The sequence below is a fragment of the Brachybacterium timonense genome (genome assembly GCF_900258505.1).
Taxonomy (GTDB): Bacteria; Actinomycetota; Actinomycetes; order Actinomycetales; family Dermabacteraceae; genus Brachybacterium; species Brachybacterium timonense.
Window position 1 is genome coordinate 1 of the sequence record NZ_LT984895.1, and the last position, 115,343, is coordinate 115,343.

Consider the following 115,343-nt stretch of genomic DNA (forward strand, 5'->3'; position numbering starts at 1 on the left):
TGCGAAGCCGCGTACGTCCCGCCCCTGCACGGGCAGGGCGAGGACGGCCTGCTGATCAACCAGCCCTCGCAACGCGGCACAGCCGACCCGAACAAGATCACCCAACGCGGCACCCGGATCACCCTCGCAGACGGCACCAGAACAGACCTCGGCCACCGCTGCATCACCCTCGGCAGCCCCGGTACCGCAGCCATCCCGGGGGCGCCACCGGTGGTCATCACCGTCACCCGCGAAGACTTCGCCACCCTCCCCGTCAAGCCGCTGGAGGCCACTGCAGGTCCTCCGGGAGGCTGGCTGCCGGTAAACATGGTCAACGTCCTACACACCAACCCGGCCGAGCAAACCCTCGCAACGACACTGCTGGGTACGCCGGTGCAGATCCGGGCGATCCCCATCGAATACCACTGGGACCTCGGGGATGGGAACACCATCACCACCACCAAACCGGGTAAGCCGTTCCCGTCCGAGGAGGTCACCTCCACCTACCGGTACGAGGGCTGGTACGACATCACGCTGACCACCACGTTCGCTGGCCAGTTCTCCGTTGACGGCGGGCCCTGGCAAGACATCGACGGCACCATCACCATCACCAGCGACCCCGTCGCCCTCTACTCCGCAAGCCTCACCAGCCGCCTGACCAACCCCCACACACCCACCACCCCCACCGACGGCGACGGCGACGGCGACGGCAAGCACACCCCCGACATCCCTGCACGCACACCCGAGAACGAAGGCCCCACCGACCCCAACGTCACACACCGCACCATCTAAACCACCCCCACGCACCAGACACGACCTCACACGTCGCACCGCGCCGGCGCCCTGGCCCCCTGAGGGCCCGACGGCCGCGCCTGGGCACACCTACGATGGCGGCATGCAGGTGATCGATCTGAATGCGGACCTTGGGGAAGGTGACTCGATCCGTCGCGTCGGCGACGATGCCGCCATGCTCGGGGTGGTCACCACCGCGAACATCGCCTGCGGCGGCCACGCCGGAGACCCCTCGACCATGCGTCACGCCGTCCAGGGTGCGCTCGCCCACGACGCCGCAATCACGGCTCACGTTGCATACCCGGACGTCGCTGGCTTCGGCCGACGATTCCTGGATATCGCCCCCACCGAGCTCACAGATCAGGTGATCGCGCAGACCGGCGCTCTGCAGGCGATCGCCCGCGTGGTCGGCACACGCGTGGTCGGCGTAAAACCACACGGCGCGCTGTACAACGCGATCGCCCACCACACCGCGCAGGCCGAAGCGGTCGTCACGGCGCTGCAGGAGCTCGACGATGACCTCGCACTGGTGGCCGCCCCCAGCTCCGAAGCCGCACGGCTCGCCGAACACGTCGGCATCCCCGTGGTGCGGGAAGCATTCGCCGACCGCGCATACCGGCCCGACGCCACGCTCATGCCCCGCAGCGAATCAGGCGCCGTCCTCACCGACCCGCACGCCGTCACCGCCCAAGCGCGCTCCCTCGCCCTGGATCACTCCGTGACGGCGGCCGACGGGACTGTGCTCACGCTCCCCTGCGACACGATCTGCCTGCACGGTGACACCCCCGGGGCGGTGGCCCTTGCACGGGCGGTGCGAGCAGACCTGGAAGCCTCCGGCGTCACCGTCCGGCCTGCGCGATGACCACGCCGCAGGGCAGCGCCGGCTCAACGGGACGGAGCGCCGGCCCGTCGCACCCCCGCTCAGCAGCCACGCGGGGCAGTGAAGAACCGCGCAGCCCCGCCGCCCCACACAGCCCCACCACCCCGCACAGTCCGGCCACGCACACCAGCAGCTCCAGGCCGCACCTGCAGGGCCCGCTGCGGGTGCACCCGATGGGCCACAGCGCGCTGCTCGCCACGTACCCCAACACCGCGACAGTGCTCGCAGCTGCCCGCGCGATCGAGCAGGTCGCCCCTCCGGGAGCGCTCGTGGAGGCCGTGCCCGCGGAGCGGTCACTGCTTCTCACCGCAGCGGATCCACTGGATCTGCCCGTGCTCACCGCCTTGCTCGAGCACGTGCCCTCCTCCACGTCAGCCCCGCAGCAGAGCCGCAACGTCGTGCTGGATGCGGTGTACGACGGCGAGGATCTGGCGGATGTCGCCGCCCTGCTGGGCCTGAGCATCGAGGCACTCATCGCGCAGCACAGCTCAACGCTGTGGCGGGCCGCTTTCGCTGGTTTCGCGCCCGGCTTCGCCTATCTCCTGCCGGTGGCCAACGGCGAGCGCGCCGCTGCAAGCGACGACGGCACAGGGCGAGCCAGCGAGGATCTGCAGCACGCTGGACGGTTCACGCCCACGGCTACTGCAGGCGGTGACGGCACAGGCGGAGAACTCGCCACGGCGCGTGACAGCACCGCTGCCGCCACCGCGGGGCCGCCGTGGCGGGTGCCGCGACGTGAACAGCCGCGCACCCGGGTGCCCGCCGGGGCCGTCGGCCTCGCCGCTGCGTACTGCGGGGTGTATCCGCGTGAGTCGCCCGGCGGCTGGCAGCTGATCGGCCGCACCGATGCGCTGCTGTTCGATGCCGAGCGCACTCCGGCCGCCCTGCTCTCCCCCGGCACGACAGTGCGGTTCCGGCCCCGCCGCGCCCTGGTGCACGCCCGCGCAGCCACGCGTACCTCGACGTCCGCTCCGTCCCACCCACCCGTGCTTGAGGTGATCACCCCCGGACCGCTCGCCCTCGTGCAGGACGCCGGCCGGCCCGGCCAGGCCCGCATTGGTGTGAGCACCTCCGGTGCATTCGACCGTGCCGCGCTGCGTCGGGCGAACCGAGCCGTGGGCAACCCGCCGAGCAGCGCCGGCCTGGAGATCCTGCTCGGTCCCTTCTCGGTGCGCGCCCTTGCTCCGACGATCCTTGCCGTCGATGGTGCGATCACCCCCGTGACTGTGCGCCGCAGGGTCGGTCGTGACGGCGCCGATTTCTCGGACGCCCCGGCGGGGATTGACGTTGAGGATGCCCGCAATCTGGGTCCGATCGCCCTGGACGCGGACGATGTGCTGCAGATCGGCGCGGCCACCGCCGGCGTGCGGATCGTCCTCTCACTACGCGGCGGGGTGCAAGCTCCGCTCGTGCTCGGCTCGCGCTCACGTGATGTGCTCTCGAGCCTGGGCCCAGATCCGCTCACCGCTGGTCAGCAGATCGCGGTCGGTGGCGCGGAACCACTCGGGCCCGTCGCGGATATGCACGCCAGCAGTGACCTCCCGCAACCGTTGCTGCATGGTGAGGAGCCTGTGCGGATCCCGGTGCTGCCCGGCCCGCACCAGGCCGTGCTCGGCGAGGGTGCGTTCGCGGCGCTGTGCGCAACCACGTGGCAGGTCAGGTCGGACTCGGACCGGGTCGGTGTGCGGCTCGAGGGCGCGCCGCTGCCGTCGGCCACGAGCGGTGACCTGCCCAGCGAACCGATGGTGCCCGGCGCAATCCAGGTGCCGCCGTCGGGCCTGCCAGTGGTGTTCGGTCCGGACCATCCCGCCACCGGCGGTTACCCCGTGGTGGCGGTGGTGACCCGACGCGGCCTGGATCTCCTCGCGCAGGCTGCCCCGGGGCAACGTTTGCGCTTCGACCTCGACAGCGGGCGGATGCCCTGATCCGCATCGAGCCGGGCTCGCATCGGAGCGGCTGACATCGAGCCGGGCTCGTGCCGGGGCGGCCGGCTGAGACCCCGGCGGCTTCGAGTCAGGGCCGAGTCACCAGATCCGGGAGTGCCTCTCCGCGCAACACCGCGAGACCATGCCGGGCGCGTGCAGCGCCCCACCGACCCAGCCGATCCAGGTCGCTCTCTTCGATCAGCTCCCAGGCGTCGAGCTCCTCATGCTGCAGCACGATCTGCTGCTCCAGCTGCGCCGCAGGGATCACGCCGGCGTCGAACAGGAAGTGCGCGCCCATCGGTGCATTGCTCGCGGCACGCGCCGGCGCCCAGGTGACCGCCAGCAGGTGGCCGATCTCGACGTCGAGCCCCAGCTCCTCCCACACCTCGCGTCGGGCGCATTCGCGGGGATCCTCGCCGGGGTCCACGCTGCCGCCCGGCAGCAGCAGGTGGTCCTTGTAGTTCGGCTGCTCCACGAGCAGGCGTCCGTGCTCATCGCGCAGGATCACCGCCCCGGACATGATCGCCTTGGGCAGCGACGCGAAGTAAGCCGGCTCCGGCAGCAGGTGTGGCATACCCCCATTGTGGCGCGGGTTGCGGCGACGTCCACCTGCTGCCGGGCCGTCGCGCACGACCGACCCGTCGGGCGCGACCAGTCCGTCGGGCGTGACCAGTCCGTCGGGCGTGACCAGTCCGTCGGGCGCGACCAGCCCGTCGGGCGTGACCAGTCCGTCGGGCGTGACCAGTCCGTCGGGCGCGACCAGCCCGTCGGGCGCGACCAGTCCGTCGGGCGTGACCGGTCACGCCCAATGCCGGGCCGACGAGTCGCGCGAGGGGGCTCAGGTTCACCACCGAGGCCCGGGCCCCTGTCATCGAGTTCGTGGAAATCGTGCGAAAACGCAACGTATCCACGAACTCGACGGGGGCGGCCGACGACGGGACCGATCCCCGGCCGACGACGGGACCGATCCCCGGCCGACGACGGGACCGATCCCCGGGCCGACGCCCGAGCGATTGTCCGGGTGCACGGGCGGATCGACCGGATACTGGAGATCCGGGCACGCGACTGACCAGCGTCTCCGCCACCACCATCAGCCGCCCTCTGGTCCGCCTGCTGATGATGGAGGGTGTGCGACGATCAGCGGAACGACAGGAGTCCGCCTCATGACCAGACCCCATGCGCTGCTCGCCATGTCCCCGACACTGCCTGCCCAGCTGTTCACCCCTGAGCTGAGGGACCGGCTGACGGCTGTGCTCGACCTTGATGCAACGTCCGTCGTGCAGGACTGGTCCGCCCTCGCGGACGAGGAGCTCGCCCGCACCGCCGTGATCGTCACCGGATGGGGCGCGCCGCCTCTGACCGGGGATGTTCTGCGTCGGATGCCTGCCCTGCGAGCTGTTGTGCACACGGCCGGCTCGGTGCGCGGCCTCATCCCCGCCGAGGCCATCACCGACCGGGACCTGCTGGTCACCTCGGCGGCCGGCGAGAACGCGGTGCCCGTCGCCGAATACACGCTCGCGCAGATCATCCTGGCCCGCAAGAGCGCGCGGCGCCGGGAGGAGCGACTGCGCACCTCCCGTGGCCAGGACCGCTCCTGGGACCCGGCCCGCGACGGGAACCACGGCGCGACGATCGGCCTGATCGGCGCCTCCCGGATCGGCCGACGGGTCGCCGAGCTGCTGCGCCCCCTGGATCTCGGCGTGCTGATCAGCGACCCCTATGCGAGTGCCGAGGACATCGAGGCGCTCGGGGCGCAGAAGGTCGAGCTGCCCGAGCTGTTCGACCGCTGCGACGTGATCAGCGTCCACGCCCCGGACCTGCCGTCCACACGAGGCTTGGTCTCCGCCGACCTGCTGGCGCGGATGCGGGATGGGGCCACGCTCATCAACACGGCACGCCCCGCGCTGGTCGACCACGATGCGCTGCGTGCGGAGGTGCTGGCCGGACGGCTGGACGCGGTGCTCGATGTCAATGAGAACCTCGGCCCCGACGACCCGCTGTGGGACGCCCCGAACGTGATCCTCACCCCGCACATCGCCGGATCGCTCGGCAACGAGCTGCATCGAATGGCGACGGCCGCGGTGGTGGAGGCGGAGCGGTGGGTGCAGGGTCTGCCGCCGCTGGCACCGGTGGACCCCGCCACGTTCCACATCACCGCCTGAGCACCGTCAGGCCTCTGGCGCCTGTCCGAGCGCGAGATCCAGGCAGGTGCCATCTGCCCAGCGCACGCTCACGAGGCCTCCTCCGAGATCTCGCACATCCGGTGTCGGCGCCTGCACGGGTGACGGGGCTCGGTCGCAGCGCGCTGAACCGGCCAGAACCGTGCGGGCGGCGATCACAGCACCGGCGGGAAGGGGATCGCTGCGCAGCTGGGGAATCGTCACGATCGGGCCCAGTGGGGAGGTCCCCTCCTCCCGGTGGATGGTCGGGACGAGTTCACCGAGCACCGGCGTGATCGCGCTGCAGATCGCCCCGCCGACGACCACCGCACCAGGGCTCGCCTCGGCGCCGTCGGCCGCATCGTCGTCCAGAGCCACGGCTGCATCCTCAGACCCCGTCACAGGCCACCCGGCCAGCATCACCGGGTGCTCGGTGCCCTCCGGCGCATGGACCACGCTGATCTCCTGACCGTCACGCACCAGTTCGGCGACGATCAACGTCGCCCCGCCCTGCACTGTCCCGGTGAAGCCGGCGCCGTGGTCGTGGCCGTCCAGGTCCGGATCCACCCAATGGCAGTGCTGACGGGTGATGCCGACGCCGACCCGTGCCGTCCGATCGGAGGCACCGGATCGATGCACATCCACGCGCAGAGAGGTGAATCCGGCGCGATGGGAGGGTCCGTGCTCGGGATGCACCTCGGCGACGATCCGGTCATGCGGTGGGTGAAGTGCGGCCCCTGCCAGGGGAGGGCAGGTCGCGGTGGAGTATCCGGTCCGGGCGTACGCCGGGGAATCCATGCTCTCCAGGCCCGCACGACCGTTGTCGGTCCCGTGGTTCAGCACCCGCACGATCCCGTCATCCGGGGTGCGCGAGACGATCCATCCCGGGGCGGGCAGCGCCTCGACCCGCGGAGCCGAAGGGTCCTCGATCGGCAACGGCTCCTCCGTGGCGGTCCAGAAGGAGTGATCGGCCGGCAGGAGCAGTGAGACGAAGGCTTTTGAGGCCCAGTAGGGCGAGGCTGATCCCGAGTATGTCTGGGCCATCGGCGCGAACTCGTGGAACCACCCCACGGACAGCAGACCGTCGGCATCGGGCACGCCATGCTCCATGAAATGGGCCAGCTGGCTGGACGCGGCGCGCCGCAGCACGCCTGGGCGCAGTCGAGCGCGATCCTCGGTCAGGGCAACCTGCTGGACCTCGGCGAGCGCGGCGGTGCCGAACGGTGTGGCAGTGGCCATCCGGTAGATCAGGCTGCGGCCCTGCATCAGCGGACCCCCGTCGGCCCCCACGAGCCCGACGGCATCCGCGGTGAACCCTGCCAGACGCTCGCGGGAGCGCTGCACGTCCTCGGCGGTCACGACACCGTCCTCGAGCAGTCCGGGGAAACCCCGCATGCGGGTCCAGATCGTCGGGTAGAGAGCGAACGCCCAGGTGCCGTAGTGGTCGAAGGAACGTTTCGCTCCGTCGGAGAACCAGCCGCCGTCACGTGCGAAGGACTCGTGCAGAGCAAGCGCATCGCGCAGATCGGCCGATGCCGCCGCGGCCAGCTCACCGGTGCGGAAGCGGTGATCGACCGAACGCAAGAACGTGATCGTAACGATCCGGAACCAAGCCCAGTTGTTGGGCGGATAGCCGCTGCCGATCACCTCGGCGAACCAGTCGATCAGTCGGTCGCGTGTGCTTGGCGGGAGCAGGTCCCACGTCTGGGCTCGGGTCAGATCCAGCGCGATCGCGATCGAGGCGGCCTCGACCTTCGCCTGGCCATGCGTGCTGGGCCGCACCCATCGGTCCGGCGCCTCCGGGTCGACGCCGGCTTCGAGGCCACGCCGGTAAAGCTCGAGGTGACCATGCGGGTCCTCGCCCTGTGCCCCGGCGACACGGAATGCGGCGAGCAGGAAGGTGCGGGCGAAGCCCTCCAGGCCGTCAGATTCCACACCGCTGCTGCTCACGGGCCCCGGAGGCGTGATGCGCGCGCAGTTCTCGCTCGCCAACGGGCGCAGTGAGACCAGCAGGTGGTCAGCGACACGCTCCCAATGAGGCCGGCCCAGACCGGTGTGCGGGGAGAGCTCGCGGTCGGCAGGCGGAAGATCAGGGATGGGGTGTGCTCGGCAGGGCTCTGCCCGAGAGCGGTGGGCGCCGGAAACGATCACACGGTCCTCCAAATCGGTCTCCTGCACCGCCTACGCGATGCCGTGCTCCACGCTAATGGGCCGACCGATGGCGTGTTGTGATGGCGGCACCGCCAGGGCGCGGCACGGCCGAACCGTCGAGCCCTGCACGCTGGCATACGATGGACCGGCTCTGCCGCGTCCGAAGTCCGCACCGGTCAGGCGCCTACGATGGAAGCATGCCCGTGATCGATCCGAACGCCGACCTCGCGGAGGGCGATGCGGCCCGCCGCATCGGCGATGACGCGCCATGCGCGAGGTCGTGACCACGGCGAACATCGCGTGCGGGGTGAAGCCGCACAGCGCGAGGCGAAGCCCGCCGAGCTCGCCCTTCTCCTGGTCACGTACGGCCCTGTGGGCCTGCTGGACCTGAGCGATTCCTCGGCGATCCTCCCGTCGCGGCCCTCGTGCCCTGAACTGCCACTGCTCACCGTTACTCGAGGAGACGCCATGATCCGACCCGGACTGTGCTCAGTGACCTTCCGCGCCCTGCCCGTCGAGGAGGTGATCGCTCTGACCGCCGATGCGGGCCTCACCGGGATCGAGTGGGGCGGGGACGTCCATGTGCCAGCCGGTGACACGCAAACTGCCCAACGGGTCCGCGCGCTCACGCAGCAGGCCGGGCTCGAGGTCCTCTCGTACGGCTCATATCTACGCCTGACAGGTCCCGAGGACGAGCATGACGCCGAGGTCGAGGCGGTGCTGGCTTCGGCCAGCGCGCTCGGTGCGCCGCGGGTGCGGATCTGGGCGGGGGACTCCGGCTCCGCCGAGGTCGACGAGCAGGCACGGAGCGTTCTCACCTCCCGTCTGCGAGCACTGTGCGAGCGCGCAGCGGCCGACGGCATCGAGATCGGACTGGAACACCATCGCGGAACGCTCACCGACGATCTGGGCTCCTCGCTGCGTCTTCTGCACGAGACCGACCATCCGTCGCTGCGCACCTACTGGCAGCCGAACCTGGGCCAGGGCACCGCAGAGGCGGTGGCCGACCTGCGCCAGCTGCTGCCGCAGGTCTCCACCGTGCACGTGTTCTCGTGGTGGCCGTGGGATGAACGGATTCCGCTCGCCCAACGCTCAGACCTGTGGCACGAGGTGTTCGCGGTGCTCGCCGCGGACGAGACAGACCATGACGCTCTGCTCGAATTCGTGCCGGATGATGCTCCACGGCTGCTGCCCCGGGAGGCGGAGACGCTGCGCACGCTGGTAGCGGAGGCCGGCGCCCGCTGAGCCGCAGCCGCCCGGCCCGAACCCACTCAAGGGCCAGGGCCGGGGCGAGGGCCGGGGCGGTCCTGCTCAGACCGGAATGGGCTCAGCCGTACAGCGCGTCCACGTCCTCATCCATCCAGCCGCGGGTGCGCTCGACTGCCTTCACCCACAGACGAATGTAGCGCTCGCGGGTCTCCTCATCCATCGTGGGCTCCCAGCGCTTGTCCTCTGCCCAGTTGTCGATGACGTCCTGCTCACCGTTCCAGAAGCCGACGGCGATGCCCGCCGCGTAGGCGGCGCCGAGCGCGGTGGTCTCGATGACCTTCGGGCGGATCACGGGAACGCCGAGGATGTCGGCCTGGAACTGCATGAGCAGCTCGTTGGCGACCATGCCGCCGTCCACCTTCAGCTCGGACAGCTCGACACCGGCCTTCTCAGCGTCGGCCTCCATCGCGTCGAGCACCTCACGGGACTGGAAGGCGGTGGCCTCCAGAGCCGCGCGGGCGATGTGGTTCTTGTTGATGTAGCGGGTCAGGCCCACGAAGACACCGCGGGCGTCGGACTCCCAGTGCGGGGCGAACAGGCCGGAGAACGCCGGGACGATGTAGGCGCCGCCGTTGTCGTCGACCTGGGAGGCGAGGTCCTCGATCTCGGGGGCGCTGCTGATCAGGCCCAGGTTGTCGCGTACCCACTGCACGAGGGAGCCGGTCACGGCGATGGAGCCCTCCAGCGCGTACACCGGCTTGTTGTCGCCGATCTTGTAGGCGACGGTGGTCAGCAGACCGTTCTCGGAACGGATCAGGTCCTCACCGGTGTTGATGAGCATGAAGTTGCCGGTGCCGTAGGTGTTCTTGGCCTGGCCCACCTCGAAGCAGGCCTGGCCGAAGGTGGCGGCCTGCTGGTCGCCCAGGATGCCGGCGATCGGAGTGTCGATGAGCAGGCCCTGCCTGCGGCCCTTGCCGTACACCTCGGAGGAGGACCTGATCTCCGGGAGCATCGACATCGGGATGCCCATGTCGGCGGCGATCTCCTCGTTCCAGTCGAGGGTGTCGATGTTCATCAGCATGGTGCGCGAGGCGTTGGTGACGTCGGTGACGTGGATCCCGCCGTTCGTGCCGCCGGTCATGTTCCACAGCAGCCAGGTGTCGATGGTGCCCATGAGCAGGTCACCGGCCTCGGCCTTCTCCTTGGCGCCGTCGACGTTCTCGAGGATCCAGGCGACCTTGGGACCGGCGAAATAGGTGGCCAGAGGCAGTCCCACGCGCTCCTTGTACTTATCGGCCCCCTCGTCACCGGCGAGACGGTCGCAGATTTTCTGGGTGCGGGTGTCCTGCCAGACGATCGCGTTGTAGACGGGTTCACCGGTGGTCTTGTCCCAGACCACGGCGGTCTCACGCTGGTTGGTGATGCCGACGGCGGCGAGCTGGTGGCGGTTGATCTCCGCTTCGACGAGGGCCTCGCCGACGACCTTGCGGACGTTGGCCCAGATCTCCTGGGGGTCGTGCTCGACCCAGCCGGAGCGCGGGAAGATCTGCTCGTGCTCGCGCTGGCCGTTGGAGACGATCTGACCGTCGTGGTCGAAGATGATCGCACGCGTGGACGTGGTCCCCTGGTCGATGGCCATGACGTACATCTGCTCGGACATCAGTACTCCTTCGTGGTGATGTGGTTGTCGGTGTGTTGTGGACACGCGGGTCGGCGCCAGTGGTGGGGCCGACGGGTCAATGGGCGGGAAGCCAATGGTGCTGGGGTGCGGCCGGGATCGTGTATCGGCCGTGCCGCGCAGGGGTTGGGTCAGAAGGCGAGGGCCACGAGGCCGCCGAGCACGCCGCCAATGATCGGGCCGGCGACAGGCACCCAAGCGTAGCCCCAGTCCGAGCCGCCCTTATTGCGGATCGGAGCGACCGCGTGGAACAGGCGCGGACCCAGATCGCGGGCGGGGTTGATGGCATACCCGGTGGGTCCGCCCAGGGAGGCGCCGATCGCCAGCACCAGCAGTGCAACGGGGAGCGGACCCATCTCGGTGGGGGTGTGGCCAAACATGATGATCACGAAGACGAGCGCGAAGGTCGCGATGATCTCGGTGATGAGGTTCCAGCCGTAGGAGCGGATCTCTGGGCCGGTGGAGAACGTGCCCAGGATCAGCGCCGGATTCGTTTCGGCGTCATAGTGCCTGTAGTACGCCATCCACGCGAGCGCCGCACCGATAAAACCGCCGATGACCTGGGCAATCAGATAGGTGGTAACGGTCGCGAAGGTGGCCGGGATCTCCGGTAGACCGGCCGCCTCGTTACCGGCGAACATGGGGGAGCCGTTGGCGAGCAGCCCCAGGGTGACCGCCGGGTTCAGGTGAGCTCCGGTGCCGAAGGCCACGTAGACGCCGCAGAAGACGCCCAGAGCCCAGCCGACGTTGACCATCAGCCAGCCGCCTCCCTTCCCCTTGGTGGAGGTCAGGATGTTGTTGGCGACAACACCGACGCCGAACAGCAGCAGGATCGCTGTGCCCACGGTTTCATGCAGGAAAATCGTGGCGAGCATTGTTCTCCTCATTGAGATGGGTGGGGTGTGGCCCGCGCCGGGTGTCGGGGCCGGGCTATGAGTCGGCCGGCGTCACGGGATGTGACGCAGGGACGGTCGACGGGAGCACGTCGTCACAGGACGTGGCGAACGGTGGGCCGAAAAGGGATCGGACCATGGGGCACCCTGAGTCACGAGAACTACGGGGCACCCGGGGTCACGAGATTCGGCGCGCGAGCCCAACGGGCCACGGTCCGGGGCAGTCACGGGCGATCAGTCCCCGGTGGGGCGGGCCGCTTGGGCCTCCCCGATAAGCCGCGCTGCCTCGACGTCGCTCGTCACGCTCTCGCCTTCGAGCCGGGCATCGATGATCGCCTTCACCGCCTGGACCTCTGCTCGGGTGCGGTCCTCGTCCCAGCCCAGTTCGGGGCCGACGATGCTCGCGATCTCCTCAGCAGCAGCCGCGCCACGGTCACGGACCTCGTACTCGAGGCGGGTACGGCGCTCGACCACGTCCCGCAGATGCACCACGCCTTCAGCGCGCGCGGCATACAGGATCTCCGCACGCAGGTACCGCGGCGCATGCTCGAGCGGGGTCGCGAACGAGGCGTCCTCGTCGATAAGGGCAAGCACCTCATGCAGCAGGGTGCCGTAGCGGAACAGCATCCGGTCGATGCGCATATCGTCGAAGCCGTAGCGGGCGGCGATCTGGTGCTTCTCCCGAACGATGCCTTCGTAGCCCTGGCCACCGATCACGGGGATCGACGCGGTCAGGCTGGGGCGTCCCGGGAACAGGTCGCGGATCGCATGATCGACCACATCCTCAGCCATCACCCGGTACGTGGTCCACTTGCCACCCGCGATCGCAGTCAGGCCGGGCTCGACCTCCATGACTGTGTGCTCGCGCGAGACCTTGGTGGAGGCACCGGAGCCCTTCTTCACGGGCTGCAGCAGCGGGCGCAGACCCACATAGGTTCCGATCACGTCCTCGCGGGTGAGGTCGGATGCGAGCACGGCATTGGCGTGCTCGAGCACATAGTCGATGTCGTCGCTGGTGGTGGCCGGATGGGCGACGTTCTGCGTCCATGGGGTGTCGGTGGTCCCGATGATCCAGTACTCGTCCCAGGGGATGAGGAACAGGACAGACTTCTCGGTCTGAGTGATCACACCGGTGTCGGCGTCGGCCGGGATCTTGTCCTTCTCCACCACGATGTGGATGCCCTTGGAGGCGAGCACCTCCAGGCCGGTGGGGGCGTCGGCGAGCTCCTGCTGTTCCTGGGTCCAGACGCCGCCGGCCAGGATGGTGGTGCGGGCGTGGACGTCGATCTCTCGGCCGGTCAGCTCATCGCGCACGCGGGCGCCCACCACGCGCCCGCCCTCTTTAAGGTAGTCGATGACGCGGGTGTAGGTGCAGGCTGCGGCGCCGTGCTGGACGGCGGAGCGCACGAGCATCATGGCGAAGCGGGCGTCGTCGAACTCGGCATCCCAGTACTCGAGGGCGCCGACGATCTTCTCCCCATCCAGCGCCGGGAAGCGCTTGAGCATCCGCGTGCGGCTGAGGTGCCGGTGGAAGGGGACGGCGCGTTTGCGGCCGACGGATGCCATCGCGTCGTAGAGGGCGACGCCCGAGCCGATGAACCCGCGGTCGATGACCTTTGTGAAGAAGGGGAAGACGAAACGGATCGGCTTCACCAGGTGCGGAGCGGTGTGTGTGAGGTACAGGTCGCGCTCGCGCAGGGCCTCCGCGACCAGCGTGAAGTCGAGCATCTGCAGGTAGCGCAGGCCGCCATGCATGAGGTGCGAGGAATGCGAGGAGGTTCCGGAGGCCCAGTCCTGCGCGTCAACGAGGCCGACGCTGAGGCCGCGGGTGGCAGCGTCAAAGGCTGCACCGGTGCCGTTTGCTCCGCCGCCGACGACCAGCACGTCGAGCGGATCGTCTGCGCTGGTGGCGGCCAGGCGATCCAGGTCGCGGTTGCGCTGGTCCAGACAGAGCGGGGTCGCGGCGGGGGTGGGCACAGCGGGCTCCTTCGGCTCAGTTTCCCGTCACCGTCGACGAGCCCGGCGGCAGATCTGTGGTGATCTGCGGGGCTGCCCCGTCGGCGGGGTGTCCCGGCGGGTCCGGGACGTTGGTCCCATCGTGAACAGGTGGCTGCCATCCGGCAAGAAGACTGCACATTCGTGCAACACTGAACGAATGCCCCAGCGCACGCGCCTCGATACGGCCTACGAAGCTGCACGGATGTACTACGACGGCCACCGGACGATGGAGGACATCGCCACCCAGCTGAACGTGTCTCGCTCGACTGTCTCCCGACTGCTGCGCGATGCACGCGATGCCGGACTGGTCCGCATCTCATTGCGGCCGCCGGATGCGAGCCGCGTCGCCGATCTGCGCGGCGCCGTCCAGAAGCGGTACGGGGTCCGCACCCGGGTGGTGCCGGCTCGCCCCGACGACTCACAGCAGACTCGGCTGCACCGCGTCGCGGCCGAAGCGGCAGAGGCTGTCGATGCCCTGGTCCAACCGGAGATGACAGTCGGCATCGCCTGGGGCACCACCCTGTCGGCCCTCGCCGACGAGCTGCGGGCACGACCAGTGCGGGGGCTGAAGGTCGTGCAGCTCAACGGAGCGGTGAACACGCAAAGCTCCGGTATGGACCACGTGACATCAGTGATCGGGCTGCTCGGTACGAAATGGCAGGCACAGGTCATCCACTTCCCAGTGCCGGCCTTCTTCGACCATGCCTCGACGCGGGAGGCGCTGTGGCAAGAACGCTCGGTGCAGCGCGTCCTGGACCACCAGGCAGCCTGTTCGCTCGCGGTGTTCAGCGTGGGGGCCTTCGACGCAGAGGTGCCAAGTCACGTGCATGCCTCCGGCTACCTCTCCCCCGCTGACCTCGATGCGCTACACACCGACGGGGCCGTGGCCGATGTGTGCACCGTCTTTCTGCGCGCTGACGGCAGCTGGCGTGACCTCCCGATCAACCGACGCAGCTCAGGCGTGGATCCCAACCGGCTCGCGCGCATTCCCCGTCGGGTGCTGGTGGCGTCGGGGGCGCGGAAGGCCGCACCGGTGCATGCGGCGCTGCAGGCGCGGGCGGCGACCGACGTCGTGATCGACGAAGCGACAGCCACAGCCCTGCTCGCCCTGGACTAACCCGTCGGCGCCCGGCACCCGACACTCACCGCCCGCAGGCGACGCCACTTCCGTCACAGTCACCGGCTGCTGCCACTCACACAGTCACCCTCGCCACAGCCGCAGCGCCAGCCGCCATTGCCGCTCCTCCACCCTGCCAACCTGTCATTCCAGGGACGTATTCATGGAGCTGTGCCAATAGTGCCGCGGCCCCACGCATACCGCCACAGATATACATGCCCCGGCTGTTTCAGCCCGCCTTAAGCGCCCAGCCCGGTCACCGCGCCCAGCCTGCCGACCTAACCCAGCTCCTCGCCCTCGATGATCTCGGTGATCCGTCGAACGGTCTCGGCGAACTCGTGGTCGGTGCGCACCACATGGATCCTCTCCTCGCCGACCCCGGAGTACTCCGGCAGCCGCTCGTCGTGCACGATGCGTCCCGGGCGGGGTGACATGACCAGCACACGGTCCCCCAGGTAGACGGCCTCCTCCACGCTGTGGGTGATGAACAGGACGGTGTCCTGCCGCCGATGGTGGAGCTCCAGCAAATCGCCCTGCAGGCGCCGACGCGTCAAGGAGTCCAGAGCCCCGAACGGCTCGTCCATGAGCACTACACAGGAGTCGTTGGCGAGCACGCGGGCGATCTGGCAACGCTGTTTCATACCGCCGGACAGTTCGTACGGGCGGGCGTCGGCGAAGTCGGCCAGACCCACCATCTCCAGGTAGTGGTCGGAGACTCGTCGGCGCTCGGCGGCGGGCACCTTCCGGTAGCGGGGCCCAGCCTCCACGTTCTGTCGCACGGTCCACCAGGGGAACAGGTTGGGTTGCTGGAAGACGACGCCGCGGTCGGGCCCCGGACCGTCCACGGCCTCGCCGTCCACGCTCACGCTCCCCTCGCTCGGGGTGAGGAACCCGGCGAGCAGGCGCAGCAGCGTGGTCTTGCCGCAACCCGAAGGGCCGACAACAGCGACGAAGGAGCCCGGCTCAATAGTGAGGTCAACGTCGGCCAGGGCGTGCACGAAGGCTCCGGCATCGGTGAGGTAGCGGTGGTTCACCCCGTGCAGATCGAGTGTCGGCGCGTTGACAGCGTCCGAGTCCACCTCGTCCGCAGGGCTGTGCCGGGCAGTTCCCACCGCACCGTCCGGGTCGTGCGCTCGCCTCTGCTCGCCGCTCACCCCAACGCCTCCCTCAAACCGTCGCGGTAGATCATCCCGTCGTACTGGCCGGGGTCGTGGGCGCCGGAGGTCATGCGGACCGCGGCGAGGAACTCGGCCGTCGAGGCGATGGACTCGGCAGCTCCGCTGCTCGTCCCCTCCTGCGCGACATCCATCCACTCAGACCCGGAGAGTTCCTGCGCGCTGAGGTAGATGTAACCCTCCATCTGGGCGGCAGCCACGTCCGGCGGGACACCGAGCTGCGCCGCAATCGACTCGGCGGCGGTCGCCGGGTCCTCGGCGATCATCTCGGCGGCACGGCCCTGCACGCGGGTCCACATCGCCATGAACTCGGGTTCTGCGGCGAGGAACTCGTCACGCGCGGTCTGCATGTCGAAGGTGACGTAACCCTTCGCTGCGGCCTCGACGCTGTCGACGACGACGTGCCCGCCGGTTTCGACCAACTCAGTGAGCGTCGGTTCCCAGGTCCAGGCAGCGTCGATCTGTCCGGTGCGGGCGGCCGCCGGCATCTTGTCGTTGGCCAGGTTGATGACCTCGACCTGATCGGCGATGCCGGCGTCGGCCAGCATCGACAGCAGCACATAATGCGGGGTGGCGCCGAAGGTGACGGCCACCGTCCTCCCCTTGAGGTCCTCAACGGTCTCGATCTCCGCATCGAAGACCACCAGGGCCTCGGCCGAGCCGATCACATCGGCCACCCACACCAGCGAGATCGGCAGGTCCAGGGGCGGGCTCATCGCCTTCACCCCGGCGGAGGATCCGTAGATGCCGATGTCGATCGAGCCCGAGCCGAAGGCCTGGATCACGTCGTTGCCGCCGTTGAAGCGCACCCAGTCGATCTGGGCGTTGGGCATGCACTTCTCGAGCAGGCCCAGGTCCTTCACGAGCAGGTCGCCGTTAGCGATGCCCTGCCAGGCGATCCGGGCGTGCGTGGTGATCGACGGGTCCGGAGCGACAGGGCACTCGGCCCCCACCACCGGGTCGGAGTCGGGATGGACGGTGCGGCCGGGCTGCACGCAGGAGGTCAGCGCGAGCAGCACGACCAGGAACACAGCCAGCGGCGCGAGACTCAGCGGCCCCGTGCGCAACGGTGAAGGGCGTGGCCGCAGCGGACTCGGCGCCAGCGTGCGGGCGATGTGCGATGCGTTCATTAGACCTCCTTGCCCTGCCACGGCACGAGTGCCCGGCCGATCCACACGATCACCTGGTCCAGAGCGACCGCCACGAGTCCGATCACCAGGATGCAGGCGATCGTCAGGGCCGTCTGCAGCTGCACACCGGACTGGAAGGCGAGGCCGCCGATGCCCGGGATGCCGTTGTTCAGTTCAGCGGCGACCACTGTGGTCCAGGCGAACCCGGTGGCGAGGCGGATGCCCTGCACGACGTACGGCAGCGACGACGGCAGGATCACCGTCATCACCCGCTCACGCAGACCGGCCCCGAGCGAGGAGGCGGCCAGTAGCTGGTCCTCGCGCACCGAGGCGACACCCTGGATGGTCGCGATGACCACGGGCGGGAAAGCGGCCAGGAACAGCAGCCAGTACTTGGAGGACTCGCCGATGCCGACCCACACCACCAACAGACCGATGTACCCCAGTGGAGGCAGGGCCCGCAGGAAGTTCAGATACGGGTTGACCAACAACATCAGCAGCCGTGAGGAGCCCATCAGGTAACCGACCACGACTCCGGCGAGCGCACCGAGGCCCACGCCGACACCGATCCGCTGCAAGGAGACCACCAGGTGCTCCCACAGGTAGTAGTTGGATTCGCCGCAGATCTTCCGGGCGGCGCCCTCAGTGATCGGGTAGCAGGAGTTCGCGCGCACGAAGGCGTCCCACACGGCGCCCGGCCCGGGCAGATACAGGGGATCCACCCATCGCATCGCGGCGACGAAAGCCCAGAGCGCGAGGAGGACGAGCACCGAGGCGAGCTGGAGCCCGATCCGCCGCACCAGAGGACCGGTCCGACACGGCCGTTCCTGCGTCGGCGCAGGCCGGGAGCCCGTGGACAGATCACCGGCCGGTGTGGACGATTTCGCGGCCAGAGGTCCCGATGACGCTCCGGATCGCTCCGCCTGCCCCATGTAAGCCACCTTCCGGCTCGTCCGACCCGAGGCGCCGGGACCGTCGTCCTGTATGACACCCGTTCCCATTTCTAACATCGTTCGTAGTCGACGGAGCAGTCGAAGGACTGCCCGTCGACTCGGCGGACCACCCAGCCCAGGCGATCCGGGACCCGTCTCCTCACGAACGCTCTCCGCGAAAGGGCCACGATGAGTCTCCCCACCATCGAACGCGACGAAGCACTGATCACACGCCTCTCCTCCACGTTCCCGAAGCACCAGCCGCTGATCGCACTCGGCATCCTCGTCGTCGGCATTCTGATCGGCTCTCTCTTCGCCGAGAAGCCGGTGAAGTTCGCCCTGTTCGGAGCCGCCGGACTCTGCCTCGGCTACGTGCTGGTGCGTGGCGCCTTTGGCTTCGCCGGCGGCGTCAAGCGCATCTACATCATCGGCGAGGGCAGCCTCACCACCGCCCTCATCACGATGTTCACCGTGACCACGCTGTTCACCCTGTCCTGGCAGTGGGCACAGACCGCAGGCCTGCTCCCGATGGACAAGGACGGCGAGCTGATAGGCCACGCAAACATCGCCCCTATCGGCATCCCGCTGATGATCGGCGCGTTCCTGTTCGGCATGGGCGCGATCATGGCAGGCGCCTGCGCCTCCGGATGCCTCACCGACGCCGGTGAGGGCTACGTCCGCGCGGTCATCGCCCTGGTGACCTTCGTGCTGTTCTCAATCCCTGGCGAGATGGGCCGCTCGGCGATCGAGCACGCTCTCGGCGAAGGCTGGACCGTGTACCTGCCGGACTGGTTCGGCTACCCCGGGGCGATGCTCGCGACCCTGCTTGGCTTCGGGATCATCTACATGATGGTCTGGGGCTACGAGCGCAAGCGGAAGCGTGAGGGCACCGTCGAGCGAGTCGAGACCCCCAAGGAGCTGCAGCCGATCCCCGGTGACACCGATGGCCGCACCGACCGCTTCTTCAGCTACCGCCTGTGGCACAACCTGTTCAGCACCCGCTGGACGTTCATGACCTCCGCGATGATGCTCGCCTTCTTGTGGATCTTCATCCTGGTCACCACCCACAAGGCCTGGGGAGTCACCTCAGCCTTCACCACGTGGGACGTCGCGCTCATGCGTCTGTTGGGCATCGAATTCTCCGCCGGCTGGGCGGAGAAGGCCAACGCCGCGATCGACGGTGGTCTGCTCAACGACGGCGGCACCGTCCGCAACCTGGCTCTGCTGATCGGTGCGGCCTACGCCCTGCTGCTGGCCGGACGTTTCAAGTTCGACTGGGACTTCAACGCCCGGGACGTCACCATCTACGCCTGCGGCGGTGCCCTGATGGGCTTCGGTGCCCGCATGGCCGACGGCTGCAACATCGGCGCCCTCTTCTCCGGCCTGTCCGTCGGCTCCCTCAGCGGCTGGGTGTTCGGGGTCTTCCTCGTCCTCGGTGCCACCGCCGGTCTGAAGATCTTCGAGGGGAAGCTCAACATCATCCCGCCCAGCCGTCACATCGCCCTGAACCCGACCAAGCTGCCCGAGCACCGCATCACCGATCGCTGATCCGACCCCAGCGGATGCACGAAAGGACTGATCCCCATGACCACCACCAAACGCCACCTGATCATCGGCGGTGTAGCCGGCGGCGCCTCCACCGCAGCCCGCCTGCGCCGACTCGACGAGCAGGCCGAGATCATCATGTTCGAGCGGGGTCCACATGTTTCATTCTCGAACTGCTGCCTCCCCTGGCACCTGTCGGGCACCATCGCTGACGCCGACACGTTGGTGCTGATGTCTCCCGAGCAGTTCTGGGCCCAGTACCGGATCACCGCCCGTACCGGGCACGAGGTCATCGCGATCTCCCCGGCGGAGAAGACCATCACCGTCAAAGACGTCGCCACCGGTGAGGCGACCACGGAGGCCTACGACACCCTGACCCTCTCCCCGGGAGCTGCGGCGATCCGCCCACAGATCCCCGGCATCGACACCAACCACGTCTTCACCATCCGCAACGTGGTGGATATCGACGCGCTGCAGCGCCACCTCGTGGCCAAAGATGCCAAGGAGGTTGTCGTCGTCGGCGCTGGCTTCGTCGGCCTTGAGGTCGCGGAAAACCTCGTGCACGGCGGCCGCAAGGTCACCATCATCGAAGCTCTTCCGCAAGTGTTGAGCCCGCTGGATCCGGAACTTGCCGCGATTCTTCACAAGGAGCTGGTTGATCAAGGCGTCGACCTGCACCTGGGCGATTCACTTGTGGAGATACGCAACGATGAGGTTGAACTAGCATCCGGCACGGTCGTGAAGGCCGAGGCCGTCGTGATGAGCGTTGGCGTGCGTCCGGAGACAGCCCTGGCAAAGGCCGCAGGACTAGAGATCGGCACCACCGGCGGCATCAAGGTCGATGAGAATTTCCGAACCTCGGACCCGTACATCTACGCGGTGGGAGACGCCATTGAAGTCACCCACCGTCTCACCGGCAAGCCGTCCCTGCTTGCCATGGCTGGCCCGGCTCAGCGCCAAGCTCGCACCGCAGCCGACCACATCTACGGCCGCCCCACTCGCAACCGTGGCGTGATCGGCTCAAGCGTCGTCCAGGTGTTTGACTACACCGCAGCGTCCACGGGCCTTAACGAGAAGCAGGCGAAGGAAGCCGGGGTCGACTATGACTTCGTCTACGTGATCCCTGGCGACTCGGTGGGCATCATGCCGGATTCGAAGCCGCTGTTCTTCAAGCTTCTCTTCGAGAAACCGACCGGACGGGTACTGGGTGCCCAGGCTGTTGGCAAGGGCGCCGCTGATAAGCGTATCGACATCATCGCCACGCTGATCACCATGAATGGGACGCTCGAGGACCTCGCTGACACCGAGTTGGCCTACTCACCGCTGTACTCCACCGCGAAGGACGTCGTGATCCACGCGGCGCTCGTGGGGCAGAACATCCTCAACGGAGAGTTCGAACAGGTGCCCGTGACGAAGGTGCGCGAGCTGGTGGAGTCTGGTGCGTTCATCATCGACGCCCGTGAGCCCGATGAGTACGCGGCTGGCCACATCAGAACTGCGGTGAATATTCCACTGTCACAGTTCCGTGATCGACTGTCGGAGATTCCGACAGACCGGCCCGTGTACGTCCATTGCCGCTCCTCACAGCGCTCCTACAACCAGGTGCGGGCGCTCGGGCAGCTAGGAGTGGGAAATGCCGTGAATATCTCCGGCTCTTACCTCGGGATCTGCATGGAGCAGTGGTTTGAAGACCAAGCCAGCAACCGAGAACCGATCGTGACGGAGTACAACTTCGCCTGATCCTCAAGTTGCGTCGGCGGCGACCCGGTTTCCGGGCTGCCGCCGACGCTGCACCCCGGTAACCACCAGGACCGCCGCCACCGCCATCGTGATGCGTTCTGGATATCGTTCCGAACTCCTTTTTCACGGTGGATCGGATCACGCCTCGTAACTGCCCCGTGTTCTCGACGCGAGCCCGGAACCTCATGGAAGAACGCGCCGGCAACGAGCAGTGCTCCGCCTGGGTCGCCTGCACCATTGTGGGTGGCACCCCGACAGGATCTCACCACATACGCTGCAGAACTGGTCGAAGCAGGACCGCATCGATCAGGGCGTGGCAGACTCGTTTCTTCCTGCTCCACGGCGAACTCACGCGTCTGATCACCCTCGCCGGGGCGGGCATGTGTTGCTTGTGAAAACCCGAGCGCTGGTCGGATCAGGCGCAATCCTCCCCGACACTCGGGAACCCGACGAGTGTAGATCCCCAGCGAAAGCCCCCAATCAGCCGGCGGTGGACCCCGATCGAAGCTCCTGGTAGAGGTTCCGGACGCGCGCGTCGATGTCGTCGCGGACACCACGCATCCGCTCCATGCCCTCAATGCCACGCTCGGAGGGCTCGCCGATATCCCAGGTCTCGATCGTGGCGTGCATGCCGTTGACCGGTTCGACAACGGCCTCACGGCCGAGGATGATCACCCGATCAGCAGCGCGCAGCATCTCCGGGGTGAGGACCTGCGGGGTGGCAGCGGACATGTCCGCCCCGATTTCGGCGATGGCCTCGGCAGAGGTTGCATTAATGGCGCTGCCCGGCCTGGTGCCAGCAGAGGTCACCTCCACGGTGTCGCCGGCATAGTGGCGCAGGAGCGCCTCAGCCATCTGGGATTTGCCTGCATTCTTGACGCAGATGAACAGTACGGTGGGGCGTTGAGTCATGGTGTGCTCCGATCGTGGTGCAACGCGGGCGGGTCTGGGGCGGGAACAGAGACCGGAGGCGGGAACAGAGACCGGAGCTGGAAGACAGGAGTCTCCAACTCCGGGGACGTCAGCGGTCCGGGAGGGTCGCCGGTCGCATCCGTCCACGCCCGCCACGAACCGGGGACGTCAGCGGTCCGGGAGGGTTGGGTCGCCTGCGAACAGCCTGTACCCCAGGGCTTTTGAAGCGTAGACCAGTGCCACCAGTACGGGGACCTCGATAAGGGGGCCGACGACGCCGGCCAAGGCCTGCCCGGAGGTGACGCCGAAGGTGCCGATGGCCACGGCGATGGCGAGCTCAAAGTTGTTACCCGCGGCAGTGAACGCGACCGTAGTAGAGCGTGCATAGTTCAGGCCGACGGCACGGCTGAGAAGCAGCGCACCGAAGAACATCACGACGAAGTAGACCAGCAAAGGCACGGCAATTCGGGAGACGTCCAGAGGGTTGGATGTGATCGCATCGCCCTGGAGGGCGAACAGGAGCACGATGGTGAACAGCAGGCCGTACAGGGCGAAAGGGCTAAGGCGCGGCAGGAAGCGCTCTTCGTACCACTGGCGGCCGCGGGCCTTCTCACCGAGAAACCGTGTGAGGAACCCTGCTACCAGCGGGATACCGAGGAACACGAGGACGCTGATCACGATGGCGCCAACGGAGAACTCGGCAGAGGTGGTCTCGAGCCCGAGCCAAGACGGCAGGATCTGCAGGTAGAACCATCCCAGGGCGCCGAAAGCCAGCACCTGGAAGACGGAGTTGATGGCCACGAGCACAGCGGCGGCCTCCCTATCGCCGCAGGCGAGGTCGTTCCAGATCAACACCATCGCGATGCAGCGTGCAAGCCCCACGATGATCAGCCCGGTGCGGTATTCGGGCAGGTCGGCCAAGAAGATCCAGGCCAGGGCGAACATGAAGGCGGGGCCAATGATCCAGTTCAGCACGAGGGAGGTGACCAGGAGGGTGCGGTCGGTGCCAATGCGTCGGGTTTCGTCGTAACGGACCTTGGCCAGCACCGGGTACATCATGATGAGCAGACCCAGAGCGATTGGCACGGAGATCCCGCCGACCTTGACAGCGTCGAGCGCATCATCCAGGCCTGGAACGAAGCGGCCCAGCGTAAGGCCGACGGCCATGGCGAGCAGGATCCAGACCGGCAGCCAGCGGTCAAGGAAGGACATCTCGGCAGCGACAGAGGTGTGCCTGTTCGATTCGGTGGTGGTCATAGCTCCCTGCTACACGTATCGACTTCTGTCTATACGACCCTACTCAATCGCATCGATGCTCGTCAATGTATGCTGTACGCATGTGCGCCGATGCGATCGACCCCTCCGCCGGCGAGGAGCCTGAGCCAGAAAACCATGACCACTGCACTACTGGTCCGGGTAACAGCGCCGGTTGCTGCTCTCTGATGACCGCCCCGCTCGATGTCGCCGAGGCTAAGAGGCTCGCCGCGCGCCTGCGAGCTCTATCGGATCCAACGCGTCTGCGTCTGCTATCCCACATCGCGTCCCGTGACTGCGAACCGACCTGCACCTGCGATCTCACCGCGGAGCTCGGCGTCAGTCAGCCCACTATCAGCCACCACGCCAAGAGACTGGTCGACGCGGGTCTGCTCAGCCGTGAGCAGCACGGACGGTGGGCGCACTACACCGTCGTCACGGAGGCCTTCAGCGAGCTGCGCGATCTGCTCGATCTTGGGTGAGCACCTGGGGCTCACCCCTCCGCGGCGCTCAGATCAATCCGCTCAGGGTGCGTGTACACGTTCATGCGGCCGTCGCCACCGTCGAGGGCGCGGGCGAAGCCGATCAGGGTCATGCCCACCTCGTCAGCTGTCGCAACCGCAAGTGAGCTCGCGGCGGAAACGCAGGCCAGCAGCGGAATCCCAGCCATGAATGCCTTCTGAGCGATCTCGAAGCTGGCGCGGGAGGAGACCAGCAGGAAGCAATCAGACACAGGTAGAAGGTCTTCCAACAGCGCCCAGCCGATCACCTTGTCCACCGCATTGTGGCGCCCCACGTCTTCGCGCACGGCGAGCACTGTGCCGTCGGTGCGCACGAGAGCGGCAGCGTGCACGCCACCGGTGCGGGCGAACACAGCCTGCTCGTCGTTGAGGCTGCGGGCGGCATCCAGCACCGTGCGCGGGTCGATCTTCCACGTCTGGGTCAGGTCGAAACGGCCCTTCGCGCGCACCGCGTTGATCGACTCCGAGCCGCAGACGCCGCAAGCACTCGTGGTCGTGAAGTTCTTGGTGATGAACGGCTGCAGCAGCGGGCCGGACGTGGTCAGCTCCATCACGTTGTACGTGTTCTGCGGGTAGCCGGAGCCTTCATCCACCACCGCGCCGTCGCAGTAGCGAGCCTCGGCGATGTCCTCCCGACTGCGGATAATGCCTTCGCCGTGGAGGAAGCCGTGGATCAGCTCCACGTCGTTGCCCGGGGTGCGCATGGTCAGCGACAACTGTTGGCCGTTCAACCGGATGTCCAGGGGTTCCTCGACAGCGACGTGATCGCCCTTGCGGCCCGCGAACAGACGGCCGTCGCGAACGCGCACCGTGCGGATACGTCGGTTCTCAGTGACCCTACCCATGAACGGAGCCTAACGGGTGCCGACAGCAATCGGCCCAGGTGCGCGCCACCGACGGCGACCGGCGCCCTAAAGTGCCCGCAGTCACGCTCGACCCCGGCGCACGAATCGCCGCCACTGAACGGCGCCTGCAGTGCCCACAGTCACGCTCGATCCCGGCGCACGAATCGCCGCCGCTGAACGGCGCCTGCAGTGCCCGCAGTCACGTTCGACCCCGGCGCACGAATCGCCGCCGCTCGGCTTCCGAGGATCAGGGCACATCGAACTCCGGCCGGCGGGCCAGTCGGGACCCGGGCAGAACGAGCCTGCACAGGACGAGCTCGCCCGGGTCCACGCTGCCCGCTTCCGGCGGACGCTTGCGGCGTCGGCGCTGTCAGGCCCCGGAGACCGCGGCGGCGAGCTGGTTGAGGGAGTCCTCGAGCTGCTCGGCGGAGACGACCGGGAACAGGGAGATGAGCTTGTCGTCCGTGACCTTGGACCAGTCGTAGGTGAGGGTGACCTCGGTGGTGTTGGCGTCGGTCGCGTTGAGAGCGTAGACGTAGGTCCACCCGGCGGGCTCGTCCTTGTTCTGCTCCTGAGCGGGGGCCCAGCCGATGAGCTTGTTCTCGTCGAAGGCGATCACGTGGTTATGCATCACGTAGTCGCCACCCATGGCCTCAGCGTGCATGTTCATCACAAACTTCTCGCCGCTGGCGGTGATCCGCTCGGTGTCCGTGCTCGAGACGACCATGCCGGAACCGTCGAAGCTCGGGTGCTTGGCCGGCAAGCTGAGCAGGTCGAAGATGTCCTTCGCTGCGGCATCGATAGTGCGGGTGACGGTGATGGACGTGTTGTTACCAGTCATGCCTCTACCCTGCCCCTCGACGGCCCGTGACGCCACGGGGAGCCGACCGATCGGTCCCACTGCCCGACTGACCAGTGCAGATACGTGTCCGCGTCACGGACGCGGTGAGCCGTCGCGCCCAGAGTCAGAAGAGATCAGTCGCCACCAGCCGAGTTATCAGATCGGTGAACCGCCAAACCCAGAGTCAAAAGAGATCAGTCGCCACCAGCAAAGCTGCCAGATCCGTGAGCCGTCGCACCCAGAGCCAGAGCGGTGAGTTCGGCTGCGGCCCGCTGCGCAGCGACCGCGAGGTCAGGCCCGCCCTCCCGCTGATGCCGCCTCGCGACGCATCCACAGTTGCGGGCCGGTGACGCCAGCCCCGTCCTCCTGCTGATGCCGGTCGATCTGCGAGAACGGCAGGTCAGAGTCGGTGGCGCCGTTGGTGTGCGACGGGCTCCGGATCGACTCACGGGAGACAACGCTGGGGGTGGCGGCGCGTTTGTGACTGACAGGCCGTAGGAAATCGGTACTGGAGCATGGCGCCGATGGGCCTTGGAGGGGCGGCGACACGTTCCAGTACCGATTCCCTCCCGAGGCCGCGGCCACGCGGCCGCGAGGCTAGCGTGACGACGCCGCAGGGCTAGTGCGGCGAGCCGGTAGGGCTAGCGTGACGACGCCGCAGGGCTAGTGCGGCGAGGCGTAGGGAATCGGTACTCGAGCCGTAGGAAATCGGTACTGGAGCGTGGTGCCGAAGGGCCCAGGAGGGGCGGCGACACGTTCCAATACCGATTCCCTCCCGAGGCCGCGGCCACAGGGCCGCGGGGCAACGCGGCCACGGGCCAAGGCGGCCACCAGGCAACGAGGCAACGAGGCAACGAGGCCAGGGGCACAAGCCCACAGGACCGCGAGAACAGGGCAACGGGCCAACAAGGCCACAGGGGCACAGGCCACGGGGGCTAGGTGCCCGCGTGCTGCGGCAAGGCCAGCGCACCGAGCACAGGCTCAGCTCCTCGCCGCACGCTTTTTCATGCGGGCATCGAGCAGCAGCGCGATCCGGGTGAGGATCATATTGAGCACGATGTAGATGAGGGACACCACCACGTAGGTCTGCAGCAGGTACCGGGTGATGGAGACCATCGTCTTGCCCTGGAACTGCAGCTCGTTGTAGCTGACCACGTAGCCGAGCGTGGAGTCCTTCAGCAGGGTGACCAGCGCAAGGATCAGCGAGGGCATCACCAGGCGGATCGCCTGCGGCAGCACCACGTGACGCATCGCCTGGGTGCGGCTCAAGCCGATCACGGCGGCGGCCTCATGCTGGCCCTTGTCCACGGCGTTGATGCCGGCACGGAACACTTCGGCAGTGGTCGCGGCGGAGACCAGGATCATTGGGATCACGAGCATCCAGAACCGCGAGAAGGTCACCCCATAGGCGGGCAGGAGCAGCAGGAACGCGTAGACCACCAGCAGCATGGGGACGCCACGGAAGAACTCGATCACGGCGGTCGCAGCCCAGCTGATGGGGCGGGTCGACGCCAGGCGCCCGAGCGCGAGCAGCAGCCCCAGCGGGAAGGCGAACAGGGCCGCCACGGCGGTGGCCTTCAGCGTGCCGGCAAGGCCCTTCCACAGGAAGGCGATGTAGTCCGCACGCAGGTAGACGACCCATTTTCCGGGGTCGAGCTGTTTGTTGGCCTGCAGCTGGATCAGTGCGCCGATCGCGGCTGCGATGAACACGACGATGGCGAGGATCGACAGCAGCAGGATGCGCCGACGACCCTTGGGGCCGGGGGCGTCGAACAGGACGTGGCTTGCGCTCATGCCTGGGCACCTGCCTTCACATCGAGGGTGCGGCGAGATCGGCCGCCGCTGCGGCGGGAGAACGGCGAGACCGCGGCTTCGATCCGTCGGCCCGCATAGGCGGCCACCAGGGCGATCGTGAGGTACACGGCGCCGGAGAACAGGAAGAACACCACGGCCTGCGCGGTCCGACCGGACAGCGCCTGGGACACGTAGGTGAGCTCATGGACGGCGATCGCGGCGCATAGGGCGGAGCCGAGCAGCGTACCGATGAACACGTTCACCAGGGGCTGCACCATGGCCGCGAAAGCCTGGGGCAGCACCACGTGCCGCAGCGTGCCGATGAAGCCCAGGCCGATCGAGCGGGCCGCCTCCGCATGCCCCACCGGCACCGTGTTGATGCCGGAGCGCACGTTCTCGCAGATGAACGCCGCGGAGCTGAGGGTCAGCCCCAGCACGCCGCTCCAGAAGTAGCTCAGGCGCAGCCCGGCGTCGGGCATGCCGTGCGCGATGAGGATCAGCAGGCTGAGCAGCGGGATGTTGCGGAAGATCTCCACGTACACGGTGCCGAACCAGCGCAGCGGCGGCACCGGGCTCACCCGGAACACGGCCAGCACTGTGCCGAGCATCAGTGCAAAGCCGTACCCGAACACGGTGAGCCCCAGGGTGTATGCCGCGCCCTGCAGCAGCATGGGCAGGCTCTGGACGATCAGGTCCATGCGGACTCCTCACGCACCGGCGTCGTCCTTACGGGCGCGTCCGGCTGACGGGCCGGGCGGACGGGGTAGGGAACCCGCCCGCCGCGGCACTGGATTCAGACGAGATCAGGCGGGCAGGTCGCCGGGCTTCGGCGGCTCGGGGGCGTCACCGTCGATGACGTCGCCGAGCGTGGCCTCCCACAGCTTCTTCCAGGTGCCGTCGTCGATGATCTCCTGCAGGAAGGTGTTGACGAACTCGAGCGCGTCTTCGTTGTCCTTGGACAGGCCCACACCGTAGGGGTCGTCGACGAACGGTTCACCGACGACAGTCACCTCGGGGTCCGCCTTGGAGTTGCCGAGCAGCACGCCCTGGTCGAGCACGTACGCGTCGACACGACCCTGCTTGAGGGCGGCCACGCAGGATTCGTTGTCCGGCAGCTGCTGGACCTCGCCGGGGTCTTTCACGTTCTCTTCGACCGCCTGGATGCCGGTCGAGTTCGCCTGGGTGACGATCTTCTTGCCGCTGAGGTCGTCGGGGCCGGTGATGGAGTCCTTGTCCTCGGTGCGCACCTGGATAGCGGTGCCGGAGGTGTAGTAGGGGCCGGCGAAGTTGATGACCTGCAGGCGCTCGGGGGTGATCGAGTAGGTGGCGATCACGCAGTCGACGGTGCCGTTTTGCACCATGGTCTCACGGGTCTCGACGGTGGTATCGATGTATTCGACCTTGTCCGCGCCGTCCTCACCCAGGATGTAGCGGGCCAGCAGCTGGGTGATGCCGGCGTCGAAGCCGGTGACCTTGTCGGTGGACGGGTCGATCAGGGAGAACACCTGGTTGGCGGTGGTGCCGCCACGCTTGAGGGTGCCCGCTTCTTTGATGGCGGTGGCCCAGGCGCTCGCGGAGATCGCGGCGTCGTCGGCGATCGGGCCGCCGGCGATGGCGTCATCGTACGCGGCGCCGCTGCCGTCAGAGTCGTCGCCGCCCAGCGACGGGCCGTCACCGGTGTCGGAGGAGCAGGCGGCGAGTGCCGCGCCCAGGGGGAGGGCGCCGGCGGCGGCCACGAGCGCGCGTCGGCTGGGGCGGAGGGTGGAGTCGGTCATGGTTCCTCTTTCGGGTCGGAGCGGGCGGTGAGCGGTGCCGCGCTGCAGGTCAGTCGCCGGGTGGCGAGGGTGGTCGGTGGGGCGGAGAAACGATTCGATCGGTGAGGCTACGGGGGCTGGTGCGGTCAGCGGGCCAGCGGCGGTCAGCAGGCCAGCGGCGGTCAGCGGGCCAGCGGCGGTCAGCAGGCCAGCGGGGGTCAGTTGGGCAGCGCGGGCAGTCAATCGGTGAGTGCGGGCGGTCAGTGGGGCAGGATCTTGGACAGGAACGCTTTGGCGCGGTCGCTGCGGGGGTTGGTGAAGAAGGCCTCCGGTTCGCTCTCCTCGACGATCTCGCCCTTGTCCATGTAGATCACGCGATCGCAGACGTGACGGGCGAAGCCCATTTCGTGGGTCACCACGAGCATGGTCATGCCGTCTTTGGCCAGCTCGGTCATCACATCGAGCACTTCGTTGATGACCTCGGGGTCCAGGGCCGACGTCGGCTCATCGAACAGCAGGGCCTTCGGTTTCATGGCGAGGGCGCGGGCGATGGCCACGCGCTGCTGCTGCCCGCCGGACAGTTCGCCGGGCAGGTTCTTCTCCTTGCCTTGAAGACCCACGCGGGCAAGGAGCGCCATGGCGTCCTTCTCGGCCTCGGCCTTGGAGACGCCGCGCACCTTGGTGGGGCCGAGCGTCACGTTGTCGATGGCGCGCAGGTGCGGGAAGAGGTTGAAGGACTGGAAGACCATGCCCACTTCGGAGCGCAGCAGTGCCAGTTCTTTGCCCTCTTCGGGCAGGGGTTTGCCGTCGATGGTGATCTCACCGTTGGTGATGGTCTCCAAGCGGTTGATGCAGCGGCACAGTGTCGACTTCCCGGAGCCGGAAGCACCGATGAGGGCCACCACTTCGCCGGGGTGGACGTCGAGGCTGATGTTCTTCAGCGCCTGGAAGTCGCCGAAGTATTTGTCGACGCCGCGCACCGAGATGAGCGGCTCACTGCCAGCGGCGCTCTCGCGGGTCTCGGGGCGCACAGAAGCCGTGCTGTTGTCGGTCATGAGCAGAGCATGAGGCCTCACACCCCGATGTGTCCAAACATCGGAATACAAGTTCACACTTCGGAACACTTTTGTGACCAGGGGCGCCGTTCCGAGCGAGCGCTACTCGGATCGGCGCCCCTGGTCAGGTGGCGGCGGGCAGACTCACGGGCCAGCTGGCAACGGTTCGTCACCGGTCATGCGGATGCGGCGACCGTCCGGTCATCACGTGACGCAGCCGACACTCCGCTCGGGCTCAGGCCTGGACAGTGCCCGTCTGCGTCGAGGCTTTGCCGAGCGCGACACTCCGCGCGACCTCAGGCCTGGAAGCCACCCTGGTAGACGGCCTCGAACGGCGCGTGGCCACCCTGACGGTTCTCGATGCTGTGGGTGACGACCTTCTTCGCGGTCTGCGCTGCCTCCAGCGGGGTCGCGCCCTTGGCCAGCTCGGCTGTGATGGCGGCAGCCACGGTGCAACCGGCGCCGGAGACGCGGTGCTCGCCGATCTTGGGGCTGCGCAGCTCCACCATCTGCTCGCCGTCGTAGAAGACGTCCACAGCGTCCTCACCGGGCAGCTCCGCGCCGCCCTTGGCGACCACCACGGTTCCGTGCAGTTCGTGAATACGCTTGGCGGCCTCCTTGAGGTCCTCCAGAGTCTCGATCTTCTCCAGGCCGGACAGCACCGTGGACTCGAACACGTTGGGCGTCACCACAGTGGCGAGCGGCAGCATCTGCTCCTTGAGCGCGTTGTCGGTGTCCAGCGCGGCGCCGGGCTCCTGCCCCTTGCAGATCAGCACCGGGTCGAGCACAACATTGGTGAAGCTGCGCTCGCGCAGCGATGCGGCAACGGCGTCAATGGTGGTGGGGCTGCCGAGCATGCCGATCTTCACGGTGTCGATGTCGTGCAGCGCGGTGGTGGCCTCGATCTGGTCGCGGATCACCTGCGGGTCGACCGGCACGAAGCGGTGATTCCAGTCGTTCTTCGGGTCGAAGGAGACGATGCAGGTCAACGCCACCGTGCCGAAGGTACCGAGCTGGTGGAACGTCTTGAGGTCGGTCTGCGCGCCAGCGCCTCCGGTGGCTTCGGAGCCGGCGATGGACAGGGCGACGTGTGCCATGAAGGACCCTCCTGGGGTGTGTCGAGACGGTGCCGCGGGCCGGGCGCGTTGCGCTCCGGCCGCTGCGGCGGTGTGCCGTGCGCTCCCAGGGGCCGACGCGTCGACTGCCCGTCGCACGGGGTGCACTGCACGCTCCCAGGGGGCTGCTCCCCCGTCGCGCAGGTGCCCGGGCCGCGCGCTCCCAGGGCGTTGATCCGGTGCGGATCGGCCCGTCGCAGCGGCCGAGCATCGATCCTATGCCGACGGGTCATGCCCGGGCGAACCGGCCGACGGATGCGGTCATGCCAGCTCGGGTACAGTGCCCGGCGTGCCGACGCCACCGACGAATGCAGCATCCGCCCCGGATGCGAAGCCCCCGACGCGGCCCGCGTCGTCGGCCCGTGCACGGCTGGCGGCGCATCTGCGTCCCACGCTGAAGTTCCTCACCGTCGGCGGCGTGGTGTTCCTCTTCGATGCCGCGATGTACAACCTGCTGGTGTTCTGGCATCCGACGCAGGGGTGGGGCACCGGGCTGATGCATGGCCATCCGCTCACCGCGAAGGTGCTCACGATCGCGACGGCATCAGTGCTCACATACCTGGGCAATCGTCTGTGGACGTTCTCGGATCGGCCCCGGCCCTCGACGGCGCGTTCGGTCGCGCTATTCGTGCTGGTGAACATCATCGCCTCGGGGCTGCAGCTGGGCTGCCTGGGCTTTTCCCGGTACGTGCTGGGGCTAGATTCGGCACTTGCGGACAACATCTCCGGCACCTTCATCGGGCAGATCGTCTCCACCACGTTCCGGTACATCACGTACGGGCGGTGGGTGTTCCCGAAGCGGTAAGGCGCCGGGGCGGGCCGCCTCTGGAAGCATGGGCCTATGCAGAACATTGGCTCCCTCATCAGCGGTCCCTGGACCAGCGCCGCCCGCGGCGCGAACCTGCTCGACGACGACGGGCAGGCCGTCCCCACCGTGTTCGCGCGTATGTCCGCGCTTGCTGCCCGCACGGGAGCGCTGAACCTTGGTCAGGGTTTCCCGGACACGGATCCGCCCACGGCCGTTGCAGAGGCGGCGATCACCGCGATCCGTGAGGGGCATAACCAGTACCCGCCGGGGCTCGGCACCCCGGAGCTGCGTGAGGCGATCGCTGCCCACCAGCGGCACTGGTACGGCCTGGACTGGGATCCGGAAACCGAGGTTCTGGTCACTGCTGGCGCGACGGAGGCTCTTGCGGCCACGCTGCTTGCGCTCGTCTCCCCCGGCGACGAGGTGCTCACCCTCGAGCCTTTCTATGACGCGTACGCCGCTGTGATCGCCCTAGCGGGCGGGGTGCATCGCACGGTTCCGCTGCAGTTCGATACCGACGTCGACGGTGATCTGCGCATCGGCGTGGACCCGGCCGCCCTTCGTGCGGCGATCACCGACCGCACGCGGCTGGTCCTTGTGAACTCTCCACACAATCCGACGGGTCTGATGCTCTCGGATGAGGCTCTTGCCGCAATCGTCGCGGCGGCGCAGGAGCACGACGCACTCATCGTCACCGACGAGGTCTACGAGCACCTCACCTACTCCCGCCCGCACCGGCCTGTGGCGTCGCTGCCGGGCGCAGCGGAGCGCACGGTGTCGATCTCCTCGGCAGGCAAGACTCTGTCTGTGACCGGGTGGAAGATCGGCTGGGTGTGTGCCCGCCCTGAGCTGATCACGGCTGTTCTCGCAGTCAAGCAGTGGCTTACCTATGTCTCTGGCGGTCCGTTCCAGCCGGCGGTTGCGGCGGGGCTGCGGCTGCCCGATGAGGTGTTCGCGGGCATCGCCCAGGATCTGCGGGAGAAGCGTGACCTGCTGCTGGATGGCGTGCGCGCGGCGGGGTCGCGCGTGGCCGTGCCGGAGGCCGGCTACTTCGTGGTGGCCGACGCCGCCCCGCTCGGGGTGCGTGATGCCGAGCAGCTGTGCGAGGAGCTTCCTCAGCGCGCCGGTGTGGTCGCGATTCCGCTGTCGGCCTTCTGCAGCCCCGCGACTGCACCGGATGCCGCGTCGATGCTGCGCTTTGCGTTCTGTAAGGACCGCGCAACACTCGAGGAGGCCGCGCGTCGACTCGCCGCATGGGGACGAGCCGAGGGCTGAAACAACGGGACCGCGTGGCCTTCATCCCGACTCGCCACGTGGGGCAGGCCGGGGATTACAACCGAGGTCGGTGCGGCTAGTGCGGAGCGACTCGCCGCATGGGCGCGGGCCGACGGCTGAGCTGTGTCCACTGACGACTGTGGGGCGCCGCGGTCACCCGCGACGCCCCACAGTCAGAATCGGTCTGGTTCAGATCACTTCGCAGCGATCCACACCGGGTCGTCTTCGAAGCTCAGCAGCACCTCGGCCTTGAACAGCCCGTCCTGCACGGCATCATCCGGGACGATGAACGCTTCGTCGTAGGTAGCGTTGCCGCCGTCGTACAGTTCGCCCACCTCGATCGACGACTTCGGCGTGACACCGCCGGAGCTGTAGGAGTTGCCGCCGGCGGACACGTACTCCACATGCACGCCGAAGGCTGGCGAGAGGCTGCCGTCGCCGTGGTAGGTGACGGTGACCGGCACGAGAATGTACCGCTCGCCCTCGCCGGGCTGATCGTTGAACTGGTTGGCCTCCATCATGGCCTGGGTGGCGTCCCAGTTGACCTCGCCGAGCTGCACGTCGATTGTGCCGCCCTCACCATCGTTGAGGGTGAAGGTCTCGCCCAGTGCGAGCGGGTTGTCCCGGGTGCCGCCGCCGGTGGCGCCGGTGTCACCACCCTTGTCGCCGCCCTTATCGCCGCCGGTGTCACCACCCTTATCGCCGCCGGTGGCGCCGGTGTCACCACCCTTATCGCCGCCCTTATCGCCGCCGGTGTCACCACCCTGGTCGCTTCCGCCGTCGCCACCTTCATCGCCGCCGGTGTCACCGCCCTCATCGCCGCCGGTGTCGCCGCCGTCATCCTTACCCTGTTCCTGACCCTGGGTCTGGCCACCGTCGTCGCCGCCGCGCGTGAACAGGAAGATACCGCCGCCGATCAGGCCGGCGATGAGGGCAAGCACCGCGCAGCCGATGCAGACGAACAGAGCGATCTTGCCAGCACCACCCTTCTTGGGCTGTTCACCAGACATGTCACCCTGCCCAAAGGAGGCGTCGTAGCCGCCATAGCTGTTCGCTGAGCCCTGGCCGTACGCGTCCGCCGAAGGCTGACCGTAGCTCTGGTCGTATCCCTGTCCGTAACTGTTGGGGGAAGCCTGGCCGTACCCCTGGCCATAGCCGTCCTGACCCGCGCTGTTGTCCTGCGGTCCCCATCCGCCCTGTGGTGGCTGCGACATAGTGCGTTGTGGCGTCGCCCGGCGACGCCGCTCCCCTCTCCCGAAGTGCGCCCGCCATCACGCGGGCAGATGTCTGACCGCACCATCATAGGGCCCTGTAACGTCGCCAGGTAGCCCGTGAATCCGTCTCAGGTGTGCTGCCGGAAGCGCTCACCGTGGAAGCGTCCGACGCCTGCACGGTCGGAGGCTCCGCTCGCATCGAGGTACGGCGTGACGCCGCCGCGGTGTCGGGGGAATCCGGCGCCCAGGATCATGGCGAGATCGACCTGCTCGACGGTCTCGACCACGCCCTCATCGAGCATCAGGCGGATCTCCTCCGCGAGGCCATCGCAGACGCGCCGCAGCAGTGCATCGCCGACGGGCGCGCTCGAGCCAACCGTGCCATCGACGGGCGCGAACACCTGCGTGACCTGCTCAGACACTCGTGGATGCACGGCATCCCGCGTGGGTTCGGTGAAGCGTCGACGCTGATCGGCCATGGCTGTCAGCCCCGGTGAGCGGTGGAAGCGGTCGCCCAACTGGTCGTGCAGCACTTCGCCCACGTGGTCGGCGACGGCCAGCCCCACGAGGTCCAACAGGGCGAAGGGCCGCATCGGCAAGCCCAGGGGATCCAGTGACTCGTCCACCTGCGCGGGGTCGGCGCCGGCATCGAGGGAGGCGAGCACAGCGCCGAGCACGCGGAACAGCAGGCGGTTGACCACGAAGCCAGGGGCATCGGCGCTGCGGACGGCGAACTTCCGCAGTCTGCGCACCACCTCGAGGCCGGTGGCGAGCGTCGTGCCGTCGGTCGCAGGCGTGTGGATCACCTCGACCAGCGGCATTTTCGCGACCGGGTTGAAGAAGTGCAGGCCCACCACGCGCTCAGGATGAGCGAGGTCCTCCGCCATGGCCGCGATGGAGAGGGAGGAGGTGTTGGAGACGAGTAGTGCATCCGGGGCGAGCACACCCTCGAGCTCGGCGAACACGGATTTCTTGACCGCAAGCACCTCCGGCACGGCCTCGAGCACGAGATCGCACTCCGTCAGGTCGCTCACCTGAACGGTGGCGCTCAGCAGGCCGCTGACCTCACGCGCGTCCTCGGCGCTGAGTCGTCCCCGCTCGGCTGCCTGGCTGATCACTGAGCGGGCTGCCGCAAGGCCCTTGTGGGCGGTCTGTTCATCGAGGTCGCGCAGCACGACGGGCACGCGCAAGCCGAGTGCGAGCTGCGCGGCGATCTGCGACGCCATCAAACCGGCGCCGGCGACGCCCACTCGCCGGATCTCGCGGGCTCCCTCGACAGGGCTGCGGCCTGGCTTGCCGTGGCGCAGCAGCTCGGCGGCGTACAGGCTGGCGGCCGCAGCGGGGCTGCGTACCAGCTCAGCGAGGGCGGTGGCTTCCCGGTCGAGCGCTTCGCGCAGGGTGGAGCCGGGCAGCTGTTCGAGCAGCGCCAGCGCCCGGGCAACGGCGGGTGCGCCCTGATCGGCCAGTCGTGTGGCCCACTGGCGGCGAGTCTCCGCCGGTCCATGGGGCGCATCGAGGGCGGCCTGCTGGGCCTGCGCCTCCTCGGAGTCGGCGGCGGGCAGCGGTTCGGGTCGGGTGAAGGCGCCGTGCCCGTCGGCGGCGCGACGTGTCGCGATAATGGCACCGAAGGCATCCAGGGCGGCGTCCACGTCGTCGGCGAGCGCGTCGATCAGGCCAATAGTCTGCGCTTGCTCGGCAGTGAGCTGTCGGTCGCGGGCTGGGTCCTCGAGGATCAGGCGTGCTGCTGCCTCCGGTCCGATGACGCTGCCGACGAGGGTGGTGCCGCCCCAGCCGGGCAGGATGCCCAGGCTCGTCTCCGGCAGGCCGATGGCATGCACCCCGGGTGCTGCGGTGCGCACGTCTGCCATGAGCGCGACCTCGAGGCCGCCGCCGAGCGCGGCGCCGTTGATGTGGGCGAGGATCGGCACCGGGCTGCGGCGCACACGGATCTGCAGGTCGTGGGCTGCGCGGGTCATGGCCTCGACGTTGTCGACGGCGGTGGGGTCGGCGAACATGGCCAGGTCCGCACCGGCGAGGAAGGTGCGGCCGGTGCCGATCAGTGCGATGGCCTGGATAGTGCCTGCGTCTGCCCGGTCAAGGGCGTGGCCGATGGCATCGGTGACCGCGGCGACGGATTGCGGGCCCAGTGTCGCGGGGCGGCGCTCCTCCCCCTCGGGTGGGGCGAAACGCAGCACGGCAACGGTGCCGATCGCGGAATGCTCGCGGTCTTCAGTCAGGACGCGGGTGACGTGCTCGGTGTAGCTGCTCATGAGGGGCCTTTCGTGCTCGTCGTCGAGCGGCGACGCGGGCGGAAGAATCTGGTACCGCGGGTTTCACATAGTCGGGGCCAGCATGCCGCACTGGGCCACCGCTGTCCATCCCCCGCGCCCCGCGATCCCTGCCTGGTGGTCCCCACGCGGTCCGTGAACCCGCTCCGCGGGTGCGCGGCGATCGGTTGCGTCGGGGTCCCGTCCCCTCGGGTGGATACGGGGCTACGGTGGATACACAATCCAGGAAGGAGTCCGCGTGGCCCTCTCTGCCTCGCTGTCGACCGCCGCTGACGTTGCCGCCGCGATGGAGGTGGATCCCGACCAGGGCCTTCCTCCCGAGGAAGCCGCGCGACGCCTCGCGGCACACGGCACCAATGAACTCGTCGGCTCAGACCGCGACCCGGCGTGGAAGCGCTTCCTCGCGCAGTTTCACGACCCTCTGATCTACCTGCTTCTGGGCGCGATCGTCATCGCAACCGGCGCATGGATCCTCGAGGGCGCCCACGGTGTCCCGGTGGACGCCATCGTGATCGCCGTGATCGTTGTGGCCAACGCCGCGCTCGGTTTCGTGCAGGAGAACAAGGCGGCCGACGCCGTCGCCGCTCTCGCCGATATGACCGCCGCCCACGCGAGCGTGCTGCGCGGCGGGGACATCGTCGACGTACCCGCCGCCGAGCTTGTGCCTGGCGATGTGCTCGTGCTCGCCGAGGGCGATTCCGTCGGCGCCGATGCTCGGCTGTTCACTGCCACCTCGCTGCGCATCCAGGAGTCCTCGCTCACCGGGGAATCCGACGCCGTCACGAAGGACTCAGCGCCCCTGGAGCAGGAGGTGCAGATCGGCGACCGCACCAACATGGTGTTCAAGGGCACCGCGGTGACCTCTGGCGTAGGCCGTGCGGTCGTGACGGCCACCGGCATGGGCACCGAAATGGGCACAATCGCCACCCTGCTGGATGAGACGGAGCAGGAGCCCAGCCCGCTGCAGCGTGAGATCACCAAGATCTCCACGACGCTCGGGCTGCTCGTGATCGGCATCGCGATCGTCGTGATGGCAACGATGGCGTTCCTCCAGGGCGTGCACAGCCTGCAGGAGGCCGTACAGATCCTTCTGCTCGGTGTCTCGCTCGCTGTCGCCGCTGTGCCGGAGGGGCTGCCCGCGATCCTCTCTCTCGTGCTCGCGATCGGTGTGCGCGCCCTCGCCGCCCGCAACGCGGTGATGAAGAACCTGCCGTCGGTCGAGACGCTCGGCTCCACCTCCGTTATCTGCTCCGACAAGACCGGCACCCTCACCCGCAACGAAATGACCCTGCGTGAGGTGATCACCGCCTCCGGCCGGACCGAGTTCAGCGGCATCGGCTACGCCCCCGACGGCGAGGCTCGCACCAGCGTCGGCGCCGACGATGTGACCGGCCCCGACGCAGTCCTCGCGGAGGCGCGCCGCGTGATCGCCGGCGGGTCGCTTGCCAATGACGCCCGCCTGCGGCAGGAGGAGGCCGGTGACTGGAGCATCCATGGCGACCCCACCGAAGCCGCGTTCCTGACAGCCCAGCACAAGCTCGACGGCACATCGGAGCTGGTCTCTGGCCGGCGCCGCCTCGGCGAGGTGCCGTTCTCGTCGGACCGCAAGATGATGTCCGTGCTCGTCGACACCGACGGTGCCGACCCTGCCGCTGCGGTCATCATCGCCAAAGGCGCGCCCGATGTGCTGCTCCAGCGCTGCACCGCGGAGCAGGTGGGCGCGGATACCCGCCCTCTCACGCCCGCGTCACGCGAAGCCTGGGCGCAGCGGGTCGAGGAGCTTGGCGCGCAGGGGTACCGCACCCTCGCCGTGGCCTCGCGCCGCATCGAACAGCAGCCCGCTGAGCTGACCGCCGCCGACGAGCGGGATCTGGTGCTCGCCGGCGTCGTCGGCATCATCGATCCGCCGCGCGAGGAGGCGAAGCAGGCGATCGCCGACGCCCACCGCGCGGGGATCCGCACCGTGATGATCACCGGCGACCACCCGGTGACAGCCTCCCGGATCGCCGCCGACCTCGGGATCACCGATGAGCAGACGCCACGGGTCGCGACCGGGCAGGACATCGCCGCACTGAGCGACGACGACCTGGTGGGGGTCACGCGCGATACCTCGGTGTATGCCCGTGTGGCACCCGAGCACAAGCTCAGGATCGTCGACGCGCTGCAGGGGCAGAACCTCGTGGTCGCTATGACCGGCGACGGCGTGAACGACGCACCCGCGCTCAAAAGCGCCGACATCGGCATCGCCATGGGCATCACCGGCACCGAAGTCACCAAAGAAGCCGCGACCATGATCCTGGGCGATGACGACTACACCACGATCGTGCATGCCGTGCGGCAGGGCCGCGTCGTCTTCGACAACATCGCCTCATTCATGCGCTACCTGCTCAGCTCCAATATGGGCGAGGTGGCCGCGGTCTTCCTGGGCGTCGTGCTCGCCGGGGTGATCGGCCTGGCGGATCCCGCGCATCCCGGCGCCGCCGTGGTGCCCCTGCTGGCCACGCAGATCCTGTGGATCAACCTGGTGACCGACTCCGGTCCCGCGCTCGCCATGGGCCTGGATCCGGAGATCGACGACGTTATGGCACGCCGCCCACGGCCGCTCACACGCCCGATCATCGACCGCGCCATGTGGGGGCGGATCCTGTCGATCGGCCTGATCATGGGCGTGCTCACGCTGCTGGTGTACGACCTCACGCTCCCCGGCGGTCTGATCGGCGGGCTCGATCAGCTCGTGCCTGTCGAGGTGCAGCTGGATACGGCCCGTACCACCGCGTTCACGGCGCTGGTGATGATGCAGCTGTTCAACGCGTTGAACTCTCGCTCCGCGCGCGCAAGCGCCTTCCACCACCTGGCCACCAATGGGTGGCTGTGGGTCTCGCTGGCTCTCGCGGTGGTGGCGCAGGTGGCGGTGGTGCATCTGCCGGTGCTGCAGACCGCCTTCGGCACGGTCGCGCTGCATTGGCAGCACTGGCTGGTGACCGTCGGCGCTGGTGCGGTTGTGCTGGTGATCGAGGAGATCATCAAGGCGATCCAGCGCGCCCGCGGCTGAGCACGTCGGGCCCCGCGCCCGGCAGCATGGCACGCCCGCGGCTGAGCACGTCGGGCCCCGCGCCCAGATCACGAGCCGTTCAGGCCGACGGGTCCGGGCGCGGGCCAGCCCCGTCAGGCCTGCGGCGTCTGCTCGTCCTCCCGGATCCACACAGCTGCCTGGGCGGGCAGCTGGTCGTGATCCAGCACCGCGGAGGCCATCAGCACCTGCCCGGCCGGCAACGGGTATGGCTGCTGGCCCGTGTTCAGCAGGGCCGACCATCCGCCCGGCCGACGGATATGCAGCACGTCCTCGCGGCCCGTCTCCACCCACTGCAGCTCCTCTGCGGCCTGCAGGTCTCGGCGCAGACGCAGCGCCTGTCGATACAGCTCGAGCGTGGAGCCATCGACGCCCTGCTGCGCCTGCACGGACAGCTCACCGAAGCTCTCAGGCTGCGGCAGGTGCGGTGCGGCCTCGCCGAAGCCGAAGGCGACGCCGTCGCGCGTCCACGGGATCGGCACGCGGCAGCCGTCACGTCCCACATCCTCACCGGGGCTGCGGAAGAACGTCGGATCCTGGCGCGCCTCATCGGGCAGGTCACCCACCTCGGGCAGTCCCAGCTCCTCGCCCTGGTACAGGTACATGGATCCGGGCAGGGCCAGCAGGAACAGGGTGGCAGCGCGGCCGCGGCGCAGACCACCAGCCCCGTCAACGTCCTCCTGTTTTCCACCCGAGAGCAGCCAGCTGTTTCCACCCTTGCGGGTATCACCATTGCGCGGCGGCAGCCCATAGCGGGTGACGTGGCGAACGTGATCATGGTTGGAGAGCACCCACGTGGTGGAGGATCCCGCCGCCGCTGCGGCAGCCAGGTTCTCCTCGATCACGCGACGGTACTGGGCGGCATCGAAATCCGCCTCGAGCATGTCGAAGTTGAACGCCTGCCCCAGGCTCGTCGGCCGCGCATACAGGGCACGTCGCTCGGGGGTGGCCACCCAGGCTTCCGCGACGGCGGTGCGCGGCGGGTCGTACTGGTTCATGATGGCGCGCCAGCCGGCGTAGATCTCATGGACTTCGTCGCGGTCCTCCAGCGGATGCGTGCCGGACGTGCGATCCATGGCGTCCAGCTCCGCCTGGCTGGGCAGGGAGGCGGTGTCCTCCGGCAGGTCTTTGGCCAGCAGCTGGGCGACGTCCACGCGGAAGCCGTCCACGCCGCGGTCACACCAGAACCGCACCGTGGTCTCGAAGTCCTCGATGACGTCGGGGTGCTTCCAGTTCAGATCGGGCTGTTCTGGGGCGAACAGATGCAGGTACCACTGCCCGTCCTCCACCTGCTCCCAGGCGGAGCCGCCGAACATGGAGGTCCAGTCAGTGGGCGGCAGTTCGCCGTTCTCACCGCGGCCCTCACGGAAGATGTACCGCTCGCGGGCCGCGCTGCCACGTCCACCCGCCAGGGCCTCCTGAAAGAAACGATGCCGGTTGCTCGTGTGGTTGGGGACGATGTCGACGATCAGCTTGATACCGGCATCGTGCAGGGCAGCGATCAGCTCGTCCATGTCCGCGAGCGTGCCCAGGCGCGGATCGACGTCCCGGTAGTCGTCGACGTCGTAGCCGCCGTCCGCGAGCTGGGACGGGTAGAACGGGCTCAGCCAGACGGCGTCGATGCCGAGGTCCTTCAGGTAGGGCACGCGGCTGGTGATGCCGGGGATGTCGCCCAGGCCGTCACCGCCCGCGTCGGCGAAACTGCGCGGGTAGATCTGGTAGACGCAGGCCTGGCGCCACCAGTCGCGCTCAGTGGCCGACGGATCGATGGAACGCTGGTCAGTCACGGTCCGGTCATTCGCAGCAGGAGTGCTCATCCCTCCATCCTGGCGCACGGACAGCGCGGGGTCACGACGAAAGGCCCTGCGGATCACCGGCCCTGCCCTCAACGCAGCACGCGACATCACCGGGGGCGCATCCCGCCGCTGGACCCGTCGCCCCCGGGGCGCTGACCCTCCCGGATCCGTCCCGGAACCTGCGACCCGTGGGGCGCGGCTTCCCCGCCGCCTGTGCGCCTCCAGCCACAATGAACAGATGACCGCTTCCTCCGAGGCCGCGAGGCCCGATGCCATAACGCTCGACGCCACGACGCCTTCTGCCCCCGAGCGCACCGCTGACCCCGTCGCCACTGCGCCGGACGTCGCCCTGCGGTCGACCGCGCCGTGGGGCGCGCAGCTCGGCGCCTGGAGCGTGCACCTGTTCACCGCCAGCGGCCTGCTATGGGCCACACTCGCCACGATCGCCCTGATCGATGGGGACGCGAAGGCCATGTGGGGGTGGCTCGGAGTTGCCTTGTTCGTCGATGCCGTCGACGGCACCCTGGCCCGCCGGGCACGGGTCAAGGAGGTGATCCCGTGGTTCGACGGCGGCATCATGGACATCGCCGTCGACTATCTGACCTGGACGTTCATCCCAGCGGTGTACTTCGCCCTGCACCTGCCAGCGGGGCCGCGGCCACTGGCGATCGGTCTCGCCGCGCTGATCCTCATCTCCTCGATGTTCTGCTACGCGAACACGGGCTGGAAATCGACCGACCATTACTTCGTCGGCTTCCCCGCGGCCTGGAACATCGTCGTGCTCATGCTGTACCTGCTGGGCACCGGTGCCGTGTTCAACACCGTCGTCGTCGTGGTGTTGGCGATCGCCACCCTGGTCCCACTGCACTACACGCATCCATTCCGGGTGAAGCACCTGATGGTGCCGAACCTCCTCGCGGTGGCGGCCTGGGGCGCCGGAGCGGTGTGGCTGGTCACGGCGATGCCGGAGCGACCGGTGCTCGCCACGGCCCTGTTCTACGTCGGCGGCGGCTGGCTGCTGCTCACCGGCGTGCTGCGCTCGATCCTCGGGGCGAAGCGCGGCTGAGCCGGCCTGCAGGCCCCGACGCGTGCCGTCCCCGTCGGCCGCTGCATAGGCGGCGAGCCCATGGTCAGAGCGCCCGCTGTCGCGTCGTCGCCGGTCGGTTCAGCGCCGACGCAGGCCCGCCGCGACCGCCGCGTCGCGCGCCCAGCGCACGCCCTCAAGGCCGACGGCGCTGAGGATCATCACCGCGATCACCAGGTCCACGAACCACGGATAGCCGTGCCCATGAGTCCAGAAATAGACGTACGGCGCCACGAAGGTGACCACCGCTGTCAGCAGCCCCAGACCTCGGATCCACAGCCGCCGGCCCGCGACCATCGCGATGATCCCCCAGGTGTACGGGATGGCGGTCAGCAAGTCGATCCCCCACAGGATGGCGACGTGGCCGTGGAAGCCGGGCACGAAGGTCACCGGCAGGGCCCGCAGTGCCGAGTAGACCAGCACGACGAGATATGCGACCACAACAGGGTTGCGAAGGAGTCGCACCAGACTGGGCCGCTCCCGCACGGGAACCCCGGCCTCGCGCAAGGCGCGCAGCAGCCGCCCGGGCAGATGGAGAGCGTCGATGCCGGCCAGGTTGTCGCGCATCGCCTGCAGATAGGCCCGTGTCCGGACACACCATGCGGCGGCGAGTTCCCGCGGGTTCACAGCCACCGGCACCCGACCATCGGGCCCGGCCGGTCCGATCTGATGCAGCTGCTCATCACCCAGCATCATGCGCAGTCCCGAAACCTGACCTTCGTCGATCAACCCCACCCACAGTCGCGTGCGCCGTTCGAGCGCCCCGCGCAGGGCCGCACCGATCACCGACGCCGCGCGGGTCTCGTCTTCCGACCGAGGAAACGGAAGCGCCTCCACATCACGCGAGCGCAGATCACCCAGCCGCGACGCCCCACTGACAGCCAGCAGGATCTCCGGGTCGATCACTCGCTCGGCGAGCTCGGGGACGTCCAGGACGCTGCCGGTGACGAGCAGCCGGCTCCGCAGGCGTCTCCGGGCCGCCGGCTCGGTGAGGGGTATGGTCATCAGCCCAGCCTGCCACTGCGCCAGCACCGAAATGATTCGACTCGCGTCTACTCCTGACCAGACCCGAGTGTGATTCCTGGCCACGGGGGACTCGCGGGGTTCGCCGCGGCCAGATCGAGAGACCCTCCCCGGCTACTCTGAGCCCATGCGCGTCGGCATCGATCTGGGAACCACCCGCACCGTCATTGCCTCGGTGGACCGAGGCAACTACCCAGTCCTGAGCGTCGAGGACGCCACCGGTGACCTGCACGAGCACATCCCCACCGTGGTCGGGCTGGACGGTGAGGACCTGCTGTGCGGCTGGGAGGCCCTGGCGGCCGACGCGGGCCGCGGTGAGATCGCCCGATCCTTCAAGCGCCTGCTGTCACTGCCGGATGCGACCGGGGCCACGCCGGTGCGGATCGGCGCGCGGGAGCGCTCCTTGGCCGAGGTCATGAACGTCTTCGCCGCGCACGTCATCGCGCAGATCCGGCGCAGCGCGCGCTGTGCCGCTGACGAGCCGATCGAGGTGGTGCTGGGCGTCCCCGCGCATGCGCACTCCGCGCAGCGGCTGCTCACGCTGGACGCCTTCGCGCGTGCCGGCGCCACCGTGCTCGGCCTGGTCAACGAGCCCAGCGCCGGCGCCTTCGAGTTCACGCATCGTCATCCGCGTTCTGTGACCTCGCGTCGCACCGCCGTGGTCGTCTATGACCTGGGCGGAGGCACCTTCGATGCCTCCGTCGTGCGCGTGGACGGCACGGACCACGTCGTCGAGCGTTCGATCGGCATCCCCCACCTGGGTGGCGATGACTTCGATGCGGTGCTCGCGCACTGTGCCGTACGCGCTGCCGCGGACGATACGGCCGACGGGGCCCAGGCGGGCATCGACCCGTCGGACCCCGCGGTCCTGGACGCGGCCCGCCTCGCGAAGGAGCGGGTGCTGCCACAGACCCGCCGCATGCTCATCGAGCTCGAGGATGCCGACGCAATGGTGCGCGTCGCCGACTTCTACGACGCCGCAACCCCGCTGGTGGAGCAGACCCTGGAGGCGATGGGGCCACTCGTGGCCTCCAGCGCCCTCGCCGCGGCCGATGAGGCCGCCACGACCGAGGACGAGCTGGCCGGGATCTATCTGGTGGGCGGTGCGGCCGCGCTGCCGCTGGTGGGCCGGATGCTGCGGCAGGAGTTCGGGCGCCGCGTGCACCGCTCCCCCTACCCCTCGGCGTCCACCGCGATCGGCCTGGCGATCGCCGCTGACCCCGAATCCGGCTACCGACTGCGGGACCGGATCTCACGCGGCATCGGCGTCTTCCGCGAGGCGCAGGACGGCCGCGAGGTCACCTTCGATCCGCTGGTGCCGCCCGGCGCAGCGCCACGGGCAGACGGCTCGCTGTCCGTCACCCGCCACTACCGGGCCGCCCACAATGTCGGCTGGTTCCGCTACGTCGAGTTCCCCGCGACCGACGGGCTGGAGACCTCCGGTGACCTAACCGCACTCGCGCAGGTCGTCGTGCCCTTCGACTCTGCGCTGCGGGACGGTCGTGACCTGTCCCAGGTGCAGGTGGAGCGCCGCGGCGACGGCCCGTGGGTTGAGGAGACCGTGCACGTGGACGCCAACGGCATCACCACGATCCGGCTCATGCTGGAGGACGGCTACACCGTGGAGACCTCCGCGCTCTGAGGCGCGGCCGCCACGAATCACTGCTCGGGCGACTGATTCTCGGGCGGCGGCGATCAGACGAAGGCGCTCATGCCCGTCACCGAGCGGCCCACGATCAGCGACTGCATTCGCTGGTCAGCACCGTGCCGTCGGGCAGAGTCAACGGCGTGGTCTCGGTCGCGAAGAAGCCGGAGTCGATGGCGGCCTGGGCTCGGCGCTCGGATTCCAGCGCGTAGGCGTCCTGTGCCTCGCGGGAGATGCCACGCAGCTCGGCGACGTTCTCCGCGGTCTGGCCCATGAGGATGTACGGGTCCGGCTCCTCGCCATCCTCACGCGGGTCATGCCAGGGGGCGGGGATCTCACGGCTCGCACGACGGGCGGACCGTTCCCACGCCGGGTGGAAGTACGGGTCGCGAGCGTCCTCCTCGATCAGTTTCGTGGTGCCTATCGACAGGGACTCGACACCCGCGGAGATAATCGCGGTGGCCTCACCTGCACGGATAGCGTGGAAGGCGCTGCGGGTGGTCTCAATGCTCGAGGCGCAAAAGCGGCTGACGGTCGCGCCCGGCACGGTGTCGAGGCCGACGCGGCTGGCGACGATCCGTGCGAGGTTCCCGCCCTGATGCCCTTCGGGGATGGCGCAGCCGAGCTGGAGATCGTCGATCGTGCGCGCGTCGAGCGCGGGGATCTGGTCCAGGGCCGCGCTGATCATCTGGGCGGCCATATCGTCCGGGCGGATGTCGGCGAGTGAGCCCTTGCGGGCGCGGCCGATCGGTGAACGGGCAGCGGCGACGATGACAGCCTCGGGCACGAGAGTCTCCTTCGACTACGACAACGGTGACGACTACGACAACGGTGACGGGCGACAACGCTGGCGAGCAGCACGGCGACGACAGTGCCGACACCGCGGCCACAACAACGATGACCCGGGAAGCCGATACCGAGCATACGTGATACCGCCAGTTCCACCTACCCCGGCGCTCGCCTTCCCCGTGCTCGCCCCCGCGAACTTGGTGCGTAGCGCACCCCATCCGGCACTTTTGGCATGCACTGCGCACCAAGTTCGCGGAAAGACGGAAAGACGGAACGGTGGAAAGACGGAAAGACGGAAAGGCGGAAAGGCGGCTGTCAGAACAGTCCACGCAGGTCAGAGCTCAATCAAACGGTTGATCCGCGCGAGCCGCGGCGAGCGGAGCATTCATGTCATGTTGATCGCAGCCATTGTCCTCATCACGCTTGCTCTCGCCTTCTACACGACTGGCGTCTGGACCGAGAATCGCGCCGGTCGCCTGCGTCGCTCTCATGTCGCGCTGTTCCTTACGGGGCTGGTGTTCGACACCTCCGGCACGGCGGTCATGACCGTCATCGCGCGAAGCGGCACCGTCCAAACCACTGTGCTGAACCAGATCATGTCGGTCACCGGTCTACTCGCCCTGATCCTCATGGCCGTGCACGCCGTGTGGGCGGTCGTCGTCCTGATCCGCGCACGTGAGCATGAGCTGGCAATCTTCCACCGGTTCTCCGTTGCTGTCTGGGTCGTCTGGTTGATCCCCTACGTCACGGGAATGCTCGGCTCGATGATCGGCTGAAGTCCTCAACGTCGATACCCGGCGCGATGGTCGGCTAATGTCGCTACGGAGATGCCCGTCTCGACGACCAGCTGACACCCACTACAACGATGCCCCGCATGACGCCGTTGTCGCCTTTATCCGACCCCAGAGGGGACCAGGCTTCCTCCCCTGCCGACGCCTCCGGGCGAGCCAGCGATGAACCCACGCGCTGGGGTGCCCCCGCTCACACCGCTGCTGCCCGCCCCGACGCATGCGACGAACTGGCTGCGCAGACGACGAAAGACACCATGAGCCCTGACTTGTCATCCGAACGCATGACATACATCGTGGGACAGCTCGAGGACCCACCCGGCGACCCGTTCACGCTGCTCGAGGCGTGGATGCGCGACGCATTCGCCCGCCGCGACAGCCACGGTGATCTGCCGGAGCCGACGGCAATGGTGCTCTCCACAGTGGCCGTGGGCGCTGATGGTGAGCCGGTTCCACGCTCGCGCACCGTGCTGCTGAAGTCCTGGGACGCCGACGGGTTCGTGTTCTACACGAACCGTGAGTCCGCGAAAGGGCGGGAGCTGGCGCGGCACGGATCAGCCGCGCTGCTGCTGCCGTGGTCGCCGCTGCAGCGACAGGTGCGGATCGAGGGCCGCGTGGAGCTGCTCGATGACGCCACGTCCGATCAGTACTTCGCGTCGCGTCCGCGCGGCTCGCAGCTGGGGGCGTGGGCCTCACGCCAGTCCTGGCCGATCGCCTCACGCGAGGATCTGGAGGCTGCCGTCAGCCGCGAGTCAGCCCGGTTCGAGGGGGCCGACGTGCCACGGCCTCCGCACTGGGGCGGGTACCGCGTGGCGCCGCGGAGGTTCGAGTTCTGGCAGGGTCGGCCAGATCGTCTGCACGACCGGTTCGCGTACGAGCCCAACGCCGACGGGACCTGGCGGACGCACCGCCTGCAGCCCTGACCTGTCACGGCGAGGGCGTCGGGCGCACCACGCACCAAGCCCCGACACGGCTCCTCGGATCCGTCGCGGCAGGGGCGGGGGACCACCCGCCCGCACCTGACCTGCAACGGTGACCGCTGAGCGACCGCTCGTTGAACATCTTGGGACAGCTTCACGCGCCCCCTCGTGGCCCATGCGGAGCCGCCCTAGCGTGAAGCCATGAACACGCGGAGCCTGTCCATGCCCACTGCGGTGGGGCTCACCCCCGATGCCGGCTGGGAGCTGAATGTCGAGCGCGAGCTGCGTGCTCCGCTGGACGAGGTGTGGCAGCGCCTGGTCGCCGAATGGCTGCCCGCGTGGCTGGGTGTGGCCTCCCTGCCGCAGATGGTCGGCGCTCCGATCGCGGACGCCCGCGGCCGAGTGCGCGGCCGCGTGGTGGGCTGTCACGTGGGTCGCCGTGTACGTGTGCGCTGGACTCCGGCGGACCTCGATCACGAGACGGTGTTCCAGGTGACGATCGCTGAAGCCGTCGAGGGCACCACGATCACCGTGCACCAGGAGCGGCTGCTGGGCCCCGCCGAACGTCAGGCACTGCTGGAGCGGTGGACGCGCATCCTGGATGATCTAGTCGCCGCGATCGCTGCGGAGACCGGCGCGATCCCGCAGATCACCGAGGACGACACCACCGCCTGATCCCGTACGCGGAGCACCGACGCGCCCTGTCAGTCCCGGCTCGCAGGTTCCCCGGCCCCTATCCGCCCACCCGAGCCCCCAGCCTGAACACCAACGAGTACCGTCGGCCCTCCGCCCCACGTCAAGGCTCAGCCGTCACCCTGATCGAGTTTCGCCTGCTCACGCAGGACCTTGACGCGCAGCACGTCGATGTCCACCGGACCGTCAATACCTGCAACGCGCCCGTCGAAGCGCAGCTGCCACACCGCCCAATCCTGCTGAGAGGGTCGGCCTCCGTCAGAGAACAGCCAGTCAGGCCGCCCCTGCGCAACGGACAAGCCGTAGTGGCTGCGCCACTCGCGCGAGGAGTAGATCACGGCGCGACGGCCCCATGCCTTCTCGACGACGCTGAGGAAGTCCGCGATTTCCTGCTCAGCATGGTCGGCCTCGGGGCGTTCATCGCATGCGCCGTCGAACTCGAGATCCAGGGCCGGTGGCAGCGCAGCGTCGTCGGGCGGTGCCGCGGCGAGAAAGTCTGCGGCCTGGTCAGCGCCGGGTGAGCAGAGCGTGAAGTAGTGGTAGGCACCGACGGTGACCCCGGCATCGCGCGCCCCGGTCCAGTTCGTAGCGAACTGCGAGTCGGTGTGCCCGCTACCTTCGGTGGCTTTGATGTAGGCGAATGTCACCCCGTCGGCGGCCGCCGCGGTCCAGTCGATCTGCTTCTGGTGGGCGGAGACGTCGATGCCGATGGCTTCGTCGGCGCCCGCCTCGATTCCGTCCGGCAGCTGATCGCGGATCGGGGCCGCAGCAGGAACCGCCGGAACGGTCATCACGGCATCGTGCCCGGCCGCGTCCCGGCTCGGCGCCTGGTCGTCGTCCCGGCCGGGCCGAAGCAGCAACACCGTGCAGGACCCGACCAGCGTGAGCACCAGCACCACGAGAAGTGCGATCGCCGTGCGCTGACGGCGCCGAACCTGAGCGCGGGTGAAGCGGGCCATGTCCTCAGCGGGTCCTCGGGCGGTCCTCAGCGGGCGAACAGCGTCACGAAGGCGCGCAGCAACCGATCCGTGTGGTCGATACGGCCAGAGCGCAGGCGTTCGACGGTGGCGTGGAAGGTGCCGGGGGAGGTGTAGCCGTGGTCGCGGTAGGCACTGAGCCGGTCGATCAGGCCGGGCACATCGAGCTCGGGGTGGAACTGGGTGGCGTACTGGCGGGTGCCGATGCGGAACATCTGCACGGGCGCGTTCTGCCCGGTGGCCAGCAGGGTCGCATGCTCGGGCAGGCGCGAGATCGCCTCCTTGTGGCCCACGATCCCGTGGAACGTACGTGGCAGACCGGAGGCCCGCAGCAGCGGATCGGCTTCGCCCTCTTCGGTCATGGTGATGGGGACGATGCCGACGAGTTCTCCGTACTGCCGATCGACCACGCCGCCCTGGTGCAGCCCGAGGGTGCCCACGCCGTAGCAGGCGCCGAAGAACGGGATGTCCTGCTCGATCACCCGGTCGAGCATGCCGCTGAGCGCGAACTCGGCGCGGCGCTGCGCTGCGGATTTCTCGTCGGGGTGGTCCGAGGAGTTGTACGGGCTGCCGCCCAGGATGATGCCGGAGAACGCGTCCGCGGAGATCTCGGGCAGCTCCTGCTGGTCGAGGCGCACCCACTGCAGATCGGGCTCCGCCAGCCCGGTGAAGCGGATGAAGGCATCGTGCTCGAGGCGGACGACCTCGTCCTCCGGGCGCGTGGTGATCAGCAGGAATGGTTGCACGGAGGCATCGTAGCCGCGCGGCCGGATATCGTGGCGGCGGCGGGCCTGCTGGCGATGATGCCGCGTACCCTGGCCCGTCGGCCGATGCGGCGCCTGCTGGCACCGCCCTCTGCCCTCGAAGGAGCTTCCCATGTCTGCCGCTGACACCACGCACCCGCACCCGTCGCGTTCGCTGGATCCCGAGGCGCTGGCTCATGTGGCCGCGATAGTGCCCGGTTGGCTCGAGGATGTGCGCTTCAGCCGCCGCCAGTCCGGTCTGCAGGCGGCTATCTGGTATGACGGCGAGGTCGTGGCGAATGTTGCCGTCGGCGATGCCGATATGGAGGCGTCGACCCCGCTGCTGCCGACGCACCGCCTGCGGATCGCCTCCCATTCGAAGATGTTCACGGCTCTGGCGGTGATGCGTCTGGTGGAGCGTGGCCGTCTGCGGCTTGATGACACTGTCGGCGAGCGCGTCGCTGCGCTGGCCGACTCGCCTGTCGCTGATCGCACCCTGCGGGATCTGCTCTCGCATTCGGCGGGCATCTCCCGGGACTCGACGGATTCACGCTGGTGGCGCCTGGGCACCCCGTTCCCTGTCCGCCGTCAGCTGCTGGAGCTGTGCCGTTCACACGCCGTGGTGACCGAGCCGGGCGTGCACCTGCAGTACTCCAACATCGGTTACGGCATCCTGGGCCTGGTGATCGAGGAGGCCACCGACGCGCCGTTCGCGGAGGCGGTCACGGAGCTGGTGCTGGAGCCGGTGGGCATCGACGAGATCGGCCCGGACCTGCCGTCGGACGCCGCAGGCCCCGAGCAGGCCGACGGTTTCGCGCTCGGCCACACCGCAATGCTCCACGGTCCGCGGCGCCCCGTCGAACAGATCCCCACGGGTGCTCTCGCTGCCGCGACCGGGTTCTGGGCCACCGCCTCCGCTATCGCATGCTTCGCCGGTGAGGTGCTGACCCACGATGCGCTGCTGCAGCCACGGTCGTTGCGGGAGATGCGCCGACGGGTCTGGACGGTGCGCGACGGTGGCCACTACGGACTGGGCCTGCAGGAAGGCAGGTTCCATGGTTTCGCGGCGATCGGCCACTCCGGTGGTTTCCCGACGGGCCTCACACGCACCTGGGCGGTGCCCCGCGAACGCCTGGCGGTCAGCGTGCTGGGCACGGCCGTGGATGCGCCCAGTTCTGAGCTCGCGGTCGGGATCCTGGGCCTGGTGGCACTCGCCGCCGGCCGCCCTGCCCCAGAAGCGGACTCCTGGGAGGGCGCGGCGGCGCTCGGCGGGGCCAGCGATGGGCGGGAACGTCCCGCTGTGCTCTCGGAGCAGGACCCGGTGAGGATCCATGACCGACAGCTCGACGGCGCCGACGTTGCCGCCCTGGTTGAGGGCACCTATGACTCGCTGTGGGGGCGCAGCCGCATCGCCCGTATCGGGGATCGCCTGTTCTGCCTGGACGGTGCCGCCACCGATCCCGCGAGCACCGCCTTGGAGCTCGCACTGGATGGTGTGCAGGAGGATCCGATCACCCCGGGCGCACGCTGCATCCGGCTGATGACCTGGGGTGATGCGGGCTATGGAACGTGGGCGGAGCCGCTGCTGGCACGGGTGGCCGATGAATCCGGTTCACTGCGCTGCACGGGTGTGATCGACACCGGGCAGGTGCTCACGCCTTCCGACGAGTTCGTCATGCCGGATCGGGTGGTGCGACCCCGGGGCGGTGCACTCTGACGTGAGTGCGAGTCGCTGAACCGCCCGGCTTCAGCCGAGGAGTGGTGCGCCCAGGCGGGCGCGCAGTGCAGGGGTCAGGCCGTGCACCTGCACGTCGACGGCGGGGCGCCGCAGCCGCTCGGGGGTGACCATGAAGCGCTGCATCATCTTGCGCACACCGTTCTCCTCGATCACTTCGAAGCCGTTGTCGGCGTATCCGGCGCCGCGGGAGACGCCGTAAGAACGCATGTTCCCCACCACGGCGGAGGTCTCCGCGCGCTCGGCACCGAGATGGTCGAAAGCAACCACGAGCACGGCCTGCCGCATGAGCTTGCCGATGCCCTTGCCGTGCTCAGCGAGGGTGAGCCAGGAGCCGGTGTTCACCGTGCGGCGCACGGCGAAGTGCTTCGCGGCCACGTCCTGCATACCGATCAGCGCACCGTCACGAAACACCCCGAAACTGAGCGTCCAGTCCTCGGGGCTGAGCTCGGCGCGCAGGCGCCACTGAAACTGCACAGCGTTGCGCACACGCTCGTCGGCGTCCACGGCGTACCAGGGGAACACCAGGTCAGAGGTGGGGTCTTCGAACACAGGCCGACGCAGCAGCGCCGCATACGCGGGCAGGTCCGTATCGCGCAGCAGGCGCAGGGTGACGTCGTCTGCGGTGATGCTGAGACCGAAGGGCTCGAAGCAGTCGACCAGGGTGCTCTCCGATGGGGCCGACGGGGCTGCGTCCTTCGCTCCAGACAGATCGGGGCGGCCCTGCCTGCCCCGGTCCTGGCCGTCGGGCTCGTCGTGCGTGTGCATGGATCCAGAATAGGGCGAGGGCCGCGCCGCCTAGGGTGCCGTGCACACGAACCATGCACACGATCGTCGGCATCGAGCCTGCCCGACATAGAAGGAGACCACCCATGACGACCGACGTTCTGCTGACCGGTTTCGCGCCCTTCGGGGGCGCGGCGACGAACGAGTCCTGGGAGGCTGTGCGCGCCGCCACACCCCTTCTGGACCATGAGGGCGTGCGGGTCGTGGGGCTCGAGCTGCCGGTCGAGTTCGCCCGGGCCGGGCAGATCCTCGAGGAGGCGATCGAGTCGCACCGGCCGCGCGTGGTGATCGCCGTGGGCCTGGCCGCGGGGCGGACGTCGGTCACGCCCGAGCGGGTGGCGATCAATGTGCGTGATGCACGCATCCCGGACAACGCCGGCGCCTCCCCTGTGGATGAGCCCTGCGAGGTGGGTGGCCCGGTGGGTCGGTGGTCAACGCTGCCGATCAAGGCGATGGTGCAGGCCACCCGCGAGGACCTCGATCTGCCGGCTGCGGTGTCGCAGTCTGCGGGCACGTACGTGTGCAATGACGTGTTCTACCTGCTCATGGCACAGCTTGAGCGGCGCGCCGACGGGACTCGCGGCGGCTTCATCCATGTACCTGCCGCCACGGATCTTCCCGTGTCGGAGACGGCGCGGGCGCTCGCGCGAATGACGCAGGTGGCGCTCACACAGACGCAGGATGTGGCGCTCGCCGCAGGATCCGAACACTGATCCACAGGGTTGTGCACAGTCGTGGACGAATCACACCGGTGTGGTTCCCCAGTCCGCAGACATATCCCCAAAGTTATCCACAATTGGGGAAGATGACATCGGTGTGATTCGGTGGGCGACACGGTTGCGCGCGTGCTCCTGGCCCCTCGCGCACGGGGGCCGACGCATGCCGTACCCGGGCCCCGTCAACTGGGGACTCCGGGCCCCTCGCGCACGGGGGCCGAGCTTCGTGAGCGGCGCGGGATTCTGCGCGCGGGGCAACGTTCCGCGGGCGGGGCGCAGCTCGGTCGTGAGAAACCGCGCAGGCCCTGTCACCAGCTGACGAACATGTCCGGCCCCGCGAGCACGACCTTGACCGCGATCAGCGTCAGGCACAGCAGCAGGGCACAGCCGATCACCGCGGAGTGCAGGATCGCTGAGCGTCGGGACAGGGCGGCGAGGTCTGCCCCTGGTGTGGCCTTGGGCCGTAACGCGAACAACGCGGCCGTGGTGGCGGTGCCCAGAACAAGGCCGCCCAGGTGCCCCTCCCAGGAGATCCCCGGCACCGTGAAGGTGATGACCAGGTTCAGCACGATCAGCACGACGATCTGTCCGGTCTGCGCACCCATGCGCCTGCCCACCACGAACATGGCGCCGAACATGCCGAAGACACCGCCGGAGGCCCCCAGCGTGTACGTGACCCAGGAATCCGCGGCCGGGTTGGCGAACAGCAGCACCGCCGTGTGCCCGCCGATCACAGAGATGAGGAACAACGCGAGGAAGCGCCAGTGCCCCATGGAGCGCTCGAGGTACTGGCCCACCATCCACAGGGCGTAGCCGTTCAGCAGCAGATGCATGATCCCGGCGTGCAGGAAACCGGCGCTCACGAAGATCCACGGCATGGCGAGCACGCGATACGGGCTGAAGATCGCTAGGCCCTCGACGAGTCCGCCGGAGACGGTCTGTCCCAGGAACGCGAGGCCGCATAGCCCGAGCAGCACGTAGGTGACTATGGGGGTTGCCGCGCCGATGCGTGCCCCCATGGCGTTGCGGGGCCGTGCCGCGGCCTGGCTGCGGGTGAGCTCACGGTCGCAGTCAGCGCAGCGCATGCCGACGGCGGCGGGCCGTTGGCATGCGGGGCAGGCGGGCCTGTCGCAGCGCTGGCAGCGCACATAGCTCACCCGATCCGGGTGCCGTGGGCAGGTGGGATGGGCTGATTCGTGCTCGGCAGAGCCGTCGTCGGATCCGTCAGCGCTGTAGCCGTAGGTGGGGCGGTTCATGGAGTCATTGCACCATGTCGTCGCTGAACAGCCGCCGTCGGCCGCTCGGATCGCTGTACACGCTGCCCGGGGGAACCCGTCCGGATCGCTGTACACGCCACCTGGTCGACTCGCCCTCTTCCCGGGGGCTGCTCGTCTCAGTCGCTCGGGTAGGGGAAGCGTGCGAACAGCGTCTCGAATCGCGAGGTCTGCGTGGGGCTGATCGGGGTGACGGGGTCGAGCACGAACCGTCGGCGGCTGCCCGTCCCGGCGCGGGACCAGATGCCCACCACTTCGCCACGACGCACGGCCGTGCGCTTGAACACGCCATTGTTGCCGGGCACGAGCCGTGCGTGACGCTCATCGTCCATGAGGTAGAGCCGATCCTGATAGCCCAGCACGAGCTCATCGAAGCCGGGCAGCAGGAGCTCGCGCATGGTCTCCTTCTCCCGTGCGGCGTACTCCTCTGCGAGGCCGGGCCGCCAGTACAGGGTCTCCCCGCGGGAGGCGACGGCTTTCGCCGGGTCGGCGTGCAGCCGCCCCTGTGCATCGGCCCAGCCGCTCTCGAGACGGTCGCTGGCCTCGGCGAGCGCAGCGGTGATGCGGCCCATCGGCAGCTTGGACCACCAGGCGAGATCGCGGACCGAAGCAGGCCCGTGACTGGTGAAGTACCGCAGCGCGAGCTCAGCGAGCGCCGCATGCTCATCACCATGGAACGTGCCCTCGAGGTCGCTGCCCGACGGCAGCCACGTGGGTGCATGCACCACGGCGGTGTCGCCGTCTCGCCACGGTCCGTAGCAGGCCGTGCCCGTGGAGATGTGATGCACGAGCAGGTGGTATCCACAGCCACCCCGGGTCGGCACGCCCGCTGCCTCCCAGGCCGCGAACAGTTCAGCACGCGTCACTCCACGGCCCACGCCAGGGGTGGAGGCCGGAACGGCGAGTTCTTCCAGGATCTCCCCCGCGCGGCCCACATGCTCGTCGGTCAGGCCCAGGCTGCTGCGGCGCTTGATCGCGGCGCGCACCGGGGCACCAGCGCACAGCTGGGTGAGCCATGGCAGGGTCGCGGCGGAGGTGGCGAAGACGGTGCCGCGCATCGGGTAGCCGCGCACGATCTCGCCGCGATCGAACGCGGTGAGGACCGCAGCCGCGTCGCCACCACTGCGCAGAGCAAGGGAGGAGACAACGCCGGAGAGATCCTGACCCTGGTGAGCAGCGAACCCATGAGCGACCTGCGCAGGCGTCGGATACGCCGCCGTCGAGGTCGACGACGCAGTCCGCTCCTCGGTGCCTGAGGATGACACCGCGGCGGAGGTGGACGGCTCACTGACAGAGGGCGGCACGAGCCCCTGAGCGAGGATGCGCGCTCCGGCGAGATGGCGATGCGTCATGGGCCGAGCGTAGCGAGCAGGTCCGACAGACACGACGGGCATAACGGGAACAGCGCTCGTCGATGCGGTCGGCACGGCAGGCCCTACCGCTCGTGACGGAACGAGCCTCGCTCGGCACTTCCCGGCCGTTTTGCGACCCGTCCCGGACCTCTCTTCCGCTCGCTCACTCGGCGATCCCCGCTCGACACAGTCGATCGCCACAGTGGTTCCGGCGCTGGTCCGAGAATCCATCGAATGGTTGATCCGCTGCGACCTGCAGATTCCTAGGTTGGGGCACATCTGGAGTGCTGCCTGATCAGCGCTCGCTTCCTTCTTCTGTCACGAGGTCCCTACATGTCCACTCTTCACACTCGTCCTGGGCAGTCATCTGCTGAGCCAGTCGGCGATCTGAGCACTGACCGCAGCGCCCCGGGTTCGCCCGACCATGGTTCGGCCGCCCCCGGTTCGGCCGCCGCCGGTTCCCCCACTCCACGTTCACCCGCTCCCGGTTCGCCCGCCCCTGGTTCAGCCGCGCAGAGCTCACCCGCCCCGGATTCGGCGCCGACGGATCGCGTCGGCCGCCTCGCCGGCCTGCTCACCGGTCGCCGTTCCGCCTGGGCGGTGCTCGCTATCTCCGTGATGCTTCTGCTCGCTGTGATGGGCGGCATCCGCGGCACGGGCCCGGTGGCCGGCATGGACGCGCTTCCCGCTGAGGCGGAGTCCTCACAGGTTCACGCGATCGCGGAACGGCTCGACGGGCAGCGCTACCAGCCGGTGTTCGCCGTGGTCACGCGCGCCGATGGTGGCGAGCTCACCGACGCCGACCAGGCGTCGATCGCCAAGCTGCGCGAACAGCTCGCCGCTCAGACCGGCCGACAGGCCCTCGGCCCCATGCCCTCTAAGGATGGGAAGGCTGATCTGGCGATGGCCACCGTCGATGTGCAGCGCGATGACGAGCAGGTGGATCAGGAGATCGCGGATCTACGCGCAACCGCCTCACAGTGGACGCCGGACGGCCTGCAGGTGCAGGTCACCGGTGGCCCGGCTGTGGGGGCCGACATTCGTGGCGCGTTCGCAGGTGCCGACTTCCGGCTGCTCGCCGTGACCCTCGCCGTCGTGGCTGTGCTGCTCCTGCTCACGTACCGTTCCCCCGTGCTGTGGCTGCTGCCGCTGACGGTCGTGGCCCTGGCCGAAGGGGCGTCCCGCTCGGTCACCGGTTTCCTGGGCGAGCAGATGCAGCTGGCCTTCGATGGCGGTGTGGTCAGCGTGCTGGTGTTCGGCGCCGGCACGAACTACGCCCTGCTGCTGATCTCGCGTTACCGCGAGGAGCTGCGCCGTCACGAGAATCACCGCACGGCGCTCGCGACCGCGTGGCGCGGCACTGCCCCGGCGATCCTCGCCTCGAACCTCACGGTGGTGCTCGCCCTGTTGACCCTGCTGCTCGCGGTCATGCCGGCCACACGTGGCCTGGGAATCGCATCCGCCGCCGGCCTGCTGCTCGCGCTGCTGGCGGTGCTGTTCCCGCTGACCGCGCTGCTCGCGGTCACCGGCCGACGGGTGTTCTGGCCGTTCGTGCCCCGCGCCGAGCAACCCACCCACGCCCAGGCTGCTTTCGACGAGGCCAGCTCCGCGGGGGTCACGGGGGCAGGCGCGGGGGTCACGAGAGACACGGCGGCAGCCGCGGGTGCCACGGGGGCGGCCGCGGGGTCGGCCGCTGATGTCCCGTCGGCCCCACCCCGTGCGGATTCTGCTGAGCACAGTGTGTTCGGCCGCATCGCCTCTGCTGTGATCGCTCGTCCGCTTGCCTGGACGATCGGTGTGGTGGCGCTGCTGGGGCTGCTGGCCACAGGCCTTGTGGGCACGCGGGTGGGGCTCGCCCAGTCCGAGCAGTTCGCTGACACCAATGAATCCGCGAGCGGTTTCGCGGTGATGGCCGAGCATTACGGGGCGGGTGAATCGGCGCCTCACCGCGTCGCGGTGCCCACCGTGCAGGCGGATGCGCTCACGGCTCAGCTGGAGACGGTGCCCGGCATTGAGCGGGTCACACCCGTTGGGCAGACGGGCGATGGCTGGAGCGTGATCGATGCGATCGGTTCCGCGGAGCCGGAGTCCGATGCGGCCTTCGATGAGGTGCGGGCCCTGCGCTCGGCTGCCGCTGACACCGCACCGGAGGCTCTGGTGGGCGGGACGTCCGCCACAGCGCTGGAGGTGCGCGAAGACTCGTTCCGGGACCTCGCCGTGATCGCTCCGATGATCCTCGCCGTGGTGCTTGTGGTGCTGGTGGTTCTGCTGCGCTCGCTGGTCGCACCGTTCGTGCTGCTGGCCGCGAACCTGCTGAGCACCATGGCCGCGATCGGGCTGGGCCTGTGGGTGGGCGGCGCCCTGTTCGATATCCCGGCACTGGATGTGACCGTGCCGCTGCTGGCCTTCCTGTTCCTGGTGGCGCTCGGTGTGGATTACACGATCTTCCTGGTACATCGCGCCCGGCACGAGGCGGCCGAGCATGGCACCGCGACGGGCATGGTGCGCGCGGTCGGATCCACCGGTGTGGTGATCACGAGCGCTGGCGTGGTGCTCGCAGCCGTGTTCGCCGCGCTCGGTGTGCTGCCGCTCGTGGTGCTGTTCCAGCTGGGGCTGATCGTGGGCCTGGGCGTGCTGCTGGACACCCTGGTGGTGCGCACCATGCTGGTTCCGGCGCTGTTCGCCCGGATCGGCGACCGCATGTGGTGGCCCACCCGCCCGTGAGGGAGCCAGCGGCTCCGTCTGGCTACCCTGCATCTCGCTCGTGGGCACACCCACCCCGGAGGGAACCAGCGGCTCCGTCTGGCTGCGGGCTGGATGCAACGACGATCACGGAACACCCCGGCGCACCTGGCATGCCTGCGGCCAGGGTGCACGAGCGATCCCGGAGAACCAAGATCAGCCCGTCGGCCCCACCAGGCTGCGGCCCGGTTCATGCCGCACGTGACAGAACAGCGCCGTCCCTATGCCGGGGCGGCGCTGTTCTGTGCGTCTCGGATTCCGTCGCTGCGGAGCGTTCGGGCTGTTCAGCGGCCGACGGAGCCGAGAGGGGTGATCATTTCTCGATGGTGACCTTCTCGATCACGACGTCCTCGAGCGGACGGTCACGCATATCGGTCTTGACCGCGGCGATCGCGTCGACGACCTTCTTCGAGTCGTCGTCGGCCACCTCACCGAACACGGTGTGCTTGCCGTGCAGGTACTGGGTGGGGGCAACAGTGATGAAGAACTGCGAACCGTTCGTGCCCGAGGGGCGGCCGGTCAGGGCGTTCTGGCGCTTGCCCGCGTTGGCCATGGCCAGCTTGTAGGGCTCGTCGAAGTTCTTCTCGGAGATCTCGTCGTCGAAGGTGTAGCCGGGGCCGCCGGTGCCGGTGCCGAGCGGGTCGCCGCCCTGGATCATGAAGCCGTCGATGATGCGGTGGAAGATGACGCCGTCGTAGAAGGGGCGAGTGACCTTCTGGCCGGATTCGGCGTCAGTGAACTCACGGGTGCCCTCGGCCAGTCCCACAAAGTTCTCGACGGTCTTGGGGGCGTGGTTCGGGAACAGCTCCAGGCGGATGTCCCCATGGTTGGTGTGCAGAGTCGCGAACATGACGCAATCCTCGCACACGGCTTCGGGCGGGCGGTGCGGCGGCGGTGCGCTCGGCTGGACGGGGCGCGGCCAAGCTGGACGCGCGGGGCCGGGCCGGGCATGCGGGGCCGGGCTGGGCATGCGGGGCCGGGCCGGGCATGCGGGGCCGGGCTGGAACGGCCGGGGTATGTCAATCCGTGGCGGTATGCGTGGAGCCGCGGCAATATTGGCACGGCTTCACGAATACGTCCCTGGCGCGACGGGCCAGCCGGACGTTCCCGCGCGTGATGGACACTGTGTCGGCATACGTCCCTGGCGCGACGGGCCAGCCGGACGTTCCCGCGCGTGATGGACACTGTGTCGGCATACGTCCCTGGCGCGACGCGCCGGCCGGGTGGAGAAGCGAGTTGGGCGGCGGCTGCGCGGGCGACGGCTGCGGTGGCGGTGAGCGCCCCGCCCGACGGCTGTGACGTCTTCTGCCCTACGCCGCGTCCCGCGGTAGCCAGGTCCCCGAGGCTGCGCCCGTCGGCCTCCCGACCCTGTGGTCCGCGAGACTCCCTCGAAGCTCCCGGGAGGTCACGATAGAGTGACATCACGCGAGCCGGAGGTTGCGCGCACCGTCTGCATCCGTTGGATGTGGCGGGACGGACAGCCCCGGACAAGGACCATCGTCGGCCCCAGGCCGATCGAACCGAGAGGGGAGCCCCCTATGGCGTTCACCAAGGCCGATAAGAAGGCCAAGAAGCACGCGAAGAAGTCCGCCGACGCTGCGAACACCAGCGCGCTCAAGGCGCAGAAGGCGCTCGAGGAGCTGCAGAAGCTCGCCGCAACCACCGGCCCCGTCGTCTCCGAGGGTGCGCGTGAGGCCCGTGCCCGCGCCGCTGAGTTCGTTGACTCGGTGCGCCCCGGCATTGAGGAGACCCTGCGCCACCAGGGCGAGCGACTGGGCGAGCTGTCCCAGAACCTGGGCCCGCGCGCCGAGAAGCTGCGCGGCGACCTCGAGGAGGACTACCTCCCGCGCGCCCGTAAGACCGCTGCTGCCACCTCCACCGTGCTCGGCGCCGCCGCCGCGGCAGCCCGCAAGGAGATCGAGAAGGGTCAGGGTGACATCCGTAAGGCCGCTCTGACCCCCACCAAGCGCCCGAAGAAGTCGGGCGGTGCCGGCAAGGTGCTGCTCGTGCTGGGGCTGGTTGCTGCCGGTGCAGCCGCTGGCTACGTGGCCTGGAAGAAGACCCGTCCGGTCGAGGACCCCTGGGCTCCGCCGGCCGACTTCGCCCGCGCCCACTACCCCGCGTCCGCCGGGTCGGAATCCGACTCCGACACGGTCTCCGACACCGTCGGCTCCGCTGACGCCGGTGACGTGGCCGACGCGCTGAAGGGCGATGACCGCAGCTCGGACGTCACCCCGAAGAACGTGAAGGTCGAATCCGCTCCGTCGAAGGAGTCCGCATCGGCGAAGGATTCTTCGTCGTCGAAGGACAAGGACTCCGCGCCGGGCCGCGTGATCGACCCCGTCGGCAACCCGGAGGAGAATCCGCAGGATCCCGAGGGTCGCGGCGAGAAGCGCGGCAACCACCGCGGCGACGCCTGAGACTGACCTGAGCCGCTGAGGCACAGCCTTGGCGACCCGCACGGCGCGGCGGTCCCGTCTTCAGACGGTGGCCGCCGCGCCGTCGTCATCCATCCGGCCGCCGTTCCCGTTCGGCCGCCAGTCCCGTCCCTCCTTCCCGTTCGGCCGTCATGTCCGCCCGACCCCCGTTCGCGCGGCCGCCATTCCCGTCCCTCCTTCCCGTTCGGCCGTCATGTCCACCCGACCCCCGTTCGCGCGGCCGCCGTTCCCGTCCGGCCCTCGTGCGCGTTCGGCCATCATGGTCACCCGGCCACCGTTCCCGTCCCCCGCCGTCGTATCGCGTTCGCCTGCTGAAGGAGACCATGAGCGCTGCCCCTGAGCTGGTCACTGACCGCCTGCTGCTCACCCCCGTGCAGTGGGCCGACGAACACGAGCTGTGGCAGTTGCACAGCGACCCGGCCGCCTTCCGCTTCGACCCGGACGGCCCGCTCACGGAGCCCGCGCACCTGCGCTGGGTATTGCAGCGGTGGCTCACTTCATGGCGCCTCCATGACCGCGGGAACTGGACGGTGCGATCGCTGGACACGGCAGATGTGCTCGGCATCGTCGGGCTCGCGCCCCTGGACGCCGACGATCCGGTGGCCCCGGGCGAGCTGTCGCTGTACTACCGCTTCACCCCGGCGGTGCACGGACGCGGCTACGCCATCGAGGCCCTCAGTGCGCTGCTGGATCACCCCGAGCACGGTCCCGGTGTACGGGACGTGCTGGTGGTGACGTCCGGACAGAACGAACCGTCGCTGCGGCTCGCACGGCGCCTGGGCTTCGAGCTCGCACAGCCGCAGCGGCCCGTTCCCGCGGACCGGCCCGGTGACGTGCTGCTCATACGGCCAGGGCGCCGACGCCATACGCCAGAGTCCCACGGATACATCGAGCGGAGCAGCCGTGATGATCGTTGATGACCTGTTGGCCCCGTGCCCCGCAGGCGCGGGACGCTACGCCCCCTCCCCCAGCGGCGACCTGCATCTGGGAAATCTACGCACCGCGATCCTGGCGTGGGTGCTCGCGCGACGCACCGCACGCGCTTTCCACCTGCGTGTGGAGGATCTGGACCGCGTGCGCGAGGGTGCCGCCGAGCGCCAGCTAGAGGACCTCGCGGCGATCGGCCTGGACTGGGACGGTGAGGTGACCTGGCAATCGCAGCGCGCCGCAGCGCACGAGCAGGCGATCCAGACGCTGCGTGAGGAGGGCCAGGTCTACGAGTGCTATTGCACGCGTCGGGAGATTCTGGAAGCGCCCTCCGCACCGCACGCCCCGCCGGGCGCCTACCCGGGGACCTGCAGGCAGCTCACCGATGCGCAGCGAGAGGCTGGCCGGGCGAAGATGCGCGAGCTGCGGAGGGAGCCTGCGCTGCGGCTGCGCGCCTCCGTGGAGAGCTGGCGGGTGCAGGACCTGTGGGCCGGCAACGTCGATGGCGCCGTCGATGATCTGGTGCTTCGACGGGGCGACGGCGTCGTGGCATACAACCTGGCGGTGGTCGTGGATGATGCGGCCGCCGGTGTGGATCAGGTGGTGCGTGCCGATGACCTGCTGAGCTCTGCGCCGCGTCAGGCACATCTGGCGCATCTGTTGGGTTACAAGCAGCCGCACTACGCGCATGTGCCGCTCGCGGTGAACACCGACGGGGCACGGCTGGCCAAGCGTGACGGCGCTGTCACCCTGCGCGACCGCCTCGACCTCGGTGAGAGCGCGGACGACGTGGTCGAACGGATCGGCAGTTCCCTCGGTGTGCCCGGCTGCCGCACGGCGCGGGATCTGCTCGAGCAGTGGGAACCAGCTGCTCTCGTACGCGACCCGTGGGTCGTGGACCTGGCTCGATGAGGTCGCCGGTATTCCGGGGCACGCCAGCGACCTCCGTGGGTCGTGGACATGCCCGCAGCGCGAAGAACATTGACCCGTCGGCACAAGACCAAGGGGGTGTCCACGGATGGCGCGGCTGCACCGGGAGGGCGCCCAGACTTACCCGGCGCCATCTGCACTCACGGGAACCGTCTGCGCAGCGGTCAGTCCTGCGTGGAGTCGGCCGCTGACCCCGACCCGGATTCTGCGGCGGCGATCTCTCGCTGCTCGTCGCGGCGGCTCGAGACCAGCGAGGCGAGTGTCGCAACGGTCATGGCGACCAGGATGAACGTGAGTGAGAGCCAGGTCGGCACCTCGGGCACCTTCTCGAGGTATTCAAAGCCGGGAAGCCATTCCAGCGGCGCTTCGTGGATTGCGTGGATCAGGAGCTTCACGCCGATGAACGCAAGGATCGCGCCGATGCCGTAGTGCAGGTACTTGAGCCGTTCCAGCAAACCACCCAGCAGGAAGTACAGCTGCCGCAGCCCCATCAGGGCCAGCAGGTTCGCGGTGAACACCAGGAAGCCGTTCTTTGTGACACCGAAGATCGCCGGGATCGAGTCCAGTGCGAACATCACGTCCGTGAGGCCGATGGTGACGAAGACCAACAGCATCGGGGTGAACATGGTGCGGCCGTTCACCGTAGTGCGCAGCTTGTTCTCGTCATAGCGTTCGGTGACCGGGATGACCTTGCGCAGAGTGCGCATGATGAACGAATCACCATCGTCGTCATCGTCGTCGCTGACCTGCTTCCAGGCGGTCCACAGCAGGAAGATGCCGAACAGGTAGAACACGCCAGCGAACCTGTCGATGATCACCACACCCATGGCGATGAACAGGCCGCGGGCGATCAGCGCGATGATGATGCCCACCATCAGCACTTCCTGCTGGTACTTCCGCGGCACCGCGAACTTGCTCATGATCACGATGAACACGAACAGGTTGTCCACGCTGAGTGACTTCTCGAGCAGGAAGCCGGTGATGAACTCGCCGGCGAAGACCGCGTCAGCCATCACCCACAGCACACCGGCGAAAGCGAACGCCAGCGCCATGTAGAACACGAACGACCAGGCTGATTCCTTCATCGACGGCTCGTGGGGCCGCTTGATCACCAGCAGCAGGTCGATGAGGAGGATGACTGTGAAGACCACGAGCGACGCGATCTCGAATCCGAGGTGCAGTGTTCCCACGAAAGGGCCTTCCCATGAGCCGTCATCCCCACGCCGTCCGGTAGTCCTCCGGTGGTTGGCGCGGGTACCCCGCCAGCGTATAGCTCCCCGCCAGGGGGACGGCCAGGGGCATAGGCCAGATCAGTGGGATCTCACGTCCGGCCGACAAGGCCGGTGCCGTCCAGAGCGGGCCAGATCCACGACCACTCGCTTAATCCCGACTAACGCGGACTGTGCCCACCACAGCGGATGCGGGCCCAGAACATCGTCCGCCCAACAGCCCTGGCACGTCGCGCCGCATCCTCAACGGGCGCGAGCGAGGAACTCCTGGCGGGTCAGCGGCAGAGCCCCGTCAGCATGGGAGAGCAGCGTGTTGTGTACACGGTCTCGGGCGAGCAGCGCGGCGCCGTCCGCCACTGCGCTGGGTGGGCAGGCGGTTCCCTCGACCGGTGGCGGCTCGGTGACGTCACGCTCGATAGCCTCCCGGATGAGCGTGATCGCAGGTTCACGGAAGACAGGCTCCTGCACGGTGACGATCACGCGGTTCGGGCCAAGCACGGAGATCACGAGTCCCAGTGAGGCCGCGCCCTTCTCCATCTGGCTGACGAGCGCGGCCTGGGCCTCGTCGTCCCCGTCGCGGATCGCCCCCAGCTGCGCCTCAAGGTGTCGGTCGTGCCGAAGCCACCGTGTGCGATGCGGCGGCCACAGCGGGGAGCCTCCGACGACGGCACCCACGGCGTTCACACCGATCGGGTCCACAAGCAACATGTCGTCGGCGCAGTCAGCGCCGCGCGCACCCATCTCTGCCCGCAGCAGCGCGTACATGCGACTGACAGTGGTCACGGGTACCGGCAGGTCCCGGCCGAGGGTTTGTGCGGGGTCGGGGCCAAGGAGGTCTTGCAGGGCCTGACAATCCACCGTGGAGCCCTGTTCGGTCACGTGCGCGTTGAGAGCGATGGTGACCGACCATATCGATTTACACCCGTCGAAGAGGAGTCGGTCGATACCGTGACGAATCGCTGCATGCACGGCAGTAGGTTCACTGCGGGGGTCGAAGGGCTGCTCGTAGCATTTGTCGACCTCGCCGCAGACTCCACAGCGACTCATGCGCAAATCGGTGGCGGAGATCTCGATACCGATCACGTATCCGGCGGGATCCGCCAAGGAGAAGATCTGCGGCGGGCGTCCCGGGCCGACGATCTCCGCGCGTTGTGACTGCACCCAGTGCTTCTCTTCGAGGCCCTTCAGCACCTGCCCCAGAGGGCCAGCGGTGATGCCCGTGGTCGCGCGCAGATCGCTGACCTTCTGCGGACCGGACCGACGCAGGGCTTCCACCACCGCGCATTCATTCCAGTGGCGGATGAATGCGGGATCAGCTCCACGCCTCGCGAGATCCATCAGACTCCTTCATGCTCCGTCGTGCCGTGGCACCCTATCCATCCGCGATACGCGGTACGCCTTCCTGATCGGCACCGTGCACCACGGCGCCCTGGGCGCCGACCGAGAGTAACTTATCGCGGCAGACAGCCCCTAGCGACCAGTACTTTCGTCGGTGCCCCTCCTCCGAAAGCATCAACGTCCCTGTTCAGGCTCACGTCGCGCCCTCGTCGTGACATCACACCAGGGGTTACCAACGGGTCAGCACAAGGCCGACGACGGGGTGCACCGGATGCCAACGCCAGAATCACTCGCTCGCCCTGCGGCACCGGGCCGCAGGTCAGCACCGATCAGGGACGCCCGAGCGCGGCGACCTCCCAGCCGGCCGCACGCCAGTCAGCCGGGTCCAGCACACCACGGCCATCGATGATCCGCGGCTGCGCCACGAGCGATCGAACATGCTCAGGATCGAGGTCCCGGTACTCACGCCACTCTGTCAGCAGCAGGACGAGCTCGGCGCCGGTAAGGGCGTCCTCGAGGTCATCCACCGTGACCAATCCGGGGATGCGACGTTGAGCGTTCGCGAGGGCCTGCGGGTCCGTGACCCGAACGTCGGCGCCCGCCGCCATGAGCCGGGAGGCGATCTCGAGGGCCGGAGAGTCGCGCACATCGTCGCTGTCGGGCTTGAATGACGCCCCCAACACAGTGATACGGCGACCCGCGAGGTCTCCCAGCATGTCCTGGGCAAGTTCGACCACACGGTCGCGTCGGCGCTGGTTGATCGCATCGACCTCCCGCAGGAAGGCGAGCGAGTGGCCGGTGCCCATCTCCTCGGCGCTCGCGATGAAGGCGCGAATGTCCTTGGGCAGGCAACCACCGCCGAAACCCACGCCGGCGCGCAGGAACTTCTTGCCGATGCGGTCGTCCATACCGATTGCTCGCGCCACGTCGGTGACATCCGCGCCCGCCGTCTCGCACAGCTCTGCAATGGCGTTGATGAACGAGATCTTGGTGGCCAGGAACGCGTTGGCGGAGACCTTCACGAGCTCGGCCGCTTCCAGGCCCATCACCAGGCGCGGGGTGCCGCGCTCGAGGATCGGCGCGTACACCTCGTCCAGGATCCCCGCCGAGGGGTCCTGCTCATCGTGCGGGTCGCTCACGCCATAAACGATGCGATCCGGTTCAAGGGTGTCCTGCACGGCGAAGCCTTCCCGCAGGAACTCGGGGTTCCACATAAGGTGAACGCCGTCGAGTTGTTCGAGATCGGCTGCGAGCAGACGGGCGGTGCCCACCGGCACCGTGGACTTGCCCACTACGAGTGTGGGGGCGCCGGCCCGCGCGGACAGCACCTCGATCAGAGCGTCGACAGCGGCGCGCACGTACGTGAGGTCAGCCCCGAGCCCGTCGGCACGCTGCGGAGTACCCAGGCCCAGGAAGTGCACGTCGGCGTCGGCCACGTCCCGATAGTCGCTGGTGAAACGCAACGTCTGGGCCTGAAGGCCGCGGCGCAGGATCTCCTCGAAGCCGGGCTCGTGGAACGGGGCCTCACCCTGGTTCAGTCGCTCGATGCGCTGCTCATCGACATCGAGGCCGACGACGTCATGCCCGAGATCCGCCATGCTCGCCGCGTGGACCGCGCCGAGGTATCCCACACCGATGACGGAGATCTTCATGCTGCTTCTGCTCCTGCTTCTCCCGCGTCCGCACCTCGGCGGATAGGCCGTCCGCTGAGACTGCCACGCGCATGTGACGGGGAGGTGTACAGGGAGGATCGCCCAGCGGTCGACTGGGCGATCCAGGGGCCGACGAGCAGCCGGTCAGGGCTGCGGGTCGGCCAGCACGACGTCCAGGGTCTGCTCGATCGCGGCGGGAACGTCATCCTGCTCGTAGCCAAGCGTCGCCATCACCGGCTTGGGGTCGATCCCGAGGTCCACGGCGCGCACTCGGCCGCTGAGGACCATATGGATGCCATGCTCGACACCCTGCTCCGCAGCCTGCCGGTCAAGCTCCGCGAGCGTTGGTTCAAGCGCCTCGAACGGCACGAGAGGAACCTGGGTGTCCTGCCCCAGACGCCGGACGATCGTTTCGTAGAACTCCTGGTGGGAGAGGTTGTATCCGCCCAGGGCATAGGTGCCGCGGTGCTCTCCCTGCTCCATTGCACCCACAGCCGCTTGGGCCACCTGGCGCGTGGTGACCGCAGCCGTGATCCCGCCGGGATGCGCAGGGAACACCTGCTGGCCGCGAATCTGGTCCACGAACATCTTCCACAGCGGCATCCGCCCTGGCATCGTGCCGAAGATGTAGGGCAGGCGAAGGCTGGTCACGTCCATGGCGCCGTCGCCCTCAGCGAACGCCACCTGCTCCTGGAGCAGACGCATGATCGGGTATGCCTCGTGCTGCAGGCCGAGCTCAGGCTTCGTCTGGGCGAACTCGGCGAAGTACGAGCCGTACACCACGAACTTCTCCACTCCTGCGTCGCGGGCAGCTGCCGCGATGCGCTGCGTCGGCAGCACGTTGGCTTCGTAGAAGAAGCGGGCCGCCGGGGCAGGCGGGACGGTGCGCTCATCGGCGCCGATCGCGTACATGACGGCGTAGTGGCCGGCCACGAGCTCCGCAAGCTGCTCATCGCTGAACGCGGTGACGTCCTCCAGCCGGGAGTCGACGGCATCACCGAACTCGGCGAAGAGGTCGTCGGTGGGGATCGGCGGCAGAGCAACAGAGGTGACCTGATAGCCACGAGCCACGAGCTCACGGGTTGTGGCGTAGCCCAGCAGGCCGGTTCCTCCCAGAACGAGCACCTTCTTGGCAGACACGGCTTCTCCTTTGCGATGGGGATCAACGCCGGGGCGCCACCATCGTCGCGGGCCGCGGCGGGTCGTGCGTCTTCAGGCTAAGCGAACACCCGCGCTAAGAACGGGACGTTCGCGACGCCACACCCCAGGCGGCCGTGGCCTGACGGATCATGCCCTGGCTGCGGAGTCTTGGCTCTCTCTCGCATGGGGCGCTCGCCGCCATCGCTTCCCCTGTGGACTCCACGGCGTGACGCTCTCCGGCGAACAGGCGCCCACAGGGTTGCAGCGATGCGGCTCAGCGGATCCAGTGGGCGATCTGCTCGGGGATCTCGCCCTCTGGCACGGGCATCAGTTTCGACCAAGCGCCGTCGGTCTGAGCGATGCGGGCCGTCCCCAGATCAGCGGAAAGAACCCACAACACGTCCGCTGCCGTCTCCCACAGCAGACCCGTCTCCATCGTGGGCGCGTACGGGAAATCGTCGGCCCATATATCGGTTCCACTCGTGTCGCGCAGAACGACGCCGACGGCATTCCCAGCAGTGTCCAGCACGGCCGTGACCTCTCCCGACGGCGCCGCCACGGGGGTGCCGATTTCGGTCACGGGCTCCGGCCCCGGATCCTCGTCCTCTGTCCCGCCGCAGGCACTGAGCGCGGCCGCACTCATCCCGCTACCCACGGCGAGCAAGGGAAGGCGAAGCAGGAGCCGCCTACGCACGGGCTGCTCCGGCCCCGCGGTGCGCCGCTCGGCCCCCTGCAGTCCGCAGTCCGTGAATACCGACGGCCTGAGCCTCAGGGTGTGCTGCTCGAACCCGCGCAGTCCGCAAGCTATGAACGCCGACGGCCCCGGCCCCGCGGTGCGCTGCTCGATCACGGCGCGCTCGCCTCCGTCGGCCCCGGGGTGCTCGGCTGCTCGGGGGCAGCATCTGATGTGCGGCCCTCCTGATTCTGGGCAGCGCGCTGTTCATCGCGGCGGGCCCGCAGTCTCGCGCGTGCCTCGGGATCGGCAGCCAGGTCACGGATCATCCAGGCCATGGTGAGCCCCGCGTCCTCCATCAGGCGCAGGCCCTCCTCAGAGCGGGCATGGGCGGCGAAGGTCGTGGTGTGCAGGGCCCCGTCGGCCCCCGTGATGCCGACGAACGGGTGCAGCGAGGGCACGCGCTGGGACACATTGCCCATGTCAGTGGAGGCCGCCTGGATGCCGAGAGAGCCGCACAGCGGGCGGCCCAGGCGCGCCATGCCGCGGTTCCACAACCGCCCCAGCAGTTCGTCCTGGAGCAGCGGCTCGTATACGGGTTCGGTGGCCTCGATGCTGAGCTCGCAGCCAGTGGCCACGGCACCGGCACGCACGGCAGCGAACAGGCTCTCGCGCAGCACCTCGAACTCGGGCATGGTCAGCGCTCGGCATTCGACGTCGAGCACCGCACGCTCGGGAATGATGTTGGTGAGCCCATCCTGCTGCGGCACGAGCGCTATGCGCTGGCCATCGCGCATCCGCTGACGCAGCAGGCCAGCCGCCACCTGGGCGATCACGGCTGCATCGTTCGCGTTGATGCCGTCGGCCGGGTTCGCGGCGGCATGCGCGCCCCGGCCGCTGTACACGGCGCGCCAGCGGCCCACTGCCTGGCTGGTGGAGCCGATCGGGTCGTAGGTGTCGGTATGCGGCATGGGGTGCGCCATCAATGCCGCGTCGGCCTGATCGAACACGCCGGCGTCGATCAGCAGCTGCTTCCCGCCGCCGTGCTCCTCGGCCGGGGTGCCGATCACCTGCAGGGTCAGGTCCAGGTCACCGAAGGAGCCGTCAGCATCAGCGGCAGCATCACGCAGCGCGAGCGCGGCGCCCACGGAGGCGGCGGCGATGAGGTTATGCCCGCAGCCATGCCCGATGCCGGGCAGTGCGTCGTACTCGACGCAGAGCGCCACGGTGAAGGACCCCTCCCCCAACGTCGCGGTGAACGCGGTGGGCAGGCCGGTGCCGCGCTCGACAGCGAACCCGGCCTCCTCCAGCAGCGCCGTGGTGCGGGCGCACGCCCGATGCTCCTCGAACGCGGTCTCCGGGTCCTCGTGCAGGGCCAGGCTGTAGGCGCGGATCTGCTCGCGGCGAGCGCGGTGCGCCTGCTCAATACGGTCGAGCATGTCCGCCGCCGCCCACGCCACCGGGTCGCTGTGCTCCTGTGATGGACCGGTCATGCGGCGATCATCCCACGGTGTTGCGGCTCGGGGCGGCTACATCGATGTGAGCGGGTCGAGTGCGATCGCGCCCACGGGGCGGCGGCTCGGGGCGGCTCTTTCGCGTCGGCGGCCGACAGTGCTCCGCGCCCGGAAGGTGGGTGCACCGCGTCCTCAGGTGCCGCGCAGCAACGGCGGGTTCAGCCCCTCGCCGGGTCCGGCGCGGAACAGGCGGGCAGGCCGGCCACCGGTCTCCGCGGCGCGCCCATCGAGCTCTTCCAGGAAACAGGCGGAGCGAGTGGCCTTGCGGTGGAAGTTTCCGGCATCCAGCCGGGTGCCCCATACCGCTTCGTACACCCGCCGCAGCTGGCTGATGGTGAACTCCTCCGGCAGGAACGTGGTGGCGAGGGTCGTGTACTCGAGTTTGGAGCGAGCCCTGTCGATCGCAACCTCGAGGATGCGGGCGTGGTCAAAGGCCAGGTCAATGCTGTCCAGGTCATCGACCGCCCACCAGCGGGCGTCATCCACGTCCTCGCCCTGCACGGGGTCGGGCAGGTCTGCCCCGAGCGCCATGAACACGACGGAGACGATGCGTCCGCGCGGGTCCCGGCCGGGCTCACCGAAGGTGCGCACCTGCTCGAGGTAGACGCGGTCCTCGCCCAGGGAGGCTTCGTCGGCGAGGACACGCTGGGCGGCATCCACCAGGTCCTCTTCGGCGCGGACGAACCCGCCAGGAAGCGCCCACGCCTGCCCGTACGGGTCCGAGCGGCGGCGGATCAGCAGCACGCTGAAGCGTCCCTCGCGCAGGGTGAGGATCACGAGGTCTACGGCCACCGCCATGTGCGGGGCCGTCTCGGCGCTCATGCCGGCGGCTCCCGTCAGTTCTTCAGCCAGCGGTCCCACTTCTCCAGACGATGCTCGGCCTCCACGAGACGCACGGTGCCGGAGGTGGCGCGCATGACCAGGGACTGGGTGACGACGCGATCCTTCATGTACTTCACGCCGTTCAGCAGCTCGCCGTCGGTGATGCCGGTGGCGGCGAAGTAGCAGTTGTCCGTGGTGACCAGGTCGTTCGTGGTCAGCACGCGGTCAAGGTCGTGTCCGGCGTCAATCGCCTTCTGCCGTTCGTCGTCGTCGCGGGGTGCGAGCCGACCCTGGATCATGCCGCCCGTGGCCTTGATCGCGCAGGCTGCGACGATGCCCTCGGGAGTGCCCCCGGTGCCCAGCAGCATGTCCACGCCGGTGCCGCGGGCGGCGGCGATCGCGCCGGCCACGTCACCGTCCATGATGAACTTGACGCGGGCGCCGGCCTCACGGATCTCCTGCACGAGCTGCTCGTGGCGGGGACGCTCCAGCACACAGACGGTGACCTGGTTGACCGGCTTGCCGAGCGCCTTGGCCACCAGGTGGATGTTCTGCTTGATCGGCAGGCGCAGGTCCACGAAGTCAGCGGCCTCGGGGCCCACGACCATCTTCTCCATGTAGAACACGGCCGACGGGTCGAACATGGCGCCGCGCTCTGCCACAGCGAAAACACTCAGTGCGTTGTTGTAGCCCAGAGCGGTCAGGCGGGTGCCGTCGATGGGGTCGACCGCCACGTCCACCACGGGGCCGGTGCCGTCGCCCACCTTTTCGCCGTTGAACAGCATGGGCGCCTCATCCTTCTCGCCCTCGCCGATCACGACAGTGCCGTCCATACGCACGGTGTCCATGAAGGAGCGCATCGCGTCCACGGCCGCGCCGTCGGCCTTGTTCTTCTCACCGAAGCCGACCCAGCGGCCGCCGGCGATCGCCGCCGCCTCCGTGACGCGCACGAGCTCCAGGGCGAGGTTGCGGTCGGGAGCGGTGGTGGTGTTCTCCGAGTTCACAGTGTCTCCATCGTCGTAGCGGACTGCGAGAGAACGGGTAAGCGCGTACGGCGTCAGCGCGTCCCAGCGGGTCGTCACTGACCAACGCGGCACTAAGCGGTGCCGTTCTCGTCCCCCATCGTAGAGAAGGCGCTTGGGAGACATGCCAGGAAGGGTCCTGGCCGGGCCGCATCGTTCCGGTTCGTTCGTCCGCGAGACACCGCCCGGTCACCGTCCCGGTGCTATGGCCGGTGCCGACGGGGATCAGATGATCGGGCGGCCCTCCTTCTTGGCCTCCCGGACATCGCGCACGAAACCGCGTGCGATGACGATGAGGACTCCGGCGACGATCACCGGGAACATCAGGACGTAGACGGTCAGCAGAGCAGCGGACATCAGGATTCCTTCCGTTGCGACGAGGCGGGATGAGTCGTGATCACAGACAGGGCGCAGACCGTCATCGAGCCCCCTCCTGGGCAGTCTCGATCGCCTCGGAGGTGTCGAAGTCGCCGGTGATCTCCTTGATCCGCTCGAAGTCGAAGTCCATCGAGGAACGGACCGACATGCCCCAGCACACCAGGAACGAGACGGCGTAAGCGACCAGCGATCCGGAGAGCACCGCATAATCCCGCAGGAATCCGAATCCGATCGGAAGCATCACGACGGTGGCAATCGCTCCGATCACGAGCGCTGGGCGCAGTCCGAAGAAGCCGAAGGCCATGATGCCGAGGATGACGCCGACACCGATGATGGAGAGCAGTTCGACGATCAGCGCCCACGGGCCGGTCAGCGCGATCCATTCGAACCGCACGGGCAGGAACACGGCCAGTGCCGCCAGCACGGAGACGGTGAAGGCCATGTTGGTGACCTTCTTCCAGTAGAACGAGGCGATCACGGGGAAGACGAGGCAGCCCCAGAGAGCCCCGACGAAGACCAGCAGGTCCAGGATGTTGAAGCGAGCGGTGGCGAAGTAGAGAGCCGCCGCCGTCGCCACGATCATGGTGGCGCGGCCGATCAGCAGCATCGTTCGGGGGTTCGCCCGGCCGCGGCCCACCGACTGGCCGTAGATGTCGGCCATGACGATGGAGCTGAGCGCCGAGAGATCCGAGTCAGCGGTCGAGGACAGCGAGCCGATGATCATGAGGAAGGCGAGGGCGAGCAGGATGATCGGCAGATAGGTGCCGGCCATCTGCGGGATGAGGTTGTTGACGTCCCCGTCCATCGGAGCCACACCGAGGTAGAGCGCCATGACGCCGAGCATGCCGATGCCGATCACGGTGGCGCCGTAGCCGACGGTCGCGGTGATGAAGGTGGGACGGATGAGATCTTCGCGGACGGCGAAGAGGCGCTGGGCGATGGTCTGGTTGCCGATCGCATAGGCGAGGACCGCCGCGATGTAGGGGGCGCCCTGGTTCATGAAGGCGTCGGAGGAGAAGAAGCTCTGCTGGGCGGGGGTCACCCGCTCAGCGGCGGTCGCCGGATCGAACATCGACGGCCCACCGGCAGCGAAGAACACCACCGGGATGATCACGACGGCAGCGCCCAGCATGGCCATCACCTGCGCGAAGTCGGTGAGCACGGAGGCCCGGAAGCCGGACCACAGCGTGTACATCAGCACCCCACCGGCGACGATCAGGATGCCGGCGCCGAAACTCAACGGGGAGAGCATTGCGATGAGTGCACCGCCGGCGATGAAGTTCGAGGTCAGCGAGATGGTCGAGCCCAGGACATTGGAGCCGGCGAGCATCAGCTGGCTGGCGCGCCCATGCCGGGCGTACATGACCTCGGCAAGCGTGTGGGCTCGCGGGGCCACGGACCGGATCCGTCGGCCGAAGGGGTAGATGAACAGGATCATCAGGGCTCCCCACAGTCCGTAATGGATCGGGCCGGAGACGCCGTAGGTGTAACCCGCGGTCGCGGAAGCGTACATGGAGGACGCCCAGATCCAGGTGGCGGTCATCGACGCTGCGGAGATGCCGAACCCGATCTTGTTGCCGGCCGTCATGTAGTCGTCGGCGTTCTCCTGGCGACGGGAGATCGCCACAGACATCCACATCGTCCCGCCGTAGAAGATCAGCAGGAGCAGGATGACTCCGAGGGTTCCGAGCTGCTTGGTGTCGTCCAGTCCGGGCGGCACAGAGGGGTCCTTTCTATGTGACAGCGGGGGTGGAACCCGGTCGGATCGTGAGCGCGACCGGCTGTTCCGGCTCTCGGGAGGAGAAACGATCCTGACACACTGTCGGAACCGCTCGCATCCTGATCCGACCTCTGGGACGGGTCAGGGCGACGAGAACCTCCCGCCCCAGTCCCAGACCACGAGACCGTCTCAGCTCGAAGCGCGCGCCATCAGTCGGTGCGGCGCGATCACTCGACGTGGCGGGCCGTCATACCCCTGGATACGTTCGATCAGCATGTCCAGCACTGTGCCAACGAGCTGCTCACGCTGCGGATCGATCGAAGACAGTGTGGGCGTGGTGTAGCGCGACTCGCGGGTGTCGTCGTAGCCGATCACGCGGACCTGCTGCGGCACCTCGAGGCCGCGGGTACGCAGAGCGAGCATGACGCCTCGGGCGATCTCATCATTGCCGCACACAATGCCGTCAACGTCGGGGCAGTTAGCCAGCAACGGCGGCACCGCCGCGGCCCCGCCCTCCAGTGTCCACGTCTCCACCGCTTGGACGACGGGCGGCCCCAGCCCGCGCTCGGCAAGCGCCTGGCGATACCCGGCAACACGCAGCCGGCTGGTGGAGTGCTCTTGCGCGGCCTCGGCCACGGTGAGAGCGCCGACGTAGGCGATCCGCCGGGAGCCCCGCTGGGCGAGATGCGCGGTAGCATCCGCGGCGGCCTGCACGTTGTCGGTGTGCACGTAGTCGCTCCCCGCGGGCAGTGCCTGCTCGGGCACATGCTCGCCGATAAAGACAGTCGGTTGGATCGTGCGATCCATCGCAGCCAGCGTGTCCTCCCCGATGGCGATCGGGCTGAAGATGACGCCATCACCGATCACCCGGGTGAAGCCAGACAGCACACTGCGTTCCTCCTCAGCGCCGCCCACCGTGGTGTGCAGCATGATCGAATGCCGCCGCCGCTGGGCCTCCTGGGCGAAGGCCTGGGCGAGCTCCGAGAAGTAGGAGCCGGCAAGGGAGGGGATCGCGAGGGTGATCAGGCCGCTGGTGCCGGTGCGCAGCTGCCGTGCGCCCACCTGGGGCCGGTAGTTCAGCTCCCGGATGATCTGCTGCACACGTTCGCGGGTGGCGGGTCCGACGTTCGGCCGATCGTTGACCACATTGGAGACCGTTTTGATCGACACTCCGGCGGCGTCGGCGACGTCTCGCAGGGTGACGGGGCGGCGCCCTGCGGCGCGAGCGGGAGTCTCCGTCATGCGGGTCCTTCAGCAGCTATGCGTTCACCTGGCGGCCCGTGCAGCGGCCGCCTCTTCGATTCTTCCCTGCCAGGCACGCAGCAGCAGAGCCCACGTGGCGGCGACCACCAGGCCGCTGCCCATCAGAACTCCTACCGGCACGATCACCGCACAGACCACCAGTACTGAGCCGATGGTGACCCACCAGCCGATGCTGGCCACGGGCAGCAGCACCGGGGCGGCAGCGGCGGCCCGCCACAGGTCAGGGATCGAGACCTCGGGACGCAGCACCCGCAGGACGATGGCGTGGTGGAAGGCCGGGATCGCCCAGAGAAGCAGGACGGCGGCAGGGCCGAGCCCGTAGGGGACGAACCACCCCGGGGCGAGCCCTACGCCGGCGAGGACCAGGTTCAGCGCTGCAGCGGTGCCGATTACGAGGAAGGGGCCGACGGCGAGGCTGGCCGGCACAAGCTCCCGACGGAAACGCCCCAGGACCCTCGCCGCGGTGGCCTGCAGTTGCGGCGGTCTGTCCGAACGCTCCTCGAGCTCGGCCACGAGCGCAACACCGGCCGGGCCGATGCCCAGCACGATGCCACCGGCCAGCACCAGAGCGATCCAGCCGAGATGGAGCCCCACCAGGCGGGGCACCCAGGCCAGCGCACGCATCACCCCGGTGAGCGCTCCGCCCTGGGCGTCGGCCTCCTCCGGGCCGGCCCCCTCCACCGCGCTGGTCATCGATTCAGCCCTTCGATCCGGTCAGCGCGATCGATTCGATGATCTGCCGCTGGAAGACGAGGAAGACGATCAGCACCGGCAGCAGCGCCACCAGCGAAGCGGCCATGATCAGCGGGAAGTCTGTCTGCACAGCGTAGGTGGCGTTGAAGTTCGCGATCACCAGCTGCAGGGTGTGCACGTTCTCCGAGTTCAGGTAGATGATCGGGCCAAGGTAGTCGTTCCACACGCCCATGAACCACAGGATGACCTGGGCGGCGATCGCCGGCCGGATCAGCGGCAGCACGATCCGCCAGAAGATCTGCGGATGGGTGGCGCCGTCGATGATTGCGGCCTCGATGAGGGAGTCCGGAACGCTCAGCAGGTACTGGCGTAGGAAAAAGACCATCATCAGATTGCCGAACAGACCGGGCACGATCAGCGGCAGCAGAGTGTCCACCCAGCCGATCTTCGAGAACAGCATGAAGGTGGGGATCATCAGCGCCGGGAACGGGATCATCACGCCGGCCAGAAGGAACAGGAAGATCCCGTTCTTGCCGGGAATGCGCATCTTCGCGAAGCCGTAGGCGGCGTAGCTGGAGGTGATGGTGCCGATCACGATCACGGTCACCGAGACGATCACCGAGTTGCGGATACCGGTCAGCAGCGGCCCGGCATCCCAGATACGCACGAAGTTGTCCCAGCGGAACGGGTCGGGGATCCACTGCGGCGGCACCTGGAATACGTTCTCGGGGGCTTTCAGCGCCGTGGAGACCATCCAGGCCAGCGGCAGCAGCATGGTGATCGCACCGAGGCACAGCAGGATGAAGACGATGATGTCTCCGGTGGTCTGGAAGGTGCGGTCCTCACGGCGGCGTCGGCGCGGGGCAGGGCCGTCGGTCAGGCCTGATCCAGGGACGGCCCCGGGGGTCTGGGGTCCGGTGGTGAGGGCGGTGGTGGCCATGGGGACTCTCCTCTCACTCCACCGTGAAGACGTTGCGGGAGTTGAGCCAGAACTGGAACGCAGTGACCAGGAAGATCATCAGTCCCAGGACGAGGCTCATAGCGGTCGCGTACCCCAGCTGGAGGTTCTGGAAGCCCTCGCGCCAGATGTACCAGACGATGGTGGCGGAGCCGAACTCGGGACCGCCGGTGGGGGTCATGATGTTGATCTCCGCGAACATCTGGGCGCCGCCGATGATGCCGGTGACCACCAGGAAGAAGGTGACCGGGCGCAGCATCGGCACGGTGACGTGGCGGAAGCGATCGATGGTCCCGGCGCCGTCGAGCTGGGCGGCCTCCAGCAGGTTGCGGGGCACCGACTGGAGTGCGGCGAGGTAGAGAAGCGTGGAGAACCCGATGCCCTTCCACACGCCCATGATGATCAGCGCCGGCTTGACCCACGCCTTCTCGTTGAGCCAGTTCGGACCGTCGATGCCGACGATCGACAGCAGTTGGTTGATGAAACCGAAGTCGCCGTTGAGCGCCCACTGCCACAGGATCGAGATCGCGGCGACGGAGGAGACGCCGGGCAGGTAGTATAGGACACGGAAGACGGCCCTGCCGGGCAGTGGTCGGTTCAGGGCCAGCGCCAGCAGCAGGGAGATGAACAGGCCGATCGGGATGCCGAGCATCAGGAAGACCGTGTTTCCGAGCGCGGTCCAGAACAGCTCGTCGCCGATCATCCGCTCGAAGTTGGTCAGGCCCGAGAACAGCGGCGCGCTCAGGCCGTTCCAGTGGGTGAAGGCCGCATAGAAGGAGTAGAGCAGCGGGGCCAGGGCGAAGAGGGCGAAGCCGAGCACCGGCGGTGCGATGAAGATCGAACCCCAGAATCGGTCGGGCCGGTGGAGGCTCGATCGCCGCTTCCTCTCCGCCCGGGGCGTGGTGGTGGCGGTGGTCATTGTGCGTTCGCCTCCCGGTCGATCTCGAACTGCTCCTGGCCGCGGTCGAGGTCGGCCTGCATGGCGACCTGCACCTCGGCGAGGTACTCGCCGACGTCGCGCCGGCCCTCGAGGACGGGCTGAAGATTGGTGTAGAAGGTGTCCATCCAGGCGCGGGTGTAGGTGAGGTTCTCGTCGGTCACCCGGCCGTAGTCCTCGACGATGTCGAGGTACTCCTGTTTGTTCTGCGGCTCGACGCTCGTGTCGGCCACCCATTCACGGGCGTGGGTCTCGGTGTTGGGGATGGTCTGACCGCCATCGACGATCAGTCTCTGAGCATCGGGGTCGCAGGCCAGGAAGATCGCGAGCTCGGCCGCCCGTTCCGGCTTGGTGGTCTTCGCGGAGACCCCGATGCCGAGCGAGCCGATCCAGGTGGCGGGCTCGCCGGTCGCGCCGACCGGGTAGGGGCACAGGTCGAACTCGAAATCGAGCGTGCGGTAGAGCGTGAGGTCCCAGGGGGCGACGGGGAAGAAACCGATCTGGCCGCGCAGCCAGCGCTGGTAGCCGTCCAGGCCCTGCGACTCGGTGATCGAGGGGGTCACCTCGTGCACGTTCTGCAGGTCCACGAGGTACTGCAGCGCCTCACGGAACTCGGGAGTGTCCACAGTGACGGTGCGGGTGTCCTCGCTGAGCCAGGAGGCCCCGTTGGACCAGAGGAAGGCATGGATGTCGGCGCCGATGTTGATCGAAGCTCCCCAGGAGTCCCGCGTGCCGTCGCCGTCGCGGTCACCGGTCAGCTTCTGGCAGCGTTCCAGGAAGTCGTCCCAGTCCATGGGGACATCGGGGTCGGGGTGCTCGACCCCCATCTCGTCCAACAGAGTCTTGTTGAAGCCGTAGGCGAAGGGGCCGACGTCCTTGGGCATGGCGTACAGCGGGCCCTGGCCGATCAGCTCGCCGTCGAAGCGATAACGCTCCATGCCCGACTCCCAGATATCGTCCACCGGCTGCTCGGTCGAGGCGACGTAGGGATCGAGGTCCAGCAGCACGCCGTTGGTGATGTAGGACTTCGTCTGGGGCGGGTCGAAGTAGAAGACATCCGGCGCGGAGTTGCCCAGGATCGCGGTCTGCAGCTTGGTCGCGTACTGATCCACTGCGGTGTCGATCAGGCTGACACCGAATCCGGTCTTCTCCTCGAACATCCGCACCGCCTCGGCGAACACCGCCCGCTCCTCGGCGGAGCCGCGGAACATGAAGGTGATGTTGTTCGGATCGTCGGAGGAGAGGTTGCCGCAGCTCGTGGTCAGGCCGGCACAGGCCGCGGCGGCCGCTCCCGTGATGAAGGATCGTCGTCTCACGTGTTCTCTCCGGCTCGTCATCGAGGTCTGAGGGTCCAGGCATGGCTGCAAGCAGCACCGTCGCCCGTCACGCACCACCGGGGCGGCTGCGACCTTGCAAGCCTCGACGCGCCTCACCGGTGACGTGCACCACAAGGTACATCGTTGTACAGTCGAGCGCAAGAGATCGTTTACTCGCAGGGTTCGGCAACGTTGCACGCCCCGACGGCGAGCGCCCACCACCCGCGTGACCAGAGCCGGTCCACCACCCAGCATCGGGAGGCACCTGATGAGCAGGAGCACGCAGTCGCCCACAACCGGCGCAGCCGCGAAGAGGACCGACACGCCACTGCCCGGTACCGCCGCCCCCACCCGGGTGCGGCTTCACTCCGACATGACGGTGGGCCCCGTGCGCCGTCGACTGTTCGGCTCGTTCATCGAGCACATGGGCCGCTGCGTGTACACCGGGATCCATGAGCCCTCGCACCCGAGCGCCAACGCGCAGGGCTTCCGTCGAGACGTGCTGGAGCTGGTCCGTCACCTCGGCGTCACCCTGATCCGCTACCCCGGTGGGAACTTCGTGTCGGGATACCGCTGGGAGGACGGCATCGGCCCCGTCCAGGAGCGGCCCGTGCGTCGCGACCTCGCATGGCACTCGACCGAACCGAACACGGTGGGTCTGCACGAGTTCATGGACTGGCTGGACCTCGTCGACGCGGAACCGATGCTCGCCGTGAACCTGGGCACCCGAGGCGAGCAGCAGGCCGCGGAACTGCTGGAGTACGTGAACGGGGAGACCGGCACGGACCTGGCCGACCGCCGGATCCGCAACGGCCGCACAGAGCCGTGGGACGTGCGGCTGTGGTGCCTGGGCAATGAAATGGACGGGCCCTGGCAGATCGGCCATCGCTCGGCCGCCGAGTACGGCGCCGTCGCCGCCCGCACCGCGGCCCTGCTGCATCGCGCCGATCCCGCCCTCGAGCTCGTCGCCTTCGGATCCTCCTTCCCGTCGATGCCGACCTTCGGCAGCTGGGAGCGGGAGGTGCTGGAGGCGGCCGGCAGCGACTGCTCCCTGATCTCCGCGCACATCTACTACAGCGAGGACGACGGCGACCGCACCTCCTACCTCGCCTCCGCCGTCGACCTGGAGCGCTACCTCGACGCCGTCTGCGCGACGGCGGACCATGTCGCCGCCACGCAGCGCCGCCGGGAAACCACGCTGATCAGCCTGGATGAATGGGGCGTGGCCAGGGCCGGCGATGGCGCGGTGCCGGAGCCCACCGGTGAGGACTGGCCGATCGCGCCCCGTCTGGCTGAATCGACCTTCACCGTGGTCGATGCGGTCGTCGTCGGCTCCCTGCTGATCTCCCTGCTGCGTCGCACCGACCGGGTGGGCGCCGCCTGCCAGGCCCAGCTGGTCAACGTGCTCGGGCTGATCCGAACCGAGCCGGCGGGACCTGCCTGGTTGCAGACCATCGCCCACCCTTTCGCGCTGACCTCCGCGCATGCCCGCGGCCAGGTGCTGCGCACGGCGGCCTCGGGCCCGACGCTGGCGACCGCGAAGCATGGCGAGGTGGAGCGTGTGCAGACCGTCGCCACCTGGGACGAGGACACCGGTGCGCTCACCGTGCTCGCCACCCATCGCGGCCAGGATGCTCCAGCTGCGCTCGAGGTCGACCTGAGCGATCTCGACCCCGATCTCGAGCTCACCGAGGCCCTGGTGATCACTGACGAGGACCCGTCGGCCACTAACACCGCGGACCATCCCGATCGGGTCCTGCCCGCTCCCCTGGCCGGCACGACCCTCAGCGACGGCGTGCTGCACGCCAACCTGCCCCCGATCTCCTGGGCGATGCTGCGTCTGCACCGCCCGGGCAACCGGGACGCCCAGCGCGTCCACCCCTGAGACGACCTGCACCGACGCGGGTCGGGAACGGAGCAGCCATGCGACGACGCACCCTCACCACGGCACTGGCCGCAGCGGTGACGGCAGGAGCCGCGGCTCCTGCCGCCGCTGGCGGTCCCGGCAGCGGCACGCCGGGCGGCCTCCCCGCGGGCTCGGACCCGTCGGCCCCGAGACCCGCCGGCGGGAAGGGGCGCCGCAAGCCCCGTCGGCTGATGCCCGGCACCGGCCTGTACCCGCGGGCGATCCGGCTCGCGCACAACGGTGCGGCCGACGGACGGCTGCTGGCCAGCGTGGTCACCTTCGAGGGGCCGCGCGGCACCGGCGCCGTCTTCGAGTCCACCGACGACGGGGCCACCTTCGAGCAGATCGGCGAGGTCGGCGACGAGGCGACCACCGGCGGCGAGGGCCTGTGCTGCGCCACCCTCTACGAGCTGCCTGACCGGGTCGGCGACCTGCCGGCCGGAACGCTGCTGTGGGCGGCCTCGGTGGGGGCGGACACCGGCGAGGACCGGCGCATGTCGATCCGGATCTGGGCCAGCACCGACGTGGGCCGCAGCTGGGAACGGATCGCGATCACGCACACTGCATCGAACGCCGGCGGCTTGTGGGAACCGGAGTTCGCGCTCGCCGACGACGGCACCCTGGTGATGTGGTTCTGCGACGAGACCGACGGTGAGCGCCACTCCCAGAAGATCGTCCAGCAGACCTCGACGGACGCTGTGACGTGGACGGAAGTCGAAGAGACCATCGCGCTGGCCGATCCGACGGCCCGGCCCGGCATGCCCAATGTGCGTCGGCTGCACGACGGTCGCTGGCTGATGAGCTACGAGGTGTGCGGCCCGAATCATCTGTGCCGCATCCACATGCGCACCAGCGATGATCCCCGCAGCTGGGGTCCGGTCACGCACCTGGATCCGGTGATCCGCGCCGCCGACGGGACCGAGCCGCGGCACACTCCGACGATCCTGGTGGACGACGACGGGTCCGTGCTGCTCGGCGCACAGATGCAGTATGCGCCCGACGGGGATGTCAGCCACCGCAACGGGAAGATCGCGTTGCGCAGCAAGCGCATCGCTGAGGGGGTGCCGTGGGTGACCGAGCGGGTGCCGGTGCCGGTGAAGGATCCGTGGGACAACTACTGCCCCAACTACTCCCCCACCTTCGTGCGTTCGGCTGCTGGTGACCTGGTGCAGATCACCTCCGCGCCGAACGCTGATGAGGTGTGCGAGGCCTGGGTGGGCTCGCGGCGCTGAGCCCCGACCGGGCCGGGACCGGCTCGATCCGGCCGGTCCCGGCCAGATGGGCGGCGCTCCTTCCGTCGGCCCGGCCAGCTGGGCGGCGTTCCTTCCGCCGGACCCTGCCAGCTGGGCGGCGTTCCTTCCGCCGGACCCTGCCAGCTGGGCGGCGTTCCTTCCGCCGGACCCTGCCAGCCCGTACCGTGGTGGACATCTGTATGACGTGGTGCAGCCGAGAGGGGCTCTCATGACCATCCGACCGTTCCGAGTCTGGCAAGCACTGATCGCGGCTGCCGCCTCCGCCATGCTCCTGGCCGCCTGCGGGGGCGGGGCCGATGATGCTGCCGCACCCCCGCCGGGGGAGGACACGGCCGAGGCTTCCGATGGCGGCAGCGTCGATTCCGAGCCCGGCGCCTCCGACGGTGGCAGCGTCGACTCCGAGCCGAGCGCTTCCGATGCCGGCGGGCAGGAGGAACCGAACGAGGCTGCGACGACGATCTCCTTCGTCTGGCCGGATGACTCCTGGCAGATCGAGGAGCTCGACGAGAATCCGTGCGCGAACGGCTTCATCGGTCCCTCCCCGTTCGGCGATGGCCCCGATTACTTCACCTGCGGTCCGACTGCGGCGGGGCTGATCGCCTGCCATGCGAACGGCGGGGAGACGCTGTGCGTGCGGAACCATGCCGACAAGCAGGCCGTCCGGTTCCGCAGTCCGGAGGCCGACGGATTCAGCGCGCCGCCGCCCGAGGACGGGGCATCGCCGGTCGGAGCCGTGCTAGAGGACGGGACGACCTGCAACCTGGTCGCCCACGACCACATGCCGCATGCCGAGGGGCGCAGCTCCTGGCTGCACTGCGAGGACGGCGAGAGCGCGCTGCTGACGCTGGAGGAGGGCTCCATGGAGTACTTCGACACCACCGAGCAGCCGTGGAAGGCCGAGCTCGGGGTGGGCACTGAGGAGCCGACGATCGTCGAAGTCTCCGACGTGATCTACCTGGCCACCCCTGAGGACGCCCAGGTCGACGACTGAGCGGCGGGCAGGCCTGCCCTGGCTGCTCGACACCGGGCCCGGGCGTGCCGTTAGCAGGCCAGGCGGCGCGGCGTGGCAGTGCAGGCCAGGCGGCGCGGCGTAGCAGTGCGGGCCAGGCGGCGCGGCGTAGCAGTGCGGGCCAGGCGGCGCGGCGTAGCAGTGCGGGCCAGGCGGCGCGGCGTAGCAGTGCGGGCCAGGCGGCGCGGCGTAGCAGTGCGGGCCGGGCGGCGCGGGGCCGTACCGCTGGCTCCTTCGGCTGAGCTCAGACCGCCTTGGGGTCGTGGCTCGTGCTGGCCGTCTGCGTCGCGGCTGCACGCTCCTTCGCGCCGGCGCGCAGGGCGATGAACAGGAACACCAGCGCGATGGTCAGAATCACGTGGCCCAGCCCGGCCATGCCCGGGATCGCTGCCGAGGTGGTGGCCGGGTCGTGGCCGTTCAGCGTGAACAGGCCGCGCACCACCATCATCGCAACGGTCCAGATCAGGCCCACGTTGTAGGTCCAGTAGAAGATCTCGAAGGACCGGCGCCCTCGAAGCGTAAGCAGGCCGTCGAGAGCGGCAACGACGAGGAACATGAGCATGCCCAGTGCCAACAGGTGGGTGTGGACGGTGCTCAGCGGCGACTCGGTGGTGAGGGTGTCGGTGAGCTTCGTGTACTCACGGTAGAAGACGCCTGAGACCAGGCCCAGGATCATGTACGCGAAGGCAGTATTGATGAGGCGTGTCATGCCGCCAGGTTAGGAAACGCCTGCCACGTGCGGATCCATCCTTCGGTGGATCTCGGAGGATAACCCCGGTTCGTGCCCTGTCGGTGCCGTCGGATGGGTCCGAGGTCCCGGCGTGCCGTAGCGATTCGGTACTGGAGCGTGGCGCCGCTGCCCCTGGAAGCGGTGGTGCCACGCTCCAGTACCGAATTCCCCCCGCGGGTCACTGCGCCTCGGCCGGTTCGGCCTCCTCGATGGCGCGTGCGATCGCGGCGCGGTCGATGCGTCGGCGCACCACCAGCGCGTACAACAGGGCTGCGAGCAGCACGGCGGGCACGCCGATCAGGGCGGCTTCGGTCATCGAGTCACGCACGAACACGGTGGCCATCACAGCACCGAGACCCACCAGTCCCACACCGGCGCTGACCACGCCGCCTGGCATGCGGAAGGATGAGCCGTGCTGGCGGGCCCGCCGGAACGCGATATAGGTGACGAGGATCAGCACCCACACGATCACCGCGGAGAAAACCACCAGACTCATGAGCTTCCCGAACACGCCGCCCACGCCGGAGAAGGCGAGCGCGGCGGCAACGAGGATGCCGAGCGAGCACACGGCGATACCGACCACCGGGACTCGGCGCGCGGAGAGCCGTGCGAACGCCTTGGGTGCGAGTCGGTCGAGCGCCAGGGAGTGAAGCATGCGGCTGCCGGCGTAGAGGTTTGCGTTGGCGGCCGACAGCGCGGCGATCAGCACGAGCGCGTTGGTCACATGCGCTGCACCGGCGATCCCTGCCGCATCGAACACGGTGACGAACGGGGAGGCGGCAACGTCATCACCGCTCGCAGCAGCCTGCTGCCACGGGATGAGCGCCACGACAATGCCGATGCACAGCACGTAGAAGAACGCCAGTCGGATCACCGTGGTGCGAGCAGCGGTACGGATCGAGCGGGCCGGGTCCTTCGCCTCCGCGGCGGTGATGGAGAGCAGCTCGATGCCGCCGAAGCTGAACATCACCACGGACAGCGCGACCCACACCGCCGCCCAGCCGTTGGGCGCGAATCCGCCGTCGGCCGTGAGCTGCGTGAGCCCGGGCGCGGGCGCCGACGGTGTGCCGACGAACACGAGGAACAGGCCGATCAGGATGAACACGATGACCGCGAGCACTTTGATGCTGGACAGCGCGAATTCGACCACCCCGAAGGAGCCGACGGTCACGACATTCACGCCCACGATGATCGCCGCGAACAGGAGGATCCCTACCCAGATCGGCACGCCCGGGGCCCAGTAGGACAGGTAGATCGCGCAGGCGACAAGCTCCGTGGCGGTGACGCCGACGGTGGTGATCCAGTACAGCCAGCGCACCAGGTAGCCCCAGAACGGGGACAGGTAATGAGCGGCGAGCGTACCGAAGCCGCCGTGCACGGGATGCCGGGATGCCATCTCCCCCATGGCCAGGGCGATCGTCGCAGCGATCAGGGAGCCGAGCGCAAAGGCGACGATCGTGGCGGGGCCGGCGATTGCGATCGCGCCACCGGAGCCCAGGAACAGCCCTGTGCCGGACGCCGGAGCCACGGCGCTCATCGCCCGCCGGCCCTGGGTGGGGGGGGGGGGGGGCCCCGGCGGGTGTTCGGGCGCCGCCGGGGGGCCGACCGGGGGGGGGGGGGGCCTCTCTCTCACGTTCGCGCTCGCCGCGGCCTGCCCGCGGNGGGGCGGAGGGGCGTTCGCGGTGCGGGGGCTGGGATGGGGTCACCCCGGCACCTTATCGCTGCACTGCCTGGTCAGGCGCAGGCCGGCCGACGTAAGGGAACGTCAGTCGATCGGGTAGGCAACGAAGGCGAAGCGCTCCGAGTCTGGGGCCCAGGAAGCTGGTGCGCTGGCCGTGCCGCCGGTGTCGCCTCAGACCTCCTCACGCTCCCCACGTCCACGCGTGTGGCCCTGAGGCTTCATCCGGGCCAGGTAGCGCAGCACGTGCATAGCGGTGCGCTGCAGCTCGCCGAGCGTGAGGCCATCCCCCTGCTGGTGGGACTGGTAGGCGGCGTCATCGCGGACGGTGCTGTCGTGCTGGGTGCCGCCGGGCATGAGCACGTCGACGCCGGCGCGCACCCGGTAGGCGCTGTCGCGTAGCGCCGGGAAGTCCGGGTCCTGGGCCATGCGCATCCACCAGTCGGTGACGATGAAGCCGTCGTAGCCCCATTCGCCGCGCAGGATGGTGGTCACCAGCTCGTAGTGGTAGTGCGCCCATACGCCGTTGATTTTGTTGTACGAGGTCATGATGACCTCGGGGGAGGATTCACGGACCATGATCCGGAAGCCCTTGAGGTAGATCTCGCGCAGGGCGCGTTCGGAGACGCGTACATCCACGTGGATCCGCTCGTACTCCTGGTTGTTGCAGGCGAAGTGTTTCGGGCAGGCTGCCACACCCTTCGACTGGATGCCGCGCACCTGCCCGGCGGCGGTGAGGCCGGAGAGCAGCGGGTCCTCCGAAAAGTACTCGAAGTTCCGGCCGCACAGAGGGTCGCGATGGATGTTCATGCCGGGGCCGAGCAGGATGTCCGAGCCCTTGCTGATCATCTCCTCGGCGTGCAGCGCGGCCATCTCCTCAACGGCCTGCGGGTTCCAGGCTGAGGCGAGGGCCGTGCCGCACGGCAGCAGTGAGGCATAGTCCGAGATGCGGATTCCGGAGGGGCCGTCGGTTGTGATCGCGGGGGTCACACCGCGGGCACGCAACGCCTTGGAGACGCCGCCGACGGCCCCCGCGTTGCCGGCCGCACCGAGAGGGCTGTCCATGGTGACGTCGCCGTACGTGATGTCGGCGAGTTCGCGCGGGGTGAGGGTGGCGACGAAGGACTCCACGTCCAGACGGCCCTCGAGCACTTCGGAGAAGTCGGGCCTGGCCTCCTCGGGGGCGGTGAGCTCCTGCGGGAGCCGCTCGAGGATGCGGTCCTTCAATGAGACGGTGCGGGTGGGGACGGGCTCATGGGAGACGACGGCGCGGCCGTCGGGCCCGTGGCCGAGAGTCATGCGCTCGAAGGCGTGGGCCGGGTCGACGGCGGCGACCTCCTCACGCTGCTCGACGATCCGCAGCTCGGGGACCTCGATGGCACCGGCGGGGACGGCCGCGCGCACGTCGTGGCCGAGGTGGAACTCGTACTGGCCGGCCTCCAGGACGAAGGCGCTGCGATGGCCGGTGGTGCCGGCGTCGTCGTAGGAGGCGAGGTCGCCCCAGGCCGCGGTCAGCTCGACCTCGGCGCTCGCGCCGGGCTCGAGCTGCTCGGTGCGGGTGAAGGCGATGAGCTCGCGGGCAGGCTGGGCGAGGGCGCCGACGGGCTTGGCCACGTACGCCTGCACGACCTCGGAGCCGGGGCGCTCACCGGTGTTGGTGATGCGGGCACGCAGGGTGATGTGCTCGTCGTCGGACTCCGCGCCGAGCGGCTCAACGGCGAAGTCCGTGTAGCCCAGCCCCGCGCCGAAGGGGAACAGGACCGCCTCCGGGGCGAAGGTCTCGAAGTAGCGGTAGCCGACGAAGATGTCCTCAACGTAATCGGTGGCCACGGCGTCGCCGAAGTTCGGTGCAGCCGGGCAGTCTTCGTAGCGGCGAGCGATCGTCGAGGTGAGACGGCCGCCTGGCTCGACGGCGCCGGTGAGGACGTCTGCCAGGGCGTTGCCGGCCTCCATGCCGCCGGCCCAGGCGATGACCAGTCCCGCAATGGGATGCTCCTCCACCCAGGCCATGTCCATCACGTTGCCGACGTCGAGGATCACGACGGTGCGCTCGAAGGCGCCGGTGACCTGGCTGAGCAGCGTCCTCTCCTGCTCGGTGAGGTAGTACGAGCCAGGTTCGAGCTGGGCGTCGCGGTCCTCCCCGGCCGCACGGCCGATCACCAGGATCGCCACCTCGTTGCGTTCGGCGGCGGCACGCACCTCGTTGTCGGAGAGCTCAAGCTCCGGATAGTGGGTGGGCCACTGGCCCCAGACGCCGCCCGGATCGGCCGGGTTCTCGACGCTGAAGGTCTCGTAGCGGGCGGCGAGCTCTTCATCGACCTCGACGATGCCGCTCGCGCGCAGGGAGTCCAGGAGGTTCGTCTGGTACGGCTCGTTGACATCACCGCCGGAGCCGTAGCCCACGCCTATCCAGTCCTTCTGGATGCGTCCAAACACCGCGATCTTCTGGCCCGGACGCAGGGGGAGCACGTCCTCATTGCGCAGCAGCACGGTGCCCTGGGCCGCGAGCGCCCGGGCCCTGGCAGCCAGATCGGGGTCGACGCTGCGGTCGACGTCGGGGTCGACCGAGGTGAAGTACTGGGATGTGGGGACGTCGTTCACGATGCCTTCTCTCGCAGGGGCAGCAGTCGACGTTCCCGCTCGGGCGCCCACCGACAGGCGTCCTTCGGGGACCCACCGACAGGGGCCCTTCGGGGACCCACTGACAGGCATCGTCGACCCGTGGGGGACGTGTCGACCTGCTCGACCGACGAGGCGGGGGCCGGTCCTTCAGCATCCGGCGAATGCGTGTGCGATCAGCCCATCCCGATGGAGAACGTTCTCAGCGAGCAGTCTATGGGAACGTGGGCAACGGGGGCAGGACGAAGCTCTCTGGCAGGTCCACCCCGCCGTCGGCTGTGCCGGCGTCGTCGTTCCGGGGCGGACTGCGGGCCGCGAGCGCGGTGAAGGCCCGGTCGACCGTTGCCCGGATCAGCCGATCCAGTCGGTCTCAACCGTGGTCTCTCCCGCTGCGGCCGCGCTCGCCGCGGCGATGACCAGCGCCATCGCAGCGGCGCCGGGGTCCATGACGCCCTTGGAGACGTCACCCACATAGCTGGCGCGGCCCCGTCTGGCGACGACGTCGGCGGTGCCCTGGGCGGCGGTGCGCGCGGCCTCGGCGGCGCGGTCCAGGGCCTCGGTGACCGAGCCACCCTGGTGCAACGCCTACACGGCCGGAGCGAGAGCGTCGATCATGGTCTTGTCTCCGACCTCGGCCTGTCCGTACCGCTGCACGGTGGCCTGGCCGGCGGCGAGGGCCTCGGCGAACTGTTCGAGGGACGGGGCGCTCTCGTCGGCCGATGCCTTCGAGAGCTCGCGGAAGAACATGCCGTTGAGAGGTCCGGAGGTGCCGCCCACGCCGAGCCAGGCCATGGACATGGCCTGGACCCACTCGTGGTAGGTGGACGGGTTCGTCTCGGCGATGTTGCGGGAGGCGTTCTTCATGGCGACGCGGACGTTGTCGCCGAAGTCGCCGTCGCCGGCTCGACGGTCCAGGTCACCGAGCGCCGGGGCGGCACCGGAGAGGGTCTCGTGCAGGATGGTGATGAAGGCGCGGCCGAAGTCCTCGCCCAGGGTGGATCCGTCAGTCATCTCAGTCTCCTTCACCAGGTCAGGGCAGGGGTGCGGACGGGGGCGTCCCAGAGCCGACAGATCTCGTCGTCCAGCGGCATCAGGGTGATCGAGAAGCCCTGCATGTCCAGGCTGGTGACGTAGGAGCCGACGAGGCTGCGGGTGATGTGGATGCCGAGGTCGGCGAGGCGGTGGTGCAGGGCGCGAGCGGCGACCTGCAGCTCCAACGGGTAGGCGGAGCCGAGCCCGTTGACGATCGCAAGGACGTCCTCGCCGCGACGCAGCTGCAGGTGCTCCACCAGCGGGTCCACGAGCTGAGCGGTCAGGCCGTCGGCGTCGGTGTACGGGACGCGGTCGATGCCGCGCTCGCCGTGGATGCCGACGCCGAGCTCGACAGCATCGGCCGGCAGCTCGAACTGTGGCTCCTCGTCGCCGGGATGGGTGCCGGCGGCGAGCGCCAGGCTCATGGAGCGGGCGCGCCCAGCGACGCGACGGCCGATGGCCGCGACCTCCGGCAGGGTGTAGCCCTGCTCCGCGGCGGCGCCACAGATCTTCTCGACGATCACGGTGGCTGCGGTGCCGCGACGGCCGGGACCCTCGTTGCCACCCTTGTCGGAGGCGATGTCGTCGTCGACCAGCACGATCTCGGTGTCGATCTGGTCGTCGCCGGAGAACTCACCAGCGATGCGGAAGTTCAGCACGTCGCCGGTGTAGTTCTTGACCACCTGGACGACGCCCTGGCCGTGATCGGCGGCTTTCGTCGCTTCCAGGACCTGCAGGGCGGTGGGGCTGGCGAAGACGGAGCCGGCGACCGCCACGTCGAGCATGCCGGCGCCGACGAAGCCGGCGTGCAACGGCTCATGGCCGGAGCCGCCTCCGGAGACGAGCCCCACTTTGTCGCGCGCCGGGACGCGGCGCGTCACGTAGCGGTGCTCCTGGTTCCAGTCCAGTATCCGCGGGTGGCTCAGGACGAGTCCTTCGAGGGCCTCGGGAACGAGGTCGTCGGGATCATTAACGATGGATCGACGCATCAGCGCTCCTTCTGGTCGAGTGATACCGAGGGTACGCGGTGGGGGCTGAGCCTGATCCCGCGGTCGCGCGAGGCGGTCGTTTCAAGCGTTTCCCAACGCGCCCGCACTCAGCACCCCGTGAGAGCGCCGCCGACCGGACACGACCGATCACGATGGTCGAGCGGGAGTACCGTCCCTGACATGTCCTACACGCTGCGCCGGGCCGTCCCGGCCGATGCCGAGGCGCTCAGCGCCCTTGCCGGTGAGCTGTTCCCCGATGCCTGCCCGTCGTTCATGCGGCGCTCGGCGATCGACGCGTTCATCGCCGAGAACCTGTCCATCGAGGCGTTCCGGGAGCACCTCGCGCATCCGTCCTGGCGGGCGTGGGTGACAGAGCGCAGCGACCAGACGGCCCCTCCGGAACCCCGGCCCAGCGTGCGGTAGCACCCGTCGCCGGGGTTGATGAGGTCAGTCACCGGTTCCGTACGCTCAGGGCTGTCTGGCCCCGCTCGTCAGGCTCAGGTCAGAACCTCTCAGTGAGCCAGCGCACGTGAGCGGCGAGCTGGGCGGTGGCTCCGCCCTAGTGCTTGTTGAAGGCGTGGACCGTCATCGTCTTCTCCGGTGAGCCGCCGCTCGCCCCGGCGTCATGGTTGTATGCCGCATACACCGTCGAGGGCGGGCGCACCATGTCGCGCAGACCCACGGACATGTTCAGAGCGGCCCCTGCCCGTCGGGCATGATGCACGGAGTCGACGTAGCCGAGGGTGTGCTCCACAGCATAGAGACGGTCGCGGTTGGTGGAAAGGTACTGGACGATCTCCTGGTAGGGGAACTCGTCGGTGATGTCGATGGCGCGGCGGATATGGCACAGGAACGGAACGTCGCACAGCACCGCATCGACATCGGGCACGGGGCCCGCGGCGATCAGAGATAGCCCACCACCGTCGGCCCCGGATCCTCGATCCCGGCGGGACGCTGGTACCAGGCCTTGCTGTGCTCGCCGTCGCAGCCGCGGAAGGTGACGTCGTAGGTCTCGACCCGCACGAGGCCGGTCTCCACTGGTTTGACGGAGTCGATCACATCGTGGGTGCGGGCCTCGGTGAGCCGCTCGGCCCAGAATTCGTCGAAGTCGGCGGGCTAGGTGTGATGTCCAGGGATGTTGTTGCGTGAACAACTGACGGGCGAAGGCCTCCTGTTGCGGGAGTGGAGTTGTCGAGAAACCGCTCACGCGAACAGAAGGCCTTCATGTCTCACGCTAACGCCGCCCTGACCCCTCGCGCTCGCCTACGCCTGGCCAAGCTCATCGTCGAGGAGCGCTGGCCGGTCGCCACCGCGGCCAAGATGTTCATGGTCTCCCCGCCCACCGCACGCAAATGGGCCACACACTTGCGGGCCGAGGGACCTGCAGGGATGACAGACCGGTCCAGCCGGCCGTCCACGATGCCGACCAGAACACCGCCGACGGTGGTGAAACAGATCGCGGCCGCCCGATGGCGCCGACGCCTGGGGCCGGCCCAGATCGCCGGAGAACTCAAGATGCCGGCCTCCACCGTCCATGCCGTGCTCGTGCGCTGCCAGATCACCGCCTCGCCCGTCTGGACCGGGTCACCGGCGAGCCGATCCACCGCTACGAGCACCCCCACCCCGGCTCGCTGATCCACGTCGACGTCACCACGTTCGGCCGCATCCCCGACGGGGGCGGACACCGATTCATCGGGCGCCAGCAGGGCATGAAGCACCGCGCGGCGACCTCGGACCGCGAAGGACCCGTGATGCCCGATACCAGCCCCGGCTCGGGGTGGGCTTTGTGCACACCGTGATCGATGATCACTCCCGCTTCACCTATGTCGAGATGCACTCCGATGAACGCAGCCAGACGGCCATCGCGGTGTTGCACCGCGCGGTCGCCTACTTCGCGCGCCTGGGCATGGAGGTGGAGCGGGTGCTCTCGGACAACGGCTCGGCCTACCGCTCGCGCGCCTGGCGTGGTGCCTGCACCGAGCTCGGGATCAAGTCCAAGCGGACTGGGCCCTACCGGCCGCAGACGAACGGGACGATTGAGCGGTTCCATCGCACGCTCGCTGACGGGTGGGCCTACGCCCAGTTCTACAGCTCAGAGACGGAGCGCAGAGCCGCGTTGCCTGGATGGCTGCACTTCTACAATCATCATCACGTCCACTCCGCGATCGGTGCCGCGCCTGCCACCAGGCTCAACAACCTCCCTGGACATCACACCTAGTGATCGGTCGACGCTCGCGAGCCCACGAGCCTCTCGACAACGTCCGCCCTCGTTCCCTCGCGTCCGTTGACGCCTCCTAACGCACCGTTGTCAGAAGCTCTCTGACCTGCACTCTCTGACAGTCTGACAAATCCTGACACGTTCCGTGGCGTCCGCAGCGGTGGCGAACGCCGACCCGTCGGCACAAACGTGGTTCTTGTCCGATCCGCCGAGCGGCACCCGCCGCATCACGAAGGAGAGACCCGATGAGCACCATCAACCGAACCGCGACCGCACGCACCATCACTGCCCGCACCGCCGCGATCCTCGCTGGCGCCGCCGTCGCCCTGGGCGGCGCTCTCGCTCTGCCGGACATGGCCTCCGCTGAGGGCTCACACACCTACCCCGCTAAGACGGCGATCGACGGCCGCAAGAACATTGGTGACCCCGCTGGTGGCGAGGGAGCCGTGGTCGACCAGTTCAAGGAGGGCGACCCGGTCACGATCACCTGCCAGCAGGAGTATCTGGGCCAGCTGTGGGACAAGACCGACAAGGACACCTTCGTCCCGGACAAGTACATCAAGACCGGCACCGACGGCCGTGTCGAGGGCCTGCCTGACTGCGGTGCCCCGCTGCCGCCCGAGGACGCCCCGCAGGAGCCAGTGGACGACTTCGACCACAACGCGTATGGCTTCGCATCTGACCAGTGCACGGCCTTCGCCGCGTGGCGAGTGCGCCAGCGCACCCCCGCCCACGACTTCAACAACGATTGGCACGGTCAGATCTGGGGCGATGCGGGGAACTGGGATGACGCCGCCCGAAACGCCGGTCTGCGGGTCGACGAGACCCCGGAGGTGGGTGCCCTGGCGATCAACGACGTCCACGTCTCCTCCGAGGACGGCCAGCTCCACGGCCACGTCGCCTACATCAACAAGGTCTACCCCGACGGCTCCTTCGACGTCGAGGAATACAACTGGGACAACTCCCGGGCCTACGGCACGCGCCACATCGATCGGATCGACGGCGCAGACCTCGGTTTCCAGCACGTCGTCCACTTCGACTGAGCCCGCTGATCGCTCGACCGCCGAACTCGGCGGTCGAGCGGTCGCTCCCTTCCGTACGACCTGCATGCATGAGATCGACTCTCTCGACAAGGAATGCATCCGATGACCGCACATACGCATCCCCACCGCTTCCATGACCTCTCCCGCCGCAGCCTGTTGGGTGGCTCCGCTGCGCTCGCTATCGGCGGAACCCTGACCGTGGGTTCCGGCATGCTCCCCGGTGGTCCGAACGGGCTCATGCCCGCAGCACATGCGGTCGAGCCACCACCGCGAAACGTCAAGGCCGGCGCCAAGGCGCCTGGCTCAGTCAAGGGAAGCACCGTGACTCGACTGGGCAATGTGACCGGACCTGGCGTCACCACAGACGTGGCGATGGAGCGCACAGATATCGGGATTCCCGCACGATGCCCCGACGGCCGCACGCTCGTCGTCTTCGGCGATTCCTACGCCTCCTGGTACAAACCTCACCAGAAGCAGATGTCTCCCACCGGCCTCTACGCAGAACCCGACCAACCTGCCGACCAGGCACTCTCTTGGTCCGGCGCCGTGGGCGGCGACACCGCTCAGCAGATGCTGCCAGAGTACCGGCCCGAGTACTCTACAAAGCTTCCCAGCGATGTGATCACCATCGGGGACACCATGTACATGCAGGTGTGGATCCTTAAAGGTTGGTGCAATCTCGACCACACCGCGGTGTGGAAGTCCTCCGACAACGGCGCAACCTGGGAGTGGACCGGAGCCCACTGGCAGAAAGACGAGGCCGAGGCCAACAACTGGCTGTGGACCTGGGACCTCCACGACGACGGCTACGTGTACATCTACACCTCCAAGTACCGCGGCTCCCCGCTGTACATGCGCCGCGTGCCCCACGACAGGATCGGCGACAAGAACGCCTACGAGACCTGGGGCTGGACCAAGGAGAACGGCTGGAAATGGGGCCAGGAGCCATCACCAATCCTCACGGCCGACACACACGACAAAGCCGGGAACCTCATCAAGGACGGGTTCGGCTTCGGCGAATCTTCTCTGCGTCGTTTCGGCGACCAGTGGATGTTCTGCTCCGTGATCAACGGAAAGTTGCAGGCGTACCTGCTTGACGAGCCGTGGGCTGATCTGCACGCGGCGAAACCGGTCACGCTGCTGGAAGGCGCGGCTTACGAGGAAGAGTCCGCTACACGCATGACATCGCTGTACCTGGGCGGGATCGTGCCCGGCGGCACGGTCGACGACTTCCAAATGCTGGTCAGCCAATGGGTGCGAGCACACGAGAAGGTCGCCCCCGGCGGGTGGCCGTACTGGGTGGAGAACTTCCGTTTCCAGAACTTCTTCTGAACCCGTCACCTAGCGATTCAGAAGCACCGGACCGCACTAAGGAGAGATCCATGATCATCACTTCCACGACAGCATCGGCACCCTGGACACGCCGCGCCCGTCGGGCCGCTGCCCTCGCCCTGGCCGCCATCGCCGTGACCGCGGGCGGCGCCCTGCAGGCCTCCGCGGAGGAATCGCACGCGTTCCCCGCGAAGGCAGACCTCAATGGCCGACAGGAGATCGGCCAGCCGAATGACGCCCCCGGCGTCGTGGTCGACAAGTACCGCGCTGGGCAGGACGTCCCGGTGGTGTGCCAGCAGGAGAAGGACGGCGCCATTTGGGACAAGACGGCAGATGACCTGTGGGTGCCCGACCAGTATGTGCGCACCGGTGTCGACGGGTTCGCCCAAGGCGTGCCTCGCTGCGACCAGGGCGGCGGCAAGCCTGATCCCGGCGCTCCTTCCGATGTGGTCGAGGGTGAGGACACTGCGAACCACGAGGGGCAGACCCTCAAGAACAGCAGCTTCCTCATCGTCAAGGCCACCGAGGGCACCACGGACGAACTGACGGATCCCGATGCCAAGAAGAAGATCCAGGCGGCGAAGGATGCGGGACAGGTCGCTGGCGCCTACCACTTCGCGTCCCCGAACGGTGAGCCGGCGGCCAAGCAGGTGGATCACTTCATCAACGCCGGCGGTGGCTGGTCGCCTGACTCGGGCACGCTGCCGGGCGTGCTGGATCTGGAGGAGCCGGGTCAGCTCGAAGCCAATGGTGGGGCCTGCTTCGGGAAGTCACCGCAGGAGATCGTGAACTACGTGCGGGAGTTCTCCGATACCTACCTCAAGCGCACGGGCACCCGCCCGATCATCTACACCCGAGCGAACTGGTGGAACGACTGCACTGGCGGCAACACCGAGTTCGGGAACCATCCACTGTGGATTGCCTCCTACGACGTGCCGGCGGGCAAGCCGGGGGACCTCCCCGCTGGCTGGAAGGACTGGACGATCCACCAGTACACGGAGAATCCGGACATCAACCGGTTCCATGGAAACCGACAGGATCTGGATGCCCTGGCGAACAAGGGAGTCAAGTAAGCCGCGTGGATCGGCGACTGATGCCGCCGAATCATTCGCCACCGGCTTGGCAGCGCTGACCACGGCGCGTTGAGGCCAGTTGCTCGTGATCTCACGGGTAGCTCCGGGGGAGCCCCCCGGCAGATACAGTGTGGTACCGAAAGTGCCGCATGGATCTGCCGGGGGGTGGCCGTGTCCGAGGAAGAATCGGAAGCAGCCAGGGATGCCGCAATTGAGCAGTTCGCCGCGCAGCTGAACACGTTGCGCCGCGAGTGCGGCCGCCCGTCGTTCCGTACCATGGCCAAGCGCTCCGGCTGCATCTCCCACACCACGCTGTATGAGGCCTCGCGAGGTCTGCGCCTACCGTCGTGGGAGACGACTGAACAGTTCATCAGTGCCTGCGGCGCTGATCCGGAACAATGGCGCGCCCGCTGGGCACACGTCGCCGAGCTTCTCGAGGACCATCTCACCGGACCGGTCCCCGCCGTCGCGGATCCTCACGCCGAGTCAGAGCAGAACGCGGACGTGAGCGAGCCGACGGGCGCTACCGATGAGACGGCAACGGGGCAGGCCCGCCCGCACGAGAGGTCCGGTTCCGCATCGGTGTTGAACAGTACCGGCGGCTCCGCGTCACGCTGGCGCTCGCGCCCCGTCGCTGTGGCCGCTGCGCTCGGGCTCCTCGTTGGCGGCGGGGTCGGTCTTGCCGCTGGCGCGGTGGTATTCGGCTCTGCCGGGTCGACCAGTACGGCTGCCCCGCCTGCCTCCGGCGCCCCCGGCGCATCGGATCAGAGCGACGGCGGTTCTGGCGTCGTAGCCGATGTCGCCGGTCCGCTCGAGGATGTCACTCTGCCCGATGAGAGCGTGGTCGATCCGGGCGCGAAGGTGGACAAGGTGTGGCGCCTGTCCAACGCCGGCGGCGCGGAATGGTCAGGAAGGACGCTCCAGCGGATCACGCCGGCGGACTCGGCGGGCGCCCACTGCATCACGCCCGACGAGGTGGAGATCCCCGACACCGTGCCCGGCAGTGACGCGGAGATCCACGTTCCCGTCACGATGCCGGACAAACCAGGAGACTCGTGCCGGGTGGAATGGAAGATGGTGAACGCCGACGGATCACCATCGTTCCCGGACTCCCGACCGATCTACTTCATGCTCGTCACCGCAGGCTGAGCAGACCGGGACGAATCGAGTCTCTGCCGGATAGACGCTGCCCTTCCCACGCATTCTGCTCCGCCAACTCGACCATTCCGCTCCGATCCCTCGCCGCCACCCCACCCTGCTACGGTCCTCTCATGCCCTGCACGCTCCGCCCCGCCCATGAGTCCGATGCGTCCGGCCTGGCGGCGCTCGCGGCGACCGACGGGCGCGGCGCCGCATACCTGTCCAAGATGTACGCCCGGCCCGAGGTGCGCGGCACAGGTGTCGCGGAGGCGCTGTGCCGCGAGACCATGCAGGCACTGGCCGTGGAGGGTCAGGCCTTCGTCTGGCTCGGCACGCACGTGGACAACGCACGAGCGAACGCCTTCTACGAGCGGCTCGGTTTCACGATCATCGGTGAGCGGATCTTCGACGTCGGCGGGGTGCAGGCCCGAGACTGGGTGCGGCTCGCCCGACTGTGAGGCTCAGCGCTCGTACGCCTCACGGCGATGTGCGGCTCTCACCACAGTGACCAGGAGTTCCTGATCGAAGACGTCGTAGATGACGCGATAGTCCCCGACCCGGATCCGCCAGGCCGTCTTCTCGCCGACGAGCTTGCGCGCTCCATGGGGCCGCGGGTCCTCTTCGAGCTGTGCGATCGCGTCCACGACCTTGCCGCGCTCGGCTCGCGGCAGCTTCCTGACCTGTCGTGCGGCGGCGGTCGTGAACTCGACGGTGTAGGTCATGCGAGGTCGGCGCGGACATCCTCGAGGCTCACTCGGGTGCCGTCGTCGGCCGCCTTGGCCTCACGGTAGGCCTGCAAATCCTGCTGCATCTCGAAGGCCTCCAGGGCTTCCAGGTCCTCGACGCTGATGACGACAGCAGCGAGCTTCCCGTTGCGCGTCACCCCGATCCGCTCTCTCCCGTAGCGTGCGCGTCCCACCACATCGGCGAGGTGGCTGCGCAGGTCGCGCGTTGAGATGCGGGAGGTCACGGTATCCATGGCCCGATCATATCCAACAGTGAACACTGTGTACACAGTGGAGCTTGCGACGCCCACGTCTGCCAGACTGACCGGATGAGCTCGTGGGAACACGTCGCCGCTGCATATCAGCAGTCCTTCGGTCGTCTCTGCGCCGGCACGATCCCGGCTGTGCTCGACGCCGTGATCGACTCCATCGACGGAACAGGGACCCTGCTCGACGTCGGCAGCGGCACCGGTGAGCTGCTCCTCGCCGCACATTCACGGGGCATCGACGCCGTCGGTGTCGAGCCCGATGAGGACATGCGCCGGCTCGCGGAGATCACGCTGCCCGGCCGCACGAGACCGGGTGCTCTCCCGCGGCTCGATCTCCCGGACGGCTCCTTCTCTGCCGTGACGGCAAACTTCGTGGTGAACCACCTCCCCGATCCCCGCGCAGCCGTCCGCGAGCTACTGCGGGTCACGGCACCGCATGGACGCCTCGCGATGACGATCTGGCCCGCTGGCGGCCCAGGATGGGGAACCCTCGTCGCCGACGTCTTCGCCGCCGCGCAGGTGACACCGCCGCCCAGCACGCGTCTGCCTGCCGAACTCGACTTCGCGCGCACCGAAAGTGGACTCGCTAACCTCGCTCGGGACGCGGGCGCCGACGTGCTCGACGCCCGCGAGATCCAGTGGGAATGGACCATCGCCCCCGAGGATCTCTGGGCCGGGATCGCTGGTGGCGTCGCGACGCCCGGGAAGACATACCTGGCGCAGTCCGACGCCGTGCAGGAGCGAGTCATGAAGGAGTTCGACCGCCGGACCGCGCAGGCCGCCAAGGAGAGCGGCACCCTGACCTTCGTGAATCGTGCGGTGCTTGTTGTTGCGGGGCCATGACGCTGCGGACACGGATCAGGATGCAGGAACGGGGCCATGGACTGAAGCGCCCCGGGTTTCGTTCCGAGTCTGAGCACGGGGAATCGGGGTATGCCCAGGAAGCTCAGTCCCGAGTTGCGCGAGCGTGCTGGGCGCATGGTTCACGACCGCCCGCCCCTCGAAGGTGGCCCCGAGCAGCATCGATCCGTGCCGTCGCACCACAGCTCGGCGTCGGTGAGGAGGCCCTGCGGATCTGGCGCAATCGCTACGGACCCACCGAGCCGGGCGGTCCCGCCGCTCACGGCGCGAGCAGCACCGCGAACAGCTCGAGGGTCTGCTGCAGCTCGATCGAGGGCTCGAGCAGCCACTGGATCAGCAGGCCGTCGGAGGCGGCGACGATGAGCGCCGCATTGGCCATCACCTCCACGGCGCCTTCGCGGTCCTCACCCTCCTTGTCGAGGCCGCGGCGGCGCTCGGCGTGCTCATAGACGGCGACTCGCTGTAGTTGGTCATGACGTTGTCGACGCTGGCGTGGAGGCGTGAGGTCGGGGGCTTGTCGCCGCAGGCGGTGTGGGGCCGATGATTGTTGTAGTGGTGCAGCCAGACGCCGTGGCGGTTCCGGCGCTCCTGCCCGGCGGTGTGGACCCGGCAGTGGGGCGCCGGTCGGATCATGGCGCTGACGCGGGGCCATGACGTCGCCGTCCTGCAGGACCCGACAGTGCGCACCCTCGTGGAGCGCGGCACGCTCTGGGCGGCGCGTAGCCAGGCGTGAGGTGACCCGACGGCGTGAGGTGACCAGCCGTCGTGAGGTGAACCGGTACTGGAGCGTGGCGCCACAGCTCCATAGGGCTGCGACGCCATGCTCCAGTACCGTTTCCGTACACTCAGGGCTGCCTGCCCGGTGAGGTCGCCGGGGTTGATGAGGTCAGTCACCGTTTCCATACGCTCATGGCTGTCTGGACCCGCTCGTCAGGCTCAGGTCAGAACCTCTCAGTGAGCCAGCGCACGTGGGCGGCGAGCTAAGCGGTGGCACCGCCGGAGCCCTACCCGCGGGTGTCCATGATCAGGTGGTTGTAGCCGGCGCTTACCCAGGTCAGGTGGTCCACGTGCATGGAGCGGCCGCCGCCATAGCCGATGTAGCCCACGACCGTCGGAGCCGGATCCTCGATCCCGGCGGGACGCTGGTACCCGAACCCATGTCGGGGAAGGTGTCGAACATGTCGCGGGGCGCCGGATCCTCGATCCCGGCGGGGCGCTGGTACGAGGCCTTGATGTGCTCGCCGTCGTAGCCGCGGAAGGTGACGTCGTAGGTCTCGACCCGCACCAGGCCGGCCCCCACGGGTTCGACGGAGTCGATCACATCGTGGGCGCGGGCCTCGTGAGCCGCTCGGCCCAGAACTCGTCGAAGTCGGAGGGTTCGGCGAAGTCGGGCAGATAGGTCTCGAGCTTGTCGACGGGCAGATCCCACAGCGGCGTGGCTGTTCCTTCGGTCGGGCGGGTGGTCGTGCCTGGCCCATTGTTCGGGACTCCACCCACGATCGTGGTCGCTTCGTGACCCTCGTCTGCGACCGACGGGGCGCGCGGGAGATTAGGTTCAGAAGACAATCACAGGGTCTGCTTTGGGGGGTTGCCATGTCCGATCTTGTCGTACGCGGCCGCACGCCGCTACATCAACTGCTCGCCCTCACTGCCGCGCTGGTGCCGACGCTGCTGGCCTGTACGCTGCTGGTCCTCGGCGGGCCGGCGGCGCCGGCGCATGCCTGTTCCTGCCAGGCACCGAGTATGGAGGAGGCGCTGGCGGAAGCGGAGCTTGTGGCCGAGGGGACCGTCGAGACGATCTTCGTCAGCCCGGGGGATGACTACACCGCGATCTGGATCAAACTGGATCGATCCTGGAAGGGCGAGCCGGAGTACCGGGCGATCAGTTTCGGGATCGAGGAGGGGGATTGTCCGGCACTCTCCTTCGAGGAGGGCGACCGCCTAATCGTCTGGGGTGAGAACTGGAGCGACAGTTTCCGGTGGATCGACTGTGGGCCCCCCGCAGAGAGCCTCGAGGCGCAGCGTGAGTTCCTCACGGACGAGCTCGGGGAGCCCTCGGATCTCTCTCATGTCCCCGAGTTTTTCGAACGACCAACCGGCGGATTACCACCGGAGGAGGATGACGAGACACCACCGGAGGAGGATGATGACGAGACACCACCGGAGGTCGACGACCCGTCCTCCCCGGTCGACACCCTGTGGGACCTGCTGCCGTACCTGGTGATCGGGGCCGTTGCGGTCGGCACGACTGTCGCGGGACTGGCCGTCCTGGCGGTGGTCCTGGTCACGAGAGCGCGGCGGTGATCCTTCCCTCGCCGCCACCCCACCCTGCTACCGTCCGCTCATGCCCTGCACGCTCCGCCCCGCCCACGAGTCCGATGCGTCCGGCCTGGCGGCGCTCGCGGCGGCGACCTTCCCCGACGCCTGCCCGTCGTTCATGCCGCGCAGCGCCATCGACGCGTTCATCGACGAGAACCTGTCCGTCGATGCCTTCCGCATATACCTGACCGGGCCGACCTGGCAGGTTCGCGTGGCTGAACGACACGACGACCACGCGATCGTGGCGTACACGCTGGTGGACCTCTCCCCCACCGCGAGCGACACCGTGCTCGCCGCAACGTCCGGCCAGGGCGCGGCGTACCTGTCGAAGATGTATGCGTCTCGGGAGGTGCGGGGCACCGGTGTGGCCAAGGCGCTGTGCCGCGACACCCTCACTGCCCTCGCCGACCAGGGGCAGCGCTTCGTCTGGTTGGGCACGCACAAGGACAATGCCCGCGCGAACGCCTTCTATGCCCGGATGGGTTTCGAGGTCATCGGTGAGCGCCGTTTCGTCGTCAGCGGCGTCGAGGCCGAAGACTGGGTGCGTCTGGCCCGCCTGCATACACCCCGCTGACCTTCGTCCCGTACCCTCGCCACCCATCGCGCCCGTGGCGGATCCCACGCTGTTTCCCCTGACCACGGGGGTGCGGATGCCCCCGACCGAGTGGAAGCATGGATGGACCCGTTCCGAAGGATCTGCTTCCTCATGCCCTCGTCGTCTTCGACATCTTTGACCACCGGCGCACCGTGGCGGGTGATTCTCGCCTTTTCTGTGCCGCTGCTGATCGGCAACATCGTCCAGCAGCTGTACCAGTTCACAGACGCCGTGGTGGTGGGACGCCACCTGGGTGTGAACTCGCTGGCGGCAGTGGGTGCCACCGGCAGCGTGGTGTTCTTGGTGATGGGTTTCGCGTGGGGGCTCACCAGTGGCTTCGCGATCCCGACGGCGCAGTCTTTCGGTGCGCGGGATGGTGCCGAGGTGCGGCGCAGCGTTGCCGCGGGCACGATCCTGTCGCTGATCACGAGCGTGGTGCTGACCGTCGGCGGCTATTTTCTTGCCGAGCCGATGATGCTGGCGCTGCGCACCCCACCGCAGCTGCTGGCGGAGGCGACGGTCTTCGCGCAGGTGACGTTCCTGGGGGCGTCGACCCTGCTGTTCTTCAACTTCCTGGCGGCGATCATCCGTGCGATCGGTGACTCGCGCACACCCCTGCTGTACCTGGTGGTGTCGTGCCTGATCAATGTGGTGCTGGTGATCGTGTTCGTGGGGCTGCTCGACGGGGGCGTGGGCGGTGCGGCCTGGGCCACGGTCGCCGCGCAGGGCGTGACGGTGCTGATGCTCGCCGTCCATGTGCGCTCACGCATCCCGGTGCTGCATGTGCAGCGGGCGGATTGGCGGGTGAGCGCACGCGAGCTTCGTCGGCATCTGGCGATCGGTCTGCCGTTCGGGTTTCAGACCTCGATCATCGCGATCGGCACGATCGCTGTGCAGGTGCGGCTGAATGAGCTGGGCCCGAGCGCGGTCGCTGCGTTCACCACGGCCGGCCGCGTGGACGGGCTCGCGATCGCGATCATGCAGTCCTTCGGCCTAGCGGTGTCGATGTTCACGGCGCAGAACCTGGGGGCTCGCCTGTTCGACCGGATCCTCATCGGGGTACGGCATGGGCTGTGGCTGAACATCGGGGCGTCGATCGTGCTGGGCGGGCTGATTCTCGCAACCGGTCGCGTCATCGTTCGCGGGTTCATCGGCTCGGGCTCCCCGGACGTGGTGGATCACGGGTACAGCACGCTGGTGGTGTGGTCGCTGCTGTACGCGATCCTGGCGCTGCTGTTCGTGGTGCGCGGCGCGCTGCAGGGACTGGGCAACACGATCGTGCCGATGTGGAGCGGTGTCAGTGAGCTGGGTGTGCGCATTTTCGCGGCGGTCGTTCTGGGCGCGGCGTACGGATACATGGGGGTGGTGTGGTCGGCGCCGCTGGCGTGGGTGGGCGCGATCGTGATCCTGGTGCCGGCCTATGTGTCGGCGGCGCGGCAGCTCGCCGACGGGTCCTTCGCGGTGCCGCGTCAGAGCGCACACACCGTGACGGCAGGCATCCCCATCCTGGAGCCGTCCACGGCAACGGGGGCGACACCGATCCTGGAGCCGCTGCCCGCCACCGGGTCGATCCCCGTGATCGACCCCGACACCGACGATGCGGGCTGGCCGCCGCCCGGGCGGGATGAGTCTGCGGAGCGCTGAGCTTCGGCGCACCGCACCTGGCCAGGAGCTCCGTCCGTACCACCGGCCGCATCGTCATCACAGCGAGACCTGATCTCTGCCCCGTCGGCGGCTGCGCGCGGATAGTCTCGATGCCAGCTGATCATCGACGCATGCTGTGAGGTGACCCGGGGAATGAACCAACGCATCATGTCTCCGTCGTCGCCTTTGGGCGCGCTCGCGCACAATGCCCGGCGCCTGCTGGGGCTGCTGCTCGCGGCGGCGGTCGCCTCGATCGCTCTTGTGGCCACCGTGCCGGCGCCCTGCGCGTATGCCTGCTCCTGCGTGGAGTTCACCGTTGACGAGGCGATCGACCATGCGGACCTCATTGCCCAGGTCACGGTGATCAACCGGAAGTTGAGCTTTAAGGAGACCACCTATCAGGTGGCCGTGGACACGCAGTGGAAGGGCCCGGATGAACGGGTGATCACGCTGTCCACGAGCGAAGACATCGCCGCGTGCGGACTGGGGCGGTTGAAGCCTGGGAGCTCGCTGCTCCTGTGGGCCACGGGATCGGGAACCGACTTCTCCGCCGGCTGGTGCAGCATCCCCTACGACATGCCGGACGACATCGAGGGCACACTCACCCAGAAGCTCGGCGAGCCGCTCGATCTCACCGACCAGCCGACGCCGACGCCGGAAGACCCCGAGAGCCCGGCGGACTCCCCGTTTCCGATCTCCGACGTCGCGCTGATCGTTCTGATCGGGACCGTTGCGCTGGGCGTGCTCATGGCCGGTGCGGCTGCGGTGGTGGTCGCGATCGTGATCGCCACTCGCGGCCGACGGGCCTCGTCCCGGCAGGGGCCCACGAGTCAGGGGCCAGCGGGCCACGAGTGACCTGTGGCGTGCTGGTCAGCGGCGGGCACGGCAGGATGAGGGGATGGATACCGCATCGCCACACGCCACTCGTCGAGTCCTGATCGTCCGCGGCGGCTGGGACGGGCACGACCCCGTCGGCACCACGGAGGCGGTGATCCCGTTACTGCGTGAGCACGGCTTCGCCGTCGACGTGCACGGGTCCACCGCCGTCTACGCCGACGCCGATGCGATGGCGAGCGCCGATCTGATTGTGCAGTGCATCTCCATGGGCACGATCAGCGCCGAGGAGTTCACCGGGCTCCGCCACGCCGTGGGGGCCGGCACGGGGCTTGCTGGTTGGCATGGCGGAATCGTCGACTCCTTCCGCGATTGCGCCGACTATCTAGCGCTGGTGGGCGGCCAGTTCACCTCGCATCCGCCGATGGTGCTTCCTTCGGCCGACGGTCCGCAGCTGAGCTCGTTCGTGCCGCATCGCCGTAATCACTCCCGGCCATGACCTGGCGACGGTGCAGGAGCCGACGGTGCGGACTCTGATCCAGCGGCCCCTTCTGTGGGCGGCACGCACGGCAGCTCGTCAAACCTGCCGACCCACTCGAACCGTGTCCGTCCTCACGCGGTGAGCGGGACCTTCCCCGGTTTGGGTGTAGTGCTCCGCTCATAGTCTCGGATCAGCTTCAGGGATCAGCGCAGATCCCAAACATCCCCCTCACACCTCCGGCCGAACAGGCCCCTTCCATTTCTGGAGTCCCCGTGCGCCGTCTGCCGAAGATCCCCGTTCTCAGAGCCTTCCGTCCGACCACCCTCGCGACGCACGTGATCACCGCCGCTGCGCTTTTGACAAGCGCCCTGATCATCGGCGGCGCCTTGCTTCTGGCAGGTGGTCTCATCGTCGTCGGTGCTGTGCTGTCGTCAGACACGGTCACCGTTGCAGAGGGGGATCCGGAACCATCTGGTCCGACAGCATCATCCAACGACACCACCACCTCAGACGAAACGTCTGCTATAGACTCCGCGGCACCGTCGGCCACCCCCGCGCCTGCGGACCCGACCCCCTCCGCCCCATCTGGTGTTGATCAGATCTCTGCGCCCGGCACTGCCCTCGCCCAGCTCGATCAACTCGTGGTGAAGGGGCGCTCCCCGAAGACTGGCTATGACAGGGACGCGTGGGGATGGCGCAGCGACACTGATCGCAATGGCTGCGACACTCGTAACGACATTTTGCGCCGCGACCTCACGCAGATTGTCCTCGAGGAGGGCACGCACGGCTGTGTGGTTCTCGAGGGGAAGCTCCGTTCCCCATACACCGACGCATCCATCAACTTCGACCGCGCGAACAGCACGATCGACATCGATCACGTCGTCGCCCTCTCCGATGCCTGGCAAACGGGAGCTGCGAGCTGGGATGACACCACCCGTCATGCCTTCGCGAACGATCCTCTGAACCTTCTGGCCGTCGAGTCATCGGTCAACCGGCAGAAGGGCGACGGCGACGCCGCTACCTGGCTTCCGTCCCACAAACCGTTCCGCTGCGAGTACGTGAGCATTCAGATCGCCGTGAAGACCAAGTACGACCTCTGGGTGAAGCCCGCCGAGGCTGACGCGATGCGTCGTGTACTTGCGGACTGCGACGGCTTCCTTGCCGTGACAGCCACCGCCTGGCCAGATACCGGTGAGGGCGACGTCATTGCGACGCGGTCCGGTGCCCCGAAAACCACGTCGGCCGAAGCGAAAACACCGGCACAGAAGACTTCGAGCGAGGAGAGGAAGAGCTCGCCTTCCCCCAAGGCGAAGCCGAAAAAGGAGGAGAAGAAAAAGGAGCCAGCGAAGACATCCTCCGGCGACTCAGGACGCTCGGACAAGAAGACTGAACGGACCGACTCAGCCAGCGGTGATGGCAATGCATACTTCAAGAACTGCTCTGCCGCCCGTGAGGCCGGCAAGGCTCCGCTTCATCGCGGTGACCCGGGCTACCGAAAGGGCTTGGACCGCGACGGCGACGGCATTGCTTGCGAGTGACTGCGCGTCCGGACCGCTGCGGTGCACTGGGCTGCTCCCTTCAGCAGTACCACGGCACACCCCTGACCCGCTCTCGCTACGATGCCGCGGGTGACCTTCTCGACCCCTCCCCTCGATCGTCGTCCATCGGCCGCTGAGTCCGGGCCCGATGGTGACGCCACAGATCTGCTCGCCGCGATCGGCACGGACCGGCCGGAGCCCGCGGATGACGGTACGCAGCGGCGTCGCACACTGATGACCTGCCTGGGCTGCGGCGTGCTGGCATTCATCATCGTGCTGGCCCCGGCAGTGGTGTGGTGGTCCTGGCAGGATCAAGCCGGCGACGAGGCCTCATCCCCTGCCGCGACGCAGCCGCCTGCTGCCAGTGACCCGGGCGAGAAGGGCGGTGGCCCAGAGGAGTCCGAAGAGCCCACCGACGAGTCCACCGAGGAACCGACACCTGACCCCGTCTCCCCCGCCCCGCCGGATGCGAAGGCGATGAACAGCATCGCATCGCCGAGCGGCAACATCGTGTGCAGCCTGGCGGGCGATACGGTCTCCTGCAGCCTGCGTGAGCACCGTCTGTCCGAGCACTGCCCCACTGATCAGCCGGTGAGCGTACAGGTGGAGGGTGAGGCGGAACCCCATATCGGCTGCGGACAGGACGCGGGCGACCCGCAGCCCCCGCAGCTGGACTACGGCGCATCCGCCACCGACGGCACGGTTGCCTGCACAAGCCGAAAAGACGGCATGACCTGCTGGAACACCGTGACCGGACGCGGTTTCATGGTCGCCCGAGGCACCCTGGACACCTTCTAGATGTACTGACCCGGGACCTCAATCGAACGGTGTGTTGACCTTGTCGTTGGGTCAATGTTTAGCGTCCACGCCATGAACATCTCAGTGATTGACAGCGCTGCCGGGATGCGTCACGTCCTGGACCAGACGAGGCACGAGCGTGCTGAGGCGGTGCGTGATCTGTGGGCGCCGATGGCGGGCATGTACCACTTCATCCCTGGCATCGACATGCTGGGCGTGCACGCGCAGAACTTCGGCTTCCCCCTCGACATGACACCCCAGAGCGAGAAGCGCGTTCGCGACGCGATCGTGGCCCTCGAGGCGGCCAACGCGTGGACCCGCGTGAGAACCGCACTGCAGGAGGGTGCAGCGGCGCTGGCCGCAGGGGATCCGGGCATTCCGGTTCCTGATCTGCAGGTCCTTCTCCTTGCCGGCAACCCGACGAACGACCACTTCATGGAGGAGATTCAGGGCCTGTCGGCCTTCGGCGGGATCAGCGGTTACATCTCCATGACGGTCTGGCCCACCGAACAGGTCCTGGACAGACTGGAAGCGATCGCTGTGCACGAGCTGCATCACAACGTGCGGTATTCCCCGGGCGGAGTCGTCTGGGACCCGGTCACTGTCACCGTGGGCGAGCATGTCGTCGCCGAGGGCTTGGCGGACCTGTTCGCAGCCGAGCTGTACGGCGACCGCGGCTACACCCACTTCGCCAGCGAGCGCACCCGTAGCGACGACGCCGTCCTGGCCAAGGTCGCCTCCGGCCTGAAGGTCACCGGCATGGCCGACTTCGCGGCCTGGGTCCTGGGCGATGCATCCGCCAGCATGTTCGGAGGCGAGCCGGTCGGCCTGCCCACGGGCGCCGGGTACGCCGCTGGTGCACGGATCGTCCAGGCTTATCTGGACGCGACGGGGACGACCGCGGCTCAGAACGTGCGCACCCCGGCATCCGACATCTTGGCCGTGGCTCTGCCTGCACTCGACCTGAACGACGCCGGGGCACACTGAACGGCACGACCACCAGCCTGGAGAAGGGTGACGCACCGTGGAATGGACCGTGCACGAGCTCGCCGAACGCGCGGGCGTCAGCGGACGAACTCTGCGTCACTACCATCGGATCGGGCTGCTCGAGCCTGACCGCATCGGGTCCAATGGGTACCGGTACTACGGGCCCGATGCGGTCGCCCGCCTGCAACGCATCTTGTTGCTACGCCGGACAGGGATGGCACTGTCAGACATCGCTGCGGCCCTGGACGCGGACCAGTCCCGCGCCAGCGAGATCACCGCCCTGTGCTCCCACCTGGACCAGTTGCGCGAGGAGCGGACTGCGATCGAGCAACGGATCACCGCTGTCGAGCACACTCTGGCCATGCGCCGCGCGGGCCGGGAACCGCAGATGGACGTGATGCTCGAAGGATTCAACGACCGCTACCGAGACGAAGTCGTCGCGCGTTGGGGTCGGGAAGCGTTCGAGGCATCGAACACCTGGTGGCACTCGAAATCCTTTGCACAGCAACGTCATTGGAAGGACCGCTCGGAGCAGCTGCTCGCCCGTTGGGCTGAGCTTGCCCATGAGCAGATCGCCCCGGAAGACGATGCAGCGCAAGAACACGCCGCACAGCACGTCGCATGGTTCGCCGAGATCCCCGGAACCCCCACCCACACCGGAGACCTGGTTCAATCCGCGGCCATGATCCGCGCCATGGCCGCGATGTACGAGACCAACCCCGACTTCCACGAGTCCTTCGGCAGCCAAGCCGCCGCCCAGCTAGCAGCACGGGCACTGCGCATCCACGCCGCCCAAACCCTTGAGACACATGCCGATGGCTGACCCCAGCACCGGGGCGCCATTGAATCGCCCTGGGTTTCGTTCCGTTCTTCAAGCAAGGATGGAACCGATGAATCAGAAGTACTCGCCCGAGATGCGCGAGCGCGCGCTGCGGATGCTCGACGAGGCCAGGCCCGAGCATCCGAACCTCATGTCCGCGGTGCGACATGTCGCGGGCCTGCTCGGCATGAGCCCGGAGACGCTGCGCGTGTGGCACCGCCGCCGCGAGATCGACGCCGGGCAGCGCCCCGGCGTGCCGACCGACGTCGCCGAGGAGAACAAGCGACTTCGCCGTGAGAACGCCGAGCTGAAGAAGGCGAACGAGGTCCTCAAAGCCGCGAGCGTGTTTTTCGCGAAGGAACTCGACCGTCCCTGACGAGCATGATCCGCTTCATCGACGAACACAGGGATCAGTTCGGGGTCGAGTTCCTCTGCCGCGTCCTCCGCGACGCGGTGCCGGGGTTCCTCACCTCGCGCGGGTATCGCGCGGCGAAGACGCGCGTGCCCTCCGCCAGGCAGCTGAAGGACGAGCTCCTCGTCCCCGAGATCCAGCGTCTTCACGAGGAGAACTACGGCGTCTACGGCGTCCGAAAGATGCATGCTCTCCTCCGGCGGGAGGGGTGGGACATCGGGCGTGACCAGACCGCGCGGCTCATGAAGCTCGCCGGGGTGCGCGGGGTAGCGCGGTCGAAGAAGGTGTTCACCACGAAGTCCGACCCGACCATCGCGCAGCCGATGGATCTCGTCGAACGCGACTTCACCGCTCCCGCGCCGAACCGGTTGTGGGTCGCGGACATCACGTATGTCGGAACGTGGGCGGGGATGGCGTATGTCGCGTTCGTGATCGACGTGTTCTCCCGCATGATCGTCGGCTGGAACGTCGCCGGGACGCTGCGCGCGGAGGTGCTGCCGTTACAGGCGTTGAACATGGCCGCGTGGGGCGCACGCGGGTCGCTCGATGACCTCGTCCACCACGCCGATCATGGGTCGAACTACCTCTCGGTCCTCTACACGGATCGCATCAACGAGCTCGGCGCGACTCCGTCGACAGGGAGCGTCGGTGACAGCTACGACAACGCCCTCGCCGAGGCCGTCAACGGGCTCTACAAGACCGAGCTGATCCGTCGGAAGGGCCCGTGGCGGACGGTCGAGCAGGTCGAGCTCGCGACGCTCGAGTACGTGTGGTGGTGGAACAACGCTCGTCTCCACGGCGAGCTCGATTACCGCACGCCGGTCGAGGTCGAGGAGGCGTACTACGCTGGCCTCGAATCAGCCCAGCCAGCGCTCGCTGGACAGGGAAGCAGGTAGGAACGAAACCCAGGGCGATTCAGGCCCCGGCCGCGGCGATAGCATGTCGGTTCCCTGCTCATGGAAGGATTCCGGCTTGTGTCCACGGTGCTGACGGTGCTCGCTTTGCTGCTCGCGCTCGCGGTGAGCGCGGCCTGCGTGCTCGTGCTGCGCTGGGGCGTGCGGAACCTGCGACTGCTGTTTCGGCTGCGGGAGGCAGAGGCCTGGGCGGAGGGGCGCGTCGTCACGGCGCCGACGGGCCTGCGTCGTGACGTCGCCGAGGAGGGGGCCCGCCGCTGGTCCGAGACCATCACCTTCACACTGGCCGACGGCACAACGATCACGGGCGCCCCAGCGTGGAGCGACCTGCAGCTCGCCGACCGCACCGGAGAGCAGGTCCCCGTCGCCTATGACCCATCGGATCCGACGCGTTTCGTCTCACCGGAGGACGGACAGCCCGTGAACCCTCTGATCCCGACGCTCACCGTGGCAGCCTCGGCCGGAGTGCTTCTGCTGGCCGTTGCGGGTGGCGTGGTTCCGGCGTTCCTGCGGCTACTGAGCTGACGCGCTGATCAGGCCGGGAGGGCGAGGAAGCCGCGCCCCGGGGCGAGCGGGTGATGCCTTCCGACGGCCCCCACCGTCGTCCCCCTCGGCGGCATCACCCGCTCGGTCCCCGGTGCCCGTTCCCCTATCCCCCGTGGATCCCGCACCCGGTACCGGAAATCTACGGCCGGGGTGGAAGCCGTGGCGATGGGGTGGACTGCACGGGGAGTTCTCCCCGTGGACAACTGACCAGTATCAGTGAACTATGTGGCTGGGAGGTTTGCTGCGCCCCCGCGCACGGATGCTGCAGAGAGCACCGCCGAGTGGGTATCGGTCGACGCATGGGCGTTCGGTCGGTCCCTCCCGTCGGCCGATTCTCGCGGGTACGCTCGAAGCATTCGGACACCGTCACACGGGGGTTGGGATGCACAGGGACGTGGGACCGGATTACGCTGGCGAGGGCACGGAGCGCGCAGCCGAATACGACTATGACTGGGACACCGGCGAGGTGCCGATCGGACGCCCGCCGGAGCCGGAGCCGACCGCCCCGGGCCTGGTACCGGGTATCGAGCAGCTGCCGGATGCGTGGCGTGGCGAGTCCGCCGAACCGACCGGCGCCGACTACACCGGACCAGCCCCCGACCCGGCCGGCTTCAGCGAACCGGGAGCTGACCTGCGGCCCGGCGACCCGATGCCCACCTATGACACCGGTCAGCGTCGCGTCGAGGTGGGTGAGGATGGCTCACTGCCCGCCTACGTCACGCGCGAGCGGCCGGTGATCGGCGAGGACGGGTCTCTGCCCGAGTTCACTGACCGGGATCGTTACCGCAGTCAGCCTGATGAGCCCGAGCTCGAGGAGGAACCGGAGGACACGGGGTTGCGCGCCCTGTTCCGTCGTCGGCGCTGAGCAGCCGCGGACTTGACCGCGCTCGCTTCTGCACCCCGTGGTCGACGGACCCCTGAGGCGAGAGTCGAATCGAGGTCTCAGCCCGATCACGATGCGGGACCATGCGTGAGCCTCGCCGCGTGACGGTTTACCTTTTTTCGCATGCCGCCGTTCATCGACAGCATCATCCAGGCTCTGCTCGTCCCGTTCGCGAACGCGATCTCCGCGATCGTGTTCTTGCCGATCCCGGTGGGCGACGCCAAGGTCCCGTTGATCCTGGTCTGGCTTCTGGTGGGCGCCCTGGTCTTCACGATCGTGCTGAAAGCCTTGCCGTGGCGGTCCGCCGGGCTGTCACTGAAGGTGATCCAGGGCCGGTACACCTCCCGCAAAGACCCGGGTGCGCTCACCAGTCTGCAGTCGCTCATGACCGATCTGGGCGGCGCGGTAGGGCTCGGGAACATCGGTGGTGTCGCTATCGCGATCACGATCGGTGGCCCAGGCGCGGTGCTGTGGATCATGCTCGGTGGCATCTTCGGTATGGCCGTGAAGATGGCCGAGGCCACCATGGGCGTGAAGTACCGGGTGATCAACAGTCGCACCGACACCTCGGGCGGCCCCATGTACTACCTGTCCAGGGGTCTGAAGGAGCTCGGCAGGCCGAAGCTCGGCAAGGTCCTCGCAGCCGTCTTCGCCATCTTCGCCGTCGGCGGCACCCTGGGCGCCGGTGCCCTGTTCCAGTCGAACCAGACCGCCCAGCAGATCACCGCGACCGTCGGCAACGCCATCCCCTTCCTGCCGGACAGCACCTGGCTGATCGGTGTCGCGCTAGCGATCGGCGCGGGAGTCGTGATCATCGGCGGCATCACCTCGATCGGCCGGGTCGCCTCGAAGCTGGTGACGGTCATGGCCGTGCTGTACATCCTGTGCTGCCTGCTGATCATCCTGTCGAACGCCTCGCATGTTCCGGCGGCTGCTGGAGAGATCGTGCGCGGCGCCCTCCAGGGTGATGCCGCGGTGGGTGGCGTGATCGGCGCGATGATGATCGGCGTTCAGCGTGCGTTCTTCTCCAACGGCGCCGGCAACGGCAACTCGGGTATCGCTCATTCGGCTGTTCGCACGGGCCACCCGGCCACGGAAGGTTTCGTGGCGATGTGGAGCCCCTTCGTCGACTCCGTGGTGGTGTGCACCATGACGGCGCTCGCGATCGTCACCTCCGGCGTGTGGCAGCACGAGGATGCGGCCGACGGGGTGGTGCTGACGTCTCAGGCGTTCGGGACTGTCCACGCCCTGTTCCCGATCGTCCTGACGATCTGCGTCATGCTGTTCGCCTTCTCGACGATGCTTGCGCACTCGTACTACGGCAAGAAGGCGCTGGGATACCTGTTCGGCAATTCGCGCACCGCTGAGCGGGTCTACTCGGCGGTGTTCCTCATCATGATCATCGTGGGGTCGGCTGGCACGGTGACCGCCGTGACCTCGCTGGCTGACTCGCTCATGTTCCTGATGGCGATCCCGAACCTGATCGGTCTGTACCTCATGGCCGGTGTGGTGCGCCGCGAGATCCTCGGTTTCGTGGACGGGGTGAAGGACGGCAGCATCCCCGAGGTCCCGGCCGACGAGCGCTTCGGTGGACTGCACGCTGGCGCGTCCCCGGACGACGAGGTGCACGACGGGTCTGGTAGCGGGGCCCGCAGCGCGAAGGCCTGACCTGCGGGGATGAGCTCCAATGCATTGGCGAGCTCTCTGCGGCATGCTCGGGTACGCATAACGCGGGTGACCGACCGGCCAGGCCATCAACCGTGCCCGCCCGTACGATGACCTCATGATCACTGGGGAGCTGCGCAACAAGATCGACAGGGTGTGGGATGCGTTCTGGTCGGGCGGCATCAGCAACCCCATCGAGGTGATCGAGCAGATCACGTATCTGCTGTTCCTGCGGCGGCTGGATGACATCCAGCAGAACGCGGAGAGCAAGGCGCATTTCACTGGGGGTCGGATCGAGAACCCGGTGTACCTGCCCGGGCAGGAGCATCTGCGGTGGAAGAACCTGAGGGACCTCTCGCCGGAGCCGTTGTTCGCGCGGATGCGCGATGAGGTGTTCCCGTACCTGCAGAACCTGGGCACCCAGATCACCGGGCATGGCGAATCCACGCTCACCCACCACATGCGCGATGCCCGCTTCACCATTCCGAAGCCGGAGCTTCTGGTGAAGGTCGTGGATATGCTCGATGGGATCCCGATGGAGAATCGGGACACCAACGGTGACCTGTACGAGTACATGCTCAGCAAGCTCGCCACGTCGGGCCAGAACGGTCAGTTCCGCACTCCCCGGCACATCATCGAGCTGATGGTGGATCTGATGGAGCCGACGCGGAACGACAGGATCGTTGACCCAGCCTGTGGCACTGCCGGATTCTTGGTGCTCGCCTCGGAGTATCTGCGTGCACACGATGGCACGCTGTTCACCGACGCCGCGGCACGCAAGGCCTTCCATTCCACGATGTTCAGTGGTTTCGACTTTGACTCGACGATGCTGCGCATCGCCAGCATGAACATGTTGCTGCACGGCGTGGAGAACCCGGAGATCGCCTACCGCGACTCGCTGTCTGAGGGCGCTGCCGGTGAAGAGGGTCGGTACACCCTGGTGCTGGCGAACCCGCCGTTCGCCGGCT

General features: G+C 68.3%; 100 protein-coding genes and 4 pseudogenes (1 of these 104 running past the window's edge). 49 read left to right on the top strand and 55 right to left on the bottom strand.

Annotated features, from left to right (window positions below):
- The 3 genes from C8271_RS00005 to C8271_RS00015 all read left to right on the top strand — a co-directional run.
- A partial coding sequence (locus tag C8271_RS00005) for a hypothetical protein (RefSeq protein ID WP_342751924.1) occupies window positions 1–771 on the top strand: 771 nt, incomplete at its 5' end.
- Between the two features lie 103 nt (window positions 772–874).
- Window positions 875–1,633 carry a LamB/YcsF family protein gene (locus C8271_RS00010; protein ID WP_106505585.1) on the top strand — a complete coding sequence of 253 codons (759 nt, stop codon included), beginning with the start codon at window positions 875–877 and terminating at the stop codon, window positions 1,631–1,633.
- Entirely contained in the window at window positions 1,630–3,576 is a 1,947-nt protein-coding gene (locus C8271_RS00015) for a 5-oxoprolinase subunit B/C family protein (RefSeq protein ID WP_245920664.1), read from the top strand. Before C8271_RS00010 ends, C8271_RS00015 begins: the two co-directional genes overlap by 4 nt.
- An 88-nt stretch (window positions 3,577–3,664) precedes the next feature.
- Here C8271_RS00015 and C8271_RS00020 read toward each other — a convergent pair whose 3' ends face one another.
- Complete coding sequence (locus tag C8271_RS00020) at window positions 3,665–4,150, bottom strand: NUDIX domain-containing protein (RefSeq protein WP_106505586.1); 486 nt, start codon at window positions 4,148–4,150, stop codon at window positions 3,665–3,667.
- A 589-nt stretch (window positions 4,151–4,739) separates the two neighbouring features.
- Between C8271_RS00020 and C8271_RS00025 the strand changes: the two genes are divergently transcribed.
- Window positions 4,740–5,738: a hydroxyacid dehydrogenase gene (locus tag C8271_RS00025; protein WP_106505587.1), complete on the top strand. Its 999-nt coding sequence runs from the start codon at window positions 4,740–4,742 to the stop codon at window positions 5,736–5,738.
- 6 nt (window positions 5,739–5,744) lie between these two features.
- On the opposite strand, the gene C8271_RS00030 is transcribed toward C8271_RS00025, so the two are convergent.
- Window positions 5,745–7,913: a DUF2264 domain-containing protein gene (locus tag C8271_RS00030; protein ID WP_106505588.1), complete on the bottom strand. Its 2,169-nt coding sequence runs from the start codon at window positions 7,911–7,913 to the stop codon at window positions 5,745–5,747.
- A gap of 210 nt (window positions 7,914–8,123) precedes the next feature.
- Here C8271_RS00030 and C8271_RS00035 point away from each other — a divergent pair, with 210 nt between their 5' ends.
- Entirely contained in the window at window positions 8,124–9,131 is a 1,008-nt protein-coding gene (locus tag C8271_RS00035; protein WP_245920665.1) for a sugar phosphate isomerase/epimerase family protein, read from the top strand.
- A gap of 82 nt (window positions 9,132–9,213) precedes the next feature.
- On the opposite strand, the gene glpK is transcribed toward C8271_RS00035, so the two are convergent.
- The 3 genes from glpK to C8271_RS00050 all read right to left on the bottom strand — a co-directional run bounded on the left by glpK (window position 9,214) and on the right by C8271_RS00050 (window position 13,643).
- Window positions 9,214–10,755: a glycerol kinase GlpK gene (gene glpK, locus C8271_RS00040; protein ID WP_106505589.1), complete on the bottom strand. Its 1,542-nt coding sequence runs from the start codon at window positions 10,753–10,755 to the stop codon at window positions 9,214–9,216.
- 149 nt (window positions 10,756–10,904) lie between these two features.
- Window positions 10,905–11,648 carry an MIP/aquaporin family protein gene (locus tag C8271_RS00045; RefSeq protein WP_106505590.1) on the bottom strand — a complete coding sequence of 248 codons (744 nt, stop codon included), beginning with the start codon at window positions 11,646–11,648 and terminating at the stop codon, window positions 10,905–10,907.
- A 252-nt stretch (window positions 11,649–11,900) separates the two neighbouring features.
- Window positions 11,901–13,643, bottom strand: a complete 1,743-nt coding sequence (locus C8271_RS00050) for a glycerol-3-phosphate dehydrogenase/oxidase (RefSeq protein ID WP_106505591.1) — start codon at window positions 13,641–13,643, stop codon at window positions 11,901–11,903.
- 178 nt (window positions 13,644–13,821) lie between these two features.
- On the opposite strand from C8271_RS00050, the gene C8271_RS00055 reads away from it, so the two are divergent.
- Entirely contained in the window at window positions 13,822–14,781 is a 960-nt protein-coding gene (locus tag C8271_RS00055) for a sugar-binding transcriptional regulator (protein WP_106505592.1), read from the top strand.
- A 278-nt stretch (window positions 14,782–15,059) separates the two neighbouring features.
- On the opposite strand, the gene C8271_RS00060 is transcribed toward C8271_RS00055, so the two are convergent.
- The 3 genes from C8271_RS00060 to C8271_RS00070 are packed head-to-tail and all read right to left on the bottom strand — an operon-like array spanning window position 15,060 to window position 17,886.
- Window positions 15,060–15,935 carry an ABC transporter ATP-binding protein gene (locus tag C8271_RS00060; protein ID WP_245920666.1) on the bottom strand — a complete coding sequence of 292 codons (876 nt, stop codon included), beginning with the start codon at window positions 15,933–15,935 and terminating at the stop codon, window positions 15,060–15,062.
- Complete coding sequence (locus C8271_RS00065; protein ID WP_106505593.1) at window positions 15,932–17,086, bottom strand: taurine ABC transporter substrate-binding protein; 1,155 nt, start codon at window positions 17,084–17,086, stop codon at window positions 15,932–15,934. Before C8271_RS00065 ends, C8271_RS00060 begins: the two co-directional genes overlap by 4 nt.
- A complete protein-coding gene (locus C8271_RS00070; protein ID WP_245920668.1) occupies window positions 17,086–17,886 on the bottom strand; it encodes an ABC transporter permease in 801 nt (266 codons plus the stop codon). Before C8271_RS00070 ends, C8271_RS00065 begins: the two co-directional genes overlap by 1 nt.
- A gap of 321 nt (window positions 17,887–18,207) precedes the next feature.
- Between C8271_RS00070 and C8271_RS00075 the strand changes: the two genes are divergently transcribed.
- Window positions 18,208–19,566, top strand: a complete 1,359-nt coding sequence (locus C8271_RS00075; RefSeq protein ID WP_106505595.1) for a YeeE/YedE family protein — start codon at window positions 18,208–18,210, stop codon at window positions 19,564–19,566.
- A 36-nt stretch (window positions 19,567–19,602) separates the two neighbouring features.
- Complete coding sequence (locus C8271_RS00080) at window positions 19,603–21,303, top strand: FAD-dependent oxidoreductase (protein ID WP_106505596.1); 1,701 nt, start codon at window positions 19,603–19,605, stop codon at window positions 21,301–21,303.
- Between the two features lie 480 nt (window positions 21,304–21,783).
- Here the strand turns inward: C8271_RS00080 and C8271_RS00085 are convergent, their stop codons facing one another.
- Entirely contained in the window at window positions 21,784–22,215 is a 432-nt protein-coding gene (locus C8271_RS00085) for an arsenate-mycothiol transferase ArsC (protein WP_106505597.1), read from the bottom strand.
- 168 nt (window positions 22,216–22,383) lie between these two features.
- Window positions 22,384–23,472, bottom strand: a complete 1,089-nt coding sequence (gene arsB, locus C8271_RS00090) for an ACR3 family arsenite efflux transporter (RefSeq protein WP_106505598.1) — start codon at window positions 23,470–23,472, stop codon at window positions 22,384–22,386.
- Window positions 23,473–23,552: 80 nt separating this feature from the next.
- Between arsB and C8271_RS00095 the strand changes: the two genes are divergently transcribed.
- Window positions 23,553–23,951: an ArsR/SmtB family transcription factor gene (locus C8271_RS00095; RefSeq protein ID WP_106507757.1), complete on the top strand. Its 399-nt coding sequence runs from the start codon at window positions 23,553–23,555 to the stop codon at window positions 23,949–23,951.
- An 11-nt stretch (window positions 23,952–23,962) separates the two neighbouring features.
- Here C8271_RS00095 and fdhD read toward each other — a convergent pair whose 3' ends face one another.
- The 7 genes from fdhD to thiD all read right to left on the bottom strand — a co-directional run bounded on the left by fdhD (window position 23,963) and on the right by thiD (window position 31,376).
- Window positions 23,963–24,835 (bottom strand): formate dehydrogenase accessory sulfurtransferase FdhD, encoded by an 873-nt coding sequence (fdhD, locus tag C8271_RS00100; RefSeq protein ID WP_106505599.1) that lies wholly within the window; start codon window positions 24,833–24,835, stop codon window positions 23,963–23,965.
- Window positions 24,836–25,205: 370 nt separating this feature from the next.
- On the bottom strand, window positions 25,206–25,676 hold the full coding sequence (locus C8271_RS00105; RefSeq protein ID WP_106505600.1) for an SRPBCC family protein: 471 nt from the start codon (window positions 25,674–25,676) through the stop codon (window positions 25,206–25,208).
- 981 nt (window positions 25,677–26,657) lie between these two features.
- Entirely contained in the window at window positions 26,658–27,470 is an 813-nt protein-coding gene (locus C8271_RS00110) for an amino acid ABC transporter permease (RefSeq protein ID WP_106505601.1), read from the bottom strand.
- Entirely contained in the window at window positions 27,467–28,168 is a 702-nt protein-coding gene (locus C8271_RS00115; RefSeq protein WP_106505602.1) for an amino acid ABC transporter permease, read from the bottom strand. The genes C8271_RS00110 and C8271_RS00115 overlap by 4 nt, the downstream gene beginning before the upstream one ends.
- A gap of 105 nt (window positions 28,169–28,273) precedes the next feature.
- Window positions 28,274–29,245: a glutamate ABC transporter substrate-binding protein gene (locus C8271_RS00120; protein WP_106505603.1), complete on the bottom strand. Its 972-nt coding sequence runs from the start codon at window positions 29,243–29,245 to the stop codon at window positions 28,274–28,276.
- Between the two features lie 239 nt (window positions 29,246–29,484).
- Window positions 29,485–30,279 (bottom strand): amino acid ABC transporter ATP-binding protein, encoded by a 795-nt coding sequence (locus C8271_RS00125; RefSeq protein WP_106505604.1) that lies wholly within the window; start codon window positions 30,277–30,279, stop codon window positions 29,485–29,487.
- A 296-nt stretch (window positions 30,280–30,575) separates the two neighbouring features.
- Window positions 30,576–31,376, bottom strand: coding sequence for a bifunctional hydroxymethylpyrimidine kinase/phosphomethylpyrimidine kinase (gene thiD, locus C8271_RS00130; protein ID WP_106505605.1), 801 nt, complete (start codon window positions 31,374–31,376; stop codon window positions 30,576–30,578).
- Between the two features lie 307 nt (window positions 31,377–31,683).
- Here thiD and C8271_RS00135 point away from each other — a divergent pair, with 307 nt between their 5' ends.
- Both C8271_RS00135 and C8271_RS00140 read left to right on the top strand, forming a co-directional pair.
- Window positions 31,684–32,199, top strand: coding sequence for a GtrA family protein (locus C8271_RS00135; protein ID WP_170957740.1), 516 nt, complete (start codon window positions 31,684–31,686; stop codon window positions 32,197–32,199).
- A gap of 36 nt (window positions 32,200–32,235) precedes the next feature.
- Window positions 32,236–33,477, top strand: coding sequence for an aminotransferase class I/II-fold pyridoxal phosphate-dependent enzyme (locus C8271_RS00140; RefSeq protein ID WP_106505607.1), 1,242 nt, complete (start codon window positions 32,236–32,238; stop codon window positions 33,475–33,477).
- Between the two features lie 194 nt (window positions 33,478–33,671).
- Here C8271_RS00140 and C8271_RS13925 read toward each other — a convergent pair whose 3' ends face one another.
- Both C8271_RS13925 and C8271_RS00150 read right to left on the bottom strand, forming a co-directional pair.
- Entirely contained in the window at window positions 33,672–34,691 is a 1,020-nt protein-coding gene (locus tag C8271_RS13925; protein ID WP_212591305.1) for a hypothetical protein, read from the bottom strand.
- A 128-nt stretch (window positions 34,692–34,819) separates the two neighbouring features.
- On the bottom strand, window positions 34,820–36,961 hold the full coding sequence (locus C8271_RS00150; protein WP_106505608.1) for a 3-hydroxyacyl-CoA dehydrogenase NAD-binding domain-containing protein: 2,142 nt from the start codon (window positions 36,959–36,961) through the stop codon (window positions 34,820–34,822).
- Window positions 36,962–37,217: 256 nt separating this feature from the next.
- On the opposite strand from C8271_RS00150, the gene C8271_RS00155 reads away from it, so the two are divergent.
- On the top strand, window positions 37,218–40,031 hold the full coding sequence (locus C8271_RS00155) for a cation-translocating P-type ATPase (protein ID WP_170957741.1): 2,814 nt from the start codon (window positions 37,218–37,220) through the stop codon (window positions 40,029–40,031).
- 113 nt (window positions 40,032–40,144) lie between these two features.
- Here C8271_RS00155 and C8271_RS00160 read toward each other — a convergent pair whose 3' ends face one another.
- Entirely contained in the window at window positions 40,145–41,866 is a 1,722-nt protein-coding gene (locus C8271_RS00160; RefSeq protein ID WP_106505609.1) for a glycoside hydrolase family 13 protein, read from the bottom strand.
- Window positions 41,867–42,083: 217 nt separating this feature from the next.
- On the opposite strand from C8271_RS00160, the gene C8271_RS00165 reads away from it, so the two are divergent.
- The gene (locus tag C8271_RS00165; protein ID WP_212591306.1) at window positions 42,084–42,911 is read left to right on the top strand and encodes a CDP-alcohol phosphatidyltransferase family protein; all 828 of its coding nucleotides are present in this window, start codon (window positions 42,084–42,086) and stop codon (window positions 42,909–42,911) included.
- Window positions 42,912–43,010: 99 nt separating this feature from the next.
- Here the strand turns inward: C8271_RS00165 and C8271_RS00170 are convergent, their stop codons facing one another.
- Entirely contained in the window at window positions 43,011–43,934 is a 924-nt protein-coding gene (locus C8271_RS00170) for a hypothetical protein (RefSeq protein WP_138774487.1), read from the bottom strand.
- Between the two features lie 145 nt (window positions 43,935–44,079).
- Between C8271_RS00170 and C8271_RS00175 the strand changes: the two genes are divergently transcribed.
- Window positions 44,080–45,594 carry an Hsp70 family protein gene (locus C8271_RS00175; protein ID WP_106505611.1) on the top strand — a complete coding sequence of 505 codons (1,515 nt, stop codon included), beginning with the start codon at window positions 44,080–44,082 and terminating at the stop codon, window positions 45,592–45,594.
- Window positions 45,595–45,688: 94 nt separating this feature from the next.
- Here C8271_RS00175 and C8271_RS00180 read toward each other — a convergent pair whose 3' ends face one another.
- Window positions 45,689–46,384, bottom strand: coding sequence for a thiolase family protein (locus C8271_RS00180; protein WP_106505612.1), 696 nt, complete (start codon window positions 46,382–46,384; stop codon window positions 45,689–45,691).
- A gap of 394 nt (window positions 46,385–46,778) precedes the next feature.
- Here C8271_RS00180 and C8271_RS00185 point away from each other — a divergent pair, with 394 nt between their 5' ends.
- From C8271_RS00185 to C8271_RS00195, 3 genes are all read left to right on the top strand, one after another.
- Window positions 46,779–47,162 carry an HsmA family protein gene (locus C8271_RS00185; protein WP_106505613.1) on the top strand — a complete coding sequence of 128 codons (384 nt, stop codon included), beginning with the start codon at window positions 46,779–46,781 and terminating at the stop codon, window positions 47,160–47,162.
- A gap of 296 nt (window positions 47,163–47,458) precedes the next feature.
- On the top strand, window positions 47,459–48,097 hold the full coding sequence (gene pdxH, locus C8271_RS00190) for a pyridoxamine 5'-phosphate oxidase (protein WP_245920671.1): 639 nt from the start codon (window positions 47,459–47,461) through the stop codon (window positions 48,095–48,097).
- Window positions 48,098–48,295: 198 nt separating this feature from the next.
- Window positions 48,296–48,769, top strand: a complete 474-nt coding sequence (locus tag C8271_RS00195; protein ID WP_106505615.1) for an SRPBCC family protein — start codon at window positions 48,296–48,298, stop codon at window positions 48,767–48,769.
- 128 nt (window positions 48,770–48,897) lie between these two features.
- On the opposite strand, the gene C8271_RS00200 is transcribed toward C8271_RS00195, so the two are convergent.
- On the bottom strand, window positions 48,898–49,746 hold the full coding sequence (locus C8271_RS00200) for a GH25 family lysozyme (protein ID WP_106505616.1): 849 nt from the start codon (window positions 49,744–49,746) through the stop codon (window positions 48,898–48,900).
- A 26-nt stretch (window positions 49,747–49,772) separates the two neighbouring features.
- Window positions 49,773–50,510, bottom strand: a complete 738-nt coding sequence (locus tag C8271_RS00205; protein WP_106505617.1) for a glutamine amidotransferase — start codon at window positions 50,508–50,510, stop codon at window positions 49,773–49,775.
- Window positions 50,511–50,640: 130 nt separating this feature from the next.
- Here C8271_RS00205 and C8271_RS00210 point away from each other — a divergent pair, with 130 nt between their 5' ends.
- Window positions 50,641–52,224: a serine hydrolase domain-containing protein gene (locus C8271_RS00210; protein ID WP_106505618.1), complete on the top strand. Its 1,584-nt coding sequence runs from the start codon at window positions 50,641–50,643 to the stop codon at window positions 52,222–52,224.
- Between the two features lie 30 nt (window positions 52,225–52,254).
- Here C8271_RS00210 and C8271_RS00215 read toward each other — a convergent pair whose 3' ends face one another.
- Window positions 52,255–53,010, bottom strand: coding sequence for a GNAT family N-acetyltransferase (locus C8271_RS00215; RefSeq protein ID WP_106505619.1), 756 nt, complete (start codon window positions 53,008–53,010; stop codon window positions 52,255–52,257).
- Window positions 53,011–53,114: 104 nt separating this feature from the next.
- On the opposite strand from C8271_RS00215, the gene C8271_RS00220 reads away from it, so the two are divergent.
- Window positions 53,115–53,741 carry a pyroglutamyl-peptidase I gene (locus C8271_RS00220; RefSeq protein WP_106505620.1) on the top strand — a complete coding sequence of 209 codons (627 nt, stop codon included), beginning with the start codon at window positions 53,115–53,117 and terminating at the stop codon, window positions 53,739–53,741.
- Between the two features lie 311 nt (window positions 53,742–54,052).
- Here the strand turns inward: C8271_RS00220 and C8271_RS00225 are convergent, their stop codons facing one another.
- Window positions 54,053–55,000 (bottom strand): rhomboid family intramembrane serine protease, encoded by a 948-nt coding sequence (locus C8271_RS00225; protein WP_106505621.1) that lies wholly within the window; start codon window positions 54,998–55,000, stop codon window positions 54,053–54,055.
- A 137-nt stretch (window positions 55,001–55,137) separates the two neighbouring features.
- Entirely contained in the window at window positions 55,138–56,370 is a 1,233-nt protein-coding gene (locus C8271_RS00230) for a winged helix DNA-binding domain-containing protein (protein ID WP_106507760.1), read from the bottom strand.
- A gap of 333 nt (window positions 56,371–56,703) precedes the next feature.
- Between C8271_RS00230 and C8271_RS00235 the strand changes: the two genes are divergently transcribed.
- Window positions 56,704–59,094: an MMPL family transporter gene (locus C8271_RS00235; RefSeq protein WP_106505622.1), complete on the top strand. Its 2,391-nt coding sequence runs from the start codon at window positions 56,704–56,706 to the stop codon at window positions 59,092–59,094.
- Between the two features lie 331 nt (window positions 59,095–59,425).
- Here the strand turns inward: C8271_RS00235 and C8271_RS00240 are convergent, their stop codons facing one another.
- Complete coding sequence (locus C8271_RS00240) at window positions 59,426–59,962, bottom strand: peptidylprolyl isomerase (RefSeq protein WP_170957742.1); 537 nt, start codon at window positions 59,960–59,962, stop codon at window positions 59,426–59,428.
- A 688-nt stretch (window positions 59,963–60,650) separates the two neighbouring features.
- Here C8271_RS00240 and C8271_RS00245 point away from each other — a divergent pair.
- From C8271_RS00245 to gluQRS, 3 genes are all read left to right on the top strand, one after another.
- Window positions 60,651–61,532, top strand: coding sequence for a hypothetical protein (locus C8271_RS00245; RefSeq protein WP_245920674.1), 882 nt, complete (start codon window positions 60,651–60,653; stop codon window positions 61,530–61,532).
- Between the two features lie 341 nt (window positions 61,533–61,873).
- Entirely contained in the window at window positions 61,874–62,467 is a 594-nt protein-coding gene (locus C8271_RS00250) for a GNAT family N-acetyltransferase (RefSeq protein WP_170957743.1), read from the top strand.
- Window positions 62,457–63,389: a tRNA glutamyl-Q(34) synthetase GluQRS gene (gluQRS, locus tag C8271_RS00255; protein WP_106505625.1), complete on the top strand. Its 933-nt coding sequence runs from the start codon at window positions 62,457–62,459 to the stop codon at window positions 63,387–63,389. The genes C8271_RS00250 and gluQRS overlap by 11 nt, the downstream gene beginning before the upstream one ends.
- Window positions 63,390–63,571: 182 nt before the next feature.
- Here gluQRS and C8271_RS00260 read toward each other — a convergent pair whose 3' ends face one another.
- From C8271_RS00260 to C8271_RS00325, 15 genes are all read right to left on the bottom strand, one after another.
- Window positions 63,572–64,597 carry a TerC/Alx family metal homeostasis membrane protein gene (locus C8271_RS00260; protein ID WP_106505626.1) on the bottom strand — a complete coding sequence of 342 codons (1,026 nt, stop codon included), beginning with the start codon at window positions 64,595–64,597 and terminating at the stop codon, window positions 63,572–63,574.
- Between the two features lie 282 nt (window positions 64,598–64,879).
- Window positions 64,880–65,974: an ROK family transcriptional regulator gene (locus C8271_RS00265; protein ID WP_106505627.1), complete on the bottom strand. Its 1,095-nt coding sequence runs from the start codon at window positions 65,972–65,974 to the stop codon at window positions 64,880–64,882.
- 329 nt (window positions 65,975–66,303) lie between these two features.
- Window positions 66,304–67,626 carry a UDP-glucose dehydrogenase family protein gene (locus tag C8271_RS00270; RefSeq protein WP_106505628.1) on the bottom strand — a complete coding sequence of 441 codons (1,323 nt, stop codon included), beginning with the start codon at window positions 67,624–67,626 and terminating at the stop codon, window positions 66,304–66,306.
- Between the two features lie 144 nt (window positions 67,627–67,770).
- Window positions 67,771–68,766, bottom strand: coding sequence for an NAD-dependent epimerase/dehydratase family protein (locus C8271_RS00275; protein WP_106505629.1), 996 nt, complete (start codon window positions 68,764–68,766; stop codon window positions 67,771–67,773).
- 274 nt (window positions 68,767–69,040) lie between these two features.
- Window positions 69,041–69,346 (bottom strand): hypothetical protein, encoded by a 306-nt coding sequence (locus C8271_RS13645; RefSeq protein WP_138774488.1) that lies wholly within the window; start codon window positions 69,344–69,346, stop codon window positions 69,041–69,043.
- Window positions 69,347–69,612: 266 nt separating this feature from the next.
- Complete coding sequence (locus tag C8271_RS00285; protein ID WP_245920676.1) at window positions 69,613–70,932, bottom strand: M20 family metallopeptidase; 1,320 nt, start codon at window positions 70,930–70,932, stop codon at window positions 69,613–69,615.
- 153 nt (window positions 70,933–71,085) lie between these two features.
- Window positions 71,086–71,775: an NUDIX hydrolase gene (locus C8271_RS00290; RefSeq protein WP_212591307.1), complete on the bottom strand. Its 690-nt coding sequence runs from the start codon at window positions 71,773–71,775 to the stop codon at window positions 71,086–71,088.
- A 14-nt stretch (window positions 71,776–71,789) separates the two neighbouring features.
- A complete protein-coding gene (gene glpX, locus C8271_RS00295; RefSeq protein ID WP_106505631.1) occupies window positions 71,790–72,923 on the bottom strand; it encodes a class II fructose-bisphosphatase in 1,134 nt (377 codons plus the stop codon).
- A 99-nt stretch (window positions 72,924–73,022) separates the two neighbouring features.
- Window positions 73,023–73,154, bottom strand: a complete 132-nt coding sequence (locus C8271_RS13930; RefSeq protein ID WP_212591308.1) for a putative transporter small subunit — start codon at window positions 73,152–73,154, stop codon at window positions 73,023–73,025.
- 61 nt (window positions 73,155–73,215) lie between these two features.
- On the bottom strand, window positions 73,216–74,814 hold the full coding sequence (locus C8271_RS00300; RefSeq protein ID WP_106507763.1) for a sodium:solute symporter family protein: 1,599 nt from the start codon (window positions 74,812–74,814) through the stop codon (window positions 73,216–73,218).
- A gap of 270 nt (window positions 74,815–75,084) precedes the next feature.
- Entirely contained in the window at window positions 75,085–76,137 is a 1,053-nt protein-coding gene (locus C8271_RS00305; protein ID WP_106505632.1) for a LacI family DNA-binding transcriptional regulator, read from the bottom strand.
- Window positions 76,138–76,161: 24 nt separating this feature from the next.
- Window positions 76,162–76,851 (bottom strand): DUF624 domain-containing protein, encoded by a 690-nt coding sequence (locus C8271_RS00310; RefSeq protein WP_106505633.1) that lies wholly within the window; start codon window positions 76,849–76,851, stop codon window positions 76,162–76,164.
- Window positions 76,852–76,855: 4 nt separating this feature from the next.
- Entirely contained in the window at window positions 76,856–77,791 is a 936-nt protein-coding gene (locus C8271_RS00315) for a carbohydrate ABC transporter permease (protein ID WP_106505634.1), read from the bottom strand.
- A gap of 13 nt (window positions 77,792–77,804) precedes the next feature.
- Window positions 77,805–78,728 (bottom strand): carbohydrate ABC transporter permease, encoded by a 924-nt coding sequence (locus C8271_RS00320; protein ID WP_106505635.1) that lies wholly within the window; start codon window positions 78,726–78,728, stop codon window positions 77,805–77,807.
- On the bottom strand, window positions 78,725–80,062 hold the full coding sequence (locus tag C8271_RS00325; RefSeq protein ID WP_106505636.1) for an ABC transporter substrate-binding protein: 1,338 nt from the start codon (window positions 80,060–80,062) through the stop codon (window positions 78,725–78,727). The genes C8271_RS00320 and C8271_RS00325 overlap by 4 nt, the downstream gene beginning before the upstream one ends.
- A 268-nt stretch (window positions 80,063–80,330) precedes the next feature.
- Here C8271_RS00325 and C8271_RS00330 point away from each other — a divergent pair, with 268 nt between their 5' ends.
- The 3 genes from C8271_RS00330 (at window position 80,331) to C8271_RS00340 (ending at window position 84,212) form a co-directional block, all read left to right on the top strand.
- A complete protein-coding gene (locus C8271_RS00330; RefSeq protein ID WP_245920678.1) occupies window positions 80,331–81,947 on the top strand; it encodes an alpha-N-arabinofuranosidase in 1,617 nt (538 codons plus the stop codon).
- Window positions 81,948–81,985: 38 nt separating this feature from the next.
- Window positions 81,986–83,200, top strand: a complete 1,215-nt coding sequence (locus tag C8271_RS00335) for an exo-alpha-sialidase (protein WP_106505637.1) — start codon at window positions 81,986–81,988, stop codon at window positions 83,198–83,200.
- 229 nt (window positions 83,201–83,429) lie between these two features.
- A complete protein-coding gene (locus tag C8271_RS00340) occupies window positions 83,430–84,212 on the top strand; it encodes a hypothetical protein (RefSeq protein WP_106505638.1) in 783 nt (260 codons plus the stop codon).
- Between the two features lie 262 nt (window positions 84,213–84,474).
- On the opposite strand, the gene C8271_RS00345 is transcribed toward C8271_RS00340, so the two are convergent.
- From C8271_RS00345 to C8271_RS00365, 5 genes and pseudogenes are all read right to left on the bottom strand, one after another.
- Window positions 84,475–84,939 carry a DUF2871 domain-containing protein gene (locus C8271_RS00345; protein WP_106505639.1) on the bottom strand — a complete coding sequence of 155 codons (465 nt, stop codon included), beginning with the start codon at window positions 84,937–84,939 and terminating at the stop codon, window positions 84,475–84,477.
- 199 nt (window positions 84,940–85,138) lie between these two features.
- On the bottom strand, window positions 85,139–86,497 hold the full coding sequence (locus tag C8271_RS00350) for an amino acid permease (RefSeq protein ID WP_106505640.1): 1,359 nt from the start codon (window positions 86,495–86,497) through the stop codon (window positions 85,139–85,141).
- A 315-nt stretch (window positions 86,498–86,812) separates the two neighbouring features.
- On the bottom strand, window positions 86,813–89,239 hold the full coding sequence (locus tag C8271_RS00355) for a glycoside hydrolase family 3 protein (RefSeq protein WP_245920680.1): 2,427 nt from the start codon (window positions 89,237–89,239) through the stop codon (window positions 86,813–86,815).
- Window positions 89,240–89,608: 369 nt separating this feature from the next.
- Window positions 89,609–90,268 (bottom strand): annotated as a pseudogene (gene dhaL, locus C8271_RS00360) (dihydroxyacetone kinase subunit DhaL).
- A gap of 11 nt (window positions 90,269–90,279) precedes the next feature.
- Window positions 90,280–91,278, bottom strand: a complete 999-nt coding sequence (locus C8271_RS00365; protein WP_106505642.1) for a dihydroxyacetone kinase subunit DhaK — start codon at window positions 91,276–91,278, stop codon at window positions 90,280–90,282.
- Between the two features lie 180 nt (window positions 91,279–91,458).
- Between C8271_RS00365 and C8271_RS00370 the strand changes: the two genes are divergently transcribed.
- On the top strand, window positions 91,459–91,701 hold the full coding sequence (locus C8271_RS00370) for a hypothetical protein (RefSeq protein WP_106505643.1): 243 nt from the start codon (window positions 91,459–91,461) through the stop codon (window positions 91,699–91,701).
- A 136-nt stretch (window positions 91,702–91,837) separates the two neighbouring features.
- Here the strand turns inward: C8271_RS00370 and C8271_RS14325 are convergent, their stop codons facing one another.
- Together C8271_RS14325 and C8271_RS14330 are read right to left on the bottom strand one after the other, a co-directional pair.
- Complete coding sequence (locus C8271_RS14325) at window positions 91,838–92,167, bottom strand: acetylxylan esterase (protein WP_342751925.1); 330 nt, start codon at window positions 92,165–92,167, stop codon at window positions 91,838–91,840.
- Between the two features lie 14 nt (window positions 92,168–92,181).
- The gene (locus tag C8271_RS14330; RefSeq protein WP_342751926.1) at window positions 92,182–92,337 is read right to left on the bottom strand and encodes an acetylxylan esterase; all 156 of its coding nucleotides are present in this window, start codon (window positions 92,335–92,337) and stop codon (window positions 92,182–92,184) included.
- A 165-nt stretch (window positions 92,338–92,502) separates the two neighbouring features.
- On the opposite strand from C8271_RS14330, the pseudogene C8271_RS00380 reads away from it, so the two are divergent.
- The 6 genes and pseudogenes from C8271_RS00380 to C8271_RS13770 all read left to right on the top strand — a co-directional run bounded on the left by C8271_RS00380 (window position 92,503) and on the right by C8271_RS13770 (window position 98,542).
- Window positions 92,503–93,496, top strand: a pseudogene (locus tag C8271_RS00380) (IS481 family transposase).
- Between the two features lie 245 nt (window positions 93,497–93,741).
- A complete protein-coding gene (locus tag C8271_RS00385) occupies window positions 93,742–94,539 on the top strand; it encodes a CHAP domain-containing protein (RefSeq protein WP_106505644.1) in 798 nt (265 codons plus the stop codon).
- A 102-nt stretch (window positions 94,540–94,641) separates the two neighbouring features.
- Window positions 94,642–95,871, top strand: coding sequence for a DUF4185 domain-containing protein (locus tag C8271_RS00390; RefSeq protein ID WP_170957744.1), 1,230 nt, complete (start codon window positions 94,642–94,644; stop codon window positions 95,869–95,871).
- Between the two features lie 50 nt (window positions 95,872–95,921).
- A complete protein-coding gene (locus C8271_RS00395) occupies window positions 95,922–96,944 on the top strand; it encodes a GH25 family lysozyme (protein WP_170957745.1) in 1,023 nt (340 codons plus the stop codon).
- Between the two features lie 165 nt (window positions 96,945–97,109).
- A complete protein-coding gene (locus C8271_RS00400) occupies window positions 97,110–98,093 on the top strand; it encodes an NBR1-Ig-like domain-containing protein (RefSeq protein WP_170957746.1) in 984 nt (327 codons plus the stop codon).
- Window positions 98,094–98,215: 122 nt separating this feature from the next.
- A complete protein-coding gene (locus C8271_RS13770) occupies window positions 98,216–98,542 on the top strand; it encodes a GNAT family N-acetyltransferase (RefSeq protein WP_170957747.1) in 327 nt (108 codons plus the stop codon).
- A 3-nt stretch (window positions 98,543–98,545) separates the two neighbouring features.
- Here the strand turns inward: C8271_RS13770 and C8271_RS00410 are convergent, their stop codons facing one another.
- Complete coding sequence (locus tag C8271_RS00410; protein WP_106505648.1) at window positions 98,546–98,806, bottom strand: type II toxin-antitoxin system RelE family toxin; 261 nt, start codon at window positions 98,804–98,806, stop codon at window positions 98,546–98,548.
- Window positions 98,803–99,063 carry a type II toxin-antitoxin system Phd/YefM family antitoxin gene (locus C8271_RS00415; RefSeq protein ID WP_106507766.1) on the bottom strand — a complete coding sequence of 87 codons (261 nt, stop codon included), beginning with the start codon at window positions 99,061–99,063 and terminating at the stop codon, window positions 98,803–98,805. Before C8271_RS00415 ends, C8271_RS00410 begins: the two co-directional genes overlap by 4 nt.
- Before the next feature lie 75 nt (window positions 99,064–99,138).
- On the opposite strand from C8271_RS00415, the gene C8271_RS00420 reads away from it, so the two are divergent.
- Window positions 99,139–99,921, top strand: coding sequence for a class I SAM-dependent methyltransferase (locus tag C8271_RS00420; RefSeq protein ID WP_106505649.1), 783 nt, complete (start codon window positions 99,139–99,141; stop codon window positions 99,919–99,921).
- 277 nt (window positions 99,922–100,198) lie between these two features.
- On the opposite strand, the gene C8271_RS14370 is transcribed toward C8271_RS00420, so the two are convergent.
- Complete coding sequence (locus tag C8271_RS14370) at window positions 100,199–100,591, bottom strand: hypothetical protein (RefSeq protein ID WP_425428175.1); 393 nt, start codon at window positions 100,589–100,591, stop codon at window positions 100,199–100,201.
- Between C8271_RS14370 and C8271_RS14335 the strand changes: the two are divergent.
- Window positions 100,532–100,672 (top strand): annotated as a pseudogene (locus tag C8271_RS14335) (ThuA domain-containing protein); the annotation flags it as partial. The gene C8271_RS14370 and the pseudogene C8271_RS14335 sit on opposite strands and share 60 nt — an antisense overlap.
- 271 nt (window positions 100,673–100,943) lie before the next feature.
- On the opposite strand, the gene C8271_RS14375 reads toward C8271_RS14335, so the two are convergent.
- Both C8271_RS14375 and C8271_RS14380 read right to left on the bottom strand, forming a co-directional pair.
- Window positions 100,944–101,012, bottom strand: coding sequence for a hypothetical protein (locus C8271_RS14375; RefSeq protein WP_425428198.1), 69 nt, complete (start codon window positions 101,010–101,012; stop codon window positions 100,944–100,946).
- Window positions 100,994–101,436: pseudogene (locus tag C8271_RS14380) on the bottom strand (acetylxylan esterase). The gene C8271_RS14375 and the pseudogene C8271_RS14380 overlap by 19 nt, the downstream one beginning before the upstream one ends.
- A 96-nt stretch (window positions 101,437–101,532) precedes the next feature.
- Here C8271_RS14380 and C8271_RS13655 point away from each other — a divergent pair.
- The 14 genes from C8271_RS13655 to C8271_RS00505 form a co-directional block, all read left to right on the top strand.
- Window positions 101,533–102,243 carry a hypothetical protein gene (locus C8271_RS13655; protein WP_138774492.1) on the top strand — a complete coding sequence of 237 codons (711 nt, stop codon included), beginning with the start codon at window positions 101,533–101,535 and terminating at the stop codon, window positions 102,241–102,243.
- Between the two features lie 40 nt (window positions 102,244–102,283).
- Window positions 102,284–102,832 (top strand): GNAT family N-acetyltransferase, encoded by a 549-nt coding sequence (locus tag C8271_RS00440; RefSeq protein WP_106505652.1) that lies wholly within the window; start codon window positions 102,284–102,286, stop codon window positions 102,830–102,832.
- A gap of 132 nt (window positions 102,833–102,964) precedes the next feature.
- Window positions 102,965–104,497 carry an MATE family efflux transporter gene (locus C8271_RS00445; protein WP_106505653.1) on the top strand — a complete coding sequence of 511 codons (1,533 nt, stop codon included), beginning with the start codon at window positions 102,965–102,967 and terminating at the stop codon, window positions 104,495–104,497.
- Window positions 104,498–104,650: 153 nt separating this feature from the next.
- Entirely contained in the window at window positions 104,651–105,352 is a 702-nt protein-coding gene (locus C8271_RS00450) for a hypothetical protein (protein ID WP_106505654.1), read from the top strand.
- Window positions 105,353–105,395: 43 nt separating this feature from the next.
- Window positions 105,396–105,830 carry a ThuA domain-containing protein gene (locus C8271_RS00455; RefSeq protein ID WP_342751927.1) on the top strand — a complete coding sequence of 145 codons (435 nt, stop codon included), beginning with the start codon at window positions 105,396–105,398 and terminating at the stop codon, window positions 105,828–105,830.
- A 254-nt stretch (window positions 105,831–106,084) separates the two neighbouring features.
- Entirely contained in the window at window positions 106,085–107,350 is a 1,266-nt protein-coding gene (locus C8271_RS00460; RefSeq protein WP_245920683.1) for a GmrSD restriction endonuclease domain-containing protein, read from the top strand.
- 90 nt (window positions 107,351–107,440) lie between these two features.
- Window positions 107,441–108,148, top strand: a complete 708-nt coding sequence (locus C8271_RS00465) for a DUF6636 domain-containing protein (protein ID WP_138774493.1) — start codon at window positions 107,441–107,443, stop codon at window positions 108,146–108,148.
- Window positions 108,149–108,220: 72 nt separating this feature from the next.
- Window positions 108,221–109,135, top strand: a complete 915-nt coding sequence (locus C8271_RS00470) for a DUF2268 domain-containing putative Zn-dependent protease (RefSeq protein WP_106505656.1) — start codon at window positions 108,221–108,223, stop codon at window positions 109,133–109,135.
- A gap of 37 nt (window positions 109,136–109,172) precedes the next feature.
- Window positions 109,173–109,958: a MerR family transcriptional regulator gene (locus tag C8271_RS00475; RefSeq protein ID WP_106505657.1), complete on the top strand. Its 786-nt coding sequence runs from the start codon at window positions 109,173–109,175 to the stop codon at window positions 109,956–109,958.
- Window positions 109,959–110,016: 58 nt separating this feature from the next.
- Window positions 110,017–111,263 (top strand): IS3 family transposase gene (locus C8271_RS00480; RefSeq protein ID WP_425428176.1). Its coding sequence is split into 2 segments (ribosomal slippage): window positions 110,017–110,305 and window positions 110,305–111,263, totalling 1,248 coding nucleotides; the frame shifts between segments, so codons are not numbered across the junction.
- A 78-nt stretch (window positions 111,264–111,341) separates the two neighbouring features.
- Window positions 111,342–111,806 carry a DUF3592 domain-containing protein gene (locus tag C8271_RS00485; protein WP_170957749.1) on the top strand — a complete coding sequence of 155 codons (465 nt, stop codon included), beginning with the start codon at window positions 111,342–111,344 and terminating at the stop codon, window positions 111,804–111,806.
- 403 nt (window positions 111,807–112,209) lie between these two features.
- The gene (locus tag C8271_RS00495; protein ID WP_106505660.1) at window positions 112,210–112,692 is read left to right on the top strand and encodes a hypothetical protein; all 483 of its coding nucleotides are present in this window, start codon (window positions 112,210–112,212) and stop codon (window positions 112,690–112,692) included.
- A gap of 141 nt (window positions 112,693–112,833) precedes the next feature.
- Window positions 112,834–114,378 (top strand): alanine/glycine:cation symporter family protein, encoded by a 1,545-nt coding sequence (locus C8271_RS00500; protein ID WP_106505661.1) that lies wholly within the window; start codon window positions 112,834–112,836, stop codon window positions 114,376–114,378.
- 115 nt (window positions 114,379–114,493) lie between these two features.
- Window positions 114,494–115,343 carry the 5' portion of a type I restriction-modification system subunit M gene (locus C8271_RS00505; protein WP_106505662.1) on the top strand. Its footprint extends 626 nt past the window's final position, so 850 of the gene's 1,476 nt are visible here — the first part of the coding sequence; its start codon is at window positions 114,494–114,496; the stop codon falls past the right edge of the window.

Excerpts from the sequence above, each read along its gene's own strand:
- C8271_RS14370 (WP_425428175.1), bottom strand. The coding sequence starts at position 100,591 with ATGGCCCCGCGTCAGCGCCATGATCCGACCGGCGCCCCACTGCCGGGT.
- C8271_RS00270 (WP_106505628.1), bottom strand. The coding sequence starts at position 67,626 with ATGAAGATCTCCGTCATCGGTGTGGGATACCTCGGCGCGGTCCACGCG.
- C8271_RS00455 (WP_342751927.1), top strand. The coding sequence starts at position 105,396 with ATGGATACCGCATCGCCACACGCCACTCGTCGAGTCCTGATCGTCCGC.
- C8271_RS00015 (WP_245920664.1), top strand. The coding sequence starts at position 1,630 with ATGACCACGCCGCAGGGCAGCGCCGGCTCAACGGGACGGAGCGCCGGC.
- C8271_RS00110 (WP_106505601.1), bottom strand. The coding sequence starts at position 27,470 with ATGAGCGCAAGCCACGTCCTGTTCGACGCCCCCGGCCCCAAGGGTCGT.
- C8271_RS00420 (WP_106505649.1), top strand. The coding sequence starts at position 99,139 with ATGAGCTCGTGGGAACACGTCGCCGCTGCATATCAGCAGTCCTTCGGT.
- C8271_RS00410 (WP_106505648.1), bottom strand. The coding sequence starts at position 98,806 with ATGACCTACACCGTCGAGTTCACGACCGCCGCCGCACGACAGGTCAGG.
- C8271_RS00220 (WP_106505620.1), top strand. The coding sequence starts at position 53,115 with ATGACGACCGACGTTCTGCTGACCGGTTTCGCGCCCTTCGGGGGCGCG.
- C8271_RS00025 (WP_106505587.1), top strand. The coding sequence starts at position 4,740 with ATGACCAGACCCCATGCGCTGCTCGCCATGTCCCCGACACTGCCTGCC.
- fdhD (WP_106505599.1), bottom strand. The coding sequence starts at position 24,835 with ATGGGTAGGGTCACTGAGAACCGACGTATCCGCACGGTGCGCGTTCGC.
- C8271_RS00125 (WP_106505604.1), bottom strand. The coding sequence starts at position 30,279 with ATGACCGACAACAGCACGGCTTCTGTGCGCCCCGAGACCCGCGAGAGC.
- C8271_RS00335 (WP_106505637.1), top strand. The coding sequence starts at position 81,986 with ATGCGACGACGCACCCTCACCACGGCACTGGCCGCAGCGGTGACGGCA.
- C8271_RS00170 (WP_138774487.1), bottom strand. The coding sequence starts at position 43,934 with ATGACCATACCCCTCACCGAGCCGGCGGCCCGGAGACGCCTGCGGAGC.
- C8271_RS00365 (WP_106505642.1), bottom strand. The coding sequence starts at position 91,278 with ATGCGTCGATCCATCGTTAATGATCCCGACGACCTCGTTCCCGAGGCC.
- C8271_RS00115 (WP_106505602.1), bottom strand. The coding sequence starts at position 28,168 with ATGGACCTGATCGTCCAGAGCCTGCCCATGCTGCTGCAGGGCGCGGCA.
- C8271_RS00235 (WP_106505622.1), top strand. The coding sequence starts at position 56,704 with ATGTCCACTCTTCACACTCGTCCTGGGCAGTCATCTGCTGAGCCAGTC.
- C8271_RS00310 (WP_106505633.1), bottom strand. The coding sequence starts at position 76,851 with ATGACCAGCGCGGTGGAGGGGGCCGGCCCGGAGGAGGCCGACGCCCAG.
- C8271_RS00440 (WP_106505652.1), top strand. The coding sequence starts at position 102,284 with ATGCCCTGCACGCTCCGCCCCGCCCACGAGTCCGATGCGTCCGGCCTG.
- C8271_RS13770 (WP_170957747.1), top strand. The coding sequence starts at position 98,216 with ATGCCCTGCACGCTCCGCCCCGCCCATGAGTCCGATGCGTCCGGCCTG.
- C8271_RS00285 (WP_245920676.1), bottom strand. The coding sequence starts at position 70,932 with ATGACCGGTCCATCACAGGAGCACAGCGACCCGGTGGCGTGGGCGGCG.
- C8271_RS00330 (WP_245920678.1), top strand. The coding sequence starts at position 80,331 with ATGAGCAGGAGCACGCAGTCGCCCACAACCGGCGCAGCCGCGAAGAGG.
- C8271_RS00350 (WP_106505640.1), bottom strand. The coding sequence starts at position 86,497 with ATGAGCGCCGTGGCTCCGGCGTCCGGCACAGGGCTGTTCCTGGGCTCC.
- C8271_RS00470 (WP_106505656.1), top strand. The coding sequence starts at position 108,221 with ATGAACATCTCAGTGATTGACAGCGCTGCCGGGATGCGTCACGTCCTG.
- pdxH (WP_245920671.1), top strand. The coding sequence starts at position 47,459 with ATGACATACATCGTGGGACAGCTCGAGGACCCACCCGGCGACCCGTTC.
- C8271_RS00150 (WP_106505608.1), bottom strand. The coding sequence starts at position 36,961 with ATGAGCAGCTACACCGAGCACGTCACCCGCGTCCTGACTGAAGACCGC.
- C8271_RS13925 (WP_212591305.1), bottom strand. The coding sequence starts at position 34,691 with ATGTCGCAGCCACCACAGGGCGGATGGGGACCGCAGGACAACAGCGCG.
- C8271_RS00215 (WP_106505619.1), bottom strand. The coding sequence starts at position 53,010 with ATGCACACGCACGACGAGCCCGACGGCCAGGACCGGGGCAGGCAGGGC.
- C8271_RS00020 (WP_106505586.1), bottom strand. The coding sequence starts at position 4,150 with ATGCCACACCTGCTGCCGGAGCCGGCTTACTTCGCGTCGCTGCCCAAG.
- C8271_RS00265 (WP_106505627.1), bottom strand. The coding sequence starts at position 65,974 with ATGGATCTCGCGAGGCGTGGAGCTGATCCCGCATTCATCCGCCACTGG.
- C8271_RS00230 (WP_106507760.1), bottom strand. The coding sequence starts at position 56,370 with ATGACGCATCGCCATCTCGCCGGAGCGCGCATCCTCGCTCAGGGGCTC.
- C8271_RS00395 (WP_170957745.1), top strand. The coding sequence starts at position 95,922 with ATGATCATCACTTCCACGACAGCATCGGCACCCTGGACACGCCGCGCC.
- C8271_RS00250 (WP_170957743.1), top strand. The coding sequence starts at position 61,874 with ATGAGCGCTGCCCCTGAGCTGGTCACTGACCGCCTGCTGCTCACCCCC.
- C8271_RS00095 (WP_106507757.1), top strand. The coding sequence starts at position 23,553 with ATGTGCGCCGATGCGATCGACCCCTCCGCCGGCGAGGAGCCTGAGCCA.
- C8271_RS00185 (WP_106505613.1), top strand. The coding sequence starts at position 46,779 with ATGTTGATCGCAGCCATTGTCCTCATCACGCTTGCTCTCGCCTTCTAC.
- C8271_RS00175 (WP_106505611.1), top strand. The coding sequence starts at position 44,080 with ATGCGCGTCGGCATCGATCTGGGAACCACCCGCACCGTCATTGCCTCG.
- C8271_RS00320 (WP_106505635.1), bottom strand. The coding sequence starts at position 78,728 with ATGACCACCGCCACCACCACGCCCCGGGCGGAGAGGAAGCGGCGATCG.
- C8271_RS00445 (WP_106505653.1), top strand. The coding sequence starts at position 102,965 with ATGCCCTCGTCGTCTTCGACATCTTTGACCACCGGCGCACCGTGGCGG.
- C8271_RS00245 (WP_245920674.1), top strand. The coding sequence starts at position 60,651 with ATGGCGTTCACCAAGGCCGATAAGAAGGCCAAGAAGCACGCGAAGAAG.
- glpX (WP_106505631.1), bottom strand. The coding sequence starts at position 72,923 with ATGTCTCCCAAGCGCCTTCTCTACGATGGGGGACGAGAACGGCACCGC.
- C8271_RS00195 (WP_106505615.1), top strand. The coding sequence starts at position 48,296 with ATGAACACGCGGAGCCTGTCCATGCCCACTGCGGTGGGGCTCACCCCC.
- C8271_RS00305 (WP_106505632.1), bottom strand. The coding sequence starts at position 76,137 with ATGACGGAGACTCCCGCTCGCGCCGCAGGGCGCCGCCCCGTCACCCTG.
- C8271_RS00345 (WP_106505639.1), bottom strand. The coding sequence starts at position 84,939 with ATGACACGCCTCATCAATACTGCCTTCGCGTACATGATCCTGGGCCTG.
- C8271_RS00390 (WP_170957744.1), top strand. The coding sequence starts at position 94,642 with ATGACCGCACATACGCATCCCCACCGCTTCCATGACCTCTCCCGCCGC.
- C8271_RS00210 (WP_106505618.1), top strand. The coding sequence starts at position 50,641 with ATGTCTGCCGCTGACACCACGCACCCGCACCCGTCGCGTTCGCTGGAT.
- C8271_RS00495 (WP_106505660.1), top strand. The coding sequence starts at position 112,210 with ATGCACAGGGACGTGGGACCGGATTACGCTGGCGAGGGCACGGAGCGC.
- gluQRS (WP_106505625.1), top strand. The coding sequence starts at position 62,457 with ATGATCGTTGATGACCTGTTGGCCCCGTGCCCCGCAGGCGCGGGACGC.
- C8271_RS00165 (WP_212591306.1), top strand. The coding sequence starts at position 42,084 with ATGACCGCTTCCTCCGAGGCCGCGAGGCCCGATGCCATAACGCTCGAC.
- arsB (WP_106505598.1), bottom strand. The coding sequence starts at position 23,472 with ATGACCACCACCGAATCGAACAGGCACACCTCTGTCGCTGCCGAGATG.
- C8271_RS00240 (WP_170957742.1), bottom strand. The coding sequence starts at position 59,962 with ATGTTCGCGACTCTGCACACCAACCATGGGGACATCCGCCTGGAGCTG.
- C8271_RS00315 (WP_106505634.1), bottom strand. The coding sequence starts at position 77,791 with ATGGCCACCACCGCCCTCACCACCGGACCCCAGACCCCCGGGGCCGTC.
- C8271_RS13930 (WP_212591308.1), bottom strand. The coding sequence starts at position 73,154 with ATGTCCGCTGCTCTGCTGACCGTCTACGTCCTGATGTTCCCGGTGATC.
- C8271_RS00200 (WP_106505616.1), bottom strand. The coding sequence starts at position 49,746 with ATGGCCCGCTTCACCCGCGCTCAGGTTCGGCGCCGTCAGCGCACGGCG.
- glpK (WP_106505589.1), bottom strand. The coding sequence starts at position 10,755 with ATGTCCGAGCAGATGTACGTCATGGCCATCGACCAGGGGACCACGTCC.
- C8271_RS00035 (WP_245920665.1), top strand. The coding sequence starts at position 8,124 with ATGCGGCCCGCCGCATCGGCGATGACGCGCCATGCGCGAGGTCGTGAC.
- C8271_RS00340 (WP_106505638.1), top strand. The coding sequence starts at position 83,430 with ATGACCATCCGACCGTTCCGAGTCTGGCAAGCACTGATCGCGGCTGCC.
- C8271_RS00080 (WP_106505596.1), top strand. The coding sequence starts at position 19,603 with ATGACCACCACCAAACGCCACCTGATCATCGGCGGTGTAGCCGGCGGC.
- C8271_RS00500 (WP_106505661.1), top strand. The coding sequence starts at position 112,834 with ATGCCGCCGTTCATCGACAGCATCATCCAGGCTCTGCTCGTCCCGTTC.
- C8271_RS00105 (WP_106505600.1), bottom strand. The coding sequence starts at position 25,676 with ATGACTGGTAACAACACGTCCATCACCGTCACCCGCACTATCGATGCC.
- C8271_RS00120 (WP_106505603.1), bottom strand. The coding sequence starts at position 29,245 with ATGACCGACTCCACCCTCCGCCCCAGCCGACGCGCGCTCGTGGCCGCC.
- C8271_RS00385 (WP_106505644.1), top strand. The coding sequence starts at position 93,742 with ATGAGCACCATCAACCGAACCGCGACCGCACGCACCATCACTGCCCGC.
- C8271_RS00045 (WP_106505590.1), bottom strand. The coding sequence starts at position 11,648 with ATGCTCGCCACGATTTTCCTGCATGAAACCGTGGGCACAGCGATCCTG.
- C8271_RS00085 (WP_106505597.1), bottom strand. The coding sequence starts at position 22,215 with ATGACTCAACGCCCCACCGTACTGTTCATCTGCGTCAAGAATGCAGGC.
- C8271_RS00450 (WP_106505654.1), top strand. The coding sequence starts at position 104,651 with ATGAACCAACGCATCATGTCTCCGTCGTCGCCTTTGGGCGCGCTCGCG.
- C8271_RS13655 (WP_138774492.1), top strand. The coding sequence starts at position 101,533 with ATGTCCGATCTTGTCGTACGCGGCCGCACGCCGCTACATCAACTGCTC.
- C8271_RS00055 (WP_106505592.1), top strand. The coding sequence starts at position 13,822 with ATGCCCCAGCGCACGCGCCTCGATACGGCCTACGAAGCTGCACGGATG.
- C8271_RS00065 (WP_106505593.1), bottom strand. The coding sequence starts at position 17,086 with ATGAACGCATCGCACATCGCCCGCACGCTGGCGCCGAGTCCGCTGCGG.
- C8271_RS00290 (WP_212591307.1), bottom strand. The coding sequence starts at position 71,775 with ATGAGCGCCGAGACGGCCCCGCACATGGCGGTGGCCGTAGACCTCGTG.
- C8271_RS00225 (WP_106505621.1), bottom strand. The coding sequence starts at position 55,000 with ATGAACCGCCCCACCTACGGCTACAGCGCTGACGGATCCGACGACGGC.
- C8271_RS00140 (WP_106505607.1), top strand. The coding sequence starts at position 32,236 with ATGCAGAACATTGGCTCCCTCATCAGCGGTCCCTGGACCAGCGCCGCC.
- C8271_RS00415 (WP_106507766.1), bottom strand. The coding sequence starts at position 99,063 with ATGGATACCGTGACCTCCCGCATCTCAACGCGCGACCTGCGCAGCCAC.
- C8271_RS00370 (WP_106505643.1), top strand. The coding sequence starts at position 91,459 with ATGTCCTACACGCTGCGCCGGGCCGTCCCGGCCGATGCCGAGGCGCTC.
- C8271_RS00010 (WP_106505585.1), top strand. The coding sequence starts at position 875 with ATGCAGGTGATCGATCTGAATGCGGACCTTGGGGAAGGTGACTCGATC.
- C8271_RS00300 (WP_106507763.1), bottom strand. The coding sequence starts at position 74,814 with ATGTGGATGTCTGTGGCGATCTCCCGTCGCCAGGAGAACGCCGACGAC.
- thiD (WP_106505605.1), bottom strand. The coding sequence starts at position 31,376 with ATGGCACACGTCGCCCTGTCCATCGCCGGCTCCGAAGCCACCGGAGGC.
- C8271_RS00160 (WP_106505609.1), bottom strand. The coding sequence starts at position 41,866 with ATGAGCACTCCTGCTGCGAATGACCGGACCGTGACTGACCAGCGTTCC.
- C8271_RS00075 (WP_106505595.1), top strand. The coding sequence starts at position 18,208 with ATGAGTCTCCCCACCATCGAACGCGACGAAGCACTGATCACACGCCTC.